This window comes from Achromobacter deleyi (assembly GCF_016127315.1).
Taxonomy (GTDB): Bacteria; Pseudomonadota; Gammaproteobacteria; order Burkholderiales; family Burkholderiaceae_B; genus Achromobacter; species Achromobacter insuavis_A.
Map to the genome: position 1 here is coordinate 3,831,137 of NZ_CP065997.1, position 115,343 is coordinate 3,946,479.

Consider the following 115,343-nt stretch of genomic DNA (forward strand, 5'->3'; position numbering starts at 1 on the left):
TTGACGATCAACTGCGCGTGCGGAATGCCGAGCGCGTCGAGCGCGACGTTGTAGGTGCCCTGGGTCGGCTCGGTCAGGCCCGGGGCGTTGTACGGCACCAGGCAGACCACGATGAAGATCGAGCCCACGTAGAACAGGCAGATGCGCCACACCACCGAGCGCGTGGTCTTGATGATCTCGCGGCCCGGGTCGGCCGATTCGGCGGCGGCGACGGTGACGATCTCGGCGCCGATGAAGGCGAACATCACGCCCAGCAGCGCCACCACCACGGACTTGGGACCGTTGGGCATGAAGCCCTGGCTGGTCAGGTGGCTCCAGCCGTTGGCCTCGCCCCACGGCCACACGTGCGCCAGCGCCAGGCTGCCCATGACCAGGAACAGCACGATGGCCACGACCTTGATGAGCGCGAACCAGAATTCGAATTCGCCGTAGTTGCGCACGTTGAGGAAGTTGACGATCAGCAGCGACACCGTCACCAGCAGCGCGTAGCCCCAGGCCGGCGCCATCGGGAACCAGCCGTGCAGGATCTGCCCGGCGACGTAGGCTTCCCAGCCCATCAGCAAGGCCCAGAAGTACCAGTAGAGCCAGCCGATGGTGAAGCCGGCCCAGCGCCCGATGGCGCGGTCGGCGTAGGTCGAGAATGAGCCGGTGTCCGGCTGCGCGACCGCCATTTCACCCAGCATGCGCATGGCCAGGATGACCAGGATGCCGCCGCCGACATAGGCCAGGATGACGGCCGGCCCGGCCAGGGCGATCTGCTTGCCGGAACCCACGAACAGCGCGGCGCCGATGACGCCGGCGATGGACATCATCGTGAGATGGCGGGACTTGAGGCCGCCCTTGAGTTCGGTATTGGGGGTGTTCTCCAACTTCTTCTCCTCTCCAGATGCGCGGGGGCCATGGCGTGTTCGCCATCGGAATGGAAAAGAGGCATGTCCCCTGCCGGTTTATCGCTTTTTGCTATTAAGCGTAGGAGCATACGCCCCATGCGAGCGGGGTTGGCGCGAGTGCCATGTCCTGTTGCAAGTGCCAGGTTTTGTTGCGCGTGGACGAGGGAATCAGACCGATGGAGGGACGCGCGATGCGGTGGGCACGCGATCGGCGCCCGTGTCCTGCATCAGGCACAACGCCACGGGCGTGTCGCGCAGCAGGTCCGCGATGTCCAGCGTCGCTGCCTGATACCGCCGGTCCGACACGATCTCGAGCAGGCCGCCTTCGATGCCGGATGGCAGGAGCACCCGGGTGTCCGCCCAATAGGCGCGGGCGGTCGCGGCATCGTCGCACGCATAGCCGGCGATGGCGGTGGCGCAATGGCGGGGCACGATGACCAGCAGCGCCTGGCGCGCATGGCGGCGCAGGAAGGCCAGCAGGTGCGGCGCCCGCGGGCCTCGTATCTCGACGGGGATCAGCGCGCCCTCGCGCAACAGCGCGGGATGGCGGGCGCGCAGCGCCAGCGTTCGCTGGATCAGGGCCTGCTTGATCGCCCCGCTGCGCCATGCGGCGGCGCGAGTGTCGATGGCGCCCTCGCTGGCCGTCTGCGCCAGCAAGGCCGCGCGCTCGCCATAGTCCACGGGCCGGCGGTTATCGGGATCGACCAGGCTGAAATCCCACAACTCGGCGCCCTGGTACAGGTCGGGCACGCCTGGCAGGGTGTTGCGCAGCAGTGTCTGGGCCAGGCTGTTGATCAATCCGGCGGGCGCGAGTTGCCAGGCGAAATCGCCGATTTCCCGCAACAGCCCGCGGCCATCGGGCGAGTCCACCAGATCGTCGAGCACATGGCGGGCCGCGCTTTCATAGGGCGCGTCGGGCGCGGTCCAGCGGGTGTGCAGCTTGGCTTCGCGCAGCGCCTTCTGCTGCCATTGCGCCACGCGTTCGATAAAGGCGGCGACGGCGCGGTCGTCCAGCGCCGCGGGCGCCAGCGCCAGCGGCCACGCGCCGACCAGCGTCTGCAGCAACAGGTAGCGGTCGGCGCGCGAGGGCATGTCGTCGTGGCCGGCGAGGCGGTCAATCCAGCCGCGCGCGCGGGCAATCCACTCCAGCGGGATTTCGGTCAGCGCGGCCAGGCGGGCGCGGCTGTCTTCGCCGCGCTTGTGGTCGTGCGTGGCCGTGGCCAGCAAGGCGTCCGGATGGCTGCGCGCGCGCGCGCCGCAAGCATCCAGGAAGGCCGGCGCTTCCAGGGAGAAGACGGCGGGGGATGAGCCGACCTCGTTGCGCGACAGCAGGGGACCATAGCGATAGAACAGCGTGTCTTCCAGGGCCTTGGCGGCCAGCGGCGGGGTCAGCTGCTGGAAATGGCGCAGCGCCCGCGAGCGCGCGCTGCGTAGCGCGTTGGCGGTGATGTCCTCTTGCGGCTCGCCGGCAGAACCGTCCAGCCACCGATCCAGCAGGTCGAGCAACCGGCCATCGGGACTGTCGGGCGGCGCGGGCAGACAGGCGCGCGCGCCGGCCAGCGCGGTCTGCCAATGCTGCCGATCGATCGCGCCGCGACCGCCATCCTCGGCATAGCTGCGGTAGGCGGGAAACGCCGCCAGCAATGCGCTCAGCACGCGGTCGATGGCGGGGGCGGTCCAGTCGCGGGTGCGCAGGTCCAGCCGCGCGATCCGGGTAAGCGCGCGCACCAGCACCAGCCGCTCCGCGGCGAAATGCCGCGCCAGCATCAACTGGCGTGCCTGCAGCAATTGGGCCGCTGGCGGCCGGCGATCGTCGGCGAGGGTCTGCCAGAAGGCTTCCAGCGGCGCGCGCGCGGCGGGCGCGTGCAGCAGCGCGCCCACCTGGTCCATGAAGTCATAGCCGGTGGTGCCTTCCGCCGGCCAGCGCGGATCGAGGGGCTCGCCCGGGGCCAGTATCTTCTCCACGATCAGGTAGGGCGAGGCCGCCAGCCCGGCCTGCGCCCGCGTGGACGCGGCCTCGGCCAGGGCGGCGCGCAACCGCCGCAGGTACGCGCCCGGCATGGCCAGGCCGTCGATATGGTCGATGCGCAGGCCGTCCAGCAGGCCCTCGCCGAACAGGCGCAAGGGCAGGGCATGCACGGCGTCGAACACGACGTCGTCCTCGACCCGCACGCCGACCAGTTCGGTGATCTCGAAGAAGCGGCGCCAGTTGATCTGGTCGGGCGCGGTGCGCCACCAGGCCAGGCGGTAATGTTGGCGCTCCAGCAACTGGTGCAGCCGGCGCCGGCCTTGCGGCGTAGCGGGCGCGTGGGCCTCGCAGGTCCTGGCCGGGTGCTGTTCGGGTTGCGGCGCCTGCTCCAGGGGGTAGTGCTGGCCGCCGACGGCGATGGCGTAGCCGTGGCCGGGGGTGTAGGCCAGCGTGATGGCGCCGTTTTCCAGGCAGATGCCGTAGGGCTCCGGCAGCACCGGCAGCAGGACCTTGCCGCGCAGCGCGGGGTCGGGGGCGCGCCAGTCGATGTCGAAGCAGCGCGAGTGCGGACTGCGTTCGCCATGGCGCAGCACATCGGACCACCAGGCGTTGGCGACGTCGGCGGCCATGTGGTTGGGCACGATGTCGGCGATCAACCCCAGGCCGTTCGCGCGGGCGGCGGCCGCCAGGCGCCGCAGCGCCGCTTCGCCGCCCAGCTCGACATTGACTTGGCCGTGGTCGATCACGTCGTAGCCATGGGTGGAGCCGGCGCGCGCCTGGGTGATGGGCGACAGGTACAGGTGGCTGATGCCGAGGGCGGCAAAGTAGGGCAGTTGCGCGCGGGCGTCATCCAGCGTGAAGCCCGCGTGCAACTGCAGCCGCACGGTGGCGCGCGGGCGGTTGTCGGAGGCCGGCTGGCGCGGGTCGGCGGCGCTCATGGCTTGCGTCCTCGCAAGGATTGCAGCGGCGCCAGGCGTTCGCGCACCGCCGGGTCCGCCAGGCAGTCCGCCGCCAGGGGCAGGCGCTGGCGCCAGTTGGGATGGCGGCTGTCCGCGCCCGGCAGGTTGGGCTGGTCCACCGCGCCGATGGCGTCTTCCAGCGGCACCAGCGCCAGCGGGCAGGGCGTGGCGGCGACGAACGCCAGCAGCGAGGCGCAGGGCGCCTGCGCCGGGGCGGGCGCGTCGGGCAACTGCGCATGGCCGCGCACGGCCTGCCACAGGCGCTCGCGGTCGGCATCGCGTTGCGCGCGCAGGTCGGCTTCGCTTTCGTCGGCGCCGAGCAGGCCCAGGCCGGCGCGCCAATCGAGGTCGCGGCCACGCCACCAGCCGGCGAGCGTGGGCAGGTCATGGGTGGTCGTCATGGCGGCGGCGAGGGGCGGCCAGGCATCGGGCGCGAGGAAAGTGGCCGCGGCGCCCGGGCCGGACGGTTCGCGCATGAACCACAGCACATCCATGCCCAGCAGTCCGTGATCGCCCAACGCCTCGTCAAAGCCTTCGGGCACGGTGCCCAGGTTCTCGCCGATCACCAGCGCCTGGTGGCGCCAGGCCTCCAGCGCCGTCAGCCGCAGCAGCGTGCGCAGCGGATAGCGCAGGTAGGCGCCCTCGCCGGCGGCGGCGCCCGCGGGAATCAGCCACAGCCGCGCCATGCCCAGGATATGGTCGATGCGCAGCCCGCCAGCCTGCGCCAGGCCGGCGCGCAGCAAGGCGATGAAGGCGGCATAGCCGGATTGGCGCAGCGCTTGCGGCGACAGCGCGGTCAGGCCCCAGGCCTGGCCTTGCGGGTTGTGGATGTCGGGCGGCGCGCCCACGCCGGCTTGGCGCACCAGGTCGGCCTGATGGCTCCAGGCATGACTGCCGGCGGGGCTGGCGCCGATCGCCAGGTCGGCGATCAGGCCCACGCGCATGCCCGCGCCCCTGGCCGCCTGCTGTGCCTGCGACAGGCTGACGGCGGCCAGCCATTGGGCGAAGATATGGAAGTCCAGTTCGGCGTCCTGCGCCTTTGCGAATGCGCGCGCCTCGGCGAAGCGCGGGTTGCGCAGTCCAGCGGGCCACGCGCTCCAGGCGCGGGGCGCGCCGGGCATGCGGCCCTGGTGTTCGTGCAGCGCCTCGAACAGCGCGTGGTCGTGCAAGGATTGCCCGCCGGCCGCGCGAAACGCCTGCAAGGCGTGGCGTTGCTCCGGCGTCGCCAGCCGTTCGAAGTCCTGGTGCAGTTCGCGCAGCAGCCGCTGGCGCGCGCGCGCGGCCTGCGGCCAGTCGATCAGGTCCTGGCTGTCCAGTGCCTGCAGCGCCTGTTGCGCCAGCGGCCCCATGCGCGCCAGCGCGGTGCGCACCGGCATGTCGCCCAGCACGGCGGCGGGATCGGCGTACAGCGTGTTCAGGAACAGCCGGCTGGAGGGCGAGTAGGGGCTGTATTGTTCCGGATCCGCGGCGAACATCGCGTGGACCGGACTGATCGCCAGCGCGTCGGCGCCCGCGGCGCCGGCGCTCACGGCGAGCTCGCGCAGCGCGCCAAAATCGCCATAGCCGTGGGTCGCATGGACTGGATCTTCTGCGCTGCGCCGCAGGCTGTAGACCTGCGCCGCCAGGCCCCAGGCGCGCGGCCGGGGCTGCCCCAGCAGCTGGGACGGCGTCGGCGCGCTGGCGGGCGCCACCGCCAGGAGCGCGGCGCCGATGCGCGTGGTCAAGGTGTAGTAGCCGGGAACCGGCGGGACGGCGACTTCCGGCATGCCGGCGGCATCCGTGGCGGTTTCCCCGGCCAGGGGCCGGGCATGCGCGGCGCTGATCTCATAGGGGCCGGCGCAGGCTGGCGGCATCTTCAACCTGCCGCCCGCGATGCCGACCAGCATGGCCGGCAGCCGCGCCTCGCCACGCGCGCCGTCCAGCCGCTGCTGGCTGTCGCGGATGTCGGCGTCGCTGTCGGCGGGCAGGTCCATGGCGCGCAGCAGGGCGCGCAAGGTCTCGGGCGCGACGACGCGGGCCTGCTGGCGGGCATCGGTCCAGTGCTCGGCCAGCCCGGCGGCCTTGGCCAACGCGGACAGCGCGGCGGTCATGGGGTGTTCTCCAGCAGGTAGACCGCGCTGTTGCCGCACACGCTGCCCGTGCGCAGCGCGTCGAAGGCGCCCGGCAGGGATTCGAACAGCAGATCGCAGGCCGTGGCGGCCGGCGACAGGTCGGGCGGCAGAGACTCGCGCGCGTCGCCCAGGTTGACGTAGAGCGAGAGCACGGCGCCGTCGCCCAGCCGCCAGCGGGCCAGCACGGTGGCGGCGCCCAGGGCCAGCGCGCCCAGGCTCGCCGTGCCGCGCAGGCGCGGCGCGATCAGTTGCCGGCGCAGGTGCAGCAGGGCCTGGTAGTAGGTGCGCCAGGCCCGGGCATCGTCGCTGTCTTCGGCGGTCCAGGGCTGGCTGCGGGTGTAGGTGTCGAGGGCGCCGGGGTCGGGCGCCGCGGCCGGGTCGTTGTCGTCGAATCCGTCGAAGGACGAGAACTCGCGCCGCCGGCCTTCGCGCACCGCCCGCGCCAGCGCGGGATCGGCATGGCTGGTGAAATAGAGGAAAGGCGCGGTGCTGCCGCATTCCTCGCCCATGAACAGCAGGGGAATCTGCGGCGCCAGCAGCTGCAGGGCGACCGCCGCGCGCAGGCGGTCCGCCGACGGCACCAAGGTGGTCAGGCGTTCGCCCCGGGCGCGGTTGCCGGTCTGGTCATGGTTCTGCAGGGACAGCACGAAGGCGGTCGGCGGCAAGTGGGCGCACGGCTCGCCGCGCGGCCGGCCGTCGCGGTAGGCGGAGGGCTGGCCCTGATATAGCCAACCCTGTTCCAGGCATTGCGCCAGCGCCTGCGCCGGATACCGGGTGTAGTCGGCGTAGTAGCCCTGGGCTTCGCCGGTCAAGAGGTGGTGCAGCACGTGGTGCGCGTCGTCGTTCCATTGCGCGTCATAGCCGGCGCCCAGCAGCGAAGCACGGTTGTCGTCGTTCTCCACCACCAGGTGCACGTGGCGTTCGGGCAGCTGGCCGCGCACGTGGCGCGCCAGTTCCTCCAGCCATTCGTGGCCGACGATGGCGTGCACCGCGTCCAGCCGCAGGCCGTCGAAACGGTATTCGCCAAGCCAATGCAGCGCGCTTTCCTCGAAGTAGCGGCGCACGGCGGGCTGGCGCAGGTCGATGGCCGCGCCCCACGGCGTGCGCACGTCGTCGCGGAAGAACGACGCGGCGTATCGCGGCAGGAAGTTGCCGTCGGGGCCGAAGTGGTTGTAGACCACGTCCAGCATCACGCCCATGCCCAGGCCATGGGCGGCGTCGACCAGCGCTTTCAGTTCCGCGGGCGTGCCATAGGCCGTGTCGGGCGCGTACGGCAGCACGCCGTCATACCCCCAGTTGCGCGGCCCCGGAAAGTCGGCCAGCGGCATCAGTTCCAGCAGGGTGACGCCCAGGTCGGCCAGGGCCGGCAAGCGCTGGCGCAGGCCCGCGTAGCCGCCCGCCAGGCCGACGTGGACTTCGTACAGCACGCTTTCCTCCCAGGGCCGTCCGCGCCAGCCGGGATGCCGCCATGGGTAGGTGTCGGGGCCGGTGACCAGGCTGGCTTCATGGACGTCGCCCGCCTGCTGGCGCGAGGCGGGGTCGGGGACCAGGAGCGCATCGCCGACGCGATAGCGGTAGCGCGTGCCCGCGCCGCAAGCCACGTCCACTTGCGCGTATCCCTGCGCGTCGGGATGCAGCGCGATCGGATCGCGTCCTTCGATCAGCAACGCCAGGCCGGGCGGCGCGGACGGGGCCCACAGGCGAAAGCGGGTGCGGCCGTCGGGCAGCGGCAGGGCGCCGAAGGAAAAGGGTTCGGGCCATGCCGTCATGGGGCCTGCTCCGGGATGTGGGCGGCGGCCAGCAACACCAGGCTCTGGGCCTGGACCGTGACCTCGCTCTCGTTGAGGGGGGCGGCCGCGGTCGGCGCGGAGGAATCCAGTTCGCGGATCCAGGCCTGCGTGGGCGGCGGCAGCGTGAAACTGACCGGTTCCGGGCCCGGATTGAGCAGCATCAGGGTGATGTCGGCGCTGCCGTCGTCGCGCAACGCGGCGCGGCGCAGGGCCAGGGCCTTGGCGGCGCCGTCTTCCCAGGAGGCCGGCTCGATCGTTTGGCCATCGGGGTTGAACCAGGCGATGGCGGCCACGCCCGGGCAGATCTCTTGGGCCGCATCGCCATAACGCGCGGCCCGCAGGGAGGGATGGCCGCGCCGCAAGGCCAGCGCGCGCGCCACCGTCTGGCTCAGCGCACGGCCTTCGTCGCCCTGGGCCTGGGTCCAGTCCAGCCACGACAGCGGATTGTCCTGGCAATAGGCATTGTTGTTGCCGTCCTGGCTATTGCCGAATTCGTCGCCGGCCAGCAGCATGGGCGTGCCATCGGACAGGCACAGCGTAGCCAGCAGCGCCCGCTGCACGCGGCCGCGCCGTTCCAGCACCGCCTCGTCTTCGCTGGGGCCTTCCTCGCCCCAGTTGCTGCTGTAGTTCTCGGAATGGCCGTCCTCGCCGTTTTCGCCGTTGGCCTCGTTGTGGCGGCCGTCGTAGCTGACCACGTCGCGCACGGTGAAGCCGTCGTGCGAGGCGACGAAATTGACGCTGGCCCAGGGGCGGCGGTGACGGCGGTCGAAGACGTCGCGCGAGCCAGTCAGCCGCGCCGCCATGTCGCCGCGCTGGCCCTCGTCGCCGCGCCAGTAGCGCCGCACGGTGTCGCGGTAGCGGTCGTTCCATTCGGCGAAGCCGGGCGGATGGTTGCCGAGCTGGTAGCCATCGGGGCCGATGTCCCAGGGTTCGGAAATGAGCTTGACGCCCGCCAGCTCCGGGTCCTGCAGCAGCGCGTCGAAGAACCCCGACCCCGGATCGAAGCCGGTGCCTTCCCGGCCCAGCGTGACGCCCAGGTCGAAGCGGAAGCCGTCCACGCCATATGACCGGACCCAGTAGCGCAGGGAATCGGCCACCATCTGCAGCACCCGGGGATGGGACAGGTTGACGGTATTGCCGCAGCCGGTGTCGTTGATGTAGTGGCGCTCTTCGCCCGGCACCAGGCGGTAGTAGCTGGCGTTGTCCAGTCCGCGCCAGGACAGCGTCGGCCCCAGTTCGTTGCCTTCGCAGGTGTGGTTGTAGACCACGTCCAGGATGACTTCCAGCCCGGCCGCGTGCAGCCGGCGGATGGCCTGGCGCAGGTCGTTGGGGCCCTGTTGCAGGTACGACGGCTCGGGCGCGAAGAACGACAGCGTGTTGTAGCCCCAGTAGTTGCGCAGCCCGCGCTCGAGCAGGAAGCGGTCCTGCAGGAAGGCATGCACCGGCAGCAGCTCGACCGCGGTGACGCCCAGGCGTTGCAGGTGTTCGATGAAGCGCGGGTCGGCCAGCGCCGCGCTGGTGCCGCGCAGCGGCTGGCGCAGGTCTTCGCGCAGCATGGAGGCGCCGCGCAGGTGCACCTCGTAGATGACGCTGTCGGTCCAGGCGGTGCGCGGCGGCTTGCTGTTGCCCCAGTTGAACGGCAGGTCCTCCACCACCACCGCCTTGGGCATGGCGGGGGCGCTGTCGCGCCGGTCCATCGCCAGGTCGGCGCGGGCATGGTTCAGGCGGTAGCCGAACAGCGCGTCGCTCCAGTTGACCGGGCCGCTGAGCTGGCGTGCGTAGGGATCCAGCAGCAGCTTGTGCGGATTGAAGCGGTGGCCATTGCGCGGATCGTACGGACCATGGGCGCGCAGGCCGTAAAGCAGGCCGGGCCGGGCATCGGGCAGGTAGCCGTGCCAGATCTCGTCAGTGCATTCCGGCAGGTCGAAGCGGCGCAGTTCCTTGCGGCCGCGGGCGTCGAACAGGCAGACCTCGACGCGCGTGGCGTTGGCCGAGAACACGGCGAAGTTCACGCCCAGGCCGTCGCTGGTCGCGCCCAGCGGATAGGGGCTGCCAGCGGTTATGCGGGTCAACAGGGAGGGATCCATGGTCATTCGCCTTCGTGCCTGAAGTAAAGGGTGGACAGGGGCGGGAGGGCCAGCGCCAGCGACTGGGCATGGCCATGCGCGGGCATCGGCTGGGTGCGCGCCCGCCCCAGGTTGCCGCCGCCGGCGCCGCCGTAGGCGCCGGCATCGGTATTCAGGACCTCTGCCCAATGGCCGGCCAGGGGGACGCCGACGTGGTAGCCGGTGCGCGCCACCGGGGTGAAGTTGCTGATCGCCAGCAGTTGCGCCGTGCCATCGCTGCGCAGGAAAGCGACCACGCTGTTGTCGGCGTCATCCAGCACCACCCAGGCGAACCCGGCCGGGTCGGCATCGCGCGCATGCAGCGCGGGCTCGGTCCGGTACAGCCGGTTCAGGTCGCCGACCAGGCGCTGCACGCCCTTGCGCGGCGGGTCGTCCAGCAGGTTCCAGTCGATCGGGATATCGTGATTCCATTCGGCGGCCTGGGCGATCTCGCCGCCCATGAACAGCAGTTTCTTGCCGGGATGGGCCCACATGTAGCCGAGGTAGGTGCGCAGATTGGCCAGGCGTGCGGCCGCGTCGCCGGGCATCTTGTTCAGCAGCGAGCCTTTGCCATGCACCACTTCGTCGTGCGACAGCGGCAGGACGTAGCGTTCGGCATAGGCGTAGACCATGCTGAAGGTCAGTTCGCCGTGGTGGTACTTGCGATGCACCGGGTCTTCGCGCAGGTAGCGCAAGGTGTCGTGCATCCACCCCATGTTCCACTTGTAGTGAAAGCCCAGGCCGCCGTCCGCCACCGCGGCGGTCACGCCGGGCCAGGCGGTCGATTCCTCGGCGATCATGATCGCGTCGGGGGCCTCGTCGCGCACCGCCTGGTTCAGCGCGCGCAGGAAATCGACGGCTTCCAGGTTCTCGCGGCCGCCGTGGCGGTTGGGGATCCATTCGCCGGGTTGGCGGCTGTAGTCGCGGTACAGCATCGACGCTACCGCGTCCACGCGCAGGCCGTCGACGTGGAAGCGTTGCAGCCAGTGCAGGGCGCTGGCGATCATGAACCCGCGCACTTCGTTGCGCCCCAGGTTGTAGACCAGGGTGTGCCAGTCGGGGTGATAGCCTTCGCGCGGATCGTCGTATTCGTACAGCGCCGTGCCGTCGAAACGCGCCAGGCCGTGCGCGTCGTCGGGAAAGTGCGCCGGCACCCAGTCCAGGATCACGCCGATGCCGGCGGCATGGCAGCGGTCGACGAAATGCGCGAACGCCGCCGGCGGCCCGAAGCGTGCGCTGGGTGCGAACAGGCCCAGCGGCTGGTAGCCCCACGAGCCGCCGAACGGATGTTCCATGATGGGCATCAGTTCAACGTGCGAAAACCCCATCGACGCGGCATAGGCCGGCAGCTTGTCGGCCAATTGCCGCCAGGGGCAGGCGCCCGTGTCGTCCGTGGCCAGCCAGGAGCCCGCGTGGACCTCGTAGATCGCGATGGGCGCGTCCGGTTCGTGGCGCGCCCGGCGGGTCCGCATCCAGTCGCCGTCGGTCCAGGGATAGGGGGCGCCGTCATCCACGACCGAAGCGGTGGCGGGCGGCAGTTCGGCGCGGCGGGCGTGCGGGTCGGCCTTGAAGCGGATGGCGCCGGTCGCGTCGGTGACCGCGAACTTGTAGGCGGCGCCCGGTTCGACGTCGGGCACGAACAGTTCCCAGACGCCCGCCTCGTGGCGCAGCCGCATCCCATGGCGGCGCGGGTCCCAGCCGTTGAAGTCGCCGACCACCGCCACCCGGCGCGCGTTCGGCGCCCAGACCGCGCAGCGCAACCCTGCGATGCCTGCGACCGTGGCGGGCCGCGCCCCCAGCCATTCGAGGGAAGCGCGCCAGCCGCCGGCCGCGAGTTCCCGCAAGGCGTCGGCGGGCAGCAGGGGGCCGAAGGCATACGGGTCATGCGTGCGCTGCAGCGCGCCAGGCCACTCGATGTCCAGCCGATACGAGCCGGGCTCGCCGGCGCGGCCGGGGCCGGCGGCGCCGCTGAACAGGCCATCGCCGTCATCGTGCAGCGGGTGGCGCGCTTCCTGTGGCCCAACCACGCTGACCGATCTCGCGCCGGGCGCAAGCACCCGCACCGTGCCGTCATGCGGGCCGAGGACGGCAAATGGGTCGCCATGCTGGCCGCTGACCAGCGCGGCGCGTTGCGCGGGGTCGAGCGCGGGCGGCGTGGCGCTGGCGGCGGCCGGCGGCGAGGAGGCGTTCGCGCGGCCGGGGGCGTCGTGGGGGGATGCGGGGCGGCGGCTCATGGCGTCGGGTCCTCGGCGTCGAGGGCCGCGTTCCGCAGCAGCGTGTGCGCCAGGCCGCTCAGGGCGCACAGCGGGATGGACAGCCAGTCGGGTCGATGGCCGGCCTCGTAGCCGATTTCGTAGGCGGCCTTTTCCAATTGCGCCAGTTGCAGCAGGGTGCGCCAGCGGGGCGCGGCCGCCGCGGCGGTCTCTTCATAGCCCTGCAGGAAGGCTTCCGCCGCGCGGGCGCGAAAGCGCGCCAACAGCGCATCGCGCAACTGCGATGGCGAGTTCGTCGCAACGGGCGACTCCACCGGCGAGGCGTTGGCGTCGGCCGGCGCGCCGCCCAGCGGGTCCTGGCGCGCCACGGCGGCCGCGGCGTAGTCGAACGAACGCAGCATGCCCGCCACGTCCTTGGCGGGCGAGGCCAGTTGCCGGCGCACCGCGAGCGGGTGGTCGGGTTCGCCCTCGAAGTCGATCAGGTAGGCGTCGGTCTGCGCCACCAGGACCTGGCCCAGGTGCAGGTCGCCATGCACCCGGATCAGCGGGCTGCCGGTGAGCGCCTGGGCCATGCGTTCGACTTGCGCCGCCAGGCGCTCGTGATGCTCGAACAGCCACTGGGCGCAGGCGCGCGATGGCGCTTCCAGCGAGTCGAGACGGGCGTGCAGCGCTTCGCTGGCGCGCGCGAGCTGCGCGATGACGCGGGCGGCGAAGGCGTCGGCCTCTTCCTGCGATGCCTGCGCCGGCGCGAAGGCCGGATCGTCGGTCGGCTGCGAAAGGACCTGGTGCAACTGCGCCACGCGCCGGCCGATGGTGGCGGCCAGGGTGGCATAGCCCTCCAGGCTGGCCTCGAATTGTTCCGGGCTGTCGCCGCCGAGCAGCGCCGTGGCCAGGGCGCGCTTGAGAAAGTCCAGGGTCCAGCTCCACGCATCGCCCTCATTGGCGATGAATGCGTACAGCACGGCCAGCGTGCAGGGCGTGCCTTCGCTGTCGGTGCGCCGCACCTCACCCAGCAGCGCGGGAATATTGGCGTAACCCGCGCGCGTCAGGTGACGCGTCATTTCCACTTCGGCCGACAGCCCGGGCTGCGCGTTGCGCAGCAGCTTGAGGATGGCCCGGCCGGCGATCACCACCGAGCTGTTGGACTGCTCGCCGCTGATCCACTGCAAGGCCGGCTCTGCGCCCAGGTCGAGCGCGGCCAGGCCCGGCTCGGCATGGCCGCGGATCACGCCGGGCCGCTCGCCCGCCTTGCCGCCCTGGCTGCCATCCCATTCGCGGCCGGTGCGCAAGGCGTCGACCACGCCCAGCACGAAGCCGGGCTGCAGGAAGGCGTCGGCCAGGATGCCGACCTCGGGCCCGCGCCGCACCCGGGCGATCGGGTACTGCACCGGCGCGGCCTCGTCCCACACCAGCGCGAACGGCACCTGCACCCGCTGCCCGTCTTCGGCATCGGCGGGCTCGGCCTCGGCCCAGTAATACTCCGCGCCATCGGCGCCGAAGGGCGTGGCGTAGGCCAGGCGCGCACGGGCCGGCGGCGTGGCGCCGGGAAACCAGCGCTGGCGCGCCAGGTATTCGGGCAGCACCTCGGTCTCCAGCGCGGCGCGCGAGGCGTCCGTCAGGACGGCGTTGGCATGGCCGCGCAAGACCAGCGTGACCAGTTCCGGCATGCGCTCGGGCAGGCTGGCGTGCCAGCCGGGCGGGGCGGCTTCGGCGCTCAGGTCCATCCAGTAGAAGCCGTAGGGCGGCAGTGTCAGCAGGTAGGGCAGTTCGCCGATCGCCGGAAACGGCGTGCCGCCCAGCATTTCGACCGGCACGCGGCCATTGAAGGCCTGCAGCGGCAGTTCGACCGGCTGGGCGGCGTTGGACAGGTTGGCCACGCACAGGATGGTGGTGTCGCGCCATTGCCGCAGGTAGGCCAGGATCTTGCGGTTGCCGGCCTGGATGAAGCGCAGCGTGCCGCGGCCGAAGGCATGGGTCTGGCGGCGCTGCGCCAGCATGCGGCGGGTCCAGTTCAGCAATGAATGCGGGTCGCGCTGCTGGGCCTCGACATTGACGGCCTCGTAGCCATACAGCGGCCCCATCAGCACGGGCAGCGGCAGCCGTTCGGGATCGGCGCGCGAGAAGCCGCCGTTGCGGTCGGGCGACCACTGCATCGGCGTGCGCACGCCGTCGCGGTCGCCCAGGTGCACGTTGTCGCCCATGCCCAGTTCGTCGCCGTAGTACAGCACCGGCGTGCCCGGCATCGACAGCAGCAGGCTGTTCATCAGCTCGACCCGGCGCCGGTCGCGTTCCAGCAGCGGCGCCAGGCGGCGGCGGATGCCCAGGTTGATGCGCGCGCGCGGGTCGGCGGCGTAGACGCTCCACAGGTAGTCGCGTTCGCGGCTGGTGACCATCTCCAGCGTCAGTTCGTCGTGGTTGCGCAGGAAGATGGCCCACTGGCAGGTGGCGGGGATGTCCGGGGTCTGGCGGATGATGTCGGTGATGGGAAAGCGGTCTTCCTGCGCGATCGCCATGTACATGCGCGGCATCAGCGGGAAGTGGAACGACATGTGGCATTCGTCGCCATCGCCGAAGTACTCCTGCGCGTCCTCGGGCCACTGGTTGGCCTCGGCCAGCAGCAGGCGTCCGGGATACTCGGCGTCGATGACGGCGCGGATGCGCTTGAGCACCTGGTGGGTCTCGGGCAGGTTCTCGTTGTTGGTGCCTTCGCGCTCGACCAGGTAGGGCACGGCGTCCAGCCGCAGGCCGTCCACGCCCATGTCGAGCCAGTGCCGCATCACCGCCAGCACTTCCTTGAGCACTTGCGGGTTGTCGTAGTTCAGGTCGGGCTGGTGCGAGTAGAAGCGGTGCCAGAAGTAGGCATTGGCGACCGGGTCCCAGGTCCAGTTCGATTTTTCGGTGTCGCAGAAGATGACGCGGGTGCCGGCATAGGCCTTGTCGTTGTCCGACCAGACGTAGAAGTTGCGCGCGGCCGAGCCGGGCCGCGAGGTGCGGGCGCGCTGGAACCACGGGTGCTGGTCGGAGGTATGGTTGACCACCAGCTCGGTGATGACGCGCAGGCCGCGCGCATGGGCGGCGCGGATCAGCCTGCGCACGTCGGCCACGGTGCCGTAGTCGGGATGCACGCCGCGGTAGTCGGCGATGTCGTAGCCGTCGTCGCGGCGCGGCGAGGGATAGAACGGCAGCAGCCAGATCGTGTCCACCCCCAGGTTGGCGATGTAGTCCAGCTTGGAGATCAGCCCCGGCAGGTCGCCGACGCCGTCGTCGTTGGAGTCGAAGAACGACTTCACGTGCAATTGGTAGACGACGGCGTCCTTGTACCAGAGGCCGTCGTCCTGGGGCGGGGTATCACTGTTCATGGTGGCAGGCTCCCTGGCGGCGTCAACCATGACGCGACAGCCGCCAGATGCGGTAGGGTTGATCGGGGGACAGCGCCACCTCGCGGGCGCCGCCTTGCCAGGATTCGCGCTGGCCGCCCAGCAGGTCTTCGGCCACCAGTTCGGCCGACCACGGCGGGCGGAACAGCGCGTAGGGCGGCTCGACGCGGGCGGTCTGGGGGTGGAAAGGGTCCAGGCTGATGGCCGCCAGGATCACGTTGCCCTGGCCGGGCGTGGTCTTGGCGAAGGCGATGACGCGGTCGTTGCCGCTGGCGGCCAGCGTCAGGCCGCGGTGGCTTTGCAAGGCGGGATTGGCGCGGCGCAACTGGTTCAGGCGCGCGATCTCGGCGCGGATGTTGCCGGGCTGGCGCCAGTCGCGCTGGCGCAGCTCGTACTTTTCGGAATCCAGGTATTCCTCCTTGCCCGGCACCGGCGCGGCCTCGCACAGCTCGAAGCCGCTGTAGACGCCCCACAAGCCCGACCCCAGCGCGGCCAGCGCCGCGCGGATGAGAAAGCCGGGGCGTCCGGAGGTCTGCAGGAACACCGGGTTGATGTCGGGCGTGTTGACGAAAAAATGCGGCCGGAAGAAATCCGCCGCCGGCGGCTGCGAGAGTTCCCGCAGGTAGTCCTCCAGCTCGGCCTTGTCGTTGCGCCAGGTGAAGTAGGTGTATGACTGCGTGAAACCCACTTTCGCCAGCCGGTACATCATCTTTGGACGGGTGAAGGCCTCGGACAGGAACAGCACGTCGGGATGGCGCGCATGGACCTCGGCGATCAGCCACTGCCAGAACGGCAGCGGCTTGGTATGGGGATTGTCGACGCGGAAGGTGCGCACGCCCTGTTCCGCCCAGAACAGCACGATATCGCGCAGCGCGCGCCACAGGCCGAGCTTGCGGGCGCGCTTGGGGGCGGGGCCGTAGAACGCCACGTTGACGATGTCCTGGTACTTCTTCGGCGGGTTCTCGGCGTAGCGCAGCGACCCGTCGGGCCGCCACGAGAACCAGTCCGGGTGCCGCGCCAGCCACGGATGGTCGGGCGAGCACTGGATGGCGAAGTCCAGGGCCATCTCCAGGCCATGGCCGCGCGCGGCGCGGACCAGCCGCAGAAAGTCCTCCAGCGTGCCCAGGCGCGGTTCGATGGCGTCATGGCCGCCAGCCGCCGACCCGATCGCATACGGGCTGCCGACGTCATCCGGCGCGGCCCGCAGGCTGTTGTTGCGACCCTTGCGGTTGGCCTGGCCGATGGGGTGGATCGGCGGCAGGTAGAGCACGTCGAAGCCCATTTCGCGGATGTCGGGCAGGCGCTGGATCACATCGTCGAAGGTGCCATGGCGGCCGGGCTCGGCGGCCTGCGAGCGGGGAAACAGCTCGTACCAGGCGGCGTGGACCGCGCGCGCCCGGTCGACCCAGACGGGGCAGGGCGCGGACAGCGATTCGAATGGCCGGCTGTCCAGGCTGCGCATGGCCTGCGCCAGCGCCGGGCTGAGCAGCATCTCGATCTGGTCGGCCTCGGGCTCTTCGCCTTCGCGCCGGGCGCCGCAGATCTTGAGGGCGCGCTTGACCAGTCCGGCGCCGGGACCGGATGCGCCGCCCAGGCTGGCGCGCTGGTCGGCCTCGCGCAGCCATTGCAGGCCTTCCTCGCGCTCGAGCCGCAGGCTGGCGCCGGCCTCGTGCTTGATTTCGAACTCGTGCTGGAACGTCGCCCAGACGTCATGCCAGGCGATGACCTGGAAGGTATGCGGGCCGATCCGACTCGGGCGGAAGGCGGCGCGCCAGCGATCGTTGCCGCTGGGCTCCAGCGGCACGCTGCGCCAGCCGGCTTCGTCGTCGGCGCGCCAGCGCAGTTCGGCGGCCAGTCTGTCATGGCCGTCCATGAAAATGTCGGCCTCGACCTCTACCTGCTCGTGGACGCCGCATTTGACCGCAAAGGCCCCGCCGTCGACCGCGGGAGTGACCCGCTCGATCGCCACGCGGGCCTGGCCGCCTTCGCCGCGCGCGGCGAAGGCCGTGCGCGGCGCGGCGCGCACCGGCGACGCGGCGGAGAGGAGATAGCGGGCGCAGCCGGCCGGCGCCAGGATGTCGTCGGGGGGCGTCTGGTCCTGCGGCGAGAGGTCGCCTGGCGGTAGCAGGCCCGCCGCCAGGTCCCGGTCCAGGCGCGCGGTGGCCTTGTCGTCGGGGTTGAGCGCCAGCAGCACCGCGCCGTCGGCGGCCGCGTCGCGCGCCAGCAGCGTGGCGCCGCCGTCGCGGCCCACCACGAGCCGAGGCGGGCCGGCCGTCGGCGTCTCCTGGAGCCAGGCGTTGATGTCGGCGGCGCCGCCGATGTCGTCGGCGAGCCAGCCGCGGCCGCTTAGCGCCGCGCTCCAGGCGCGCCGCGGGTCCGCGCCGGTCCGATGGGGCGCGGCCGGGTCCGCGCGGGGGCCGTCCAGCGCGCAGGTGGGCGCGATCACCGGCGCGATCGATTGCAGCCGGTCCCATTCCTCGGCCAGCCATGGCGTCCGGTAATCCCACCAGGGCAGCGAGGAAAACACGCCGTCGAAGGCCGCGTCGCGCAAGCCCGCCAGCATGGCGGGAGCCAGGCCCGGCGTCCAGGCCAGGCATTGCAGTTCGCGATTGGCCTCGCGCGATGGCGCGAACAGCGCGCGCCAGGCGTCCGGCCCGAGGACGGGCGGCACGTGCACCACATAGCCGCCCACGCCGCTGCGCGTCCAGCGCCGCAGCCGCGCGGCCCAGGCGGCGATGAAGCCGGCCGGCGGGCCTTCGCGCAATTGCCGGACGCCCCGTTCGCTGGCGGGCAGCCGCGGGTCGCGCGCGGGATCATCGACGGGATCGCGGTACCAGGCGTCGGGGGCCGTGTCGTCGTGGGCATCGCGGGCCACGCGTTGCAGTTCCAGGCGCAACAGCAGCGTCATGCCGTGTCCGGCGACGCTGCGGGCGTCGCGCGCCAGCCGGGCATGCAGCGCTTCGGTGCCGCCGTCGGCGGTCGCGGCCTGGTCGGCATCGCGCGGCGCCAGCGTCAGCGCGCCGGCGGGACACAGCCAGGGAACGGGCACCAGCACGGCGTTGAAGCCCGCGCGGCGCGCGCTCGCCAGCAATGACTCGCGGGTGCCGTCGCCTGTTGCCGGCAAGCCGGCCCGCGCGTAGTAGATGCGGGGCAGGCTGGCGTTGGCCGGAGGCGCGTGCGGCGTGGCCATGGCGGCTCCCTACAGCGGCATGGGGGCCGCGAACGATGCGGCCTGGCGCGCGCGCCGCGGGGGCGCCGCGGCGCCGGCCGTGGCCGCTTGCGGGGCCGCGCTGGCCGTGGCCTGCGGGTGGCCGCTGAGTGAATCGAACAGCGCCAGGTATTGGGCCATTGCCGGCCGCCAGCTGAAGTCCGCGGTCATGGCGTTGCGCTGCATGGCGCGCCATACGGTCGCGTGGCCGCGCAACCGCACGGCGCGGGCGATGGCCGCGGTCATCTCGGCGGGCGCGCTGCCGTCGAACAACACGCCGGTGGCGCGGGTCATGGCGGTCAGGGGTTGTTGCGGACCCGGATCCGCGATCGTATCGGCCATGCCGCCGACGCGCGAGCCGATCGGCAACGTGCCATAGCGCATGGCATAGAGCGGCGTCAGGCCGAACGGCTCGAAACGGCTGCCATGCAGCAGCACGTCGCCGCCCGCGTGCAGGCGGTGGGCGCCGGCCTCGTCATAGCCGATACGCACGGCGCAGCGCCGCGGATAGCGCTGGCCCAGGTCGCGCAGCGCGCCTTCCAGGTGCCGTTCGCCCTGGCCCAGCACCGCCACCTGCAACTGCGGATGCGCGTCCAGCGCCTGCGGCAGCGACTGCGCGGCCACGTCGGCCATTTTCTGGCCGGTGAGCCGGCTGCACATGATCAGCAGCACTGCCTCGGGATCCTCCCGCAGACCGTATTCGTGCTGCGCGGCGGCCTTGCACAGCCGCTTGTTGGCCAGGTCGGCCGGGCCGTAGCGCAACGGTCCCAGGTGCGGATCGCGCGTCGGATTCCACAATTGAGTGTCGATGCCGTTGGGAATGGCCAGCAGATCAGTCACGCGCTCGCGCAGGACGCCGTCGAGTCCGCAGCCGAACTCCGGGGTCAGGATTTCACGGGCGTAGCGCTGGCTGACGGTGGTGATGCGGTCGGCATAGCGGATTCCGGCCTTCATGAAATTCAACTGGCCCCAGGCCTGTGCGCCATCCTCGCCGCAGAAGGGGGCGGCAATGCCGAGCGCGGGCGCATCCTCGATCGGCGCCTGGCCCTGGAAGGCGAGGTTGTGGATGGTCAGCACACTCTTGACGTCTTCCACCCGCGCGGCCCGCAGCAGCAGGGGGATCAGGGCGGCATGCCAGTCGTGGGCGTGCACCAAGTCGGGGCGCGTCAGCCCGGGCAGCCCCTGGGCGATGCGCACCGCCGCGTGCGACAGGGCCGCGTAGCGCAGGGCATTGTCGCCGTAGGGTTGGCCGCTGTCGTCGAGGTAGAGGCCACCGCGGTCATAGAGCGCGTCGTTCTCCAGCAGCAGGAACGACAGCCCCGACTGGGGACATTCCCCGGCCAGCAACTGGGCGTCGCCGCCCGGCAGGCCGGCCAGCCGGGCCACCGGCCGCAGCGTCCGCAGCCGGTGCGCGACGCCGCGATAGGCCGGCAGCAGCAGCGTCGGCCGGGTCTGCGCCTGGGCCAGCGCGCGGGCCATGCCGGTGATGGCGTCGCCCAGGCCCCCGGTCTTTGCCAGGGGGAATGCTTCTGCCGCCACGATGAGGATACTTGTTGTCACCATGCTCGCTCCGGAGTCGGCGGACGGTCCCGGGAACCGGGGCCCTATCCGCAAGACTTACCGCTACGCAAGCGGCATGCCCGGCGGCGCCACGGAGGAGGGCCGCGAAAGGCGGCCGTGCGCGCGTCGTTGTTGCCGCCTGTTTGTAATCATGGGCCGGGCTGCCGGTTGGTATCCGGCAGCCGCTGGCGCCCGCGCCAGCCAAGGCGCGCCTCGACCGCGGCGAACGCCAGCAACGCCAGGCACAGCGGCGCCAGCGCATACAGCGCGCGGTAGCTCAGCGCCGCGCCTAGCACTTCCGCCGCCGGCAGGCGTGATGACAGCGCCGCCACGAAGATCGCCTCGGTGGTGCCGAGCCCGCCGGGCACGCGGGTGACCACCGCCGCGAAGCTGGTGCACAGCAGAATCCCCAGCACCACGGGATAGCTGACCTTGGCCTGCAGCAGCAGGTACATGATGGCGCCCATCAGCAGCCACGACAGCGCCGCCGTCACGCTTTGCAGGACCGCCATGCGCCCGCCGGGCAGGCTCACCCGCTGGCCCATCCAGACCGCCGTCCGGCGCCTGGCGCGGGCGCAGATCCAGACATACAGGGCGGCCGCCGCCAGCAGCCCCAGGCCCAGCAGGCGCAGCATGCCGCCGCCGATCTCCCAGCCGGCCGGCACCACGATCGCGCCGCTGGCGAACACCACGCCCGCCACCCAGCCATATCCGATCCAGTTGGACACCGCCGAAAACACCGCCACGCGGGTAGCGGTAGCCTTGCGGCAACCCAGCCGGGCATACAGGCGCAGCCGCGCGCCCAGGCCGCCCAGCAGCACGCCCAGGTTCAGGTTCAACGCATAGCTCAGCATGGCCACGCCCAGCACCTTGGGCCAGGGCAGGGTGTGGCCGGTATAGCGCCGGCCCAGCAAGTCCAGGGCGGCATACGCCAAGTAGGCGGGTGGCACCAGGACCGCCGCCAGCAGCAGCGTCTGGCGGGGGATGCGGCGCACGGCCTGCCACACGCCGGGCCAGTCGACCGAGCTGCCGAAGTAGACAAGCAGGCCGACCGCCAGCGTCAGCACGGCCCAGGGCAGGATCCGCTTGATGCGCGGCCAGCGGTGGCGGGCCACGCGCGCCAGGTGCGAGCGGTACAGGCTCATGGCGCCTCGCTCTCGTGCTGGCCGTTGCCGTCCACGGTATGCAGGCGCGGCTTGTGCGCGGGCAGCGCGCCGGCCCAGGCCGGAAAGCGGCGCAGGAAGTGAAACACCACCACGCCGACCCACAGCCGGCGCAGGCGTCGCCGCGAACCCGGCCGCATGCGCACGGGCGCACAGTCGTGCGCGATGAGGCGTTCCAGGCTGGCGCGCAGGGCGGCGTTCAGGGCGCTGTCGCGCGCCACCACGTTGGCTTCCAGGTTCAGCGCCAGGCTGAGCGGATCCAGGTTGCTGGAACCCACGGTGGACCAGTCGTCGTCGACGCAGGCGACCTTGGCGTGCAGCGGGCGCCGGCGGTATTCGAAGATCTCGACGCCGGCATCGATCAGGTAGTCATAGAGCATGCTGGCGGCCAGTTGCGCCACCAGCATGTCGGGCTCGCCTTGTAGCAGCAGCCGCACGCGCACGCCGCGGCGGGCGGCGTTGGCCAGGTCGCGCAGCAGGCGGTAGCCGGGAAAGAAGTAGGCGTTGGCGATCAGCACGTCGTGGCGCGCGGCGCGCAGGCCGGCACGGTAATAGCGTTCGATGTCGGTGGCGTGGCCGTGGTTGTCGCGCACCACCAGGCGGCCGCCGCCATCGCCCGCCGGCATCGCTTCCAGGCGCGCGGCCCGGCGCCGCCGTGGCGGGCGCGCGCCGAGGGCGGCGCGCGCGTGGTCCGCGATATCGGCGGCCAGGGGGCCGTCGACCCGCACCGCATAGTCCTGCTTGGCTTCGGGGCCGTAGTCCGGCAGGTGATCGGCCGAGAAGTTCATGCCGCCCACGAAGGCGCAGGCGCCGTCCACCGCCACGACCTTGCGATGCATGCGGCGGAACAGATTGGTGCGCACCCCCAGCAGCCGCGGACGCGGATCGAACAGGTGCACGCGCACGCCGGCGTCGGTCAGCGGCGCCAGGAATTCCTCGGACAGCAGGTCCGAGCCGTAGCCGTCCGCCAGCAGGTCGACGCTGACGCCGCGGCGCGCGGCGGCGACCAGGGTCTGCCGCAGGTCGCGGCCGACCTTGTCGTCGAACAGGATGAAGGTCTCGATCAGGACCTCGTGGACGGCGGCGTCCACGGCGGCGCGCACGGCGGGAAAATAAGCCTCGCCATTCTCCAGCAGCGTGTAGCGGTTGCCGCTGCGCCAACCGTCCGGGGGCAGCGTCATAGCGCCACTTCCGCGGCGATCGGCACATGGTCGGACAGGCCCGCCCAGACCCGCGAGGCCAGCGGCACGGGCCGCCAGTCGCGCACATTGCGCACGTAGATGCGATCGAGCCGCAGCACCGGCCAGCGCGCCGGAAAGGTGCGGGCGGGCCGGCCCAGCCGCGATGTGAAGACTTCCCGCACCTGGCAGTCGCGCAGCAGGCCGTCGGCCTCCTGCCGCCAGTCGTTGAAATCGCCGGCGATGAGCAGCGGCGCGCCGGCCGGCACGTCGCGCGCCACCAGGCGGCACAGGCTGGCGATCTGCCTGGCGCGATGGCGGGCGCGCAATCCCAGGTGGACGCAGATCGCGTGGACGGCGCCGGCGGTTCCCGGCAACGCGAGCACGCAATGCAGCAGTCCGCGGCTTTCGTGCCCGCCGACGCTGACGTCGTGGTTCTCGAAGCGCGTGATCGGGTAGCGCGACAGCACGGCGTTGCCGTGATGGCCCGCCGGGTAGACGGCATTGCGGCCATAGGCGAAATCGCGCCACAGCGTATCGGCCAGGAACTCGTATTGCGACGCCGCCGGCCAGCGGGGCGCGGCCCGCGCAGCCATGGCCTGGTGTTCGCCCACCACTTCCTGCAGGAACACCAGGTCCGGGGCGGCCATGCGCAGGGCGTCGCGCAGCTCGTGCAGCATGAAGCGGCGGTTGAAACTGGTGTAGCCCTTGTGGATGTTGACGGTCAGGACCGTCAGGGGGGCGAGGGGCTCGGCGGGCAAGGGGCTCTCCGGGTAGCGGGAATCTTTGCCCGCCAGCAAGTCCCGTGCCCGGCGCGCCTCGTTCTACAAGCCCAGGCCCAGCAGCATCAGGAAGGCGCCGAACAGCACGAAATGCGTCATGCCCTCGATCGCGTTGGTCTGGCCGTCGTTCAGATTGATCGCGGCCACCAGCAGCGTCACCAGCATCATCAGGGTCTGCAGCGGCGTCATGGCGATGTCGAAGCGCTGGCCCGAGACCAGCGCCAACGCTTCCATGGCGGGCACCGTCAGAATGACGGTCGAGAGCGACGCGCCCAGGGCGATATTGACCACCGATTGCATGCGGTTGGCCAGCGCTGCGCGCAGGGCGGTCAGCATTTCCGGGGCGGCCGAGATGGTGGCCACGATCAGCGCCACCAGGCCCGCGGGCACCTCGATCCCGGCCAGGCTGCGATTCAACGAATGCGACATCAGTTCGGCCAGCGCGCCCACCGCGACGATGCCGGCCGCCATGACGAGGATCGACTGGCGCCGGCTCGGGTAGCCGGAGGCCGGCGACGGTTGGCGGGTCTTCTTGTCCGGGTAGCTGTAGCTGAAGAAATAGCTGTGCGGGCCCGTCTGCATGCGCAGGAAGACGCCGTACAGCAGCAGCATCGCCACGATGGTGAAGCCGCTGTAGGCGCGCCAGCGCTCCTGGGGAACGAACTCGGGGATGATCATCGACACCGTCACGGCGGTCAGGATCATGACACTGTAGGTGCGCGCGGAATCATCGTTGTAGGCCTGCTCGCCGTGCTTGAAGCCGCCGATCAGGGCGGCCACGCCGAGGATGCCGTTGATGTCCAGCATGACCGCCGAGTAGATGCTGTCGCGCACCAGGGTGGGCGAGCCCGCCTTGGACGAGACGATGGCCAGCACGATCACTTCCACCAGCACGGCGGACAGCGTCAGGATCATGCTGCCGTAGGGATCGCCCAGCTTGCGCGCGATGCGTTCGGCGTGGCGCGCCACGCTCAGCGACGCGGCCAGGATGGCCACCACCAGCAGCGCCGTCTCGATCAGGCCGGCGGTCCGTCCGTAGTCGGCCAGGCGGGCGTCGGCCGCGTACCCCGCCATCGCGAGGGCGCAGGCCAGCAGCAGGTACTTCTCGGACTGCAGAATGGATTTCATCGGGATTCGGCGGACCGCAACAGTGCGAGGCTAGCACTGTTGCGGCCCGGGCGGGAGGAGGGACAGGCACGAGGCTTGCTGAAAGGCAGGCCCCGCCGCACCGGATGGAACCCCATGACAAGCAACCGCGTACCACGGCGAAAGCCGTCGTCGAAACGAACGTCTCCCGCGCGGGGGGACGGCCATGGCAATGCGGTATCGCGTTTCTTCGATCATTTTGCGGCGCACGTCACGAAATGGGCGGGTTCGCCCGTGGCATTCGGGGCGGCGCTGATCGCGGTGGTGGCTTGGGGGCTGTCCGGTCCGGCGTTCGGCTATTCCGAAACCTGGCAACTGGTGATCAACACCGGCACCACGATCATCACCTTCCTGATGGTGTTCGTCATCCAGCAGAGTCAGAACAAGGATAGCGAGGCCGTGCACCTGAAGCTGGACGAACTGCTGATCGCGCTGCGCGGCGCCGACGAAAGACTGGTCGATGCCGAACGCCTCGATGAAGACAAATTATTGGCGCTGGCCGCGGCCTGTACCGCGCGCGCCCGAACCCAGCGGCGCCAGCGCGCCCGCAGCCGGAGGCGGCCATGACCGACATCCTGCCCACCGTCCGCAAAGGGCAATACGCCGGCCAGCTGGACCGCGACACGTTCCGCGCGCGATTCATGGGCCGTTTCCGCGACCCCGCCTTCCGGGCCGAAGACGCGGCCCTGGCCCGGCTCGAGGCGATCGCCTGGGACGCCTATGCGGCCGGACGCAAGGCGCCCGAGACGGTAAAGGCAGGTCCCGACTACGCCGACCCCGATTACGACCTGTCGGTCGAATGGAAGGACACGCGCGACCGCCTGGCGCGCGCCGCCGGTGCGCAGCAGGACCCGCAGGCCCCGTCGCGCGTGCTGGTGATCGTTGGCGCGGCGCGCAATGACGGCACCTGTCCGGGCGAGGTTTCCAAGAGCTGGCGGCTGGCGTTGCTGGCGCAGGAAGAACTGCGGGCTGCCGGCATCCACGGCGACTTGCTCGATCTCAGCCGGCTGACGTCGGAATACGAATACCGCATCCATCCCTGCAAGGGCTGCGTCTCGACCGCGATGCCGTTGTGCCATTGGCCGTGCAGCTGCTATCCCAACCACGCGCTCGGCCAGGCCAACGATGCCATGGCGGGCATCTATGAACAGTGGGTGGCGGCCCACGGCGTGATCCTGGTGGCGCCGACCTACTGGTACCAATCGCCCAGCCCGTTGAAGCTGATGATCGACCGGCTGGTGTGCGCGGACGGCGGCAATCCCGACCCCACCTCGACCGGCGGCAAGGATCCGTTCAAGGCCAAGCAGCTGGAACTGGCCGGCTGGCCCTATCCCAAGCATCTGGCCGGCCGCGCCTATGGCCTGGTGGTGCATGGCGACGTGGCCGGCATCGAGAGCCAGCGGCGCGCGCTGGCGGACTGGCTGGACTGGATGGGGCTGGTCGACGCCGGCGCGTCCGCCCGGCTGGAGCGCTATATCGGCTACTACCGGCCCTACGCCACCAGCCACGAGGAACTGGACGCCGATGCGGCCGTGCGGCAGGAGGTGCGCAACGTGGCGCGGGCGCTGGTCAATTTCCTGCCGCGCCTGCGCCGAGGCGAGCTCGCCGGGCTGCAGGACGGGATCCGCGACCCCCGGCCGAAATGAGCGTAAGGCGCGATGCGCGACGGGGACGGGTGAGCCGTACGCATGCGGCTGCTCGCGGCGGACGCGGCACGGCGGTTGCTGGAGACAGCGGACGGCCACCTCCGTGGCCCGCCTGCCACCGTGCAGGGAACCCATCGGAATCACTCAGGAGTCAGCCATGACACAAAAGACTTTGCAGGACCTGTTCATCCATGAACTGTCGGACATCTACAGCGCCGAGAAGCAATTGACGCGGGCCCTGCCCAAAATGGCGCGCGCGGCCAGCGAGGCCAAGCTCGCCGAAGCCTTCACCTCGCACCTGGAGGAAACCCGGGGCCAGGTCGAGCGCATCGACAAGATCGTCGAGGCCACGGGCCTGCGGCTCAAGCGCATCAAGTGCGCGGCCATGGAAGGCCTGGTGGAAGAGGGCCGCGACGTCATCGAGGACGTCGAGAAAGGCCCGGTGCTGGATGCCGCCCTGATCGCGGCGGCGCAGAAGGTCGAGCATTACGAGATCGCCAGCTACGGCACCCTGTGCACTTTTGCCAAGCAGTTGGGGCAGAACGACGCGCTGGCGCTGCTCAAGGAAACGCTGGCCGAGGAGAAGGCCGCCGATGAAAAGCTGAACATGCTGGCGCTGGAACAGACCAACGCCAAGGCGGCGCGCGCCGGCAAGGCCGCGTGATCCGGCAAGACGATCAGGGAGACCGCCATGGGCAACACCACGACCCAGCCAGACGCCCCGGAACCCGGCCGCAAGCCGCCGGCCCGGCCCGATACATCGCCCGCCGAGTCGCCCGACCCGCCGCCGCGAGACGACGAGGCGGACCGGCGCGGCCGTTGGCCGCCCGACAGCCTGCCCAACCCGATGCCCGGCGTCGACCCGCAGCAGACGCCGGGCATCGACCGGCTCGGCGATGCCGGCCTGCAACAGCAAGTATGGGTGCGCAGTGGACGCGCGCTCTAGGAACCCCTCATGAACATGTACGCCCCTACGACAGCCGTATCCTCCCGCCCCGCGCGCCGTGCGCGGCAACCGGCGCTGCCGTCCGGGCGCGCGCCCGCGCGTCAGGCGCTTGCGCGCATTCCGCTGAATGGGTTTTCTCATGCCCTGCCTGCGCCGCTGGCCGCGAGCCTGGCGCGGCGCCTGGCCACGGCCTCGCGCCAGCAATGGGTGCAACGCCTGTGGGCCGGCGACGCTTCTCTGTGGACCGGCCATGACGAAGGTCGGTGGCTCGGTTGGTTGCGTCCGGGCGCCGCGCCGGGAGACCCGGGCCGCCTGGCGGCCACCTGCCGTCGCCTGTGCGTGGCGGGGTTCACCGACGCGGTGATGCTCGGCATGGGGGGCGCGACGTTGGGCGCCGAGGCGCTGGCGCAGATCCTGGGCGTGGCGGGCGGCGGGCTGCGCCTGCACATTCTCGATTCCACCGACGTGGCGCAGATCCTGGCGTTGCAGGGCCGGCTCGACCTGGACCGCACGCTGTTCGTGGTCGCCAGCAAATCGGGCAACACGCTGGAATCCGGCATGTTGGCCGCGTACTTCGAGCAATGCCTGGCCCGGCGACTGGGGCGCCAGGAGGCCGCGCACCGCTTTGTCGCCATCACCGACCCCGGCACGCCGCTGCATGCGCGCGCGCGGGCGGCCAGCTATGCCGCCATTTTCACCGGCGATCCCGCGGTGGGCGGACGCTACTCGGTGCTGTCGCCGTTTGGCCTGGTGGCCGCGGCGCTGCTGGGCCACGACCCGGCCAGCGTGCTGCGCGCCGCCGAACCCATGCGGCGCGCCTGCTCGACGCATGGGTTCGGCGGCGCGCGCAACCCTGGCCTGCTGTTGGGGGCGCTGCTGGGCGAGGCGGCGTTGGCCGGGTACGACAAGGTCACGCTGCTGGCCGACCCGGGCCTGGAAACGCTGGCCGGGTGGCTGGAACAGCTGTTGGCGGAATCCACCGGCAAGGCCGGCAAGGGGCTGGTGCCGGTGGCGCATGAGCCGCTGGCCGCGCCCGGCGACTATGGCCGTGACCGCCTGTTCGTGCACCTGTCGAACGGGCCGGGCGCCGATGCCGGCCTTAAGGTGCTGGCGCGTGAACTGGCCGCGGCGGGCCATCCGCTGTTGACGTGCCAGCTGGGGACGGGCCTGTCGGTGGCGCAGGAATGCTTCCGATGGCAGATCGCCACCGCGGTCGCGGCCGCCGTGCTCGGCGTCAACCCGTTCGACCAGCCCGACGTCGAGGCCAGCAAGGCGCGCACGCGCCGCCTCGCGGCGGCCCCTGATGCGGACGCCCGCGGCGGCGCCTGCGCGCTGCTGCGGGTGGACGGGCCGCTGGCCTTTCACGGCGCCGCATCGCCAGCCGCCTCGGGCGCGGCATTGCTGGCCTCGTTCGCGGCGCGGCGGACCGCCGACGGCTACGTGGCGCTGCTGGCGTACCTGCCGCGCGACGCCGCGTGCGAACAATGGCTGGCGGCGGCGCGCGCCGGCGTGCGTGCCGCCACCGGCGCGGCCACGCTGGGGGGATTCGGCCCGCGCTACCTGCATTCCAGCGGCCAACTGCACAAGGGCGGCCCGGCCGGCGGGGTGTTCCTGTTCGTCACCGCGGATGCGCCGCGGACGCTGGAGGCGCCGGGCCATGGCGCGAGCTTCGGCGCCACGCAGACCGCGCAGGCGCTGGGCGACATGCAGGAATTGACGGCGCGCGGCCGTCCCTGCCTGCGGGTCCATATCCGCGGCGATCTCGCCACCGGCCTGGCGCGCCTGGATGCGCTGCTGCGCCAGGCCTTGGGCGCGGGGGCCGGCGCCCGTTGCACGCAACGCCCGATACCCGTGGCCATTTCCGGCCCGGGCCTGTTCACCGGAGACATGCCATGAAGATTTCCAGACTCATCGTCACCACGATCACCGTCAACGCCTTGGCCTTGGCCTCGGCGGGCGCCTGGGCCCAGTCCCATTTGCCGCAACCTCCCACGACGACGCCCGGCAGCACCGCGCCGACGCCCAAGCCCATGCCCAAGGCGCAGCCAGGGCAGGGAAAGGCGCAGCCACAGCCGAAGGCGCAGCCCGGGCAGGGCGGCTCACGCGCCGTGCCCAAGTCGCAGCCGCCGCAAGGCGAGCCGCGCCCCGCCAAGGATGACCGTCCGGCCCGGCGCCTGGATGGCGAGGGCGGCACCGATAGCCGCGGTCCGGCGCGTGGCCAGGGCGGCACCGGCTCGACCGGTCAGGGCGGCATGCCGGGTTCCGGCGCCTCCGCCGGTTCCGGCGGCACCACCGAGACGCGCTGAAGCAGGACCCGACGGCGGCGCGGGATCACGCCGCCGCTTCCTCCTCGCGGGCCGCGCGCCGCGCCAGGTGCAGGATGCTTTCGGGCAGCGCCAGGGCGATGCCGGCGGCCTGCAGGTCGCGCATCACGCCCAGGTAGATCGCCTGCTGCAGGTCCATGTAGCGGTTGTAGTCGGCGCTCATGACGTAATACACCGCCTCGAATTCCAGCGCGCTTTCGCCCAGCCGCGCCAGGTGGGCGCGGTCGAAACGGGTGTCCGGCTGCTGCTCGATCTGCGCGCGGATCAGGGCGGGGATGGCGGCGACCTGTTCGACCGGCGTACGGTAGGTCACCCGGATCGAGAACACGATGCGCCGTTGCTGCATGCGTTTGTAGTTCTGGATCGTCTGCTTGAGCAGTTCCGTGTTCGAGCAGACGATCTGTTCGCCGCCCAGGCTGCGGATGCGGGTGGTCTTGAGGCCGACGTGTTCGATGCTGCCCGCCACCGCGCCGAAGACGATGAAGTCGCCGGCCTCGAACGGCTTGTCCAGGCCGATGGAGATCGATGCGAACAGGTCGCTCAGGATGGTCTGCACCGCCAGGGCCACCGCCACGCCGCCGATGCCCAGGCTGGCGACCAGCGCGGTGATGTTGACCCCCACGTTGTCCAGCATCGCCAACAGCACGATCACCCATACCAGCGCCCGCAGCAGGAAGGAGAGCAGGGTGGCGGTAATCGAGCCGGCGCGCCCGCGCGCGGCGACCGCATGGGTCAGGCCGACTTCGATGCCGCGATCCAGCCACAGCGCCAGTTGCAGCGCGATCAGCACGAACCACAGGTGGCCGGGCCCGGTCCGGCCGGGCAGCGGCGCACCCACCAGGTCGGCCGCCAGCAGCAACGACGCCAACGCCAGCACCACCCAGCTGGTGCGCAACAACACGCGTGACGCGGCGCCGGCGGCGCCCCGGCCTGTCGGCTGCGCCAGGCGGTCGAGCCGCGAGCGGGCCAGCCGCAGGGCCAGCATCAGCAGGAAACACACGGCGGCGCCCACCGCCAGCGCCGCCAGCCACAGGGCAACGGGATGGCCGGCAAGCGCGGCCGGGTCGGAAAACCAGCGGGTAAGCATGTCGTCTCCGGAGGCGGAAAATGCCGTCGCGCAGCAACCGCCATGCCGACGGGGCACCCGAGGGGGGCGTTCTTCGAAATGCGGGCGATCCGATCAGCGAGGCGCGCTCCAGACCGATGCCTGCCGGTATTGTTCGGCCCGCGCCAGCGTACGGTAGAAGTCGGCGCCGGCGCGGATCAGCGCCTCCATCTCGCGCGGCGTGAGCTTGTCCTCCAGCGCGGCCAGGCATCCCGCATAATCGGAAAGCACCTCGGGCCAATCGCTGAGTGGCCGGTCGCAAGCGGAGGTGGCCAGCATGCGCGCCAACAGCTCATCGCGGTCCATACGCTAGCCACGGATCCACGGGGCCGTCGCGCTCATTGTTTCTCGGTCGCTTGCTTCAGGGTCTTGGCCATCTGCAGATGCTGCTGCAAGGTCGGCAGCGTCTGGATGGCGAACTGCTTCACATCCGGATCCTTGACCTCGTTGGAAGCCTTCTCGAACAGTTTGACCGCATCCTCGTGCGCGTCCACGCCGATTTCATCGGCATAGGCCTTGTCGAAGCCTTCGTCGCGCAGGCCCAGCGCCTTCAGCCGGGCCTTCTGCACCAGGGACGGCTCGGTGGGCACCTCATAGCCCTTGCCCTTGGCCAGGGCCGCCAGTTGCTGCCCGGCCTTGCCGTGGTCGTCGATCATTTTCTGCGCGAACGTCTTCACATCGGGGCTGTGGCCTTTTTCCAGCGCCATCTTGCTGCCCTCGACTTCCAGGTGGCCGGCCTGGGCCGCGCTTTCCAGGAAATCGCGGTCGCCGCTGTCCAGCTTGGCGGTCGCCGGCGCGGCGGGCGCGGCTTGCGCCATGCTGGCCTGTGGACCGCCCAGCGCGAAAAGCAGCATGGAAAGGGTGGTGAGATGGCGGATGGTCATGGCGTACTCCCGGTGGGGTTGGCGTGCGCGGCGCATCGGATATGGCCGCGCAGTCATCCAGCAATCCATGTTCCCGGCCCGCAGGGTTCATGCCGTGCGCGGCCGGCCCAGGGGTACTGAAAGATCGGTACTTTTTACCGAATCCGGCCCACTGTCGCTGCCGCGCGAGGACGATGGCAGGTCGCTGGGCGAATCCGAGGAATCGCTGGGGCCGGCGGGGGGCGAGGTGACGGGGCCGTCATCCGGACGCGGATCGTCGGCGGTCGAATCCGCCGGTTCGATGTCTTCGTCGGGGACTTGGTCATTGCCTTTCTTCCCAGCATCATCGGGGGCGGCCGGTTGTGGCGGGCGGTTAGCGGGTGTCGAGGGCGTGGACGGGCGGGACATGGCGGCTCCTGAGGCGAGGCGGGGATGATCTCGCCTCGCCAGCAAGCGCCGCTCCCGGGACGCGCCGCAAACCGCTGGCCGGTCGCCGCGCTAGAAGCGCGGATGCTTGCCGAATGGCACTTCGGCGTCGCTCGGCGGGTCGAAGGTGGCGGTGTCGCCGTTCAGGTCGGCGACGTGGATCTGCGCCAGGCGGGTCGCGGCTTCAATGGCCGTCTGGGCGGACGAGAAGTGTTCGTCGATGGCGATCCGTTCCCCCGGCGCGTCGGCGCTCGCGCCCGGCGCGATCAGCGTGTAGCCGATGCGCCAGACGTCATTTTCCTGTTGCGGGTGTTCGATCTGGAAGTCCCATTTCGCTTGTTCCATGATGGCTCCTGGATGGGCGTTGAGTCCGAGGCGCGGCGGGGGCGCCGCGCCTCGGGGGGGCGGGCGATCAGCGCGTCAGTCCGGACAAGGGGATGTCGAAATCGAACGGCAGCCGTTCCGTCTTGCCGGGAACCAGGGCGTCGAGTCGCGCGATCCTGCCTTGAAAATAATACGCCACCTGCGCGCCGCCGTCGGCCCCGGTCAGGCCGATGCGGCCGACTTCGCGCAGCGTGCCGCCGCTGGCGTCCGTGGCGTTCAGGACAAGACCCTGGCCCGCCTCGGGCAGGCGCGCGGGGTCGAGCAGCACCAGGTTGTCGTTGACCGCGGCGCCCGGCGGGAGTGCGTCCAGCGGCAGCGGCTTGCGCTCGATCGTGGCCATGTTCAGCACCGACAGCCGGCCTTTCGCGCGCACGGGCGCCACCGGAAAACGACTCGGGTCGAGGGCAAAGCCGTCCTGCACGCGTTCATAGGCCTCGCCTTCGCGCACGTCGATCGGCCGGCCGCGGGCGTCCAGGAAGGTGATGGTGGCGGCGTCCGCCAGGCCGAAGCGCGTGGCGTTGGAGATGAAGCGGTCACTCAGCACGTCGGGATAGCCGAAGCGGATAACCGGCTTGTCTTCGCGCCGCACCAGGGCGACCGACACGCTGGCGGCCACGGCCCGCGGCTCGATGTCGGGCCGCAGCCTGGGCGTGTCGTGGTCGTAGACCGAGCCGGCCAGCGTGAGCGGCGTCAGGCCGACGCCTTCCAGGGTCTGTCCGAGCGGCAGCACCGAGGCCGACAGGCGCCGCGTCAGCGTGGGGCCGCCGGGCACCAGCAGCGTGACGCGCACGCTGGCGACCTTGCCCTTGAAGCCGAAGCGGGCCACCAGCTGGCCGTTGGCGTCCTTGAAGCCGGCCTTGGCCAGCAGGGTGGCGGTGTCGGGCACGGTGAGCTGGCCCGCGGCCGCCTGCGCGCTCAACTGGTCGAACTGGCTCAGCCCGCGCGCGAGCTGGTCGCGCGTGTCCCACAGGCGCAGGTGGTTCAAGAGCACCTGGCCGGCGGCATCGCGCGCCTCGATGATGACGGCGTCGCTACTGAAGCCGCGCGGCGCGCCGCCGCCGCTCTGGGTGACGCCGACCGTCACGCTGTGATCGTCCATCGCCTGCAGCGTGAAGGCGTAGTCGCCCAGCCGGCGCGGCTTGCCCAGCGCGGCGAGGGTGAAGTCGGCGTGCGGGGTGGACTTGGGCAGCGCGATGCTCAACTCGCCGTCGAGCGATTCCGGCAGGCCATGCTGGCCGTCGGGTTGCGAGATCGTCAGCAGCTGCCCCTGCTTCTGCACCGAGATGGCGACGCCGGCGCCGGCGGGCTGGGCGGTTGGTACCACGCCGCCGTCCAGGAAGCGGATCGCCGACCAGCGCAAGGTGTGCGGGTAGGGCAGCGCGAACGGCGCCTCCACGCCGATGTCGCCGCGCGCGTTCAATACGCCGATCACGCCCGCGGCGTAGACGTCGGCCAGCTGGTCGGCGTCGGCGTAGTCGCCGATGACCGCCAGGCGCGAGGTGGCGCGCACCGTCTGCGCCGGAGGTTCGCGCAGCATGTCTTCGCTGCGGCGCTGCTGGTGCAGGATGAACAGCATCTCGCTCAGCGCCCGGCGGGTGGGGGCGTCGGCGACTGCGGCGATACGGGCCATGCGCGCGTCGTCGACGACGACGGGGGCGGCGGGCGTGCCGTGGGCGGCAGGGGCCAGGCACAGGCTTGCTCCAAGGCAGAAGCCGGCCACGATGGCGGACAGGCGCGTGGCGCTCATGGGCGGGGCGTCTCCCGGGTCAGCCGGTGCCACCACCAGTCGTCGAGCTCGGGACGCGATTCGAAGAACGGCCGCCAGTCCTCGACGCTCGCTGCCGGGTCACAGGGCGCGGCGCGCAGATAGGGGCGGTGGCGGTCGGTGGCGCAGGGGCCGTTGCCGCGCAGGCGCAGCGGCGGATCGCCGGGGCCGTGCACCGTGAACGTGGCCGCGTCGGCGCCGTCGATGATCTTCTTCTCGTCCAGGTACCAGACGTTGGTGTCGTCGGTGGCGTAGTCGTGGCCCAGTTCGCGGAAGGTCGCGGGGCGGGCGCCTTTGAGGCGGGCGCCGTAGAAATAGACGGATTCGCGGTCGCGCGCGAGGATGCTGCCGTCGCGCCGGAAGTCGCAGGAATGGTCGCGGTAGTTGAGGCTGACCTGCGGCACGATCTCGAAGGCCGCGGGGCTTTTCGTGCGGATCGTCTTGCCGGTGATGTAGTAGGCCCGTTCGCGGTCGCGCGCATAGCGCAGGTTGAGCGCCTCGAAGGTGGCGATATCGGCGCCCTCGACCTCGTACCAATACGTCTTGCGTTGCGCGCCGTATTCGCCCTCGCCGTAGACGCGATGCCGGTCGTGCAGCCAGCGGCCGCCGAAGGCCTTGAAGCTGCCGGCATCGACATCCAGCAGGTTGCCCTGCTTGTCCGCCAGCGGCTCGCCATTGAAATAGACATGCGCGCCGTCGTGGGTATAGCAACACAGCGTGGCCTCGGGATGCGCGGCGACGCAGGTCAGTGGCCAGCCGCAGTCGGCGAAAGGCCCGATGTGGGGCTTGCGCCGCACGGCTTCGCGTATGTGCCAGGTGGTGCGCAGGTCGGGGGGCGCGCCGTCGGGCGCCGCGCCGTCGGGCGCCGCGCCGTCGGGCAGGCGCCAGCGGGGCGGCAGCACCAGACGGCAGATGGCGGCGTCGTCCAGCCCGTCGAAATAGGCGCGCCGGGCGCGGTCATCGTAGGAATACGGAAACCATCGGTAGGCTTCGCGCAGGGGCGCCCACTCTGGTTCGGTCAGGCCGATGCGCGGCAGCACTTCCCGGAGGGTGCGGCCGGTGGCCAGGAACAGGTTGGCGGCCTCGAAGGTGTCGTAGGGGATGACCGGTACCGACCGGGTGCCTGTCTGGTAGTCGGATCGTTCAGCCAACGGTCAAGCTCCTGAGGGGAACGGCATCGAGACCGCCGCGGCCAGGAGGTCCGGCGCGGCGCGGGGGGCGCGAGCGGCAGTCAGGATAGCAAAGGACGGGCGAGGCTTCGCATCACGATTTACAACAAATGTTTCGATATGGATCGAATGGTGCACCACGTTCCGGCGTGCGTTATCGTGGGCGGCGCGTCCCGGCGGAGCCGCGCTGGCGTCGCAGGATTGGGCAGGAATCTCGGCGGATTGCACTACCGGCGCCGGAAGCGATTCCGGAGAATGTCCCTTTTTGGACAAGCACCAGGGAGTCTTCCATGCTTGTGAAAGCCTATGGCGCCTACGCCGCCGACAAACCGCTCGAATCGCTCGAGATCACTCGCCGCGCCACCGGCGCCCATGACGTCCAGATCGACATCGCCTACTGTGGCATCTGCCACTCCGACCTGCACCAGGTGCGGGCCGAATGGGAAGGCACCCAGTATCCCTGTGTGCCGGGCCACGAGATCGTCGGGCGGGTGGCCGCCGTCGGCGCGCACGTCCAGGGCTTCAAGCCGGGCGACCTGGTCGGCGTGGGCTGCATCGTCGACAGCTGCAAGCACTGCGCCGAGTGCGCGGACGGCTTCGAGAACTACTGCGATGGCATGGTCGGCACCTACAACGCGCCGACCGCGGACGAGCCGGGCTGGACGCTGGGCGGCTACACCCAGAAGATTGTGGTGCACGAGCGTTACGTGCTGCGCGTCAGCCATCCCGCCGAGCAGCTGGCCGCGGTGGCGCCGCTGCTGTGCGCCGGCATCACCACCTATTCGCCGCTGCGCCACTGGAACGCCGGGCCGGGCAAGAAGGTGGGCGTGGTGGGCATCGGCGGGCTCGGCCACATGGGCATCAAGCTGGCGCATGCGATGGGCGCGCACGTGGTGGCCTTCACCACCTCGGAGTCCAAGCGCGCGGCGGCGCGCGAGCTGGGCGCCGACGACGTGGTGGTGTCGCGCAATCCGGACGAGATGGCCGCGCACCTGCAGAGCTTCGACTTCATTCTCGACACCGTGGCGGCGCCGCATGACCTGGACGCCTTCCTGGTGCTGCTCAAGCGCGATGGCGCCATGACCCTGGTGGGCGCGCCGGCCACGCCGCATCCCTCGCCGAACGTGTTCAACTTCATCATGAAGCGCCGCTCGCTGGCCGGGTCGATGATCGGCGGCATCCCCGAGACGCAGGAGATGCTGGACTTCTGCGCACAGCACGGCATCGTCGCCGACATCGAGATGGTGCGCGCCGACGGGATCAACGCCGCCTACGAGCGCATGCTCAAGGGCGACGTCAAGTATCGCTTCGTGATCGACAACGCCACGCTGGCGGACTGATGCGGATACCGGCGCCGGGCAGGAGGATGACGACATGATCCACGGACGTTGCCGGGCATGGCTGCAATGGCTGGCCGGCACGGTCGCCGTCATCGGGCTGTCCGGCGCCGCGCAGGCGGCGCCCGGCGACAACCGCGACCTGATGGAAGCGATCGCGCGCGAGATCGTCGCGTGCGGCGAACTCGACGGCATCGCGTGGCAGGAGGTCTCGGCGGTGTTCGCCGTGGACGAGGACGGCGACGTCAACCAGAGCTACGGCTATGCCTATGCCGCCGACGGCACGCCGCACGCGGTCGCCTTTCTCTACGACCCGGTCGAACAGGCGGTCAGGCGCTACCGCGAATGGCTGCGCCCGCGGCACGACAAGGGCTTCATCAAGATGCTGTTCCAGTTCAACCGGGTCACGCGCAAGGTCAACGCCGAATTCGAGTACGACGACGCGGCGCGCTGGCAGGTGACGCCGGCGAACGTCGATCGCGTAACGGCGGCGTTGCGGCCGAAGCTGGGCGACTGATCGCTTCAGGCCCGCCCGGCGCCAAGCACCAGGTCATCGAACAGCGTCGTCCCGCCCATCTGGCCGCCCTTGAGCATCAGTTCAAGTCCATCGGTCAGCGGATCGTCGCTGCGCGCGATGCTGACGGTGACGCCGGGCGCGAGCGTGCAGTGAAATCCCAGGCCCCATAGCCCCAGCGCCAACGCGGCGTGGCTGGACGTGTCGCCGCCGGCGATGCCCAGGCGCGTGAGCCGGCGGCCGGCGGCCGCGCTGGCGCGCACGATGCCGGCCGCCAGCTGGCCGGTGGCGCGGGCGGTGGCGGCAGTGCGGTCCGGCGACAGGGCCTGGTCGGGCGCATCGGTATGCAGCAGCACATTGCGTCCCTGGGCCAGCGCGCCGGCCGCCTCCTCGATGCGCGCCCCGGCATAGGCCGGGTCGTCCAGCAGGCGTTCAACCTGCAGGGGCTGCCGCGCATAGCGCTGGCAGGCGGCGATCTGACGGGCCGTGACCGGCGACAGGCTGCCGGCCACCACCAGCACCGGCCCTTCGGCGGGCGCCAGCGTGGGCGGGGCGGACGCGGGGGCGAGCCCGGCGGCGCGCGTCAGCGCCTGCTGCACGCTACTGGGACCCACCGCCAGCAGCGGCAGCGCCGCGGCCGCGCGCCACAGCAGCCGGCCGATCAGCGGCAGTTGTTCGTCGTCCACCAGGTCCAGCAGCAGCGGGCCGTCGACCGTGTTCACGATGTCGTCGATCCAGCCGTCGGCCGCGCGCAGGTCGGCGGGGCCGCGCAGCGGCGGGTAGGCGGTGTGGGGCAGGGACTCGATGCCGTCCAGCCCTTGCAGCGCCAGATGGCGGCGCAGGTCGGCCTCGTGCATGGGCGTGACGGGGTGCGCGCGCATCACCGGGTGCCGGTCGATGCGGTGCGCCTCGGGGTCGGCGCCGGCGCGCGCGAACAGGTTGGCGAAGCTGCAGTAGCGCCCGATGCCGGGCTGGCCGCCGACGATGGGCACGAGCGGATTGAGCATGTGGCGCCGCAGCTCGGCCACGGCCGCGCCGATGCTGCCCACGTGCGGGGCGCTGTCGAAGGTGGAGCAGCACTTGTAGTGCAGGATGCGCGTGCCGGTGGCGGCCAGGAAGCGGCCGGCGGCGCGCAGCTCGGCCGTCATCTCATCGGGCGCCATGCCGCGCGCCGCGCCGGCGATGCCCAGGGCGTCCAGCGGACCGGCGCGTTCGAGCTGCCGCGGCGTCGGCACGCCCAGGAACAGCAGGCTGCGCCAGCCGGCCAGCGCCACGTGCGCCAGCGTGTCGGTGGCGCCGGTGAAGTCGTCGCCGTACCAAGTGACGCGCGGCGCGGCGGCGCGGGCGGAGCCGTCCGTCATGCGCGCGACCCGAAATGTTCCAGCGCGCGCCGCAGCTCGGGCGCCTCGGCGGCGAAGGCGGCCAGGTCCTGGCCGGCGCGCACCGCCTGCCAGGCCTGGCGGATGCTCTGCACGCCGGCCGCCGGGCCGTCCGGATGCGCCAGGATGCCGCCGCCGGACATGAACAACAGGTCGTCGGTGCGCACCGCGGCCCAGGTGGCGGGCACCGTGCCGGCCCACTGGCCGGACGAGAACGCCGGCATCACCGCGTCGTCGATGCCCGGCGTGAGCGAGGCCAGGCAGTCGCGCGCGCTCTCGACCACTTCCGCGTCCGGCTGCGAGAATTTGCCCTGCAGGCCATGCACGTGCATGTGGTCGACGCCGGCCAGGCGCCACAGCGTCTGGTAGGCCTGGAAGCCGATGCCCAGCAAGGGGTGGCGCGACAGCGCGCCGTAGCCGTTGCGATGGCCGTGCAGCGCCAGCGGCGTGTGGCGCCGCAGGGTCTGGATGGCGGAATAGCCGCACCAGTTCAGGCTGGCCATCACGCAACTGCCTTGCTCGCGCTCGATCAGGTCGGCGTGGCGCCGCATGGCGTCGGTTTCGTCGGTGATGTTGAAGGCCACCATCACCTGGCGGCCGGTGCGCTCGCGGTGCGCCCGCACCACCGCCATCACGGCGGCCACGCGCTGCGCCAGCGGCGCATGGGCGGGGTTGGCGCAGACTTCATCGTCCTTGATGAAATCCACGCCCGCCGCGCACAGCCGCGCCACCAGGTGGGCGGTCTGCTCGGGCGACAGCCCGACGTTGGGCTTGATGATGGTGCCCACCAGCGCGCCATGGGCCACGCCGGTCAGCGCGCGCGTGCCGGCCACGCCGACGCGCGGCATGTCGAACTGGGCGCGGTAGTCGGACGGCAGTTCCAGTTGTTCCAGCCGCAGGCCGGTCACTTCGCCCAGGTCGTACAGGTTGCCGCCGACCGTGGCGGCCAGGGTCGGCAGGTTGGGGCCGATGTTGGCGACGGGAAAGGCGATGCGCACGCGGGCGCGGCGCAGCACGGTGGGCATGCCGCCCGGCTGGCGCGCGAGCCAGGCGTTGGGCAGGCTGGCGTGGCCGGTGGCGTCGAGTTCCCGCACCGATTCGACCTGGGCGCGGGCGCGCGCCCGCAGCTCGTCGGTCTCGCCCTCGACGCGGGTGAAGGTGCCGCAGGACTGCTCGCCCGCCATCACCTCGGCGACGCGCGCGGGGTCCAGCGGGGTTTCGATCAGGTAGGTGGCGCGGATGACTTGGGTGTTCATGGGTACGGCCGGGTCCGTAGGGGGTCTCAAAGCTGCTTCAGGTCGGGGAAGGGGCGGACCGGATCGCGGCCGTCCCAGTCGCGCGCGCTGTCGCGGATCAGGTCGAACAGGCGGCCCTTGGGACCGGCCACCTCGGACAGCTCGATGACGGTGCCCGGGTGGTACTCGGTGTCGAAGTAGATGAAGCGGCCTTTCTCGCCGACCTCGCCCTGCATCTTCGGCACGAAGCCCTGCGTCAGCAGGCGCGCCAGGTCGGCGTCGTAGTCCTGGGTCCAGTACGCCACGTGCTGCAGCCCGGTGCGGCCGGCCTGCAGGAAGTCGCGGTACATCGACGGCACGTCGTTGCGGGTCTGGATCAGCTCGACCTGCACGAAGCCCGAATTGGCCAGCGCCACCGAGTTGTGCGGCTCGTAGGGCGCGCCGTCGTAGCGGTAGTTCACGATCGGCACCTTGGGGTTGTAGAACCAGGGGCCCACGCCCAGGGTGCGGCTCCAGTAGTCCATGGCGGCCTCGATGTCGGGCACCACATAACCGAGTTGGCGGATTTCGCCCAGGAAACGACTCATGATGGATTCTTGTGTAGGAAGTGGCGGGAGTGCGCGGCCCGGGGCGGGCCGCGCGGCGTTCATGACGCGGATTTGAGAAAGCCGATCGATATCCAGGGGAAGGCGGCGACGATGACCAGCCCGACCAGCAGCGCGGCGATGTAGCCCCAGATCGGGCGGATGCCCTCGTCGGGATCGACCCGGCTGATGGCGCAGGCGCCGTAGTAGCCGACGCCGAACGGCGGCGCGAACAGGCCGATGCCCATGGCGAAGATCACCACCATGGCGTAATGCACCTCGTGCACGCCGGCCTGCGCCGCCACCGGGAACAGCAGCGGCCCGAACAGCACGATGGCGGGAATCCCTTCCAGCACGCTGCCCAGGATGATGAAGGCCACGATCGACACGGCCAGGAAGCCGTAACTGCCGCCCGGCATGCCGGCCATCAGCCGCGCCAGGTCGCCGGAGAAGCCCGATTGCGTCAGGGCCCAGGCCATGGCGGTGGCGCAGCCGACGATCAGCATGATGGCGCCGGACAGCGAGGCGGTCTCGATCAGCATGGGCTTGAGCCGCGCCAGGTCGAAGCGCCGGTAGACCAGCGCGCCCACCACCGCCGAGTAGACGATGCCGATGGTCGAGACCTCGGTGGCGGTGGCCACGCCCTCGACCACCGCGGCGCGGATCACGAAGGGCAGCGCCACGGCCGGCAGGGCGATGACGAAGAAGCGGCCGATCTCGCGCGGGGCGAAGCGCTGCGCCAGGCTCAGGTCTTCCTTGCGGTAGCGCCACCACACCACCGAGCACAGCGCCAGCCCCAGCACCACGGCTGGCAGCAGGCCGCCGGTGAAGAGCGCGGCGATGGACACGCCGGTGACCGAGCCGATGGTGATCAGCACGATCGACGGCGGAATGGTCTCGGTCTGCGCGCCGGTGGCCGACAGCAGCGCGACCAGGTCGCCGGGCTTGGCGCCGCGCTTGCGCATTTCCGGAAACAGCACCGGCGCGATCGCCGCCATGTCGGCGATCTTCGAGCCGGAGATGCCCGACACCAGGTACATCGCCCCGATCAGCACGTACGACAGGCCGCCGCGCACGTGGCCCAGCAGGCTGGCCAGGAACTGGATCATGGCGCGCGCCATGCCGGTCATCTCGATCAGCGAGCCCAGGAAGATGAACAGCGGCACCGCCAGCAGCATCAGGTGCGACATGCCCTCGTCCAGGCGGCCCACCATCACCAGCATCGGCGTGTTGGTGGTCAGCGCCAGGTACGAGAACGTCGCCAGCGCGAACGAGAATGCGATCGGCACGCCCGCGAACACGGTGGCCGCGACGACGCCCACGAAGAAGATCACCAGGTTGAGCTTGCCCAGCCCCGTGAACAGCGGCTGCGCCAGCCAGAACGCCGCGACGATCGCCGCCGCGCCGGCCAGCGCCAGCAGCAGGTGCGGCACGGTCCGGGTGCGCAGCAGCCGCAGCAGCGCCACCACCGCCATCAGGCCCATGCCCACCGGAATGGCGGCGGCGCGCCAGGCGTTGCTCAGCTCCAGCGCGGGCGTGATGATGAAGTGTTCCTCGTGCGCATACTCGATGGCGGGCGCCAGGATCAGGACCAGGAAGGCGAGCGAGGCGGCCAGCGCGCCGGCTTCCAGCTGCGCGCGGCGCGCCGGGCTAATGTGGTTGACCAGCGCCGTCATGCGCATGTGCTCGCCGCGGCGCAGCGCCACCACGGCGCCCAGCATCGACAGCCACAGGAACAGGATCGACGCCAGTTCATCCGACCACACCAGCGGGCTGTGGAACACGTAGCGCGCCACCACGCCGGCGAACAGCACCAGGATCTCGACCAGCACGATGGCGGCGGCCGCCAGCTCGACCAGGCCGCCCAGCGCCGCGTCCAGCGCATCGCCCGCGCGCCGCAGCGGATGGGCCGGCAGCGCGGGCGCGGCGGCGTGGGAAGAAGAGAGCGAGGACATGGGCGCGGCCTCAGGCGAGCTTGCCGACGGCCTGCTCCAGCAGGCCCCAGGCTTCCTGGCCGAAGCGCTGCTGCCATTCGCCGTAGAAACCGGCCTTGCGCAGCTGGTCGCGGAAGCTGTCGGCGGCGGGCTGGTTGAACGTCAGGCCCTTGCCTTCCAGGTCGGCCTGCACCGAGGCGTTGAGCTTCTTGATGTCCTCGCGCTGCGCCAGGCCGGCCTCGTTGATGCCGCGCGCCACCACCGTCTTCAGGTCCTGCGGCAGGCCTTCCCACATGCGGCCATTGGCGATGAACCAGTAGCCGTCCCAGATGTGGTTGGTCAGCGAGCAGTACTTCTGCACCTCGTACAGCTTGGCCACCTGGATGATGGGCAGCGGGTTCTCCTGCGCGTCCACCACCTTGGTCTGCAGCGAGGAATAGACCTCGCTGAATTGCAGGCTGGCCGGCGCCGCGCCCAGGCCCTTGAACATCGAGATGGGCAGCGGGCTGACCGGCACGCGGATCTTCAGGCCGTCCATGTCGGCGGCGCGGGTGACCGGCGCCTTGCTGCTGGTGGTCTGGCGAAAGCCGTTGTCCCACATCTTCTCGAAGGCGTAGAGGCGGCGCTGCGCGATGGCGGCGCGCACGTGGGCGCCGAGCGCGCCGTCCATGGCGCCCCAGACCTGGCCGTAGTCCTTGAAGGCGAAGCCGACGGCGTTGATGGCGGCCACCGGCACCAGCGTGGCGATCACCAGCGCCGACGGCGTGAAGAAGTCGATGCCCCCCGAGCGCACCTGGGCCAGCATGTCGGTGTCGCCGCCGAGCTGGTTGTTGGGGAAGATCTTGATGTCGACGCGGCCGTTGCTTTCCTTGAGGATGCGGTCGGCGGCTTCCTGGGCGCGGATGTTCAGCGGGTGCGAGACGGGCAGGTTGTTGCCGTACTTCAGCGAATAGTCGGCGGCCCGGGCGATCAACGGGAAACCGCCGCCCAGGGCGGCCGCGGCGGGAAGGGCGCACAGGCGGCGCAAGGCACTGCGGCGGGTGAGCAGCTTCATGGTTGTCTCCAGAATCTTGGTTATGATGTTTTTTGAGGTGCCGCAGAAGTCCATCGCGCTGAGGCATGACGGACAATAGTGAACCGGCGCCTGCATCGTCAAACCCGAACAATGATGGTTTTTGATGTGAATAAGCCCATTCGCGAACGCAAGCTGGCGACCCTGGCCGAGGTCGCGGCGCTGGCCGGCGTGTCCACCGCCACGGCCGACCGCGTGCTGAACCGGCGCCCCGGCGTGCGCAACAGCACCGCGCAACGCGTGCTCAAGGCCGCGGCCGAACTCGACTACCTGCCCGAGGCCGACCTGTACGCCGCCATGGCGCCCGAGCCCATGCGGCTGGTGATCCTGCTGCCGCGCGGCAGCAACCGCTTCCTGCGCATGCTGGGCGACAGCGTGAGCTACGCGCACGAGCATTTCGCGCCGCTCAACGCGCGCTGCCAGGTCGACTATGTCGAGAGCTTCAACCCCGAGGCCCTGGCGCAGGCGCTGCTGCATCACGGCCGGCGCGCCGACGGCATCGCCTTCATGGCGCTGGAGCATCCGGTGGTGCGCGAGGCCGTCAACGCGCTGGCGCAGCGCGGCGTGCCGACGGTGACGCTGATCTCCGACCTGGCCAACAGCGCGCGCGTGGCCTACGTGGGCCTGGACAACCGCGCCGCCGGCCGCACCGCCGGCTACCTGATCGCGCGCTTCATCGGTCCGCGCGCCGCGCACGTGGCGCTGATCGCCGGTTCGCGCCACTACCGCGCCCATGAGGAACGCGAGGGCGGCTTCCTGCAGCTGTACGCCGAGCAGTTCCAGGCCATGCAGGTGGTGGACCTGCGCGAAGGCTACGACGACGCGCAGCGCAACTACGAGCAGACGCGCCAGCTGCTGGAGCAATACCCGCAGCTGGCCGGCATCTACAACATCGGCGGCGCCTCCGACGGTGTGGCGCGGGCGCTGAAGGAAGCCGGCCTGCAGCACCGCGTGGTGTTCATCGGCCACGGCCTGACGCCGGACACGCGCGCGCTGCTGATCGACGGCACCATGGACGCCGTCATCACGCAAAGCCCGGTCGAGGCGCTGATGAGCTGCGTGCGCATTTTCTGCAACGTGCGCGACAAGCGCAGCCCCATGAGCGGGGTGGAGATGAACCGCAGCCAGGTGATCCTGCGCGAGAACCTGCCGTGACGGGCAGGGCCGGCGCCGTCGGCGGCGCGCGGCCGGCGCGGATCACGCGTCGCCGGCAGCGGGCCGCGCGGGGGACGGCGCCCCCGGCAGATCAATGCCCGAGATCGCTTGCCGGTAGCGCCGCTGCTGCGGCCCGAAAGCCAGCGACCGGACCGGCGCGAACCGCATCAAGCGCAGCGCGAGCCGCTGGGCCCAGGCCCCGCGCGGCGAGGTCGGCAGCAGCGAGCGGAAGTCTTCGGCCAGCTGTTGGTTGCGCAGGACAAAGCCATGCATGCGCGCATGGCAGGCGCGAAACGCTTCGGGGGCGTCGGCCCGGCCCAGTTCCTGGGCCAGGATGCGGGCGCCGACAAGCGCGAGGCTGACGCCTTGCCCCGACGCCGGTGACGCGCAGTAGGCGGCATCGCCGATCAACCCGACGCGGCCATGGGCCCATTGCGGCATCACCACCTGGCTGATCGAATCGAAGTAGAAATCCGGCGCCTCGTCCATCCGCGCCAGCAGCTCGGGGATGCGCCAGCGCTGCGCGGCGCCCAGGTCCGTCAGCATCACCTGGCGCAACAGCCGCCGCTGCGCGCCAGTATCGTCATGGCGAACGTCCAGGCCCGACGCGCGGAACAGGAACAGCGCTTTGGCGTCGCCGCTGCGGTCGGCGCTGTAGACGTTGACAAGGCGATGCGGCGCGAGATAGGCGACCTCTTCGTGTTCGAGGCCCAGCTCGTTCGGCACGCTGCCGATCGCGACATACATGCCCAGGTGCCGCAGGAATGCCTTTTCCGCGCCGAACACCAGCGCCCGCAGGCCCGAATGCAGGCCGTCGGCGCCGATCACCGCGTCGAACCGGCGCCGCGTCCCGCCGTGGAAGCGGACGTCGACTTCACGGCCGACCTGGTCGATGGCCGCCACGGAGTCCGAGAACATGTAGCGCACGCGGTCGCGCGTGGCCTCGTACAGGATCCGCGCCAGGTCGCCGCGCATCAGTTCGATGTCTCCCGGCTCGCGCATGCCGAAGGTGTCGGCGTCCAGGCTCGCCAGTGGCCGGCCGGCCGCGTCGACGAAGGTCGCGCGGCGCATGCCCACGTGCTGGCCGTGGGCGGCGTCGTAGAGGCCCATGCCGCGCAGCACGTCGCAGGCGGGGCCGCGCACGTCGATCTTGTAGCCGCCGGTGCGGATGGCTGGCGCGCGTTCGACCACGGTCACGTCGTGGCCATCCCGCGCCAGCCAGTAGGCCAGGGCGGGGCCGGCGATGCTGGCGCCTTGGATGAGAAGGGTGTGGGGCATGGCTTGGGTCCGTCGATGGCAGGCAGCTTGCCACTGTACGGAGCGGGCGCGTTGTCCACATTGGGCAAAAATGACAAACTATTCGCAAAATCAGACAACCTGCACCCCATTTGCCGCCATGCCGATCCTGGACAGCTTTCGCGCCAGCGACTTCATCGAGCCCGACGCGATCGCGCGTCCGGTCGTCGCCTATGGCGTGCGCTTCGATTCCAAGGGCAGCGAGCTGGCCCCGCACCAGCACCGCAAGGCGCAGATCATGCTGGCGTCGCGCGGCGTGCTGGCCTGCGAGGCGGAAGGCGGCGTCTGGATCGTGCCGCCGGGCAGCGCGCTGTGGGTGCCGGGCGGCGTGCCCCACCGGGTCAGCGCGGCCGGCTCGGTCGAGGGCTACAGCGTATTCATCGAGGCGCAGGCGTGCGCCGCGCTGCCCGCGGCCTGTTGCATGATGTCGGTGTCGCCGCTCCTGCGCGAACTGATCGTGCGCTGCGCCAGCTACCCCGCGGTGGCGCCCGAGGGCGGCATCGAAGCGCACGTGGCGACGCTGTTGCTGCTGGAGGCCGCCGCTTCGGCCACCGAGCGTTTCTTCCTGCCGATGCCGCGCGATCCGCGCCTGCGCCGCATCTTCGACGCCCTGGCGGCCGCGCCGGCCAATCCCGGCACGCTGGAAGACTGGGCCGGACGCAGCGCGGTCAGCGGCCGCACGCTGTCCCGGCTGGTGCGGGCCGAGACCGGCATGAGCTTCGGCCGCTGGCGCCAGCGGATCCAGGTCGCGTTGTCGATCCTGCGCCTGGCGCAGGGCGCCACCGTGCAGGCCGTCGCCCTGGAACTGGGCTATGAAAGCGCGGGCAGCTTCGTGACGATGTTCAGGAAGGTCATCGGCACCTCGCCGGCGCGCTTCATGGCCGAGCGTCTGGCGCGCGACGCGCGTGGCGATACGGGGCTGGCGAGCGGCTGACGACTTTGCCGCAGGCCCGGCGCAGGGTCGGTTGCCCAGGCGCGGGGCGACGCGCGCATTCGACGGCGGTTGCTTCTTGTGAGGCCTGTTGCCCTTTGCCATGGCGCATCCGGTTGACGGCCATTGCGCGATTGGTCAACACTGCCCTGGCTTCGTCGTGGCCAGGCCCCGGCGCGCCGAAGACCCGATCGCCCGCTTCCTCATGAGGGTCATCCGCCATGCATGCACACCCGATCCGTCACGCCGTCGCCGCGGCCTTGCTGCTGCTGGCCATGCAGGCGCAGGCCCAGGAGGGGCTGCCCGCGCCCGTCAACGGCATCACCTTCGAGGAATGGGCCGCGGGCAATGCCCGCCTGGCCAACAACCAGCCCCTGGACGGCGTGCTGAAGATACTGAAGGTGGACGAAGGCCAGTGGAAACAGGCCGACGCCGCCTTCATCGAGGAACTGAAGCGGCGCGATCCCGGCTCGCCCACGTTCATGCGCTACGGGCCTGAGCCTGCCTGGGGGACTTGCAGCCCCCTGCGCCAGGTATGACGCTTGCTGGTGTTGTACGGATCGAGCCATCGCCGGCCTATGCCGATGGAGTCGATGCGTACAAGGAGATATCCATGCCAGGCAAGAAATCCAGCAGGGTCGGCAAGCACGGCGCCGTCGATACCGCTTTCAACAACACGGACAGCGGCCCCGCCGAGCCGCCCGGCAAAGGCGCCGTGCCCGCCGCGATGCAGCGGGCCGCCGCGGTGGCGGCGACCGTGCAGGCGCTGCCGCATCACCCCGACAAAGAGAAGGAATACGGCGAGGCGGGCGCGCGCTGTCCCTATCGAGGCGTGTCCGTCGCGACCGATGGCGCGGCGGCGGGCAGCTCATTGTCCGAACGCCAGTACACCGACAAGACGGGAGAGCCCCCCGCGGCTGGCGTCAACGCCGTCGATGGGCGGCTCGCGCGCGTTCGCGCGGACGCCCAGGGGCAGGCGCTGACCACGAATCAGGGCGTGGCCGTGAGCGACAACCAGCATTCGCTGAAAGCGGGCCTGCGGGGCCCCGCGCTGCTCAAGGACTTCATCCTGCGCGAAAAAATTACCCACTTCGATCACGAACGCATTCCGGAACGCATCGTGCATGCGCGGGGATCCGCCGCGCATGGCTACTTTGAATGCTACGAGCCGCTGGCCGACCTGACGCGGGCGTCTCTGTTCGCGAAGAAAGGCAAACGCACGCCGGTGTTCGTGCGCTTCTCGACCGTGGCCGGCGAGCGTGGGTCGAAGGATACGGCGCGCGATGTGCGCGGATTCGCGGTCAAGTTCTATACCGACGAAGGCAATTGGGATCTGGTGGGCAACAACATGCCCATTTTCTTCATCCAGGACGCCATGAAGTTCCCGGACCTGGTGCACGCCGTCAAGCCCGAGCCGCATCACGGCATGCCGCAGGCGGCATCGGCGCACGATACCTTCTGGGATTTCGTGTCGTTGATGCCGGAGTCGACCCATATGCTGATGTGGCTGATGTCGGACCGGGCGATTCCGCGCAGCTATCGCATGATGCAGGGCTTTGGCGTGCATACGTTCCGGTTCGTCAACGAACAGGGCGAGTCGCAACTGGTGAAGTTCCATTGGAATCCGGTGGCGGGCACGCATTCGCAAGTCTGGGACGAAGCCGTGAAGGTGTCCGGGGCCGACCCCGATTTCCACCGGCGCGACCTGTGGGAGGCGATCGACGCCGGCCATGGCCCGGCGTGGGAGTTGGGCGTGCAGGTCTTCACCGAGGAAGACGCGGAGCGCTTCAGCTTCGACGTGCTGGACGCCACCAAGATCGTGCCGGAGGAACTGGTGCCGGTGCGCCCCATCGGCCGCATGGTGCTGGACCGCAATCCGGACAATTTCTTTGCCGAGACCGAACAGGTGGCGTTCTGCGCGGCGCATGTGGTGCCGGGCATCGATTTCACCAATGATCCGTTGCTGGCCGGGCGCATCCATTCCTACGTGGATACGCAGATCTCGCGGCTGGGCGGTCCCAATTTCCACGAGATCCCGATCAATGCGCCGCTGGCGCCGGTGCACAACAACCAGCGCGACGGCATGCACCGCCAGGCGGTGCACCGTGGACGCGTCGCCTACGAACCCAATTCGCTGGGGGGCGGCTGTCCGTTCCAGGCGGGCATGGAGGGCTTCGTGTCCTTTCCGAAACCGGTGGCGGGCGATGAGCTGCGCGGCCATCCCGAGCGGTTCGCCGAGCACTACAACCAGGCCACGCTGTTCTACGACAGCCAGGCGGATTGGGAACGGCGCCATCTGGCGGATGCGTTCGCGTTCGAATTGAGCAAGGTCACGGTCGCCGCCATCCGCCAACGCATGGTTGCGTCGCTGCGCAACGTGTCGGACGACCTGGCGCGGACCGTGGCCGACAAGCTCGGCATGGCGTTGCCCGATCCCATGCCGCGGGCCTTGCGCGACGTGCCGCCCGCCGAGGTGACGCAATCCCCCTCCCTGTCGCTGGCGGCGCGTCCGGGCGAGGTGGGTGTGACAACGCGCAAGGTCGCCATCCTGGTCGCGGAAGGCGTGGACGGCGCCGCCGTGTCGGCGGTGGCGCAGGCCCTGATGAAGGCTGGCGTGGTGGTGCGGCTGGTGGGGCAGCGCATCGGCGCGGTGGCCACGGCCGACGGCGCCACGCTGGACGCCGATGCCTCACTGGACAACCAGCCCTCCGTGCTGTTCGATGGCGCCGTGGTGCCGGCCGGCGCCGCCGCGCTCGAACGCTGGCGCCAGGATGGACGGGCCCTGGAATTCCTGCGCGACGGCTATCGCCATGGCAAGACGCTGCTGGCGCTGGCGGAGGGCAGCGGTTTACTGGAGGCCGCGGGCATCGACCCGGCATCGCCGGACGCCGGCCTGGTGGTGGGCGATGCGCCCGCGTCGGCCACGAAGGCATTCATCGAGTCCCTGGCGCGGCACCGGCATCCGGAGCGCGAGACCTGTCCTCCGCGCGTATGACCGGGGCGGTCGGAGGCGGGTCCGCTCCGGCCGCCGTGCGTAGCGCCGTGGCAAAGCCGCCTTCCACGCGCGAGTAGGGGCGGGCGCTGGTCGTGACGCGAGGCAGGGCGCTCCAGGCGACGGAGCAGCCCGCCTGCACCATCCGGTCCACCAGGCTCTGGTCCTCGCTGCAGGCCAGGGCCGCGAAACCGCCGGTGCGGCGGTAGGCCTGGGCGGCGATGCCGAGGTTCGCGCCATGCACGTGGCGGTGGCCGTCGTGGTCCTGGTAATGGGCCGCAAAGTGGCTTTGGGCGGCATGGGCGCGAATCCCGTGCGCGGCCCAGCCCGAGACGCCCACCGTGCCGCAAACCACTTCCGCACCCAGGGACAACTGGTCCACCAGCCAGCGCGGCGACACCACGGTATCGGCATCGGTGTGCGACAGCCAGCGCGCGCCGGCGTCCAGCAGCAGCTGGGAGCCGGCCGCGCGCGCGGCGCCGACATTGCGCGCATGAATGGCGAGGCAGTGCACCGGCCAGGCGGCGGCGAGCCTGGCGGTGGCGTCACGGCAGTGGTCCAGCACCACCACGATCCGCACCGGCTCGGCCAGCAGCAGGGGATGGCGCGCTGCCCGGGTGACCGCGCGCAGGCACGCCGCGATATGGCGCTCTTCGTCATGGGCGGGGATGCAGATGCCGATCATTGGTCCTCTTGCCCGGTGGCGAAGTCCATGGCCCAGGCATCGAGCCTGAAGGCCGATTCGGTATGGCTGAACAGCGGCGTGGCGCCAGACAGCGCGCCCAGGCGGTCATGCAGCGCGTCCGTCGGTTGCCGCCTGTCGTCGAAGTGGCCGCGCCGGTGGCAGGCGATGAGTTCCGCGCCGGGCCGCAGGCTGGCGCGGGTCTGCGCCAGGAAGCGCGCCAGCGCGTCATCGTCCAGGTAATAGCCCATTTCCGAGATCACCATCAGGTCGAAGCCGCCGGGCGGGACCACGGGCCACGCATCGGGCAGGTGCAGGGCCATCGCCTCCACGCCTTGGGCATGATTCGCCAGCATGTGCTCGCGGCAGCGGTGGATGGCGGTGGCGGCCACGTCGACGGCGGTGACCCGCCGGCAGCGTCCGGCCAGCGCCAGCGTCATGTCGCCGCTGCCGCAGCCCACCTCCAGCGCGTGGCCATAGCGGGCGCGTCCCAGGCTGGCCAGCAGCAGGGCGCGCTTGCGGCGCTCGTACCAGGCGCCGCGCACGTTCCAGGGATCGTCGAACGAACGGTACAGCGCTTCGAAATGCCGGGCTAGAGCGTCCACGTCGATTCCCCCGCCGCCGCGACCATCTCGCCGTGCGCGGCCTGGTCGCGTTCGGCATGGCTCTGGCGGATGTAGAGCGGCAGATCGGCCATGACCTGCGCCAGCGCCGGGTCCTTGCACAGCGGGCCGGCGCCCAGCGCGCGGGCGGCGCGGGTCATGATGTCCTCGGCCGCCGCCTCGACCGCGAGCCGGGCGCGGGCCGTTGCCACCGCACAGCCGTCATGGGGATCGGCATCGATCGCCGCGGCGGCCGAGCGCAGGGCCCAGCGCGCCTGGCAAAGCGCCACATCCGCCGCGCCGAGATGGGCGAGCAGGAAGGGATCGGCGCGGCCCGTGGACGCGCTGGCGCGCAGCCGCTGGAAAACGCGGGCCAGGCCGCCGTACCAGCAGGCCGCGACGCCCGCGCCGCCGTGCAGGAATCCGGGGCGGTCGACGTACGCGCCCGGCGCGCCGAGCGGTGTGCCCCGCACCTGATGGAATGACACATCGACCGTCGCGCTATCGCGCATGCCGGGGGCGAGCCAGGTGTCGGGCAGGATCGTCACCCCCGGTTGCGCCAAGGCGACCGCCGCCAGGCCGGGCGCGCCTGTCGGCGTCCATCCGCTGACCACGGCGTGGCTCGCGCCGGCGGCGCCGGAGCACCAGGTCTTGATGCCCTCGAGCAGGACCTGGCCGTTGGCCGCGGGGGCCATGACCAGCCGCTGGCGCGCGGACTCCGCGCACCATACGCCCCAGATGCTTGCCGGCGGCGGGGGCGTGGGCGCCGCAAGCTCCGCCAGGATCGCCAGCGCGTCGGTGTGCCCCTCGAAGCGCTTGGCCAGCGGCAGATCGACGGCGGCCACGGCCGCAAGCGCCTGCCAACGCGTCAGTGTCTCGCCGCCGCCCGGCAAGGGCAGGCGGTCACAGCCAGCCTGCACCAGTGCGCGCAGGATCGCCTCGGATCCGAGCGTGGCATCGGCTTCGGCCAGCACGGCGCGCAGACGATCGAGGCGGAACGAGGGCGAGCGAGCAATCGGGGGCATGGGACGGTTCGCGAGGAGGGGGAGTGCCCGCTCAGCAAATGGCATGCCCGGGGCCTCGTCCCGCGTCCCCGCGCTGACGTCGGCGGCCGGTCAGGCAGGCGCGGGCCGTGGGAACCCGTATCGGTCCCCCTTCGGATCGACGGCCAGGGCGATCACGACCCCGTTTCGGCGCGGTGGCACACCGCTTCGATGTTGTAGCCGTCGGGGGCGTCCACGCCAAACCCCATGCCGGTGGCCAGCGTCTTGCGCGGCACCTGGCCCATGGCCGCGAGCGCGCGCGGGTAGAAGGCGCGGCTGTGTTCGAAGTCGCTCACGTGAATTTCGACATGATCCAGCATGCTGCTTTCTCCGATGAGGCGGCCGCCAGGGCCGGGCCCACCAGCATAGACCGGACAAGCGGCGTGGCGCGGGTGATCGTGCTGTACGAGAGCCCTTCGGTGCCTGAGGCCGCCTCCAGCTACTTGGTCTGCGTGTAGGCACCACGAATGTGGCCGGGCAGGGTGGAACGTGACCTCCTCGGCCTGGCTTTGCGATCGTTCGACCGGGTGCTATCCGATCTGCTTTTTGGAGCAGGTCTTCAGGGCCAGCGGAGTCAGGCGGATTTCCGTGGCATTGCCGGCAAACCATTGTTGCAGAATGCTGTTTGGAATCCGCTGACCCTTTACGTCGTATATCTGGAATTCACGGCCGGGGGCCATCATGGCCACCATCTTCATCGTGGTGACCTTACGTGGGCCTTCTTCGAAACCGTCGGCGCGCGAGCCGTTGGCCTGATAGACGCCATACCCGAAGGTGCAGGCCGGGGGTTGGGCGGCGGATGCCGATGGTCCACGTTTGGCGTCGGCGACGGCATCCTTGAATCCCTGCATTTCAATTTTCGAAGGGTCATGCGAGTTGCCGACACAGTACGAGACCGTCGAGTTGCCGGAGGGATCGCTTTCCAACGACTCCTTGCCACACTTGTATGCCTCCTTGTATTCGCGTGTATTTTTGAAGTTCGCGGGCTGGGCGGCGGCAGGGCCGCTTATCGCGAGCAGCGCGGCCGAGGCCAGGGCCACTGCGAATCCATGCACATTGATATTCAGGCTGCCTTGCATTGGGTCTCTCCTCTTTGATCTATGGGATATCGGCGATATTGGTTTACCGGGCCACGGACAGAATCCGCTGTATCGCCTCGAAAAGCGCTTCAGTTCCCTTGTTGCTCTGCGTGAGGACAAAACCCACGTCCTTGTTCGGAGATGACCGCTTTATGGTTATTTTCTTGTTCAAGAGGCCGCCGATGCTCGCCCCTTTTATCTCGGTCCACGGCAGGTCATGGGCTTCGCCAAACGACAGATTGATATGAATGCCGCGGTGGGACAGCGCGGCGCCTGTATCGCCGCTTCCAAACACCGTTTCGTCGAAATAGAACAGGACCTCGTCGCTGCTCAGGGGGTAGCGGTACTTGTCTATGAATTTGGCGATTTTCTTGGATGGAATTTCCGGCGCGACATAGAACTTCTTGTCGGGATCGGTGCTGAACCCCTCGATCACGTTGTCCCATTCAGAGGCGCCAGTTCCGTCGGTGGCAGGACGCAAAACCGATGCACCAGCGGGCGTCGTTGCGGCCGGTGCCTGGCGAATAGCCAGATCGCCGGTTGACGTGGTGACCGCGCCGGAAGCGGGGCTGGCGGTGTCCTGCAGGCGAGCGGGGAGGGAAGTCGCGGTGTCGCTTTTGCCTGCCGGAGAGTGTGTGCGGGTTACTGGCGCGTGTGGCGTCCGGAATTCGCTGAACGAGATCTCTTTTGGCAGGCCAAAAAAAGCAATCCGATCCGCAAATTTTTCTTCCGAATCAACCGCACCGCAGGTGCACTCGTTGCGCAGGGCCTGTTGCTTTCGACCTTTCAAGTCGATAAGGGAAAACGAATCGCAGATCTGCTGCATCGTTCCTTCGGCATCTCCGAATTTCTGCAGCCATACTTCGTAGGTGCGGGGATTGTAGGGATAGAACTCTATCGCCTTTACCAGAGCAAGCCTGAGTTCGTTTTCACCCAGGCCAATTCTCTCGATGTTGGCAATCATCTTTTCCGACTTTTCTCTTTTTTCCCGGTTTTCGAAGACTTGGATGCGCTCTTGTCCGGATTGCGCGGCCAGTTCGATCTCGATCAAGTGCAAATTGACAGCGAGTTCAAAGAACAGATTGACGATGCCGCGGCGGTAGCCGCGGGATTGGACATAATTCCGCCTGAATTCGGCAAACTCCCCTTGTTGCAGGGCGTCAGCCGCAGCATTGAAGGCACCATGAAGCAGGCCCGAGCCCATATTCAGCAAGCCAGCCTTGGCTGCGCCACTGATCGCACCGGTCAAGCCAAATCCGCCGCCATTCCAACGCGATCGACCGTCTTTCCTGGCCTCACGATATTGTCTGTCATCTTCGACAGCTGAACGTCTTTCCAGGTACTCCTTGAAGAGCGTTTCACAACACTCCTCCAGCCAGGCTGAGGATTCGATGAGATGCTCGAACACATCGTCTGTGGAATATTCAAAGATTGCATATTCGGTTCCGAGCCGACGCACACACACGTCCAGAGCGGGAGACAGCCTCTCATATAGAACATCGAGGAGATTCTCGACAAGGCCGTCGATATCACTGAAATCGGCGAAATCCCGCGCCACCCTCGCCGAAACATCTTCCGCTTCCTTCATGTACACGGATCTGACGCGCGAGTAAGTCACGAAGGCTTGGTTGTTCTGGAAGTCTGGATATGCCGGTTGGGTGATTGGATTCTGCATTTTTGTCATCGTTTCACTGAAAGTTTGAATGGCCCGCGCTACAGGATATGTCTCGAGGTCGCTTGGATAGTCATGAAAACCGACAAGCATTTGAGATGCTTAACGGCTGGTAATCCGAGGACTTTATGCTTTCTCTCCAGACTTACTCTTCATTAATCAGGTCTCTGGTATTCAAAGAATCGCGTGACCGTGTCCGTTTACCGAGCCGTGCTCGATGAATGGATTCCTGTTTGTGTATCCGCGGGCAGGCGTCAAATCGGCAGATTCCGACTTCCATGCATCAGGGATTCCCCCAATCACAAATCCCTTGCGGAAAATCAATGCTCTATAGGACACTTTGTGTCATAGCCGCAATCAAGCGGCGGACACAAGGGGAATCCCATGAAGCGCATCATCTTGGCCGCCGCGCTGGCGCTGGCCGCAAGCGGCGGCGCGCAGGCCGCGTTTCCGGATCATCCGATCCGGCTGGTGGTGCCGTTCGGCGCCGGCGGCATCACCGATATCGTGGCGCGCCAGGTCGGCAAGGGCATGGGCGATGCGCTTGGGCAGAGCGTGGTGGTGGAGAACCGGCCCGGCGCCGGCGGGGTGATCGCGGCCCAGGTGGCGGCGACGGCGCCGGCCGACGGGTATACGATTTTCATGGGCACGGTGGGCACGCAGGTGGTGAACCCGCTGATCTACGCCAAGCTCAGCTATGACCCCGACAAGTTCGCGCCGGTCGGGCTGGTGTCCGGCTCGCCCTATCTGCTGGCGGTGCGCGGCGACCTGCCGGCGGCGAATTTCGCGGACTTCGTGGCCTACGCCAAGGCGCATCCGGCCAAGCTGAATTTCGGTTCGGCCGGCACGGCCAGCTCGCCGCACCTGGGGCTGGAGCTGCTGAAGCTGACGGCGGGGGTCGACATCGTGCACGTGCCGTTCAAGAGCGGCAGCGAGGCGGTCAATGCGGCCATCGGCGGGCAGGTGGACGTGGTGATGGACGCCAGTCCGGTGATCATGCCGCACGTGGCGTCGGGCAAGCTGCGCGCGCTGGCGGTGGCGGCCGACCAGCGGCTGCCGTCGGCGCCGCAGGTGCCGGCCGCGGGCGAGGCCGGCGACGCGGGGCTGCAGATCAGTTCCTGGAATGCGTTCTTCGCGCCGGCCGGCACGCCGCCGGCGGTGCTGGAAAAACTCAACGCGGCGCTGCGCCAGACGCTGGCCTCGCCGGAGTTGAAGACGCGGCTGGCGGCGCAGGGCACGCAGCTCTACACCGGCGCGCCGGACGAATACCAGCGCTTCATCGCGGCCGAGAAGAAGAAGTGGGCCGAGATCGTCAAGCGCGCCGACATCAGGATGGATTGACCATGACGACACATCCCCTGGCGGGACAGCCGCTGGAACTGGCCGATACGCTGCGGTCGGGCAATGCCTGGAAGATCCGGCTGGCCTGCGGCTACATGGGGCTGGCGCTCGCGCGCCGCACCTTCGACATCGTGCAGGGCGACCTCGAGACCGAGGCCTTCGGCCACATCAATCCGTGGCGCCAGGTGCCGGCGCTGCGCACGCCGGAAGGCGTGTGGCTGGCGGAGTCGCAGGCGATCCTGTGGTATCTGGGGCGGGGCACGCCCTGGCTGCCGGATGGGCGGCTGGCGCAGGCGCAGGTGGCCAGCTGGCTGAGTTTCGAGCAGACCCAGCACATGCATGCCTTCGCGCAGCCGCGGCTGCTGATCCATCTGCGCGGCACGGCGCGGGTGGATGACCCGGCGATGGTCGAGTGGCGCCGCGCCGGCATGCGCGCGGCGGCATGGATGGAGGCGCATCTGGCGGGGCGCGATTTCCTGGTGGGCGAGGAGCCGACCATCGCCGACATCGCGCTCTATCCCTACACCAGCATGGCGGATCAGGGCGGCTACGACCTGTCCGCCTTGCCCCACATCAACGCCTGGCTGGCGCGCATGCGCGCCCTGCCGGGCTTTACGCCGTTGTTGGAAACGGCATAGCGAGGAGTCAAAGATGGCCGATACGATGCACTTGGGAAAGGATGAACTGATCGCGCGGGCCAAGGCCGAGATGCAGCGCCAGTTCGACACGCCCGACTGGACGCTGCGCGAGCGCCTGGCGCTGACCTGCCGCATCCTGTTCGACGGCGGGCACGACTCGGGCCTGGCGGGCCAGATCACGGCGCGCGCGCCGGAGCCCGACCGCTACTTCACGCAGCGGCTGGGCCTGGGCTTTGACGAGATCACGGCCGGCAATCTGTTGCTGGTGGACGAGGACCTGCGGGTGCAGGAGGGCGGCGGCATGCCCAACCCGGCCAACCGCTTCCACTCGTGGATCTACCGGGCGCGGCCGGACGTCAACTGCATCATCCACACGCACCCGCTGCATGCGGCGTCGCTGTCGATGCTGGAGGTGCCGCTGGAGGTCTCGCACATGGACAACTGTCCGCTGTACGGCGACGTGGCGTTCCTGAAGGACTGGCCCGGCGTGCCGGTGGGCAACGAGGAAGGCGAGATCATCTCGGCGGCGCTGGGCGACAAGCGCGCCATCCTGCTGTCGCACCACGGCATGCTGGTGGCCGCGGGCACGGTGGAAGAGGCCTGCGTGCTGGCGCTGCAGTTCGAGCGCGCCGCGCGCATGCAGCTGCTGGCGATGGCGGCCGGCAAGATCCAGCCGATTCCGCCGGCGCTGGGGCATGAGGCGCACGACTGGATCCTGACGCCCAAGCGTTCGCAGGTGGGCTTTTCGTATTACGCGCGGCGGGCGTTGCGCCAGCATCCGGACGTGCTGGCGTAAGGGCGTCGCGGCGCCGCAAGGCGCCTGCGCTCGGGGGTGAGCCGCGCGCGCCGGCATGCCGGCGCGGGCGCGGCAACGGGCATGGCGGGCAGGCCGGCTCGACGGCGGGGCGGGTTTCGGGCATGCTTACCGGTCGTTACCGCGACTTTTCCCGCCCATGATCGACCTGCCTCACCGCCTGCGCGCGCTGCGCCGCCAGCAATCCCTGTCCCTGGAACAGCTGGGCGAGCGCACGGGCCTGACCAAAAGCTACCTCTCCAAACTGGAGCGGGGCTTGAGCGAGCCTTCGATATCGACCGTGCTGCGGCTGGCCGAGGCCTATGGCGTGGGCGTGTCGCAACTGGTGGGCGGCGACGGCGCGGCGCAGGATGAAGTCGTCAGCCTGGTGCGGGTGGCCGATCGCGAGGTGTTGCAGCGTCGCGGGCTGGGCAACGAATACCACTATGAATCGCTGGCGGGGCGCCGCAAGGTCAAGGCGATGGAGCCCTTCATCGTGCACCCGCCGCGTGAATTTCCCGACGCCGCCGCGGTCTTTCCGCATCCGGGCGAGGAATTCCTGCTGGTGCTCAAGGGCGCCATCGAGGTCCAGGTCGGCGAACGCGAGTTCCGCCTGGACGCCGGCGATTCCCTCTATTTCGATTCCGAACTGCCGCATCGCATGCGCACGGTCAGCCGCGGCGCGGCCGAGGTGCTGGTGGTGGCGGCGCATTGATTCCAAGGAAAGCGCAGTGAAGCACGATCAATCGCGGCTGGTCCGCATCGATGCAGGTCCGATGAAGAACCCGGTGCCGGGCAAGCCCAAGCGTCCCCTGTCGGGCGACGCGGCGTTCCGCACCGTGACCGCCTTCGAAGGCAATGGCGGCCGCGCCGAGGCTGGCGTATGGGAAAGCACCGCCGGCAGTTTCCAGTCCAACACCACCGGCTACATCGAGTTCGGCTACATCGTCGAAGGCGCGGCGCGCCTGGTCGATCCCGACGGCACGGTGCACCCGCTGACCGTGGGCGAGGCCTTCGTGATGCCGGAGGGCTATACCGGCCGCTGGGAAGTGGACCAGTTCGTCAAGAAGATCTACTTCATCAGCCGCACCGCCTGAGACCCGCTCGACGATTGCCCGCCGCGGCCCGCGCAGGGCCGGGCGGGCGCTTGTGACGGCGCGCGCCCGTTACGGCGCCGGCCGCTGCGGGTAGGCCGAGTTGCCGAAGGTGTTGCCCATGCGGTTGCCGATGGTGGCGGGCGTGGGCAGGCCCATCTGGTTGGGCGGCCGCTGCGTGATGGCTTCCGAGCCGAGCGTGGGCGGCGGCTTGGGCGCGGCGTCGGGCGCCATTTTCTGGTTCAGGCAGTCATACGACAGGGCGCGGTAGCCGTTGACTTCAGTGTCGATGCAGGCGCCGCCAGGCGCGGGCTTGGCCGCCGGCGGGGCGGCCTGCGGGACCCGCGTGGCCGTTGCCTGGGCGCCCGCCGTCAGGGGCGTTGCCGCCAGCGCCGCCAGCAACAGCAGGCAGGCGCGGCGCGAAGAGGGGCTGTATGTGCGCATGCGGGCTCCTTTGAAAAGGCCCGGCGGCCCGGGGCCGCCATGATGTCATTAGTATAGGGACGGATGGCGCCGCGCAGGTGACGATTGCGTGGCGGCTCGCCGCGGCGCGGATGTGGCGTGTCACGATTGCGTCATTCGCGCGTCCTAGCATGGCGCCTTTCCTTCAAGGCGGGTGCGCGGGCACCCGCGACAACGGCCATGCCTGGCATTTTTCCTCCATGTTGGCGTCGATGACCTTCGCCTGTCCGTCGGGCAGGGGCTGGATGCGGCACGCCTGCCTGGCGTTGGGGTTGTGGGCGTTGGCCGGCGCGAGCCGCGCCGAGGCCCCGCCGCGCGAGATGGCGTTCGCCATTGCCGCGCAGCCGCTGGATCAGGCGTTGGCGCAATACAGCCTGGACAGCGGCCTGACGGTGCTGGTCGACAGCGCCCTGACCGCCGGACGCCACGCGCCCGCGGTGGTCGGCACCTACACCCCCGGAGATGCCTTGCGCAAGCTGTTGGCGGGGTCGCCATTGGCGATCCGCTATGCCAGCGCGCACTCGTTCACGCTGGTGGCGGCGCCGCGCGAGACGGCGGCCGCGCGCGCGGCCAGCGCGGCGCGGCTGCGCGACACGCCGTACGCGGCGGCGCTGCAAGGCGCGCTCAAGCGGGCGCTGTGCAAGGGGCAGGGCGCCGAGCCGGGCCGCTATCGCGCGCTGGTCAAGCTGTGGTTCGACAAGGCCTGGCGCGTCGACCGGGTGGATTGGGTATCCGATACCGGATCGGCCCCGCTGAATCGGCGGCTGGAGGCCGCGTTGCGCGGCGTGACGGCCGGACCGCTGCCGGGCGGCATGCCGCAGCCGGTGACGATATTGCTACAGGCGAGCGATGCGGATGACTGCGCCGCGCTGCGAGGGGGGAGCCATGCGGGATGACAAGCCGGCGGGTTCCCTGCGCGCGCTGTTCCTGGAGCGCTACAACGATTTTCGCAGCCAGCTCAAGCGTCGCCTGGGGTCGGACGACCTGGCGCACGATGCCATGCAGGAAGCCTTCCTGAAGGTGAACGACATGCCCTCGAGCTCGTCGATCCAGCAGCCGGCGGCCTACCTGTTCCGGGTGGCGGTGAACATCGCCGAAGACCAGCGCCGCCGCGATTCGCGCCTGTTGACGGGGGTGGAGATCATTGAACTGGTCGGCGCGACGGACGAGACCGAGGATCCCGCGCGCATCGCGCAGGGCCGCAGCCAGATCGAGGCGTTCCGCCGCGCCCTGCGCCAGTTGCCGGAGCGCACCCAGCAGATGCTGCTGGCCGCCCGGGTGCACGACGTGCCGCATGCCGAGATCGCCCGGCGCTACGGCGTGTCCGAGCGCATCGTATCCAAAGAGCTCAAGCGCGCGTTGGCCCACTGCGGCAAGGCGCTGCAAGCGCAGGAGGGACCCGCGCCGGACGCGGGCGAGGAAGACGAATCATGGCGCTGATGATGCTGCCGGGAAGGCGCAAGGGCGGACGGGCGTCGCACGATCGCGATGCGCGCCATTGGTTGCTGACGCTGACCTCGGGCGCCGCCACCGAGGCGGATGCGGAGGCGTTCCGCGCCTGGCTGCGGGCGGACCCGGGGCACGAGGCCGCCTTTGCCGAACAGAAGCGGCTGTGGCAGGCGCTGGGGCCGGCGGTGCGCGAAGAAGCGGCGGCCCGGGCCACGACGCGGCGCCCGTCGCTGTCGGGCCGGCGCGCGTTCCTGGGCGGCGCGGTGGCGGCGTCGGCGGCCTATCTGGCGTGGCGGCCGCCGTTGGGGCTGTGGCCCGGACTGGACGAGCTGGGCGCCGATTACCGCACGGCGACCGGCGAGCAGCGCCGGGTGGCGCTGGGCGATGCGCTGGAACTGGAACTGAACACGCAGACGCGCATCAATGTGCGGTCGGCGGCCGGGGCCCGGGAAGGCGCGGTGATCGAGCTGGCCGCGGGCGAGGCCGAGGTCCGCGTCGGCCGGCTGGCCGATGCGAATGCCGCCATGCCGGCGCCGGTGGCGCAGGTGGTGGCGGGGGCCGGGCGCGTCTCGGCGCGCGAGGCGCTGTTCAACCTGCGCTATCTGGGCGGCGAGGCCAGCCTGTGTTGCCTGGCCGGCAGCGTACGACTGGCGCACGCGCAGGGCACCTACGAGGTCGCCGCGGGCCAGGAATTGCGCTACGACGACCGCCGGGTGATGCCGCCGGCGAAGGTGAACACCGAAGCCGTAACCGCCTGGCGGCGCGGCTGGCTGGTGTTCGACCGGGTGCCGCTGGCGGACGTCGTGGACGAGTTGAACCGCTACCGGCGCGGCCGGCTCGTGCTGCTGAACGCGCAGCTCGGCCAGCGCCGGGTGCAGGCGCGCTTCGCGCTGGCGCAGGTGGCGGACGCCGAGCAGCTGATCCGCGACGCCTATGGCGCCGAGGTGACGCGGCTGCCGGGCGGCGTGGTGCTGCTGTCCTGAGCCGGCAGGCGCCGCGGCCCGGCGTGGTTCATGAATTATTTATGACAGGGTTCTGGTCGGCATTTTTCCATCCGTCTGTCTTGTTCTAGGTGGCGAACACCGCGATTGGAATAAGGAAAGACGATCATGCAGGCACGGTTGGCGCAACGCGGCGGTAAGGCATTCATGGCGCACAAGATGGGGCGCCGCCGTCCAGACTGGCGCCCGACGCCGCTGCGCCAGGCGCTGGCGGTACTGCTGATCGCCGGCGGCTGGAGCGGCGCGGCGCAGGCCCAGGCGCGGGCCTTCAGCCCCGGCTGGTTCGCCGACAAGAACGCGGTGCAGTCCACCGCGCAACGCACCGGCCGCATGCCGGATGGTTCGCTGGCCGGCATCGGCAACAGCGCCCGCCAGCAGGCGCAATCGCGCCAGCAGTTGCAACGCTCGCTGGACAACCTGAACCGCACCGCGGCGGCGGTGGCCGCGCAGCAGGCGGCGCAGGCGGCGGCCCGCGCGGCCGCGGCCGCCAACGGCACGGACGTGCCGGATGGCCTGGCGCAGGGCGGCCTGTGGATCGCCGAGGGCGCGCTGGCCAAGTGGGACGGCGCCAAGAAGCCGACCACCGGCACCGAGGGCGGACGCCAGCTGGTGACCATCGAGCAGACGCAGTCGCGCGCCATCCTGAATTGGGACACGTTCAACATCGGCCGCAACACCACGCTGCAATTCAAGCAGGGGGCGGAAGACGCGGTGCTGAACCGGGTGGTCGGCGCGGCCGCCCGGCCCAGCCAGATCCAGGGCGCGATCAAGGCCGACGGCACGGTGCTGGTGGTGAACCAGAACGGGGTGATCTTCAGCGGCACCAGCCAGGTCAACGCCCGCAACCTGGTGGTCGCGGCCGCCACCATCACGGATGCGCAGTTCCGCGACAAGGGCCTGTATGCCGACAACGGCGCCCAGCCGACGTTCCAGGGCGCCCTGGGCCGCGTCGAGGTGCAGGCCGGCGCGCGCATTGCGACCGCCGCGTCCACCACCTCGACCTCGGGCGGCGGCTACGTGCTGCTGCTGGGCAAGGAAACGACCAACGCGGGCGCCATCGACACGCCGGGCGGGCAGACGCTGCTGGCGGCGGGCGACAGTTTCGTCATCAAGCGCGGCCAGGGCACGGCGGGCAATCTGCTGTCGACCACCAAGGGCAACGAAGTCACGCCGGCGGGCGTGCCCGGGCGGGTCGAGAACAGCGGCCTGATCCAGGCCGCCATGGGCGACGTGACCTTGACGGGGGGCGACGTGACGCAGCGCGGGGTGCTGCTGTCGAGCACCTCGGTGGACACGCGCGGCACCCTGCATCTGACCGCGACCGGCACGGACGGCAGGATCACCCTGGCCGAAGGCGGCGTCGCCGCGATCCTGCTGGACCACAGCGGCGCCCTGGCGCTGGACAGCCAGCGCGACGGCCTGCGCGCGCCCGTGACGACGCCGTCCACGTCGGCGTGGCTGCCGGCGGGCGCCGACCGGCGCGAGCTGTCGCGGGTGGAGATCAGCAGCAGCGGCACGGTGGATTTCGCGGCGGGCTCCATCACGCTGGCCACCGGCGGCCAGATCGCCGTGCACGCGGCGCGGCGCAGCCTGCTGCGCGACGGCGCCGTCCTGGACGTGGCGGGCGCGGTGGGCGTGCCGGTCGCCATGGAAAACAACAATCTCAAGATCAACGTACAGGGCAACGAGCAGCGCGACGCGCCGGTCAACCGCGACAGCGGCAAGCTCAACAGCAACGACCTGTGGGTGGATATTCGCGACCTGGTGCTGGTGCCGGCGGGCACCAACGGCTACGCCACCGACCGCTGGTACACGGCTGGCGGGCTGCTGGAGGTCAGCGGCTATCTGGGCACGCAGGGGCATGCCGTCAACGAATGGATGGCGCAGGGCGGCAATGTCGAATTCACCGGCGGCGACGTGGTGACGCGCGCCGGCTCGCAGATCAACCTGTCCGGCGGCACGCTCGACGTGCAGGACGGCATGATCCGCCAGAGCTGGCTGCGGGGCGTGGACGGCAAGCTGTACGAGGCCTCGCGCGCGCCGGGCGACCTGGCCTACACCGGGCTGTACCAGGGCTACGAGGCGCGCAGCGAGCGCTGGGGCCAGACGCGCCGATTCTACAACCCGCTGATCGCGCCGCTGGAACGCTTCGAGACCGGTTATACCGTGGGCCGCGATGCGGGCCGCCTGCTGATCGGCACCCGCTCGGCCGTGCTGGAAGGAGAGCTGATCGGTGCCACCTTCCAGGGGGATCGCCAGAACGCCGCGCCGCAGGCCGGCCTGGACGGCTATCAGCAGTCGCAGCGCGCCGTGGCGCGTGGCGCGCAACTGGTGGTCGGCACCTACTCGCCGTACTACAACAAGACCTCCGGCGCGCTGCAGTACGCCCTGGGCCGCAGCGAGGATAGGGTGCGGCAGGTGGTGTTGTCGGACCGCGTGGCGGCCATTGCCGCCGGCCTGGAGCTGGGCGACGCGCTGCCGGCCGATCGGGCCGGCGCGTTGCTGCTGGATACCACCCGACTGAACGGCTTCGGGCTGGGCGCGGTGCGCATCGCCGCCCAGGACATCGCCGCGCAGTCCGATCTGACGGTGGCGCCGGGCGGCGAGATCACGCTGTTCGCGAACCGCGTGTCGGTGGATGGCACGTTGAGCGCGAGCAGCGGCAGCATCCGCCTGGGCAACGTGCTCAATCAGGTGACCTCGTCGGGCATGCTCGACACCTCCATCGGCGCCACGGCGTCCGACCGGCTGACGCTGGGCGCGCGCGGGCGGCTCGATACGTCGGGCCTGTGGAGCAACCTGGCGCTGGCGCCGGGCCTGACCGGCGCCATGCCCTACCTGAACGGCGGCAGCGTGTCGCTGCGCGGCAGCGGCGACATGCTGCTGGAGAGCGGCAGCGTGATCGACGTCGGTTCGGGCGCGGCGTTGCGCGCCAAGGGCAAGCTGACCGGCGGCAAGGGCGGCAACGTCACGATCGAAGCCGTGGCGAGCGGCACGACCGCGGGGCGCCTGGACCTGGGCGCCGAGTTGCGCGGCTATGGCGTGGACGGCGGCGGCACCCTGGCGGTGACGGCGGGCAAGATCGTGCTGGGCGCGGAACCGGCCGATGCCGGCGCCGACGCGCTGGCGCTGGCGGCGCCGTTCTTCCAGCGCGGCTTCGCGCGCTACGAGATCATCGGCAGCCGCGGCCTGACCGTCGCCGATGGCGCCCGCATCGAGGTGTCGATGCCGGTCTACCGGCCGGTACCGGAGGCGGGCGGGGCGCCGACCGGCGCCGAGGCCGCCACGGTGTTGCAAGCCTGGCTGCCGCCCGTCTATCTGCATGACGCGGTGGCGGGGACGGCGACGCGGCGGCGCGGCGCCAGCCTGTCGCTGCAGAGCGGGCGCACCATTGCCCCGACAGGCTCGGACACCGATACGACGCTGATGATTGGGCAGGGCGCACAGGTGACCGTGGACCCGGGCCAGACCATCAAGCTGCGCGGCGCCGGCCAGATCACGGTGCTGGGCGGGTTGACGGCCGCGGGCGGCAAGATCGATATCCGGCAATTGCGCCTGGGCGACATCGACGTGGCCGAGTCGGTCGAGACCGCCGACGGCCAGCTGCACAACCGTTCGATCTGGATCGGCGAGCGGGCGGTGCTGGACGTGGCCGGCCGGGCGCAATCCGGCGTCGACGCGCAGGGCCGCCGCTATGGCGTGGCGGACGCGGGCGGCGTGATCGTGATCGGCGGCGAAATCGACCACGCGCGCGCCACCGCGACCTCGTCGGACGCCTACGTGATCGTGCGACCGGGCGCGGTGCTGGACGCCTCGGGCGCCGGCGTGGACGTGGACATCAACGGGGTCGGCCCGCTGCGCCTGGAGCGCGACGGCGGCCGCATTTCGCTCAGTTCGTATAACGGCCTGCACCTGGACGGCAGCTTCATCGCGCGCGCCGGCGGCGCCAGCGCCACGGGCGGCACGCTCGACATCGCGCTGGAAACACCGCTTTACCGCACCTGGGGCGAAAGCGTTGCTGGCATGCCGGTGCAGGTGCCGCGCGAGCTGGTGCTGGCGCCGGGGGCGGGCGGCCTGCTCGATGCCGCCCTGGCGCCGGGCGCGGCGGCCGATGCCCTGCGTTATGGGCAGGCGAGGCTGGACGTCGCGCGCCTGACGGCCGCGGGCGGCTTCGACCATCTGGGGCTGCTGTCCAACGGTTTGATGTCGTTCGACGGCGCGGTCGACCTGGCCGTGGCGGGCAGCATGCGGCTGTATGCCGGCGCCTATTCGCTGGCGCCGGACGCCGATGCGCGGACCCGGGTCAACCTGGCGGCGTCCTATGTACGGCTGTCGGGCCCGGGCACGTACTTCGCCACCAATGGCGTGCTGCGGCCGCGGGTGCTGTTCGGCGATGCGCCCGGTGTGGGGGCGGGGGCGTTCACGGTGCGCGCCGGCAATCTGCTGGAGGTGGGCAACAGCCTGTCGTTCGGCACCCAGGGCAGCATCAACCGCAGCGTGGGCGGCCTGTTGACCGTGGCGCGCAGCGGCTTCGACCGGGTGGCGCTGAACAGCGGCGGCGACCTGCGCTTCCTGCGGCACAACGACGACCAGCCGCGCACGCGCCTGTGGACCCGGGGCGACCTCGACCTGGCCGCCACGCAGCTGTATCCGGTCACGGGGGCCGATGTCGAGCTGCTGGCCGGCTACACCCGCAATCCGCAGTCCGGCGTCAACGTGTTCGATCCGACCCGCACGCTGCGGGTGGGCCGCACGGGCGATGCCATCGCCGCGCTGCCGGCCGTGCCGTATTCGGCCTTCGGCACCTTGCGCCTGGCCGCGGCCAACGTGGAGCAGGGCGGCGTGCTGCGCGCGCCGCTGGGCGCGATCGTGCTGGGCGACCTGAGCTCGACGGTCGGCACGCGGCGCCTGACCCTGCTGCCCGGCAGTGTCACGTCCGTCAGCGGCGCCGGCCTGTGGATGCCCTATGGCGGCACCACCGATGGCGTGTCGTACAAGTTCCTGGGCGCCGAGGTCGCCTTGGTGGGCGCCGGCGGCGCGGTGGGCCAGGGACAGGGCGCCTCGCTGCGCACCGGCATCACGCTGGGGTTCCGCGACGTGGATGCGCTGCCGGGGTCCTTGCTGGATCTGTCGGGCGGCGGCGAACTGACCGGCGCGGGGTTTGTGTCCGGCCGTGGCGGTTCGACCGACGCGCGCTACTTCCCGCTGGTCCGCAACGACCCCAAGGGCGGCTTCACGCTGCCGGGGCTGGCCACCAATCCGGTGTATGCCATCGTGCCCGGCGTGCAGCCGGGCTACGCGCCGGTGGGCGGCGAGGCCGGCGCGTCGACGCCGGGCGTGGGGCGGCAGATCACGCTGGGCGACGGCGTCCCCGGCCTGCCGGCTGGCACCTATACCTTGATGCCCTCCACCTACGCCTTGCTGCCCGGCGCCTTCCGGGTCGAGATCAACGGCCTGGCGGCGGCCGGCGCGGCCATCGCGCCGCTGCAGATGCGCAACCTGTCGTGGGCCGCCAGCGGCCTGCTGTCCACCGCTGGCACCGGCGCGGCGGACCGCCTGGCGAGCCAGGCGATCCTGACGCCGGCGAACGTGCTGCGCACCTATTCGCAGTACAACGAAATGAGCTACGCCAGCTTCGTGCGCGCCGATGCGGCGACGCGCGGGGTGCCGCGCGCCATGCTGCCGGCCGACGCGCGCACCTTGCGTCTGGCGATCCATGCCGGTTCGCAGGACGGGCAGGCATTGCGTTTCGAGGGGCTGGCCGACTTCAAGGCGGCGTCGGGAGGCTTCGGCGGCGCCGCGGCGCTCAGCGGCGGCAGCTCCGCGATCGAAATCCTGGCGGCGGGCCAGACGCCCACCGCGGGCTTTGACGGCGCGTCGGTGCATGCCGATGCGTTGGCCGCGCTGGGCGCCAGCCGCCTGGTGATCGGCGCGCTGCCGGTGGTGCTGTACGGGCAGGGCGGGCGCTTCTACACCTTCCAGGGCGGCGCCAACGAAGTGGTGATGCGTTCCGGCGCCCAGTTGGCGGCGCCGGAAGTGCTGATCTCGTCACGGGTGATCGATATCGAGGCGGGCGCGGGCATTTCCACGCTCGGGCGCGGCGCGCCGTCGGTGGATTCGACCGCCGGCTATGCCTTCCAGCCCGGCAGCGCCGGCTTGCTGGCGCTGTCCAATGGCCGCCTGGACGTGCTGGCGCCCGACAGCACGGTCACGGGCGCGATCCGTATCGGCACCTGCGCGGCCGGCGCCTGCGAGGCGGTGACGCGGCTGTACGCCGAGGGCACCATCGCCGTCGCCACCAATGGCGTGTTCGAGCTGGGCGAACAGGCGCGCTACGGCACCCGCAACCTGGCGCTGGCCGTTGGCACGGTCAACGTCGGCACGACCGAGGCGCTGCAGCAGGCCGCCGCGCGCGGCGTGCTGCCCAGCGGCCTGACGCTGAACCAGGCCATCCTGGCGCGCCTGTTGCGCGGCGATACCAGCGCTGGGGCCCCGGCGCTCGAGGTGCTGACGCTGACGGCGCGCGATGCCGTGAATTTCTACGGCACCGTGGCGCTGGATACGCGCGACCCGGCCACCGGCAAGTACAGCATGGCGACGCTGGCGCTGGGCACGCCGGCCCTCTATGGCTATGGCGAGGCCGGCGACGTGGCGTCGATCTACGCCCGCAACCTGGTCTGGAATGGCGCGGTGCAAGCGCCCGGCGCGGTCGCGGCGGGCGGGGCCGGCACCGGCAAGGGCGCGCTGCGGATCGAGGCCGAGCGCATCGAGTTCGGCTACGGCCAGGGCACGCAACCGAATGGCCTGGACGACAACGCCAGGCTGGCGCTGGGCTTTGCCGGCGTCACGCTGAACGCCAGCGACCGCATCACCGCGAACCATCGCGGCAGCCTGGCGGTGTACCAGTCGCAGGGCGCCTACACCAGCGGCAGCGGCTACGCCTACAGCGGCGGCAATCTCACGCTCAACACGCCCCTGCTGACCGGCGCGGCGGGTTCCGTCAACCGCATCACGGCGGGCGGCGACGTGCGTTTGCTGGCGGCGCCTGCCGCGGGGGCGCCCGCGGCGCAGGACACGGTGCAGGTGCTGGGCGCGGAACTGAGCCTGGCCGGCGCCAATGTCCGGGTCGATGGCGTGATCGCGCTGCCCAGCGGCAAGCTGACGCTGCAGGGCCGCGACAGCGTGCTGCTGGCGGATGGCTCGAAGCTCGACCTGGCCGGCCGCGCCATCGCGTTCAATGACGTGTTGCGCTACAGCTGGGGCGGCGACCTGATCCTGGAAAGCAGCCAGGGCGGCGTCCGCCAGGAGGCCGGGTCGCTGATCGACCTGTCGGCGCGCGACAACGACGCGGGCAGCCTGCGCGCGGTGGCGCTGGCCGCGGCCGATGGCCAGGTGGCCTTGCTGGGCCGCATCCTGGGCGCCAGTTCGGGCCGTTACGACGCGGGCGGCACCGAGGTGCCGTATCGGGCGGGCAGTGTCGAGATCCGCGCGCAGCGGCTTGGCGCGCCTGGCAACCTGAACGCCGACTTCGAGGCCCTGAACCGCCGCCTGAACGAGGGCGGCGTGACGGGCGCGCGCAGCTTCCAGGTCAAGCAGGGCAGCCTGACGGTGGGCGACGCGCTGCGGGCCAACGATATCAACCTGTCGATCGACGGCGGCAGCCTGACCGTGGTCGGCCGCGTCGATGCCAGCGGCGAGCGGGTCGGGCGCATCCGGCTGGCGGCGCGCGACGGCCTGACGCTGGCGTCAGGCGCGGTGCTGGACGCGCACGGCACGGTCTTGCGGGTGGACAGCTACGGCAAGATCATCGACGCGCCCAACCGCGCGGTGGTCGAGTTGAGCTCGGGCCAGGGCGTGCTGACGCTGGCGGGCGGCGCCCGTATCGACCTGCGCCACGGCACCGCGGCTTCCGCTGGCGCCGGCGCCGGGCAGCACGACGGCGTGGCGCGCGGCACGCTGGACCTGATGGCGCCACGCATCGACGCCGCCGGCAATGCCGGGCTCAACGGCGCCGGGGCGCCGGGCTCGGCCGCGACCTATGGCGACATCGCCATCGACGCGCGCGGACCGCTCACGATCGACGGCGCCAAGGCCATCAACCTGACCGCCATGCAGCGCTATGACGACGCCCGCCCCGGCGATCCGGCCGATCGCGCTGGCGGCCGCGACTATCAGATCATCGACCAGGCCTATCTGGACGCCAAGCACGCCGACAGCCGGGAATTCATCCGCCTGGCCTTGCTCAACGGCAATCTGCTCGGCGGCAAGCTCGCTGGCCTGAACAACGCGACCTACCGCGACGTGTTCCATCTGCGTCCCGGGGTGGAAATCGTCAGCCGCACCGCCGACGGCGACCTGGTGGTGCAGGGCGACCTGGACCTGTCGCGCTATCGCTACGCCAGCCTGAACCCGCGCTCGCCGGTGACCTCGGCCTACGGCTCGGGCGAGGCGGGCGCGCTGATCCTGCGGGCCAAGGGCAACCTGGATGTCTATGGCAGCATCAACGACGGCTTCGAGCCGCCGCCGGCATCGCCGGACGATGAGAGCGGCTGGGTCCTGACCCCCGGCGCGCAGCCCTTCGGCGGCGACGTGGTGCTGCCGCGCGGCGGGGTGCAACTGGCCGACGGCACCGAGTTTCCGGGCGGCAAGACCTTGAACTACCCCTTGCCGCTGCAGGCCACCACGCTGGCGGCCGGCACCCGCCTGCCCGTGGAAGCGGTGCTGGACCAGCCGCTGTCGCTGGCCGCCGGCACGGTGCTGTCGGGCGACGTGCGTGACGCCGGCGGGCAGTTGCTGTACGCCGCGGGCACGGTCCTGGAGCACGCGCTCGACCTGCCGGCGCAGACCCGCCTGGGCGCCGGCACCTTGCTGACCCGCGGCACGGCCCTGAAGGCATTCACCTGGCCGGCCAACGTGGCCCTGCCCAATCGGTACACCACCCAGGCCTACGAGCCCAACGTGTTGCTGATGGCGGGCACCATCACGCTGCGGCAGGGGGCGTTGATTCCCTCGCAGACCAAGCTGGTGTTCCCGGAGGGCACGGATTACGTGGAGCTGCGGCCGGGCACCGCGGCGGACCAGCGGCGCAACTGGGCGCTGGCCAGGATGCTGCCCGCCGGCAGCCAGTCGTGGTCGGTGCAGCTGACGGCGGGCGCGGACCTGGACGCGGCCGACCGCCGCCAGGTGCTGCCCGGGCCGGGCGCGGGCAAGCTGACGCTGGCCGACACGCACTACAACGCCACCCTGATGAAGGGGGCCGGCCTGGTGTGGGGGCCGGACGGCGAGGCGTCCGGCTTCGAGCCCGGCAAGCCGGTGCCGGAGGACATGCTGTGGCTGTGCGACGTGGTGGAAGGCCTGTGCCTGCCGCCGCCGCGCTGGGTCTGGGCCAAGGACAACTGGTGGGGCCAGCCCGAAGGTTCGCCGGTGGCCGACGCGGACCTGGGGGTCTGCGAGGGGTTTCCGGACCAGTGCGTCGAGAACAAGCAGACCACCACCGTCGCCTCGCACACGCAGAACTTCAGCGTGCTGCGCACCGGCACCGGCGACCTGGACCTGACGGCCGGCGGCGACATCAACCTGATGTCGGCCTATGGCGTCTATACGGCGGGCACGCAATCGGCCAACGTGGCGGCGGCCTACCAGTTGCCGCGCGGCCGCTACGGCAGCACGGTGCTGGGCGATGCCTATGCCAGCAATTACGAGGCCTTCGTCACCGCCGGCACGGGCTATCAGGCCTGGTACCCCGAGGCGGGCGGCAACTTCAGCCTGTACGCCGGCGGCGCGCTGCGCGGCGACGTCTGGGGCAAGACCGTGGCCGGCAACTATGACGGACGCGTGGTCGATCCCAGCGTCGGCATCGGCAACTGGCTGTGGCGCCAGGGCACCGGCAGCGCCAATGGCGGCGATACGCCCACGGCATGGTGGATCAACTTCGGCAGCTATGCGCCGGCGCGGCCCGAGTTCAAGGATTCGACGCCCGTGCTGGTGGGCTTCACCGGCTTCGGGGCGCTGGGCGGCGGCAACGTCAGCGTGCGCACGGACGGCGATGCCGGCAATATCGAGTCGCGCGGGTCGCTTAGCTATCCGCGCGGCCAGGGGCTGGTCCTTGCCGTGGGCGGCACCGGCCGCGTCGCGGCCGATGGCAGCGTGGTGCTGACGGGCGGTGGCGATATCGACGTGCGCATCGGCGGCGCCCTCAATCCGACGCAGAGCGGGCGTGGACGGGTGTCGTCCACCGGCGGGGCGACGCCGTACTACGGCGATCCCGCGATCGACCTGCAGGGCGCCCTGATCAACCTGCGCGGCAACGTCAGGCTGGCGGGCGGCGCGATCGGCGGCCTGGACCTGCAATATGGCAACAGCGCCGCGCAGCAGGATGCCAGGGACACCCGCGGCTACGATCCCTACACGGCCACCCTGGCCAGCGCCACGGGCGGCCTGGCGCTGATTCCCGGCGACGCGGTGATCCGCCTGGATACGCGCGGCGACCTGGTCGTCGGCGGGGCCAGCGATCCGGGCCGCGTGGCCGTGCCGAACAGCACGCCGTTCCGGCTGCTCGACGGCACGCAGGTGACGGGGGGCGGCATCAGCTGGTTCTCGCTGTGGACCGACAACACCGCGATCACCCTGTCGAGCGCGGGCGGCAACCTGACGCCCAGCCGGCAGACGTCGCACAGCGCCAAGGGCATGGCGTTGCAGACCGGGCTCAATACCTCGGCGTCGGACGCGCGTTATCTCTACCCGTCCATCCTGCGCGTGACGGCCTACGACGGCAGCATCTATGCGGGGGTGTCGGCGGGCTATCTGAACACGGAAGACACTGGCCTGCCGTATTCGTTGACGTTGGCGCCAGGCGCGCGCGGACAGCTGGAATTGCTGGCGGGCGACTCGATCTACGCGGGCGGCTACGCCATCAACCGCTCGGGCGCCGATCCCGCCGGCGAGGCCAGTGTCCGCACGCCCGCCTTTGCCGGCTATGCCTCGCAGGCCAGCCAGGCGACCATCCTGAGCAACCGGGCCGCGGACGGCGGCCTGCTGGAGCGCAATCTGCATTTCCCGCTGTTCTATTTCGGCACGCCGACGGCAAGCGCGGCCGGCTCGGGCGCGGTGACCCGGCTGTACGCCCGCGATGGCGACATCGTCGGGTTGCGCAGCGGTGAAACCTTGACCGTGCTCAAGGGCAACACCCAGGGCCAGGCCTGGTTCGAGGCGGCGGGGCCGGTCTGGATGATGGCCGGGCGCGACATCGTGGCGTCGGGCACCGGGCCGGGCGTGCAGCTCGACGTGCCGTCGAGCAACGGCTACAACCTGGTCGGCGGCGGGGGCGCATCGGTGGGGTCGAGCGGCAACCTGTTCCTGCACCGCGATGCGCGCGATGTCTCGCGGGTGTCGGCCGGCCGCGACATTCTCTACAGCTCGTTCCAGGTGGCCGGTCCCGGCGCGCTCGAAGTGTCGGCGGGCCGCCACGTGCTGATGGCCGACCGGGCCTCGATCACCAGCCTGGGTGCGGTGATGCCGGGCGACCGTCGCCCTGGCGCGTCGATCGCCGTGCTGGCGGGCGTCGGCGCGGCCGGGCCGGACTACGCCGGCTTCCTGGCGCGTTACCTCGACCCGCAGGCGGCGGACCCTGGCCGGCCCTTGACGGACCAGGGCCTGGCCTTCAAGACCTACCAGGCCGAACTGCTGCTGTGGCTGACCCAGCACTATGATTTCGCCGGTGGCGCCGAGGACGCGCGCGCCTATTTCAACGCGCTGCCCGCAGAACAGCGCAGCCTGTTCGCGCGCCAGGTCTATTTCGCCGAGTTGCGCGCCGGCGGCCGGGAATACAACGACAAGTCCAGTCCGCGCCACGGCAGCTATCTGCGGGGCCGCCAGGCCATCGCCGCGCTGTTCCCCGACACCGCGCCGGGGGCCTACCAGGGCGATATCACGCTGTATGGCGCCGCGGGTATCCGCAGCAGCTTCGGTGGCGACATCCAGTTGCTGACGCCGGGCGGGCAGCAGGTGTTCGGCCTGGAGGGGGCCGCGCCGCCCGCCAGCGCCGGCATCATCACCCAGGGCGAGGGCAGCATTCAGCTCTACGCGCTGGGCAGCATCCTGCTGGGGCAGAGCCGGGTCATGACCACCTTCGGCGGCGGCATCACCGCCTGGTCGGCGCAAGGCGATATCAACGCCGGCCGCGGCGCCAAGACGACCGTGCTGTACGCGCCGCCCAAGCGCGTCTACGACACGGTCGGCAATGTGACGCTGTCGCCCAATGCGCCCGGCACCGGCGCGGGCATCGCGACGCTGGCGCCGCTGCCGGAGGTAGCGGCGGGCGACGTGGACCTGTATGCGCCGCTGGGCACCATCGACGCGGGCGAAGCCGGCATCCGGGTGTCGGGCAACGTCAACATCGCGGCCCTGCAGGTGGTGAATGCCGCCAACATCCAGGCCCAGGGCGAGAGCAAGGGCGTGCCGGTGACGGCCTCGGTCAACACGGGGGCGATGTCGTCGGCCAGCGCCGCGGCGGCCTCGGCGGTGGGGGCGGCGCAGGAGTCGGCGCAGCGCGCCCAGAGCCAGGCGCGGCAGAACCAGCCGTCGGTGATCAGCGTGCAGATCCTGGGGTATGGCGAGGAACCGGTGGCCGGCGCCAGCATGGCGCCGCCGCCGGGGCCGACCGCGGCCGCGAACCGCTATGACGCGGCCAGCGCCGTGCAGGTGCTGGGAGCCGGCGCGCTGGACGACAGCGAGATGCGGCAACTCAGCCCGCAGGAGCGAGGCAGGCTGGCGATGTGAGCCACGCCGGGGGGCGTGACGCGCCCGTGACGATCGCCGGCGAGCGGGCCGGCAACTGTCACGAGCGCGTCACCCGACCGTCATATCCGCTCGCTACCATGCCGCTTCCGCCCTGCGTCCGGCCACCGCCGGCGCGCAGTCGTCCTCTTAGAGACATCGGGGTGTTATGACAGTCACGCAGGCGCCTGGGGCCGCTTGGGCGTTCGCCTGCTGGTTCGCGTTCGGCCTGTCGGTGCTGCCGCCGGCCGCGCTGGCCCAGCCGCGGGCGGCGGACACGGCGTTGATCCCCTTCGACATCGCCGCGCAGCCGCTGGATGCGGCCCTGGCCGCGTACACCCAGGCCACGGGCATGGCGGTGCTGGTGACCAGCCGCCTGACGGCCGGCCGCCAGGGCAGCGCGGTGCGCGGCCGGCTGGCGCCGCGCGAGGCGCTGCGCCTGTTGCTGGCGGGCACCGGCCTGCAGGCCCGCTACAGCAGCGCGTCGGCGTTCACGCTGGTGGAAGCGGCCGCGAGCGCGCCCGCGCCGCGCGCGGCGGCCACGGCGCCGTCGGCGGCGGCGGTGACGCGCTATGCCGGCGTATTGCAGAACACCGTGACGCGCGCGCTGTGCCAATGGACCGGCGCGCAGTTCGGCCGCTACCGCGCTTCGCTGCAGCTGTGGATCGGCCGCAACGGCGTGGTGCGCCAGGCGCGGGTGCTGTCGGGCACCGGCGACGCGCGCCGCGACGAGGCGCTGGCCGGGGTGCTGTCCGGGCTCATCATGGATGTGCCGCCGCCGGCCGACCTGCCGCAGCCGGTGACCATCGTGCTGGCGCCGCGGCCCGACCCGCGCGCCGATTGCCGCCTGGCCGGCGCCGCGAGCTGAGCCGCATGTCCATGACCGGCGACGCCCTGCGCAACCTGTTCCTGTCCAAGTACCAGGAATTCCGCAAGCGCCTGCGCATCCGGCTGGGGTCGGAAGACCTGGCCAACGACGCCATGCAGGAAGCCTGGCTGCGGGTCGACAGCCTGGCCGAGACCGCGCCGGTGGAGTATCCGGCCGCCTATCTCTTCAAGATCGCCTCGAACATCGCCGAGGACCAGCGGCGCGCCAATGCCCGCCTCCTGTCGATGGCCGATATCGAGGAGCTGTACGACATGGCCGACGAGGCCGCCGGCCCGGCCCAGGTGGCCGAGGGCCGCGAGCAGCTGGAGGCGCTGGAGGCGGCGCTGGCCGAACTGCCGCGGCGGCGCCAGGCGATCGTGATCGCGGCGCGGGTCGACGAGGTGCCGCACCGCGAGATCGCCGAGCGTTTCGGCATTTCGGTGCGGACCGTGGAAAAGGAATTGCGCGCGGGGCTGGAGCACTGTTGCGAGAAATTGGAAAAAAAGTATGTCCAGCGCTACGGTCCCCAGGCCCGGGAAACGTCTTAGCATCATGACGACCCTTTTCAGACGCTCCCGCCCCGGCGGCGACCCCGCTGCCGCGCTCAAGCGCGAGGCCCAGGCGTGGGTCGTGCGGCTGGCCTCGGGCCAGGCCAGCGTGGCCGATGGCGAGGCTTTTCGCCGCTGGTGCGGGCAGAGCGCCGAGCACGCCCGCGTCTTCAAGGAAACGCGCGGCGCCTGGCAGCAGCTGGCGCCGGCGGCGCGCCAGGCGCAGGCCGCGCAGGCGCGCCGCGCCCGCGTCACGCGGCCGGCGCGGCGCGCGTTCCTGGGCGGCGCGGTGGCGGCCTGCGGCGCGTGGCTGGCGTTCAAGCCGCCGCTGGGCCTGTGGCCGGCGGTGGATGAACTGACCGCCGACGTCCGCAGCGGCACGGGCGAGCAGCGCCGCGTGGCGCTGGCGGGCGACGCCAGCGTGCAGCTGAACACCCAGACCCGCATCAACCTGTCGCGCAGCGGCCAGGCGCAGCAGATCGACCTGCTGGCCGGCGAGGTCGAGCTGCTGACGGCCGGCCAGCCGGTCAGCCTGACGGCGGGCGCGGGCCGTGTCAGCGCCACGTCGGGGTGCGTCAACGTGCGCTACACCGATGGCCAGGTGCGCGTGACCTGCCTGGAAGGCAGCGCCCGCGTCACCTTGCGCCAGGAGTCGGTGGAATTGACCGCGGCGCAGCAGGTGGTGCTGGGCGCCGGCGGCGCCAGCGGGCCGCGGCGGGTGGACCCCGACCAGGTCACGGCCTGGCGCCGCGGCGTGCTGGAATTCAACAACGTGCCGCTGGCGCAGGTGGTCGACGAGATCAACCGCTATCGCCCCGGCCGCATCGTGCTGGTGAGCGACCGGCTGGCGGGCAGCCTGGTGCAGGCGCGCTTTTCGCTGGACCAGCTGGCCGATGCCGCGCTATTGATCCGCGATGCCTACGGCGCCCAGGTCACGTCGCTGCCCGGCGGCATCGTGTTGCTGACCTGAACGCCGCCACGCGCGGCGCGGATCGTCCAAAACGTGAAATATGAATTTTTTGTGAAAAGGCGCAGTCGATGACGCTTGAAGCGGTCTAGGCACCCATGCGCAGAACTGCCCGGTCCGCGTCGCCGTTTTTTCCCGGCGTACCGGTCCTGGCGCTGCAGATGCCAGATCCGATTCCACGAAGGAAAAGCCGTCATGCCCAGCCGTAATCACGCCCTCGTTTCCCGCAGTCCCCAGCGGCGTTCGCGCCGTCCCGCCTGGCGCCTGGCGCCGCTGACCCAGGCGTTGGCGGTGTTGCTGGTGGCGGGCGGCTGGAGCGGCGCGGCGCAGGCCCAGGCGCGGGCCTTCAGCCCCGGCTGGTTCGCCGACAAGAACGCGGTGCAGTCCACCGCGCAACGCACCGGTCGCATGCCGGATGGCTCGCTGGCCGGCATCGGCAACACGGCCCGCCAGCAGGCGCAGTCGCGCCAGCAACTGCAGCGCTCGCTGGACAACCTGAACCGCACCGCGGCGGCGGTGGCCGCGCAGCAAGCGGCGCAGGCGGCGGCCCGCGCGGCCGCGGCGGCCAACGGGGGCGGCGTGCCGGACGGCCTGGCGCCCGGCGGCCTGTGGATCGCCGAGGGCGCGCAGGCCAAGTGGGACGGCGCGAACAAACCCACCGCTGGCACCGAAGGCGGGCGCCAGCTGGTGACCATCGAGCAGACGCAGTCGCGCGCCATCCTGAACTGGGACACGTTCAACATCGGCCGCAATACCACGCTGCAGTTCAAGCAGGGCGCGGACGACGCGGTGCTGAACCGGGTGGTGGGCGCGTCGGCCAAACCCAGTCAGATCCAGGGCGCGATCAAGGCCGACGGCACGGTGCTGGTGGTGAACCAGAACGGCGTGATCTTCAGCGGCACCAGCCAGGTCAACGCGCGCAACCTGGTGGTCGCGGCCGCCACCATGAGCGACGCGCAGTTCCGCGAGCGCGGCATCTACGCCAACGCCGACGGCACCATCGCCACCTTCCAGGACGCGCTCGGCAAAATCGAGGTGCAGCCCGGCGCGCGCCTGGCCACCGCCACGCCCGGCAGCGCCACGCGCGGCGGCGGCTACGTGCTGCTGGCCGGCAAGGAAGTGCTCAACGCCGGCGAGATCAGCACGCCGCAGGGCCAGGCGCTGCTGGCCGCGGGCGACAGTTTCATCATCCGCCGTGGCCAGGGTTCGGACAGCAATGTCGCGTCCACCACCCGCGGCAACGAGGTGCAGGCGGCCGGCGACGGCCTGGCGCGCAACACCGGCCTGATCCAGGCGCCGCAAGGCGATATCACCCTGGCCGCGCGGCGCGTGGAGCAGGCCGGCGTGCTGGTCTCGACCACGTCGGTGGATGCGCGCGGCACCATCCACCTGGACGCGCGCGGCACGGGCGCGGCCGTGACGCTGGCGGAAAGCGCGGTCAGCGCCATCCTGGTGGACGCCAGCCTGACCACCGCGCTGGACGGCCAGCGCGGCAGCTTGCTGCAACCCGTCGTGGGCGGCAATACCGCCCTGGTGTTGGGCGACGAATTCCGCCGCGACCTGTCGCTGCTGCGCATCAGCAGCCAGGGCACCGTGGATTTCCAGGGCGGCTCGCTGTCGCTGGCCACCGGCGGCCAGGTGGCGGTGAAGGCCGACGGCCGCGCGCTGGTGCGCGACGGCGCGCGCATCGACGTGGGCGGCGCGGTCGGCGTGATCGTGTCGATGGAGTCCAACAACCTCAAGATCAACCTGCAGGGCAACGAGCAGCGCGATGCGCCGGTCAACCGCGACAGCAAGCTGCTGAACAACAGCGAGGTGTGGCTCGACCGGCGCGACCTGGTGCGCCTGGCGGCGGGCAGCGGCGGCAACGACGCCGACCGCTGGTACACCGCCGGCGGCCTGCTGGAAGTGGGCGGTTACCTGGGCACGCTGGGCGTGCCGGTGAGCCATTGGCTGGCGCAGGGCGGCGTGGTGCGCTTCGATGGCGCCGAGGTAGTGACGCAGGCCGGCTCGGCCATCAACCTGTCGGGCGGCACGCTCGACGTGCAGAGCGGCGAGATCCGCCAGAGCTGGCTGCGCGGCGAGGACGGCCGCCTGTACCTGGCCGACCGCGCGCCGGGCGACCTGCTCTACAGCGGCCTGTACCGGGGCTACGAGGCGGTGTCGCGGCGCTGGGGCGAGAACGCCACGCGGCGCTTCTACAACCCGTTGATCGCGCCGCCGACTCGCTACGAATCGGGCTATACCGTGGGTCGCGACGCCGGCACGCTGGTGATATCGACCCGCAACGCGGTGCTGGACGGCGACCTGATCAGCGACACCTACCAGGGCGACCGCCAGACGCGCGCGCCGGTGGCCGGCCAGGACGGCTACAGCCAGTCGCACCGCAACGCGGCGCGCGCGGCGCAGTTCGTGGTGGGCAGCTACAAGCCGTACTACGACACCGCCGGCAATTTCCTGCGCTACCAGCTGGGCGCCACCGGCACGGCCGCCGAGGTGGCGGTGGGCAAGGGCCTGGGGCAGCGTTCCGCGGGCCTGGATCTGACCGACGCGCTGCCCGCCGACCTGCGCGGCAAGCTGACCCTGGATGCCGATCGCCTGAACGGCTTCGGCCTGGGCGCGATCCGCCTGGCCGCCGGCCGCGGCATCAGCGTGGACGCCACCTTGCGCAGCGCCGATGGCGGCGAGATCACGCTGTATGCGCCCACCATCGACATCAACGCCGATCTGGTCAGCCGTGGCGGCCTGATCCAGGCGGGCAATACGCTGCGCCAGCCGAGCGAAACCGGCCGCCTCGAAGAGGTCACGTTGCCGCCGGCCAATGGCGCCAAGGCCGCGCTGCGCGTGGCGGGCGGTGTCGTGCTCGATACGCGCGGCCTGTGGAGCAATCTGAAGCAGGATCCGGCCGCGCAGCGCGGCCTGGCGGTCATCGATGGCGGCCGCGTGTCGCTGCGCGGCACCGGCGACGTGACGCTGGCGGCGGGCAGCCTGATCGATGTGTCGTCGGGCGCGGCGCTGCTGACCAGCGGCGCGGTGCAGGGCGGGCGCGGCGGCAGCGTGACGCTGGAGGCCAATGCGGTCAGCACGCAGCCCGAGTCGGGCGGCAAGGTGTCGCTGGCCGGCGTGGTGCGCGGCTATGGCGTCAATGGCGGCGGCGCCCTGAGCATCGCCAGCGGCGGCAGCCTGGTCCTGGGCGGTCCGGCCGATGGCCTGCCGGTCAATGTCGTGCGGCTGGATCCGTCCTTGTTCCAGGCCGGCTTCGCCAGCTATGACATCAACGGCCATGGCGGCCTGCGGGTCGCCGAGGGCGTGAATCTCGACGTTGCCATGCCGGTATGGCGCATGCGGCGTGAAACCGGCGCGCTGCCGCTGACGGGCGCCGATCCGGCCGAGGCCCTGCTGCTGTGGACGCCGCCGCTGTACGCGGAAGATCCCAAGCGCGGCAAGCTGACCCAGCGCGGCGGCGCCAGCCTGGCCCTGCGCTCGGACCGCGCGACCGTCGGCGGCGTGCTCGAGATCGGCGAAGGCGGGCGGGTCACGGTGGACCCGGGCCAGTCGATTCGCCTTGTCGGCGGCGACCAGATCACCGTGCTGGGGCGCCTGGTGGCGCCAGGCGGCCTGATCTCGATCCTGGATACGCGGGTGGATTCGCAGCAGAACTACACCCCCAAGGCCAACGGCCGTTCGGTGTGGATCGGCGAGCGCGCGGTGCTGGACGTGGCCGGCGACAGCCACGTCGCGCTGGCCACCGACGGCCGCCGCTACGGCGTGGCGCGCGCCGGCGGCAATATCGAGATCGGCGGCATGCTGGACTGGGAGGTCGACGCCTACGCCCCGCGCCGTCCGATGGACCGGCACCTGATCCTGCGTCCCGGCTCGCTGCTGGACGCATCCGGGGCGCAGGCGCTGGTGGACCTGCCCGGGCGCGGCGCCACGCTGCTGGCCTACAACGGCGGCAGCATCGTGCTGGCGTCGGCCAACAGCCTGTACCTGGACGGCGACCTGCGCGCCACGGCGGGCGGAGCGGGCGCGGTGGGTGGCACCCTGGGCGTGGCGCTGTCGCCCGCCTTCTATCTGAGAAACCTGGCCGAGGCCGAGGTGCTGACGCCGCGCGTCCTGACCTTGTCGCAGCAGCGGGGCGCTTCGCTGCTGCCCGCCGGCCTGCGTCCGGGCGAAGTCGGCGGCAACCTGCGCTATGGCGTCGGCGGCCTGGGCGTGGACCAGGTCCAGGCCGGCGGCTTCGGTAACCTGGCGCTGTTCGCGTCGATGCGGGTCGAGAACAGCCTGACGCTCGCCATGCCGCAGAGCCTGCGCCTGTCGGGCCCGCTGATGCTGGGCCAGAACGCGCCCGCGGGCAGCCTGGTGCAGCTGTCGGCCCCGTACATGTTCGTGAATCACGCGGCCTATGCGCCGCCGCTGGGATCCGACAGCGTGGTGCAAGTCGGCGTGGTGATGCCGGAGTGGCTCAAGCGCGGGCATCGCCTGGTGCTGGACGCCGGCATGATGGATCTGCGCGGCATGCGCGACTTGCTCAGCTTCGATGATGTCCAGGTCAACCTGACCGGCGACCTGCGCCTGACAGGCGTGTCCATGGGCCAGGACTTCAATGGCAATACGCTGCTGGCCGCGCCCAACCGCCTGACCATCACCGCGGCCCAGATCTACCCCACCACCCGCGGCGGCGGCGGGATTGCCGCGGGCGAATACTACGGGCAGGGCGGCGGCGGCGCGGTGAAGAATCCGGATGCGGTGCTGACGATCCGGCGCGCCACGGAGGGCATGCCCGACATGCCGTATTCCGCCTTCGGCGCGGTGACCTTGTCGGGGCCCAATATCATCCAGGGCGGGGTGGTGCGCGCGCCGCTCGGCTCGATTCTGTTCATGGGGCCCGAAGGCGCGCCGTCCAGCGTGCGCTTCCTGGCCGGCAGCGTGACGTCGATCAGCGGCCAGGGGGTGGTAATGCCGTATGGCGGCACCACCGACGGCATCAAGTACCTGTACGGCGGGCAGGAGATCCGGACCAGCGGCGTGGGCGGCAATGACACGAACGGCGCGCCATCCCGCATGATCCAGATCAACATGAAATCCGTCGTGGCCGAGGCCGGCTCGCTGCTGGACCTGTCCGGCGGCGGCGAACTGACCGGCGCCGCGTTCGTGCGCGGACGTGGCGGCTCGGTGGACGTGCTCAAGTACGCCATGGCGGACGCCAATCCCGGCTTCGGTTTCAGCAAGTCCGGCAATGCCGTCTATGCCATCGTGCCCGGCTTCGGCGGCGACTATGCGCCGGCCACGAAAGACGCCGCCATGCCTGCGTACGGCCAGCGCGTCACCATCGGCGCCGGCGTGCCGGGGTTGCCGCCCGGCACTTACACGCTGTTGCCCGCCAATTTCGCCATGCTGCCGGGCGCGTTCCGCGTCGAGGCCTTTGCTCCGGGCGTGTTCGACGCCGCGCAGGCCGCGCCGACCCGCGGCGGCTCCTGGGTGACCACGGGCCGGATGACGGCGCCGGGCGTCAACCCGGGCGCGGTGCTCGCCAGTCAGCTGCTGGTGACGCCGGGCGACGTGGTACGGCGCCATGCGCAATACAACGAGACCTCGTACAACGCTTTCCTGGTGGCGAACGCGGCGCGCACCGGCACGCCGTTGCCGATGCTGCCGGCCGACGCGGGCATGCTGCGCCTGAAGCTGACGCCGGGCGCGGGCCGCGAAGGCACGCCGGCCCTGTCGTTCGGCGGCGTGGCGCGCTTCTCCGCGGCGCCGGGCAGCACCGGCGCGGGCGGCACCCTGGCCGTGGACGTGCGCGGTGGCGGCCTGGAAATCCTGGGTCCGGGGCAGGCGCCGGCCCTGGCGGGCCCTGGCGTGGCCGTCTCCGCGGACGCGCTCAATGCCTTGCGTCCGGCCCGCATGGTGCTGGGGGGCGTGATAGGCGCCTCCACCCAGGCCGATTCGCTCGGCGCGATCAGCCTGGCCGGCGACGCCCAGCGCGTGCTGGTGCGCGGCGGCGCCAGCCTGTACGCGCCGGAGATCGCGCTGTTCTCGCCCCACAACGGCAATATCACCATCGAGCAGGGGGCCGTCCTGTCCACCGTCGGGCTGGGGCCGGCGCCGCAGGACGCGCGTGGCGGCTACTACTATTCGGTCCAGTCCAACGGCGCGTTGGTCCTGTCCAATGGACTGGTCAACCTGCGACCGCCGACGCAAGACGGCCGCGTGGCCATCGACATCGGCGCCTGCGCGAGCGTCTGCTCGGGAACCACGCGCCTGGTGTCGGAAGGCACCCTGGGCGCGGCCACCAACGGCGCCTTCACCTTGCGCGACAACGTCGAGTACGGCACGCGCAACCTGATGCTGAGCGTGTCCGGCCTGAACCTGGGCTCGCCGCAGGCGCTGGCCCAGGCCGCAGCAGAAGGACAATTGCCGCCCGGACTGGCGCTGGACCAGGATGCCCTGGCGCGGCTGCTGCGAGGCAATACGGCGCTGGGCGCGCCCGCGCTGGAAAGCCTGATCCTCAATGCCGCCGAATCCATCAACGTGTATGGCGCGGTGACGCTGGACACCCGCGCCGCGGCCGGTCCCTCGGCGTTGCGGCGCCTGGTGCTGGGCGCGCCGGCCGTGTATGGCTATGGCGCGGCGGGCGACACGGCGCGCATCAGTGCGTCGGAATTCGTCTGGGCCGGCTCGGTCAGGGCCACGACGGCCGGCAACGTGCCGTTGGGCTACGACCAGCCCGCGGCGCCGGGCGGCGCGGTGCTGGATCGCCTGGGCGACGGCAGCCTGACCATCGCGGCCGATGTCATCCGCTTCGACTACTCGCCCTACACGGTGCCGGCCTCGCTGGTGCCGGCCAACCGGCTGGCGCTGGGCTTTGCCGCGGTCAACCTGGAGGCCGCCCAGATGATCACGGGCGTGTCGACCGGCAGCCTGCACGTCTATCACAAGCAGAACGGCTATGTGGCGCAAGAAGGCTGGCGCTACCAGGGCGGCGATCTGACGCTGCGCACGCCGCTATTGACCGGCGAGGCGGGCGCGACGCTGGCGTTGCGCGCCGGCGGCGCGCTGGCGCTGACGGGCACCGGCGCCGTGGCGCCCGCCCGCGACGTGCTGGGCGCCACGCTCGATCTGAAGGCGCAGCGCGTCACGCTGGATTCGACCGTGGCGCTGCCGTCGGGCAAGCTGACCGTCAAGGCCGATGGCGACATCACCTTGGGCGCCGGGGCGCGCATCGACCTGGCGGGACGCGCCTTCACGGCGTTTGATGCCACCCGCTACAGCTGGGGCGGCGACCTTGAACTCAATAGCGTGACGGGCAATATCACGCAGGCGGCCGGGTCGGTCATCGACCTGTCGGCGCGCAACCAGCGCGGCGGCCGCATGCAGGCCGTGGCGCTGGGCGCGGCCGGCGGCCACGTGGCGCTGGACGGCGTCATTCTGGGCGGGGCCAGCGGCGAGCACGACGCCGGCGGCACGCGCGTGCCCTATGACGGCGCCGAGATCACCCTGCGCGCGCAGACGCTGGCGGATTTCGCCGGCCTGAATCAACGGCTGAACCAGGGCGGCGTCACCGGCGCCCGCCGCTTCCAGCTCAAGCAGGGCGACCTGGTGGTGGGCGACGAGTTGCGGGCGCGCGTGGTCGAGATCAGCGTCGATGGCGGCAGCCTCACCATCAATGGCCGCATCGACGCCAGCGGCCGCCAGGTCGGCAGCATCCGCCTGGCGGCGCGTGACGACCTGCGCATCAACGGCCTGCTGGACACGCATGGCGCACGCCTGCGCCTGGACAGCTATGGCAAGGTGATCGACGCCGCCAACCGCGCCATCATCGAACTGACCTCGCGCGACGGTACGCTGGCGCTGGACGCTGGCGCGCGCTTCGACCTGCGCGCCGGCACCGACGACCCCAGTCGCCTGGGCGGCCGCCAGCTCGGCACGCTCGACCTGAACGCCCGCCGCCTGGGCGGCGGCGGCGAGCGCGGCGCCATTGCCGGCTCCGGCGACGGCGCCAATGACGTGGCCATCCGCATCACGGGCACGCCGCAGATCCTGGGCGCCAAGACCGTCGCCGTGAACGCCTTCCGCCGCTACGACGACGCGCCGCTGGCGCCCAAGCCAGACGTCAGCGGCAAGACGCCGCAGCTGATCACGCAGGCCTACCTGGACGGCATCGACGGCGAGAGCGTGGCCTACATCAACGCCGCGCTCGGCAATGGCGCGCTGACCGCCCGCCTGGCGGCCCTGGGCCCGTACCACCTGCGCCCCGGCGTCGAGATCGTCAGCGCCACGCCCGATGGCAACCTGACGGTGTCGGGCGACATCGACTTGTCGAACTACCGCTATGGCCCCAATGCCAACCGCACGGTGGCCGCGCTGCGCGGCTACGGCGAGCCCGGCAAGCTGGTGCTGCGCGCCGGCGGCGACCTGGCCATCCACGGCAGCATCAACGACGGCTTCGCACCGCCGCCCGAGACGATCGACGACAGCGGCTGGAAGCTGGTCGAAGGGCGTTTCCTGGGCAATGGCCAGACGCCGTTCGGCGAGGATCTGGTGGTGCCCATCGATGGCGTTCAGCTGGAAGCGGGCACGGTGTTCCCGGCCGGCCGGGCGCTCAATTACGACCTGCCGGCGCAGGCCGCCACGCTGCCGGCCGGCACCGTGCTGCCGATGGCGGCGACGCTGAACGGCCCGCTGGCGCTGCCCGCCGGCCTGGTGCTGACCGGCGACCTGACGCTGGCCGACGGCCGCGTGCTGCGCGCCGGCTCGGTGCTGCAGGAGGCGCTGACGCTGGGCGCGGGCGCCCGCCTGGGCGTGGGCTTCACGCTGCGCAACGAGGCGGCGCTGCAGGCCTTCACCTGGCCCAAGGGCGTGGCGCTGCCGGCGGCGCTCAAGGCCAGCGCGCGCCTGGAGCTGGCGCGCGGTTCTTTGATCCCGTCGCAGACTTTCATCGAACTGCCGGGCCATCAACCCATCAACCTGCGTCCCGTCGGCCCGGATGGCCGGCAGGGCCGCAACTGGGCCCTGGCGCCGATGCTGGGCGAAGGCGCCAGCGCCTGGAGCCTGATGGCGGTGGCGGGCGCCGACCTGACGGCGGCCGACATGGCGGCGCGCCGGCCGGACGGGCAGGGCGACATCATCCTGGCCGACACGCACTATGGCCGGCTGGGCTATGGCAACAAGACCACCACCAACGTATTCATCGGCGAGCGGGTGCTGACGCAGCTCGCCATCGACGAGTTGGAATTGGATCAGTCCCTGCTGGGAACCTCGCCAAAGGCCATTGCCGAAAGCTTCTTCATGACGGAGGACGACTTCTGCAACGGCACGGGCTATTGCGAGGCGGGCAAGCGCAAGCTGACGGCGGCGGGTTCGCTCTACTGGTTCGGCGACGAGTCGGGCAAGGGGCGCTACGTGACGGAGCTGGAGGCCGAGTGGGGCGTTTCGGAGGAGGAATTCTGCGGGGCGGCCAGCTATTGTGAAGGCGGCGGCCGCACCGAGACCACCGTCACGCGCGACTACCGCTACGCCGACCGCACGCCGCTGTTCAGCGTGCTGCGCACCGGCACGGGCGATATGTCGCTGCTGGCCGGGCGCGACGTCGGCATGGCGTCGGTGTACGGCGTGTACACGGCCGGCGCGCCGTCGTCGCTGGGGGCGGCGCTGGACGCGCGCTTCAACCTGCCACGCGGCACCACCGTCGATGACGCCGTGCTGGGCACCATCCAGTACGACGGCAAGTACGACGCGGCGCTGGCCGCCTACCGCGCCTGGTACCCGGACCAGGGCGGCAACCTGACCGTGGCGGCCGGCCGCGACATCTATGGCGACGCATGGAGCAAGAATTCCATGAACGCCCAGCCCTACGGCAGCCAGGACGCCGAATTCTCCAAGTACCCCAGCGCCGCGCTCAGCAACTGGCTGTGGCGCCAGGGCAGCGTGGGCATGCCGGGCGTGACGGACATCGCGTCGAGCTGGTGGATCAACTTCGGCGCGTACGCCAACAATTCGGCCTCCAACAGCGAGCAGCCCCGGGTGGTGGGTTTCACCGGCTTCGGCACCCTGGGCGGCGGCAATCTCAGCATCAGCGCCGGACGCGATGCGGGCGTGCGCGATGCGCGCGGCGACGCGCTGCTCAACAACAATCTGGCATCCGGCCGTTCGCAGGCCCTGGTGGCGGTGGTGGCCGGCACCGGCCGGGTGGTCGGCGGCGACCTGGTGTTGACGGGCGGCGGCGACATGGATCTGCGCATCGGTGGCGCCTACAACCCCAATCTGCGCGCGATGCAGCAGACCGACGGCAGCGCGGGCACGGGCACCGGCTATGCCGGCAACTTCGAGGATGTCGATCTGAACGGGCTGCTGGTCAATCTGCGCGGGCAACTGGCGTTGACGGCGGGCCGCGTCGGCGGCATCTCGCTGTTCTATGGCGACGGCGCGCAGCTGCGTGCGCCCGATATGTCCGCGGTGGGCGGCGGCAAGCCCATGGGCGGGCCGCGCCTGTTGCTGGGCGATGCGGTGGCCTCGCTGGATACGCGCGGCGACCTGGTGCTGGCCGACGCGCCGGATCCCGGCCGTGTGTTCCAGATCAATACCAGCCCCTACGTCCAGGGCAGCCTGTCCAAGGGCGGCGGCGCCGAAAGCTGGTTCACGTTGTGGACGCCGGCCACGGCCATCGACCTGTTCTCGGCGGGCGGCAACCTGACGCCGCTGACCGCCAACAATACCTTCAAGCCGGGCACGGACCTGCTGACCGATGACACGACCCGATTGGGCGCGCAGCGGCAGATGAGCTACCTCTACCCGTCCAGGCTTGGCGTGACGGCGGCCGGCGGCAATATCATCCTGGCCGCCACCACGCGCGAGGCGGAAGGCGTCAATCACGTGCTGTTGCTGGCGCCGTCGTCCAGCGGTGAATTGTCGATGCTGGCCGGCGGCTCGATCTTCGCCGCGGGCGCGCATGCGGTGTCGATGTCGGGGGCGGACACGCCGCTGCCGACGCCGTGGCGTCCCGGCTTCATGGCCGTCAATGCGGGCGAGACCAACGACCAGACCATCTTCAATATCTCGGTCGAGGGCAACAAGGTCTGGCCGAACTCGCCCAAGCCGCTTTTCACGTTCGGTCCCGATACACCATTGGATGCGTCGCCGCGCGAAGGCGGAACGGGAGTGGCGCGTTTCCATGCCGTGAATGGCGATATCGTCGGCCTGCGCGCCGGCGCCGAGACGCGGATCGCGACAACGGTCCTGCAGGGCCGGTCCAGAACCGTGCTGACCTGGTACGAGGCCGCATTGCCGGTTTCGGTGCGGGCGGGGCGCGACATCCTGGGGATGAGCGCGCTGGGCCTGCACAGCAACGCCAACGACCTGTCGCAGGTGATGGCCGGGCGCGACATCGTGCAGGCCGATCTGAAGGTGGCCGGCCCCGGCACGCTGCTGGTGCAGGCGGGCCGCAACATTCGCCAGGACGACGTGGCCAGCATCGTCAGCGTCGGCGCCATCGTGCGCGGCGACGCGCGCCCCGGCGCCAGCGTTGCCGTGCTGGCGGGCGTCGGACCGCAGGGGCCGGACTACGCCGGCCTGCTGGCGCGCTACCTGGACCCGGCGCGGGCGCTGGCCGCCGGCCAGACGCTGGGCGCCAATCCGGACGGCGTGGTGCAATCCTACGCCGGCGAGCTGTCGCTGGCCGGCTGGCTGCGGCAGGTGTATGGCTACCAGGGCGACGAGTCCGGCGCGCCGGCCGAACTGGCGCAGCGCCAGGCGCAGCTGGATGCCGAGGTGGCGGCCGATCCGTCGCGCAAGCGCCGCGACCTGATGCAGGACTATCGCCAGGAAAGCGAGCTGCACCTGGTCAACTGGCTGCGCGCGCATCATGGCTACGACGGCGGCGAGGACGGCGCGCGCGCCGCGCTGGATGCCCTGGCGTCCGAACAGCAGGGCATCTATGCGCGCCAGCTGTACTTCGCCGAACTGCGCAAGAGCGGCCGCGAGTACAACGACCAGGACGGCCCGCGCAGCGGCAGCTACCTGCGCGGCCGCCGCGCCATCGCGGCGCTGTTCCCGCAGACCGACGCCGAGGGCGCGCAGCGCCTGTACCAGGGCGACTTCACCATGTATGGCGGCGCCGGCCTGCGCACGCAATTCGGCGGCGACATCCAGCTGCTGACGCCGGGCGGACAGCAGGTGCTGGGCATCGAGGGCGCGGCGCCGCCGGCGACGGCGGGCGTGGTGACGCAGGGGCAGGGCGACATCCAGCTGTACGCGCTGGGCAGCGTGCTGCTGGGCCAGAGCCGCATCATGACCACCTTCGGCGGCCACATCCAGGCGTGGTCGGCCGAGGGCGACATCAACGCCGGCCGCGGCGCCAAGACCACGGTGATCTACACGCCGCCCAAGCGCGTCTACGACGCCCTGGGCAACGTCACCCTGGCGCCGACGGCGCCGTCCACCGGCGCCGGCATCGCCACGCTGGCGCCGATCGCCGAAGTGCCGGCCGGCGACGTCGACCTGATCGCGCCGCTGGGCACCATCGACGCGGGCGAGGCCGGCATCCGCGTGTCGGGCAACGTCAACGTGGCGGCGCTGCACGTGGTCAACGCGGCCAACATCCAGGTGCAGGGCGACAGCAAGGGCATCCCGGTGACGGCAGTGGTCAACACCGGCGCGCTGTCCTCGGCCAGCGCGGCGTCCTCGGCCGCGTCCGGCGCGGCCGAGGACTCGGTGCAGCGCGCCCGCCAGCAGTCGCGGCAGAACCAGCCGTCGGTCATCAACGTGCAGATCCTGGGCTATGGCGAGGAGCCGCTGGCCGGCGCGGGCGCGACGCCGCAGCCGCGCGCGGCCACGCCGTCCTACCGTCCCGACGGCGTGGTGCAGGTGCAGGGCGCGGACAGCGGCGGCTGACGCCACGGGGTTGCAACCGGTCGGCAAAAAGCCGGCCGGTTGTCATGCCGCCGTCATCAAGACGACGTGCGAAAAACGCATCAGGGCCCGGCGAAAACCGGGCCCTGATTCTTTCTTGCGCACCTTTTCCCCGGGCCCGCGCTGTTTCATGAAATTTTTCTTACAACGCGCAGTCCGCGCCCTCCGGGAACGTCTAGTAAGAAGCAGAAGCTGTAGACGCGGGTATGCGGGCAGAAAGCCGTAACAGGATTGTCGCAAGCGCGCTGCACGGTAGCGGCCGGTGCCAGACCGGCTATCACACAAGGAACTGAGTGCATCGCTATGCATGATTTCGAGAGCAAGGGCGGCGCGCTGCGCGCCATGATGCGCAGCGCGCCGGGAGCGGTGGTGCTGGCGTTGGCCGCGAACGTGGCCTGGGCGCAACCGGCGCCGGCCGCGCAGGAGGCGCGTCGCGTCAACATCAACGAATACATCGTGCGCGGCAACACCGTGCTGGATGCGCGCGACATCGAGAAGGCCGTCTATCCCTACCTGGGACCAGACCGCACGCTGGCCGACATCGAGTCGGCGCGCGAGGCCTTGCAGACGGTCTACCAGGAGCGCGGCTACCAGTCCGTGTACGTCGACCTGCCCGAGCAGCAGGTGGCCGACGGCATCGTGTTCCTGCAGGTCGCCGAAACCAAGGTCGGCCGCGTGCGCGTGGTGGGCGCCAAGCACTATTCGCCGCTGACCATCCGCGACGAAGTGCCGGCGCTGCAGGAAGGCGAGGTGCCCAACTTCAACCAGGCGCAGGCCGAGCTGACCAACCTGAACAAGGGCGCCAGCCGCCAGGTGGTGCCGCTGGTCAAGGAAGGCCGCATCCCGGGCACCATGGACGTCGACCTCAAGGTCGAGGACAAGAACCCCTGGCACGCCAGCCTGGGCCTGAACAACGACTACAGCGCCGACACCACGCGCCTGCGCAGCACGGCGTCGCTGGGCTATGACAACCTGTGGCAGCTGGGCCATTCGGTCAGCCTGACGTTCTTCACCGCGCCGCAGGAAACCGACAACGCCAAGGTCTGGTCCGGCTCGTACTCGATGCCGCTGGGCAAGCAATGGAGCCTGCAGTTCACCGGCTACAAGAGCGACAGCAACGTCGCCACCATCGGCGGCACCAACGTGCTGGGCAAAGGTCACTCGTTCGGCATGAGCGCCATCTACACCATGGCGCCGCAGGGCGACTGGTACAACTCGCTGTCGGTCGGCCTGGACTACAAGAAGTTCGACGAGACCACGCGCTTTGGCGGCAACGAAGACCTGATCCCGCTCAAGTACGTGCCGTTCACGTTCTCGTACAACGGCTACCGCTATTCCGAGGCCTCGCAGAGCAGCGTCGGCCTGTCGATCGTCGGCGCCAGCCGCTCGTTCTTCGGCCTGGGCAGCGACTGGAAGGAATTCGACGACAAGCGCTACCGCGCCAGCCCCAGCTTCGCATTGCTGCGCGGTGACGGCACCCATACGCAGAACCTGTTCGGCGACTGGCAGCTGGGCCTGCGCGGCGGCTTCCAGCTGTCCTCGGGCGCGCTGGTCTCGAACGAGCAATTCTCCGCCGGCGGCAGCACCAGCGTGCGCGGCTACCTGGCCGCCGAGCGCACCGGCGACGACGGCTTCCTCGGCTCGGTCGAGTGGCGCACGCCGTCGCTGGCGCGCTGGCTTGGCAGCAATGTCAACGAATGGCGCTTCTATGCCTTCGCCGACGCCGCCACGCTGCGCCTGCGCGACCCGCTGCCCGAGCAGGATTCCAGCTATTCGCTGGCCAGCGTCGGCCTGGGCACGCGCCTGCAGGTGCTGGACTGGCTGTCCGGCTCGCTGGACTGGGGCTATCCGCTCAAGGACGGCCCCAACACCAAGAAACACGATCCCCGATTGAACTTCAGCGTCCGCGCCAGCTTCTGAGCGCGCGCGAAACCGTATTTACCCCGGAGTCCTGACCATGCAACGCTTATTGATGCTCCTACTGACCGTGCTGGCCGGCATACTGCCGTCCGCCGCCAACGCCTGGTGGCAACCTGACTGGCAGTACCGCAAGCAGATCACCGTCGACAGCACGCCGCAAGGCTCGCCCCTGGGCGGCGCCGCCGGCCGCACGCCGCTGCTGGTGCGCCTGCATACCGGCAACTTCACCTTCGATGGCATCAACGAGAAGGGCGCCGACATCCGCTTCGTGGCCGGCGACGACCAGACCGTGCTGAACCACCAGCTGGAAGCCTTCGATCCGCTGCTGGGCATGGCGCTGATCTGGGTCGACCTGCCGGAACTGGCCGACGGCCAGCGCCAGGACATCTGGATGTACTACGGCAACCAGAAGGCCCCGGCGTCCGCCAACGGCCAGCTGACGTTCGACCCCAACTACACGCTGGTCTACCACTTCGACGGCGCCGCTGGCGCGCCGCCGCGTGACACCACCGGCAACAGCAACAACGCGCAGACGCCCATGGCCGCCGCGGTCGACGGGGTGATCGGCCGCGCCGCGCAATTCGCCGGCGGCGCGCCGCTGATGCTGCCCGCCAGCCCCTCGCTGGCCGTGCCCGCCGCGGGCGCTTTCACCTTCAGCGCCTGGGTGCGCGCCGACCATCCGGCCGGCGAACAACTGGTGTATGCCCGCCGCGACGCCGGCAACGCGCTGCTGATCGGGATCAACCAGGGCGTGCCCTTCGTCGAAGTGAACGGCCAGCGCAGCCAGCCCGGCCAGTCGCTCACGCCCGCCGCCTGGCAGCACCTGGCCGTGACGGCCGACGGCAGCCGCGTCACGCTGTACGTGAACGGCCGCGCCACCTCGTCGCTGGCCGCCAGCCTGCCGCCGCTGAACACGCCCGCCGCCCTGGGCGGTGACGTGCCGGCTCCGGCCGTGGCCGCCGCGCCCGCCGCGCCCGCCGCCGCCAATGGCGAAGCCGCCGCGCCGGCCGAAGCGGCCGCCGCCCCGGCGCCGCACGTGTACGCGCCGTTCGTCGGCGCCATCGACGAAGTGCGCCTGTCGCGCATCGCCCGTCCCGCCGCGCTGATCCTGGCCGACGCGATCTCGCAGGGCGCCGAATCGCGCCTGGTGGCCTACGGCGCCGACGAGGAACAGTCGGGCTTCGGCTTCGGCGGCCTGGGCTTCCTGCTCAAGGCGGTGCCGATCGACGCCTGGGTCATCATCGCCATCCTGGTGCTGATGATGGTGCAGTCGTGGATCATCATGATCCGGAAGAGCCGCAACGTGGCCCGCGTGGCCCGCGCCAACGAGGTCTTCCGCGAGTCCTTCGCCAAGGTCGGCCAGCGCCTGGAACTGCTGGCCGACGACAAGGCCCTGGCCACCCGCCTGGAGCACGCCTCGCTGTGGCGCCTGTACCGCGTGGCCATCAACGAAATCCGCACCCGCCGCGAGCAGGGCGCCGACACCAGCTCGATCTCGGCCGCCACCATCGAGGCCATCCGCGCGTCGCTGGACGCCGTGCGCACCAAGGAAAACCAGGTGCTGGGCGCCAAGCTCGGCGTGCTGTCCAACGCCATCGCCGGCGGTCCGTACATCGGCCTGCTGGGCACGGTGCTGGGCATCATGGTGGTGTTCCTGGGCACCGCCATGGCCGGTGACGTGAACATCAACGCCATCGCCCCGGGCATGGCCGCCGCGCTGCTGGCCACCGCCATGGGCCTGTTCGTCGCCATCCCGGCGCTGTTTGGCTACAACCGCCTGGTCTCGCGCAACAAGGAAGTCAGCGCCGACATGCGCGTGTTCGTCGACGAATTCGTGACGCGCCTGGCCGAAGTCCATGGCGAAAGCCAGGCCCAGGAAGCCGCCCACCACAGCGCCGCCCGCGCGCCCGCCGCCAGCCGCCCGGCCGTGCGCGACGCGCAGCCGGCCGCCGCCGAAGCATAAGGAGAGGATTGCCATGGCTTCCGTATCCGCTTCCCAGGACGATGACGACGACGCGCCCGTGGACGGTATCAACATCACGCCGCTGGTCGACGTGCTGATGGTCGTGCTGGTCATGTTCATCCTGACCGCCACGGCGCAGATCGCCGGCATCAAGGTCAACCTGCCCAAGGCCAGTTCGTCCATCGCCCTGTCGCAGCCCAAGACCAAGGCCATTTCCGTCAACGACGCCGGCCAGGTGTTCCTGGACGCCTACCCGGTGACCCTGCCCGAGCTGGAAGACCGGCTGCGCACGGAGAAGGCACTGAATCCCGACTTTCCGGTGATCGTGCGCGGCGACTCCGCCGTGCAGTACCAGAAGGTGGTGGAAGTGCTGGATCTGCTGCGCCGGCTGGAACTGGCCCAGGTCGGGCTGGTCACCGGCAAGCCGAAATAGGGGCCGAGGCGACTGTCATGCCGCACCACGCATCCGATTCCCCGCGCAGCCCCCATCCCGCGCGCCGCTGGCTCAAGCTGGCGGCGGTGGCGGTGGTGTTGATCGCGGCCGCCTACGCGCTCTGGCGCTGGGCCAACGACATGGCCGGGGTGCGCCGCGACGCGCCCAAGGTCACCGCGATCATCCCGCTGCCGCCGCCTCCGCCGCCGCCGCCCGAGCCGGAAAAGCCGCCGGAACCCGAGCAGCCCAAGGAAGAGCCGGTGGCCACGCCCGAACCCGAGCCGCAGCCCACGCCCGAACCGCCCAAGCCGCAGGACGAGGCGCCGCCGCGTCCGTCCGACGACCTGGCCAACCCGATGCAGATCGACGGCGATGCCCAGGCGGGCAGCGACGCCTTCAACATCGGCGCCGGCCAGGGCAAGGGCATGGCCGGCGGCGGCGGTGGCCGCGCCGGCAACGCCACCTACAGCCAGTACCTCGCCTACGCGCTGCAGAAGATCCTGCGCGAAGACGAGCGCACGCGCAATCTGACCTTCCGCCTGCAAGCCAACATCTGGCTCACGGCCAGCGGCCAGATCACGCGTGTCGAGCTGACCCGTTCCAGCGGCGATGCCGACGTCGACGCCCGCGTGGTGGCGGCGTTGCGCGCGGTGCCGGGCCTGGATGAACGTCCGCCGGCCTCGGCCAGCATGCCGATCCGGGCATCGCTGACCGGCCGCCGCCCCTCCTGAAGTGCTGAATTGAACCGATCCTGGAGTGCCAAGAGAATGAAGTTCCAATTGAACCGGTTGGCGGCATCGCTGGCCCTGGCCGCGGCGGGCGCCGCCGCGCTGCCCGGCGCCGCCGCCGCCGCGCCCGCCCCGTCCGAGAACGCCACCATCAACCTGATCCGCCTGCTGGTGCAGCAGGGCGTGCTCAAGGCGGACCAGGCCGAAGCCCTGGTGGCCCAGGCCGAAGCCGAGGCCAAGGCCGCCCGCGCCGCGCCGCAGGACCGCGGCGGCGCCGTGGCTCAGGCCGGCGACGTGCGCGTGCCCTACATCCCGCAGACCGTGCGCGACCAGATCCGCGACGAGGTCAAGGCGGAAGTGATGGTGCAGGCCAAGGAAGAAAACTGGGCCCAGCCGAACACCTTCCCCGACTGGGTGTCGCGCATCACCATCGACGGCGATGTGCGCGTGCGCGACGAATCGCGCCTGTACTCGGGCAGCAACAGCAATGAAATCGTCGATTTCGCCAAGCTCAATTCGAAGGGTCCGTACGACCTGAACCGCAACACCAACAACAACTACCCGCCGATGCTGAACACGCGGGAGGATCGCCGCAACCAGCTGCGCATCCGCGCCCGCCTGGGCGTGCGCGCCGAGATCTCGGAATCCTGGTCGGCCGGCATCCGCCTGGCCACCGGCAGCGACGACAGTCCGGTCTCGACCACCCAGACCCTGGGCGGCGGCATGGGCAAGAAGGACATCTGGCTGGACCAGGCCTACCTGACCTACCGTCCCGCCAAGTGGGCCACGGTCACCGGCGGCCGCATTGCCAATCCGTTCGAGTCCACCGACATGCTGTTCTCGAACGACCTGAACTTCGACGGCATCGCCGCGATCTTCAAGCAACCGCTGGAAGGCCGCGACGTGACGCTGTTCGGCACCCTGGGCGCGTTCTCGACCGAGTACGGCTCGAACGGCTGGAACTCCTCGTCGTTCTCGGAAGGCAAGAGCGAGGACAAGTGGCTGCTTGCCGCGCAGGCCGGCGCCGACTGGAAGATCGACAACCGCAACAGCGTGCGCGGCGCGCTGGCCTACTACCACTTCGACAACATCGCCGGCAGGCGCTCCAGCGCCTGCTCGCCGTGGGCCGGCCAGGAAAACTGCGACACCGACTGGTCGCGTCCGGCCTTCATGCAGAAGGGCAACACGCTGTTCCTGCTGCGCAACATCACCTCCAACCCGCTCGACCCGGCCAACACGCCGCAGCCGCAGTACGTCGGCCTGGCGTCCAAGTTCGACCTGCTGGACCTGAACCTGCGCTGGGACACGCGCGTGTTCGACGGCCTGGGCCTGCGCCTGAACGCCAACTACATCCGCAACCTGGCCTACAGCAAGGGCAAGATGTGGAAGCGTTCGGAAGGCAACATCGTCAACAACTTCGGCGACAACGGCGAAGTCGAGAGCGGCCCCAACGCCTGGATGCTGCAGGCCACGCTGGGTCGGTCGTACGACCTGAAGGAGAAGGGCGACTGGCTGGCCTTCGTCGGCTACAAGTACATCCAGCCGGACGCGCTGCCCGACGCCTTCAACGATTCGTCGTTCCACCAGGGCGGCACCAATGCCCGCGGCTACTACATCGGCGGCGGCTATGCCTTCGACAAGAACGTGTACGGCGTCCTGCGCTGGATGAGCACGCGCGAGATCTACGGCGCGCCGCTGTCTATCGACACGATGCAGTTCGAGATCAACGCCAGGTTCTGAGGCCATGGACATGCATACCTTATGGGATGAATTGCGCCAGCCTCAGGCGCTGGGGCGCGGCCGGCGGCTGGCCGCCGCCGCGGCCCTGTGCGCCGCGGGCCTGAGCGTGGTGGTGCCGGCGCACGCCGAGAGCATGGAAGAGCGGCTGCGCGCCCAGTTGCGCAGCACCACCCAGCAACTGCAGCAGCTGCAGAGCGAGCAGGCCCAGGTCAACGCCGCCAAGGCCGCGGCCGAGGCCCAGCGCGACGCGGCCCAGAAAGAGCTGGAGGCGCTGCGCGGCCAATTGGCCAAGGCCACTGGCCAGGCCGAGAAGCTGGCCGAGCAGCAGGGCGCCGTCATGGAAAGCGCGCAGGCCCAGGTGGCCGCCAGCCACGCCCAGCTGGGCAAGTTCAAGGGCGCCTACGACGAGCTGCTGACGCTGTCGCGCGCCAAGGAAGCGGAACGCCAGACCCTGGCGCGCTCCCTGGCGCAGCGCGAGTCGGAGGCCAAGGCCTGCGTCGCCAAGAACCGCGAGATGTACGAGGCCGGCAAGGAGATCCTGAACGCCTACGAACGCATCAGCACCGGCGGCATCCTGGCCATGAAGCAGCCGTTCGCCGGCAGCGCGCGGGTCAAGTTCGAGGAGCAGGCGCAGGCGTACGGCGACAAGCTGTACGACGCGCAGGTCGGCGCCGCCGCGCCCGCCGCGGCGCCGGCCCAACCCTGATATTGCAAGACCTGTCTTATTTTTTTCATCTAGGAAACCTGTAATGACCGACTCCAGCCTGATTCTCGACGTCAACGCCGAACGCCTGCAGGACCTGCTGCAATCCGCCGGCTACCGCGTCACCGTGTCCGAGCAGAACGGCATGGTGCAGCTGCTGAGCGCCAGCCAGGGCGTGGGCTTCGCCGCCCGCATGGGCAACCCCGCCGCCGAGCCCGGCCGCTACCTGGACTACACGCTGAGCTGCGCGCTGCGCGTGCAAGGCGAACTGCCGGCCGGCCTGGCCGACCGCTGGAACGTGGAAAAGCGCTTCGCCCGCCTGACGGTGCAGGGCGTGTTCCTGGTGCTGGAACTGGACGTGATCCTGGCCGGCGGCGTGTCCGAGAACTACCTGCGCGCCACCGCGGAGCTGTGGGACCGCCTGCTGCAGGAATTCCTGCTGTTCCTGCGCGCCAACGCGACGGCCGAGGCCGGCGCTGAAGACGCCGCCGCCTCGGAACCGCAGGAAGAAGCCGCCGCCGAGGCGGCGAACTGATCCATCCGCCAGGCACGGGGCCTGGCGTTCGGGACGGCGACGTCCCCAACCCGGCCGCCGTTCCTGGCGAATGGCGCATTCAAGCAAGCGAGGTTTCGACCATGAAGATTCTTTCCAACCCCCCCGCCCGGTTGCGGCTGACGGCGGCGGTGCTGCTGATCGCGGTGCTGGCCGGCGCCGTGGCGCTGATGCGCGGCAATCCGGCCCAGAGCAGCGAGTCGGCGCCCGCGCCGGCCAAGGCCGCGGCCGCGCCCGCCAAGGCCGGCACCCCGGCCGCGCAAGCCGCGCCGGCCACGCCGCCCGACGCCAAGGGTCCCGCCGTGGCCACCCTGGGCGCGGTGCAGGTGGACCGCGACGAACTGGTGCGCCAGATCCAGGCGCTGCCGCCCGAGGCCCGCGCCCAGCTCAAGGGCGACCGCGCCGCGCTCGACCAGTGGCTGCGCAGCCGCCTGGCCGAAAAGGCGCTGGTCGAGCAGGCCCGCGCGCAGGGCTGGCAGGACCGCCCCGAGCTCAAGCGCGCCTTCCAGGCCGCGCAGGAGCGCATCGTGCTGCAGACCTATCTGGATTCGGTCAGCCGCGCGCCCGACGACTATCCGGGCGAAGCCGATCTGCAGGCCGCGTACGAGCGCGCCAAGCCGCAGCTGGCGCAGCCGGCGATGTACCGCGTCAGCCAGATATTCCTGCCGGCCGCGATGGGCGACAACGAGGCCGTGGCGGCCGCGCGCAAGCAGGCGCAGGACCTGGTCAAGCGCGCCCAGGCGCCCAAGGCCGACTTCGCCGCGCTGGCCAAGAGCTATTCGCAGGACGCCACCACCCGCGCCCAGGGCGGCGATATCGGCTACGTGCCGCTGTCGCAGCTGACGCCGGAAATGCGTCCGGTGATCGAGCCGCTCAAGGCGGGCGAGGTGGCGGCGCCGGTGCAGTCGGCGGCCGGCTTCCACATTCTCAAGCTGGTGGATCTGCGCGCGGCCAGCGTCGCGCCGTACGAGCAGGTGAAGGACGCGTTGCGCGGCGCGCTGCGCACCCAACGCCAGGAATTGGCGGCGCGGGCATATCTGGAGGGGTTGCTGAATGCAGGAACCGTCAGCATTGATGGTGCGGCCCTCAATGCCGCCTTCGACCAAACCGCGGCTGCCGCAACGGGCCAGCCGGCCCTCGCCGCCCGCGCCGCGCCCTGAGGAGACTGGCGTCGCCGCGGCGCTGGAGGCGCGGCTGAGCCAGGCCCTGGGCCAGGCCGGGCCGCCCGCCAGCCTGCAGTGCGCGGCGGCCTTGCTGCAGGCCTTGCGCGCCACCTTCGCCGGCGACCTGCTGCACTGGCTGGCGCTGGTGCCGCAGGGGGAGCCGGGCAGGCCGCGCGACCCCAACCGCGACCACAGCCTGGACCTGGCCGACCTGCGCGTGCTGTACCGGGCGCTGCGGGTGGCGTGGCTGGCCGAGCTGGTGTTCGGCGGCGCCGACGGCGCGCGCCGCTGGCTCTGCGGCCCCAAGCGCCGGCTGCACGGCCGGGTGCCGCTGCTGTTGTGCCAGCACGGGCGCTACGCCGTCTTGATCGAGCAGTGGTTGATCAACATCGACGAAGGAAACGGCCCATGACCGCGCTCTGGCGCTTGAGCAACAGCCAGGACCTGATGCCGCGCGCCCGCCCGGCGGGCCGCTGGCATGCCGCCGGCGCGGCGGTGGTGGTGCTGGACGCGACCCCTGCCGCCGCGGTGTTCGCGCGCCTGGCGCAGGCCGAGGTGGCGCATCCGCGCGCCTTGCCGCGCAACTACTTCCTGCTGGAAGTGGTGGTGCCGGCGACGGCCGTGGCCGAACCGCGGCCGCCGGCCGGCTGGCAGACCGACCTGCAGGCCTCGCGCGCCTTCGGCAACGCCTGGCTGGCGCGCGGCGACGCGCTGCTGCTGAAAGTGCCGTCGGCGGCCGGCGGCCACCAGTACCTGCTGAACGCCGACCATCCGCAGCTGGCGCAATGCCAGATCGTGTCGTCGCTGGCGTACCCGTTCGCGCCGTACCTGGCCGGCATCGACGACGCGGTGCTGGACGGCGCCGGCTGGCTGGCGTCGGCGCGCGATTGAGGCGAGGGCGGGGCGGGCCGGCCGTGCGCGCCAACGGCGCGGCTGGCCGGGGTAGGCATAGAATAGGGCGCAACCGCCGGCCCCCATGACGCCGGCCATCCGTTCCGTTTCGTCCCAGGAGCCCACCGTATGACCGCCATTCCCGCTGCCCCGACGCCCGGCGCAGCGCTGCCCGCCGTGACCGCGCGGGTGGACATCGTCTCGATCCAGTCCCAGGTCGTCTATGGCTGCGTCGGCAACAACGCCGCCATGCCGATCTTCCGCCAGGCGGGCCTGCGCGCCATCGCGCTGCCCACCGTCATCCTGAGCAATACGCCGCACTATCCGACGCTGCATGGCGGCGCGGTGCCGCTGGACTGGTTCGAGGGCCTGTTGCAGGGGCTGGACGAGCGCGGCGTGACGCAGGTGGCGCGGGCGGTGGTCTGCGGCTACCTGGGCCAGCCCGGGCAGGCGGACCTGCTGGCGCAATGGCTGCCCGCGCTGCGCGCGGCGCGGCCGGACCTGCGGGTGCACATCGACCCGGTCATGGGCGACCGCAACGACGGCCTGTACGTGGATGCCGGCCTGGTGGCGCAGTACCGCCGCAAGCTGGTGCCGCACGCCCATGGCATGACGCCCAACCATTTCGAGCTGGAGCAGATGGTGGGCCGGTCGCTGGCCTCGATCGACGAGGTCGCGGCGGCCGCGCGCGAACTGATCGCCGAAGGCCCCGAGTGGATCGTGGTCACCAGCGCCGCGCCGCTGGCGGCCGCGCCCGGCACCCTGCAGCTGGCGGTGGTGACGCGCGACGCCTGCGAGGTGCTGAGCCATCCCGAGATCGCCATCCCGCCGTCGGTGCATGGCACCGGCGACGTGTTCATGGCCGCCATCACGGCCCGGTTGCTGGCCGGCGACGCGCTGGTCGAGGCGGCGCGGGCGGCCGCGGCGGCGGTCACCGGCGCCCTGGCCCGCACCCGTGAACTGGGCTGGGAAGAGCTGGCGGTGGACGGTTGACCCCGCCAGGCGGCATCAATACGTCTTGTACGGCAGGAACTTGCCGCTCATCACGATCTGCACCCGGTCGCCCTTGGGGTCGGCCTCGCGCGCCAGGTCCATCCTGAAGTCGATGGCGCTCATGATGCCGTCGCCGAACTCCTCGTTGATGAGCGCCTTGAAGGTGGTGCCGTAGACGTTGATCAGCTCATAGAAGCGGTAGATCAGCGGATCGGTGGGCACGCTGGTGGGCAGCGAGCCCTTGTAGGGCACCACCTGCAGCTGCACCACCGCGTCGGCGGGCAGGTCCAGCACGCGCGCGGCGGCCAGGGCCTGTTCCTCGGTCAGGGTCATCTGGCCCAGCAGGGCGGCGGTGGTCCACTCCTTGCTCTGGCCGACGGCCTCGGCGATGGCGGCCCAGGACAGTTTCTTTTCCAGGCGGCGGGTAACGATCAGTTCGGTGACTTCGGCGCGGGACATCATGGGGGTTCACTCCTTGTGGGAAGCCTTGTCGACCAGGAAGTCGACGAGATGGTTGCGGATTTCGTAATAGCGCGGCTCGTGGTGCAGGCTGGCGCGGGTCCGGCCGCGCGGCAGGTCCACGTCGACGGACTCGGCGATGCGGGCGTGGGGGCCCGCGCTCATGAGCAGGATGCGGTTCGACAGCAGGATGGCCTCGTCCACGTCGTGCGTGATCATGAAGACGGTCTGGCGCGTTTCCTGCACGATGGCGCGCAGTTCGTCCTGGATGGTGCCGCGCGTCAGCGCGTCGAGCGCGCCGAAGGGCTCGTCCAGCAGCAGCATGCGCGGCTGGATGGCGAAGGCCCGGGCGATGCCCACGCGCTGCTTCATGCCGCCCGACAGCTCGCAGGGCTTCTTGTCGGCGGCGCGCGCCAGGCCGACCATGTCCAGGTAGCGCAGGCTGTGCTCGCGCACCTGGCCGCGGGAATACTGTGGCCAGCGCGAACGCACGCCGAACTCGACGTTCTGCAACGCGCTCAGCCAGGGCAGCAGGGCGTGCGCCTGGAACACCACGCCGCGCGCCAGCGACGGGCCGGCGATCTCGCGGCCGTCCATGATGACGACGCCTGCGCTGGCCTCGTCGATGCCGGCCAGGATGTTCAGGATGGTGGTCTTGCCGCAGCCCGAGTGGCCGATGACGCAGACGAACTGGCCCTGCCCGATGTCGAAGTCGATGTTCTCGAACACCGGCGCGGCCGGCTGGCCGTTGCGGCCGGGGTAGCGCTTGGCCAGCGCCTGCACTTGCAGAAAGGGTTGGCTCATGGCGTTCACTCCCGGTAGCTGACCAGGCGCGCGGCGCGCGCCAGCAGGGTGTCCAGCAGCATGCCGATCAGCCCGATGAACAGGATGGCGCAGATGATGTTGGCGATGGACAGGTTGTTCCATTCGTTCCACACGAAGTAGCCGATGCCGGTGCCGCCGATCAGCATTTCGGCCGCCACGATCACCAGCCAGGCGATGCCGACCGAGATGCGCATGCCGGTCATGATGGTGGGCGCGGCCGCCGGCAGGATGACCTGCAGGGCGGTGCGTAGCCGCGGCACTTCCAGCGTGCGCGCCACGTTCAGCCAGTCCTGCCGCACGTTGCCCACGCCGAAAGCCGTGTTCACCAGCATCGGCCAGAGCGAGCAGATGAAGATCACGAAGATGGCGGAGGTATCGGCGTCCTTGATGGTGTAGAGCGCCAGCGGCATCCAGGCCAGCGGCGAGATCGGCTTGAGCACCTGGATGAACGGGTCGAAGGCGCGGTAGACGGTCCTGGACATGCCGATCAGGAATCCCAGCGGGATCGCCACCAGCGCCGCCAGCAGGAAGCCGGTCAGCACCCGCGCCACCGAATACGCCAGCTGCACGCCGATGCCCTTGTCGTTCGGGCCGCGGTCATAGAACGGATCGCGCAGGTGCTGCCAGAGCCGGGCGCCGACCTCGGCCGGGCCGGGGAAGGGCGTCTGCGAGCCGCTGGCGGCGGCGTTGCCGACCAGCGCCGCATAGGCAGGATCGACCGTCGCCGCGCCGGCGGCGGGGCGGGTGGCGACATGCCACAGCAGCAGGAACAGCAGAAACAGGATGACGGACAGGAAGGTCGCCCGCCAGGGTCGCTCGGCCTGCATCAGGTCCTCCGGATCTTGAAGCCGGCCAGGTAGGCCTCGGGTTCGGCGGGATCGAAAGGCTTGCCCATGATGCTGAAGGTCTTGGCGGCCTCGGCGGGCGGGGTCAGGCCGGCCTCGCGCATCAGGCGCACCGCGTCGGTGGCCAGGAAGACCTCGCTGGCGACCTTCTGGTAGTCCACGTCGCCCTTGACCTGGCCCCAGCGCTTCATCTGCGTCAGGATCCACACCGCGAACGAGCCCCAGGGCATCGGATCGAAGTCGATGCGGTCCGGATCGGTCAGCACCTTGCCCAGGCCGTCGGCGTAGGTGCCGGTCAGCACCTGCTCGACCACGGTGACCGGCTGGTTCAGATAGTTGGGCGCGGCGATGGCGGTGGCGATCTCCTTGCGATGGGCGGGGTTGCGGGCGTAGGCGGTGGCCTCGATGATGGCCTTGAGCAGCGCCTGGTAGGTGTTGGGCTGAGTGGTCACGAACTCGCGGCTGGCGGAGAACGCGCAGCACGGATGGCCGTCCCAGATCGCCTTGGACAGGGTATGGATGAAGCCCACGCCGTCGTACACCGCGCGCTGGTTGACCGGGTCCGGCGCCAGGAAGCCGTCGATATTGTCCGCGCGCAGGTTGGCCACCATTTCCGGCGGCGGCACGGCGCGGATCTGCACGTCGGTATCCGGATCCAGGCCATGTTCGGCCAGGTAATAGCGCAACAGGTAGTTGTGCATGGAGTAGTCGAATGGCACGGCGAACTTGAAGCCCTTCCAGTCCTTTGGATCGCGCCGGTCCTTGTGCTTCATCGACAGGGTGATGGCCTGGCCGTTGATGTTCTCCACCGCCGGCATGGTCCACGGCACCGCGCGGCTGGCGCCCACGCCCAGCGTGATGGCCAGCGGCATCGGCGACAGCATGTGGGCGGCGTCGTATTCGCCGGACATGGCCTTGTCGCGGATCAGCGCCCAGCCGGCGGTCTTGACCACTTCCACGTCCAGCCCCTGCTTGCCGTAGAACCCCATGGGGTGCGCCATGATGATGGGCGTGGCGCAGGTGATGGGAATGAAGCCGACCTTCAGCTTGCGCTTCTCCAGCGGGCCGCCTGATTGGGCGAAGGCCTCCTTGGCGGCGGCCAGCGGGAACAGGGCCGAGACCGCGGCCAGCGCGGTGCTGCCGCCCACCGCGCGCAGGAAGCGGCGGCGCAGCGCGTCCTGCGGGAACAAGGCGCGCATGACGGCGCCCTCCACGGCGCGGTCGAGCGCGCCGTCCGCCGCCGCGTGCTCGGCGCGCGCGTGTTCGGCCTGGGATGCATGGCGGCCGCAGGCGCAGGCCAGGCGGCTGCCGGGATCGAACGGATTGCTGAACAGGGACATGGAGGCCTCCAGGGTTCGGAATGCCTTCATCTTGGCGCTTGCCGCCGCCGGCCGGTATCGCCGGTTCGACGATATCCGTGTAGGGGTCGCACTACATGGTGCGTGGCGGCGCCGGGCCGGTGCGCGTCCCGCTCAGCGCGCACCCAGCTGGTGCGCGCGGGCGTATTCCACCAGCTCGACCAGCGTGCGCACGGCCAGCTTTTCGAAGATGCGGGCGCGGTACGTGGAAATGGTGTTCACCGACAGCGCCAGCTGTTCGCCGATGGCCGACACCGATTTGCCGGCCACCAGCAGCTGCAGCACCTGGAATTCGCGGTTGGACAGCAGCTCGTGCGGCGGCCGCGTGCTGTCCTGGCGCACGGTGTGCGCCAGCAGCTCGGCCACGGCCGGCGTGACGTACATCCGGCCAGCGGCCGCATTGACCAGTGCCGCCAGCAGTTCGTCCGGGTCGCAGCCCTTGTTCAGGTAGGCATGGGCGCCGGCGCGCAACGCCCGCACCGCGAACTGGGATTCCGGATAGACCGACAGCATCACCACGCCCAGCGCGGGATGGTCGGCGCGCACCGTCTTGAGTACGTCCAGGCCGTCGCGTTCGCCCAGCGCCACGTCCAGCACCATGGCGTCGTAGCGTTCCTGGCGCAGCGCGCGCAGGGCGGCGGGGGCGTCGGCGGCCTCGCCCACCAGGCCGACGCGCGGGTCTTCCTGCAGGATGCGGGCCAGGCCGCGGCGGATGATCAGGTGGTCGTCGACGATCAGCAGGTTCAGGGGCATGGCGCCGTTTCCTCAGGCCGTTTGCGGGGTCAGGCGCAGGCGGGCGCGCATGCCGGCGCCGGGGGCGCTGTCCAATTCCAGGTCGCCGCCGATGGCCCGGGCGCGCTCGCGCATGCCCAGGATGCCGAAGGTCTGCCGCGTTTCGGGCAACTGCATGCCCACGCCGTCGTCCTCCACCGCCAGCAGCAGGCCGTGTTCGCCCCAGACCGCGCTGACGCTGACGCTGCGCGCCCGCGCGTGGCGCTGCACGTTGGTCAGCAGTTCCTGCACGATGCGGTAGACGGCGATCTCGGCAGCGGGCGCCAGGCGGCGGCATTCCGTGTCGGGCGGGCACAGATAGCGGCATTGCAGTCCGCTGCGCGCCTGCAGGTCCTGCAGCAGGGTTTCCAGCGCCGCCCACAGCCCCAGGTGGTCCAGCACCACCGGCCGCAGGTCGTTGAGGATGCGGCGGGTGGCGTCCATGGCCGTCTGCGTCACCTCCAGCATGCGGTCCAGGTGGGCCTGCAGGGGCGGTTCGGCCGCCAGTTGTCGGCGCAGCCAGTTCAGGTCCAATTGCAGCGCGGTGAACGAGGCGCCCAGGTCGTCGTGGATGTTGCGGGCGATGTGGGCGCGCTCTTGCTCGCGCAGCGTGCTCAGGTGCGAGGCCAGCCGCCGCAGCGATTCATGGGCGGCGCTCAGTTCGGCCGTGCGCGCCTGCACCCGCGCTTCCAGTTCGGTCCGAGTACCCTGCAATTCGCGCTCGATGCGCTTGCGCGCGGTAATGTCCGAAAACGTCACGACCGCGCCCACCACCTCCTGGTCGTTGCGGATCGGATACGAGGCGTACTGGGCGTCGAAGCAGGAGCCGTCGCGCCGCCACAGCACCTCGTCGTCGACCCGTTCGCCGCGGCCGTCGCGAAAGGCCTTGAAGATGCGGCAGTCATGCACCGGCAACAGGCTGCGGTCGGCGTGCGAATGGTGGATCAGGTAGTGCATGTTGCGGCCCACCACCTCGTCCGGGGTGTAGCCCAGCATTGCCGCGCCGGCGCCGTTGATGAAGATGCAGCGGCCCCGCAGGTCGATGCCGTAGATGCCTTCGCCGGCCGATTCCAGCAGCATTTCCAGCTGGCGGCGCCAGGCCGCGTGGTGCGACAGGTGTTTCAGATCCGCGAACATAGCCGTTTGACGGGCCTGTCCGGCCCGTTTCCCCTGTTTCGGGCGATGTTCACCCTGTTTTTCTGTCCGGGCAGTGTACGGCAGGCGGGCCCGTTTCAACGCATTTATCAAACACACCGTTCCGCCAGGCCGAACAAGCGGGGTCCGGCGGGCGGGTAAAATCCAGGGTTGTCCACCACGCTGGGAGCAAGAGTGCAGCCGGTCATATCAGTTCAGGGCCTATCCAAGCGATACGCCTCGGGATTCCAGGCGCTGAAAAGCGTCGACCTGGAAATCCAACGCGGCGAGATCTTCGCCTTGCTCGGCCCCAACGGGGCCGGCAAGACCACGCTCATCAGCATCATCTGTGGCATCGTCAACCCGACCGAAGGCCGGGTGCTGGCCGACGGCCACGACATCCTCACCGATTTCCGCGCCGCGCGCACCGCCATCGGCCTGGTGCCGCAGGAAATCTCCACCGACGCCTTCGAAAGCGTGTGGAACACGGTGACCTTCAGCCGCGGCCTGTTCGGCAAGCCGGCCAACCCCGAATACATCGAGAAGGTGCTGCGCGACCTGTCGCTGTGGGACAAGAAGGACAGCCGCATCATGGCCCTGTCCGGCGGCATGAAGCGGCGCGTGATGATCGCCAAGGCGCTGTCGCACGAACCCAAGATCCTGTTCCTGGACGAACCCACCGCCGGCGTCGACGTCGAGCTGCGGCGCGGCATGTGGGAGATGGTGCGGCGCCTGCGCGAGAACGGCGTCACCATCATCCTCACCACCCACTACATCGAGGAAGCCCAGGAAATGGCCGACCGCGTCGGCGTGATCCGCAAGGGCGAGATCATCCTGGTCGAGGAAAAGGACGCGCTCATGGCCAAGCTGGGCAAGCGTCGCCTGACGCTGACGCTGAAGGCGGCGCTGCCGGGCATCCCGACCGCGCTGGAACCGTTCCACCTGGCACTGTCGGCCGACGGCCGCCAGCTGGTCTACACCTACGACAACCAGGGCGGCGGCGAGATCTCCGGCCTGCTGCGCCGCCTGACCGAACTGGACATCGAATTCACCGACCTCAATTCCTCGGAAAGCTCGCTCGAGGAAATCTTCGTCAGCCTGGTGCACGGACAATCATGAATTTCTACGCAATCCGCGCCATCTACCGCTTCGAAATGGCCCGCGCCTGGCGCACGCTGATGCAGAGCGTGCTGTCGCCGGTGATTTCCACCTCGCTGTACTTCGTGGTGTTCGGTTCGGCCATCGGTTCGCACATGGTGCAGATCGACGGCGTCAGCTACGGCGCCTTCATCGTGCCGGGCCTGATCATGCTGTCGCTCCTGACCCAGAGCGTGGCCAACGCCTCGTTCGGCATCTACATGCCGCGCTTCTCGGGCACCATCTACGAGATCCACTCGGCGCCCATTTCGTACCTGGAGATCGTCGCCGGCTACGTCGGGGCGGCGGCCAGCAAGTCGATCATCCTGGGGCTGATCATGCTGGCCACGGCGCGCCTGTTCGTGCCGTTCGAGATCGCGCATCCGTTCGCGATGCTGGGCTTCCTGCTGCTCACGGCCGTCACCTTCAGCCTGTTCGGCTTCATCATCGGCGTCTGGGCCGACGGCTTCGAGAAGCTGCAGATCATCCCGCTGATGATCATCACGCCGCTGACCTTCCTGGGCGGCACCTTCTACTCCATCAAGATGCTGCCGCCGTTCTGGCAGGCCGTGACGCTGTTCAATCCGGTGGTGTACCTGGTCAGCGGCTTTCGCTGGGCGTTCTATGGCGTGGCCGACGTCAACGTCGGCATCAGCGCCGCCATGACGCTGGTGTTCCTGGCGGTCTGCCTGGTGGTGGTGCGCTGGATCTTCAAGACCGGCTATCGCCTGAAGACCTGAGCCGTGCCTTGGCGCGGCCGCCCGCCAGGGCGGCCCGCGTCCGGCCGGCGCATCGCGCCGGCGCGTATTTGACGGCGTGTCTTCGATTACGCCGCCGCCAGAGGCGCCTGGCGCGCCAGCCCGCCATGGGCGTCCAGCAGGCGCTCGCGCCAGCCGGCCACGGGATCGTCGGCCGCCAGCAGTTCCAGCGCGCTGGTGCAGCGCGCCCACATGAAGAAACCGAACACCGCGTAATCCGCGTAGGCCGGCTGCTGGCCGGCCAGGTATGGCTGCCGCGCCAGCATCTGGCGCAGCGGCAGCAGCGAGGCGCGCAGGGCCGCCAACTGTTCCTCCTGCACGGCGGGCAGGTCTTCGAGCGGGCCGAAGCGCTTTTCGCGGGTGTGGCGGAAGTAGTCCTTGTCCTTGGCGTCGATCAGCGCGTGGATTTCCGGCAGCAGCAGGCGCGCCAGCGTCGGCACCAGCGTGGTGTCGGCCCAGCTGTTGGCGAACAGGCTCAGCGCGCGGCCGGTGTCGCCGCCGAACAGGGACGGGCGTTCGGGGAAAGTGTCTTCCAGATAGCAGGCGATCTGCCAGGAGTCGCTGATCACGTGGTCGCCGTGCACCAGCACCGGCACCAGCTTCTGGCCCGAGAATTCGATCGCTTCCTTGTCGGTGAAGCGCCACGGCACGGTGTTGGCGGACAGCCCCTTGTGGGCCAGCGCCATGTGCGTTTTCCAGCAATGGGGGCTGAAGCGCAGCGTCGGGTCGGCGCCGGCCAGGTCGTACAGGGTGAGATCGGGGGTCAAGATGCCGCGCTCCTTGGAAGTATCCCGGACAGGTTCGACTAGGATACCGCCAAGGCGCGGCGAAGCGGGAAAAAGGGGCGGGCCTACTGTACGGTCGCGCCGGCCTTGCCCATCTTCATCAGGCGCTCCTTGAGCTGCGGGTTCTGCTGCACGGCGTGGCCGATGCCATTGAACTCCTCGACGGACAGACCGTCGGCCTGCACCAGCTTGACCATCTTGGCGTCGGCTTCCTGGATCACTTTCTGCTTGGCGTCATCGGTCTTGGCGGCGTCGACCTTGGGACGGTATTCGTCCACCACGCCCGATACCTTCTGCGAAGCCGACGCGAAGCGCTGCAGTTGCTGGTCGGTCGGTTGCACCGCCGCCGGCGCCATGGGCGTCTGGCTGGCCGGCGGGGCGTTCTGCGCCAGGGCGGGGGCACCGGACAGCGCGGCCGTCAACATGATGGCCGACAGGATTGCGGTTTTGGAATGCGGCATGAAACCTCCTTGTTCCGGATGAGAGTCCGACCATGATGGCAAGGCATGCCGGGAGGCTTCAAGTTTCGCAATGTGTTTTCCTGTGTCGGCGGGCCACGGACCGACCCGCCGCGCACAGGAGAGCGGCGCCCGGAGGCGCCGCGGAAACGTTTACGCGCAATTCTGTGACGTCTTTAAACGGGGGCGTGACCCTTTTTAGACGAGTTCGAGCGCGATCGCGGTGGCTTCGCCGCCGCCGATGCACAGCGTGGCGACGCCGCGCTTGCCCTGGGTGGCCTTGAGGGCGCCCAGCAGCGACACCATGATGCGCGCGCCCGATGCGCCGATGGGGTGGCCGACCGCGCAGGCGCCGCCATGGATGTTGACCTTGTCGCGCGGGATGCCGTGTTCCTTCATGGCGGCCATGGTGACCGCGGCAAAGGCCTCGTTGATCTCGAACAGGTCGACGTCGGCGGTCTTCCAGCCGACCTTGTCGTAGAGCTTCTTGATCGCGCCCACGGGCGCGGTGGTGAACCATTCGGGTTCCTGCGCGAAGCTGGCGTGGCCGACGATGCGCGCGATCGGCTTGCAGCCGAGCTTGCTGGCCGTCGATTCGCGCATCAGGACCAGCGCGGCGGCGCCGTCGGCATTGCCCGACGAGGAGGCGGCCGTGATGGTGCCATTGGCGGCGAAGGCCGGCTTGAGCGTGGGGATCTTGTCGACGTTGAGCTTCTGCGGGCGCTCGTCCTGCTCGATCACCGTGTCGCCCTTCTTGGACTTGATGGTGACGGGCACGGTTTCCCATTTGAGCACGCCGTCGCGGGCGGCCTGCTGCGCGCGCGAGACGGATTCCACGGCGAAGGTGTCCTGCTCTTCGCGGGTGAAGCCGTACTTGGCGGCGCAGTCCTCGCCGAACGTGCCCATGGCGCGGCCCACCTGGTAGGCGTCTTCCAGGCCATCGAGCATCATGTGGTCGTACATCGTCGCGTGGCCCGCGCGATAGCCGCCGCGCGCCTTGGTCAGCAGGTAGGGGGCGTTGGTCATGGATTCCATGCCGCCGGCCACCACCACGCCATAGGTGTCGGCGATGATGCCGTCATGCGCCAGCATCGCGGCCTGCATGCCCGAGCCGCAGACCTTGGACACCGTGATGGCGCCCACCGACGACGGAATGCCCGCCTTGATCGAGGCCTGCCGCGCCGGCGCCTGGCCCTGGCCGGCCTGCAGCACGTTGCCCATCAGCACCGCGTCGACCTGCGCGGGCTTGAGTCCGGCGCGTTCGAGCGCGGCGCCAATGGCGATGGCGCCCAGCTCGTTGGCCGACAGCGTTGAGAATTCGCCCTGGAAGGCGGCCAGCGGGGTGCGCACGGCACTCACGATAACGATGGGATCAGACATGTGAACGCTCCTTGAAGACAGGGAAAAACCGTCAGGGGAAGATGCTTCAATGACCAATTTCCAAGGCAGTATAGACGTGGCCTTGTGCGCTGCGATAGCCGCATTGGAAGAGGTGACCCGGCCCGAATTCCGCGGTGGCCGCGCGCAGCAGGCGCAGTTCCAGGCGTTGCGCCGCCGGATCGATACGAGTGATGGTGACGTCGGGAAAATCGAACGCCACGCGCGTGAGCGGCTGCATGCATTTGTAGAACGCTTCCTTGGCCGAGAACAGCAGCGTGGCGAACTCGGCGCGCGTCAGCGCGCCCGCGTCGAAGTGGCGTTCCTCCGGCCGCATGCAGATCGATTCGATGGCCTCGACCGCGGAGGCATCGGCAATCGCCTCGATGTCGATGCCGATCGCGCGCACGTCACGCCGGCGCGCCACCGCCACGCCCACCAGCCGCCGGCTGTGGCTGATTGATCCGACAAAGCCGTCGGGCCAGATGGGTGAGCGGTCTTCGGCCACGCCGACCTGCGTGACGGGCGCGTCCAGCGAGGCCAGCAACTGCGCCGCCAGCCGCCGGCCCGCCTGGAATTCGGCCTGCCGGCGCTGGCCTGGCGGCAGGCCGCCGGGCGCGGTGGCGCCGGGGGTGATCCATGCCAGCCGCTGCGCCAGGCGGGCGCTTAAAGGGAGCGCGGGCAGCGGCTCGATCCGGCCGTCGGTCATGGCCGGCCGCCGCGGAGGCGAGGGGCGAAAAAGGATGTCGCGAGCAGGTGCATGAAAGAAATGAAACGCCGTTGGAACGCACCGTGAAACGGCCGGGAAAACCCGCTTGAAACCGCTGGAAAAAGCCCATTCCAGGTGCCGAAAGCTTCTTATACACTGGCGCCTCGAAGCCCGCACGGACAAGATGCGGGCCGCCACAAAAGCGCGGCGGATTCCGTTGCGCAACGGCAAAACCGGCACGCTATCCGGGGAGACAATATGAGTGACTTTCACCTGACATTGCTCGCCTTCAAGGAATCTCCCGCGCCGCAAGTGATCTGCAGCGCGCGCAAGATCTCGGAATGCAATCACTCCTTCGCGAATCTGTTCGGCTACACGCGCAGGGAACTGGTGGGCAAATCGATTCTGCAGCTTTATCCCTCGCTGTCCGATTTTCACCAGATCGGCCAACGCTGCCTCAAGCACCTGGAAAGCAATTGCTACTACGAAGACGAGCGCTTCATGCAGCATCGCAGCCGCGAGGTGTTCTGGGCGCGGGCGCGCGGCATCACCATGACCCCGGAGGACCCCTTTGACCTGATGGTCTGGAGTTTCGAGCGCATCGCAGAAAACTGCCTGCGCACGGCCAACCTGACGCGGCGCGAGCGGGAAATATCCGCTTACGTCGCCAACGGCCTGAGCTGTAAGGAGATCGCCATGCGGCTGGATATCTCCTACCGCACGGTGGAGGTGCATCGCGCCCGCATCATGCGCAAGCTGGACGCGAAGAACACCGCCGAACTGGTATCCAAGATCATCCTGGTCGACAACATGGCGTGACCGGCGCCGCGCGTTCCGCTTCATTTTCCGAGCATCATCTCTGGCAGGATGGTGACGATGACCGGGAAGAAGAACAGGATCAGCGTGGTGACCACCTCCATGATGACGAACCACCAGGCGCCGTGGAAGATCCGCGTCAACGGCGTCTGGCGGTCTATGCCCGCGATGACGAACACATTCAGCCCGACCGGTGGCGTGATCAGGCCGATCTCGCACATCTTCACGGCCAGGATGCCGAACCAGATCGGGTCGAAGCCCAGCGACACCACCGTCGGGAACATGATCGGCAGTGTGATGACCAGCATCGAGAAGGCGTCCAGGAACATGCCCAGGGGGAAGTAGGCCAGCAGCATCAGCCCCACCACCAGCAGCGGCGGGATGTCCGAGGACACGATGACCTCGGCGATCTGCTGCGGAATCTGCACCAGGCTCAGGAACAGGCTGAAGATGCCCGCGCCCAGCATGGTGAACAGGATCATCACGGTGGTGGTGATCGCGTTGCGCAGGCTTTCGACCAGCTTGCTTCGCAGCTCGCCGCGCGCCTGCCGGGCGCACAGCAGCATGATGAACGCGGCGAACGCGCCGACCGCGGCGGCCTCGGTCGCCGTGACGAAACCCAGGTAGATGCCGCCCAGCACGATCACGAACAGCACCAGCACCTGCCAGCCATTGCGGATCGACCGGACGCGTTCGCCCCAGGGGCTCTTGGGCAGCACCGTCGCGGCCATCTGCGGCGACGCGCTGATGACGCGGATGCCCAGGATGAACACCAGCGTCGACAGCAGGCCCGGCAGCACCCCGGCCACCAGCATCTTGCCGGCCGAGACTTCGGTCAGGGCCGCATAGAAGATCAGCAGCACGCTGGGCGGGATCAGCACGCCCAGCACGCCGCCGGCCGCCACCGCGCCGGCCGACAGGCGCGGGTCGTAGCCGGCGCGCTTCATCTCGGGAATGGCCACCGCGCCCACCGTCGCCGCGGTGGCCACGCTGGAGCCGGAGGTGGCGGCGAAGCCGGCGCAGGTCAGCACGCTGGCGATGGCCAGCCCGCCCGGCATGTGGCCGACCCATTTGCGCGCCACGTCGAACAGCTTGCGTCCCACCCCGGCGTGGTGGGCGAAGGCGCCCATCAGGATGAACAGCGGAATGACGGTCAGCAGGTAGGAGGCCGACTGCGCGTAGGAATACGATTTGAGCCGGTTCAGCACGAAGGCGCTGTCCTCGACCAGGATCAGGCCGGTGATGCCCGCCAGCGCCAGCGCGGCGAACACCGGCGCGCCCAGCAGCAGGAACACGAAGATCAGGCCGGTGGCGACCAGCGTTATGGTGACGTCGTCCATGGAGAAGTTTCCCGCGGGAGTTATCAGTGCGAGGCCAGCGCCGGCGTGGCGCGGGCGACGGGTTCGGCGCGGCACAGGCTGCAGCCGGCCTGCGCCAGCATCTGCAGCGCGCCGAACCACAGGCCGATGGCCACGATGGCCTTGGTCCACCAGATCGGCACTTCGGCGTAGCCCCAGCGGAATTCGCGGATCTCGATCGACTCCAGCGCTTCGCTGGTGGCAGGATAGGCCAGCGTGGCCAGCACCAGGGCGGCGGCGAGCCAGGCCAGCGCATCCATCCATTGCGCCACGCGCGGCGGCACCTTCTTGTGCAGCAGCGTGACGCGGATGTGGGCGTCGTCCATCTGGGTCCAGCCCAGGCCGAGGAACACGATCACCACCAGGCTCAGTTCGGACATCTCGAACACGCCCGGGATGGAGTGGCCGTAGATGGCGCGCACGACGGCGTCCAGCGTGATGCCGAACATCAGGAACAGCAGGAACAGGGTGGCGATGGCGCCGAACAGGTTGGAGAGGGCGCGCAACACCGCGCCCAGGCGGGAGGAATAGTCCATGGATGCTCTGCCGGTGGGCGGCCCGGCGCGTTGGCCGGGCCGCGGGGAAGGAAACGGCCGTCAGGCCTCGGCGGCCAGTTCGTCGAAGCGCTTGAGGCTGCCTTGCCTGTCGTACTTGGCGATGGCGTTGTTCACCAGGGTCTGCATCGCCAGGCCGTCCAGGCCGGCGGGCTTGGCCACCCGGTCGACCCAGCCGTCGGTCTGGGCCGGCTGCACCAGCGCCCGCGCCTGGTCCTTCTCGGCCTGCGGCAGGGACGAGAATTTCGTGCCCTCGGCCTTGGCGGTCTTGACGTACTGGCGCGCCGCGGCCTCGTAGATGCGGGCATATTCGCCGCCATAGATCTCGCCGACGATCTGGTCGCTGACCTGCTTGACCGGGTCGGGGAAGTTGTTCCACACGCGGGCGTTGATGATGGTCGCGGCCGGGCCGTGCGGGCCGTCGCCGATGTCGGTGAAGTACGGCGCGATCTCGTGCAGCTTGTAGGCCACCGCGGTGATGAAGTCGAAACCGTAGACCCCGTCGAGCACGCCGCGTTCCAGCGCGGTGTAGACCTCGGGCGCGGCCATCGGCACGGCGGTGCCGCCCAGGCGTTCGATGACCTCGTTGGCGGCGCCGTAGCCGCGGATGCGCTTGCCGCGGATGTCCGCGATCGAGTTGATCGGCTGGCGCGTCACCAGCGGCGCGTAGTACCAGTTGGTCCAGTACAGCACCTTGCTGTTGTAGCGGCGTTCCCATTCATCGCGCAGGGGCTGGTATTCGGCGTAGACGTCGCGGCACAACCATTGCAGCGCGTCCGAGCGGTGCATGCGGTAGTACCAGTCCAGCCCGCGCGTGACCGGCAGCTGCGACTGGTAATAGCCCGGCGAGATCAATGACATTTCCGAGGTGCCGTCACGCACGGCCGACAGGTGCTCGCCCACCTTGTTCAAGGACTGCGCCCAGTAGCGGCGCACCTTGACCGCGCCGTTGGTGCGGGTTTCGAGCTGCTTCAGGTACCACTCGTCCAGCCGCGACGGGCCCGAGGTCTCGCTGATGTAGCTGTCGAACTTGAGGGTGACCGGGCGGGCGGCGGCGGCCGCGCGGCCGGTCCAGATGGCCGGGGCCGAGGCGCCCGCCAGCAGGCTGGCCGCCTTGATGAAATCGCGTCTTCTCATGCTCTCCTCCTTGGGGGATTCCGGCTTCTGGTGCGCCGGTTGATCGGCCGGGCCTGGCGGCGGCCCTAGCCAGTGGGTTCGGCGCCGCGCAGCGCGTCGCGCAATGCCGTCTTGAGAATCTTGCCGTAGCTGTTCTTGGGCAGTTCCTCGTGGAATACGTAGCGCTTGGGCTTCTTGAACGAGGCGATCTCGCCGCGGCACCAGGCGTCCAGTTCCTCGGGCGCCAGCGTCGCGCCGGGCCGCGACACCACGAATGCCACCACTTCCTCGCCCCATTGCGCGCTGGGGGCGCCGACCACCGCCACCTCGCGCACGCCGGGGTGCCGGGCCAGCGTTTCCTCGACCTCG

85 protein-coding genes (2 of these 85 running past the window's edge) are annotated in these 115,343 nt (G+C 70.4%); 39 read left to right on the top strand and 46 right to left on the bottom strand.

The window, feature by feature from the left end; translation table 11 throughout:
- From I6I07_RS17540 to I6I07_RS17600, 13 genes are all read right to left on the bottom strand, one after another.
- Positions 1-869 carry the 5' portion of an amino acid permease gene (locus tag I6I07_RS17540; RefSeq protein WP_198483043.1) on the bottom strand. Its footprint begins 544 nt before the window's first position, so 869 of the gene's 1,413 nt are visible here — the first part of the coding sequence; its start codon is at positions 867-869; the stop codon falls past the left edge of the window.
- Positions 870-1,058: 189 nt separating this feature from the next.
- Complete coding sequence (treY, locus tag I6I07_RS17545) at positions 1,059-3,797, bottom strand: malto-oligosyltrehalose synthase (protein ID WP_198483044.1); 2,739 nt, start codon at positions 3,795-3,797, stop codon at positions 1,059-1,061.
- The gene (malQ, locus tag I6I07_RS17550) at positions 3,794-5,908 is read right to left on the bottom strand and encodes a 4-alpha-glucanotransferase (RefSeq protein ID WP_198483045.1); all 2,115 of its coding nucleotides are present in this window, start codon (positions 5,906-5,908) and stop codon (positions 3,794-3,796) included. Before malQ ends, treY begins: the two co-directional genes overlap by 4 nt.
- Complete coding sequence (gene treZ, locus I6I07_RS17555) at positions 5,905-7,698, bottom strand: malto-oligosyltrehalose trehalohydrolase (protein ID WP_198483046.1); 1,794 nt, start codon at positions 7,696-7,698, stop codon at positions 5,905-5,907. The genes malQ and treZ overlap by 4 nt, the downstream gene beginning before the upstream one ends.
- Entirely contained in the window at positions 7,695-9,806 is a 2,112-nt protein-coding gene (gene glgX / locus I6I07_RS17560; RefSeq protein ID WP_198483047.1) for a glycogen debranching protein GlgX, read from the bottom strand. The genes treZ and glgX overlap by 4 nt, the downstream gene beginning before the upstream one ends.
- 2 nt (positions 9,807-9,808) lie before the next feature.
- Positions 9,809-12,058 carry a 1,4-alpha-glucan branching protein GlgB gene (gene glgB / locus I6I07_RS17565; RefSeq protein ID WP_232625627.1) on the bottom strand — a complete coding sequence of 750 codons (2,250 nt, stop codon included), beginning with the start codon at positions 12,056-12,058 and terminating at the stop codon, positions 9,809-9,811.
- Complete coding sequence (gene treS, locus I6I07_RS17570; protein WP_198483048.1) at positions 12,055-15,396, bottom strand: maltose alpha-D-glucosyltransferase; 3,342 nt, start codon at positions 15,394-15,396, stop codon at positions 12,055-12,057. Before treS ends, glgB begins: the two co-directional genes overlap by 4 nt.
- A 22-nt stretch (positions 15,397-15,418) precedes the next feature.
- Positions 15,419-18,604 (bottom strand): alpha-1,4-glucan--maltose-1-phosphate maltosyltransferase, encoded by a 3,186-nt coding sequence (locus tag I6I07_RS17575; protein WP_232625628.1) that lies wholly within the window; start codon positions 18,602-18,604, stop codon positions 15,419-15,421.
- A gap of 9 nt (positions 18,605-18,613) precedes the next feature.
- A complete protein-coding gene (gene glgA, locus I6I07_RS17580) occupies positions 18,614-20,185 on the bottom strand; it encodes a glycogen synthase GlgA (protein ID WP_198483049.1) in 1,572 nt (523 codons plus the stop codon).
- 146 nt (positions 20,186-20,331) lie between these two features.
- Positions 20,332-21,327, bottom strand: coding sequence for a lysylphosphatidylglycerol synthase domain-containing protein (locus I6I07_RS17585; RefSeq protein WP_198483050.1), 996 nt, complete (start codon positions 21,325-21,327; stop codon positions 20,332-20,334).
- Complete coding sequence (gene clsB, locus I6I07_RS17590; protein ID WP_198483051.1) at positions 21,324-22,526, bottom strand: cardiolipin synthase ClsB; 1,203 nt, start codon at positions 22,524-22,526, stop codon at positions 21,324-21,326. Before clsB ends, I6I07_RS17585 begins: the two co-directional genes overlap by 4 nt.
- On the bottom strand, positions 22,523-23,284 hold the full coding sequence (locus I6I07_RS17595; RefSeq protein WP_198483052.1) for an endonuclease/exonuclease/phosphatase family protein: 762 nt from the start codon (positions 23,282-23,284) through the stop codon (positions 22,523-22,525). The genes clsB and I6I07_RS17595 overlap by 4 nt, the downstream gene beginning before the upstream one ends.
- A gap of 63 nt (positions 23,285-23,347) precedes the next feature.
- Positions 23,348-24,433, bottom strand: a complete 1,086-nt coding sequence (locus I6I07_RS17600) for a calcium:proton antiporter (protein ID WP_198483053.1) — start codon at positions 24,431-24,433, stop codon at positions 23,348-23,350.
- Between the two features lie 114 nt (positions 24,434-24,547).
- Here I6I07_RS17600 and I6I07_RS17605 point away from each other — a divergent pair, with 114 nt between their 5' ends.
- The 6 genes from I6I07_RS17605 to I6I07_RS17630 all read left to right on the top strand — a co-directional run bounded on the left by I6I07_RS17605 (position 24,548) and on the right by I6I07_RS17630 (position 29,349).
- The gene (locus I6I07_RS17605) at positions 24,548-25,018 is read left to right on the top strand and encodes a low affinity iron permease family protein (protein WP_104021755.1); all 471 of its coding nucleotides are present in this window, start codon (positions 24,548-24,550) and stop codon (positions 25,016-25,018) included.
- On the top strand, positions 25,015-26,097 hold the full coding sequence (locus I6I07_RS17610) for a flavodoxin family protein (RefSeq protein ID WP_198483054.1): 1,083 nt from the start codon (positions 25,015-25,017) through the stop codon (positions 26,095-26,097). The genes I6I07_RS17605 and I6I07_RS17610 overlap by 4 nt, the downstream gene beginning before the upstream one ends.
- Positions 26,098-26,254: 157 nt before the next feature.
- Entirely contained in the window at positions 26,255-26,761 is a 507-nt protein-coding gene (locus I6I07_RS17615; protein ID WP_035359166.1) for a ferritin-like domain-containing protein, read from the top strand.
- Between the two features lie 27 nt (positions 26,762-26,788).
- Positions 26,789-27,043, top strand: a complete 255-nt coding sequence (locus I6I07_RS17620; protein WP_198483055.1) for a hypothetical protein — start codon at positions 26,789-26,791, stop codon at positions 27,041-27,043.
- Positions 27,044-27,052: 9 nt separating this feature from the next.
- Positions 27,053-28,939 carry a hypothetical protein gene (locus I6I07_RS17625; RefSeq protein WP_198483056.1) on the top strand — a complete coding sequence of 629 codons (1,887 nt, stop codon included), beginning with the start codon at positions 27,053-27,055 and terminating at the stop codon, positions 28,937-28,939.
- Entirely contained in the window at positions 28,936-29,349 is a 414-nt protein-coding gene (locus I6I07_RS17630; RefSeq protein ID WP_198483057.1) for a hypothetical protein, read from the top strand. The genes I6I07_RS17625 and I6I07_RS17630 overlap by 4 nt, the downstream gene beginning before the upstream one ends.
- A 25-nt stretch (positions 29,350-29,374) precedes the next feature.
- Here I6I07_RS17630 and I6I07_RS17635 read toward each other — a convergent pair whose 3' ends face one another.
- The 6 genes from I6I07_RS17635 to I6I07_RS17660 form a co-directional block, all read right to left on the bottom strand.
- Positions 29,375-30,454, bottom strand: coding sequence for a mechanosensitive ion channel family protein (locus tag I6I07_RS17635; protein ID WP_198483058.1), 1,080 nt, complete (start codon positions 30,452-30,454; stop codon positions 29,375-29,377).
- A gap of 93 nt (positions 30,455-30,547) precedes the next feature.
- Positions 30,548-30,778: a DNA-3-methyladenine glycosylase gene (locus I6I07_RS17640; RefSeq protein ID WP_198483059.1), complete on the bottom strand. Its 231-nt coding sequence runs from the start codon at positions 30,776-30,778 to the stop codon at positions 30,548-30,550.
- 32 nt (positions 30,779-30,810) lie between these two features.
- The gene (locus I6I07_RS17645) at positions 30,811-31,356 is read right to left on the bottom strand and encodes a DUF4142 domain-containing protein (protein ID WP_198483060.1); all 546 of its coding nucleotides are present in this window, start codon (positions 31,354-31,356) and stop codon (positions 30,811-30,813) included.
- 477 nt (positions 31,357-31,833) lie between these two features.
- Positions 31,834-32,106, bottom strand: coding sequence for a hypothetical protein (locus I6I07_RS17650; protein ID WP_006390142.1), 273 nt, complete (start codon positions 32,104-32,106; stop codon positions 31,834-31,836).
- 67 nt (positions 32,107-32,173) lie between these two features.
- Positions 32,174-33,892, bottom strand: coding sequence for a hypothetical protein (locus I6I07_RS17655; protein WP_198483061.1), 1,719 nt, complete (start codon positions 33,890-33,892; stop codon positions 32,174-32,176).
- Entirely contained in the window at positions 33,889-35,061 is a 1,173-nt protein-coding gene (locus I6I07_RS17660; protein WP_198483062.1) for a DKNYY domain-containing protein, read from the bottom strand. The genes I6I07_RS17655 and I6I07_RS17660 overlap by 4 nt, the downstream gene beginning before the upstream one ends.
- A 308-nt stretch (positions 35,062-35,369) precedes the next feature.
- On the opposite strand from I6I07_RS17660, the gene I6I07_RS17665 reads away from it, so the two are divergent.
- Both I6I07_RS17665 and I6I07_RS17670 read left to right on the top strand, forming a co-directional pair.
- The gene (locus I6I07_RS17665; protein WP_198483063.1) at positions 35,370-36,419 is read left to right on the top strand and encodes an NAD(P)-dependent alcohol dehydrogenase; all 1,050 of its coding nucleotides are present in this window, start codon (positions 35,370-35,372) and stop codon (positions 36,417-36,419) included.
- Between the two features lie 34 nt (positions 36,420-36,453).
- Complete coding sequence (locus I6I07_RS17670; RefSeq protein WP_198483064.1) at positions 36,454-36,933, top strand: hypothetical protein; 480 nt, start codon at positions 36,454-36,456, stop codon at positions 36,931-36,933.
- A 5-nt stretch (positions 36,934-36,938) separates the two neighbouring features.
- Here I6I07_RS17670 and I6I07_RS17675 read toward each other — a convergent pair whose 3' ends face one another.
- The 5 genes from I6I07_RS17675 to I6I07_RS17695 are packed head-to-tail and all read right to left on the bottom strand — an operon-like array spanning position 36,939 to position 43,116.
- On the bottom strand, positions 36,939-38,291 hold the full coding sequence (locus I6I07_RS17675; RefSeq protein ID WP_198483065.1) for a four-carbon acid sugar kinase family protein: 1,353 nt from the start codon (positions 38,289-38,291) through the stop codon (positions 36,939-36,941).
- Positions 38,288-39,565, bottom strand: coding sequence for a ribulose-bisphosphate carboxylase large subunit family protein (locus I6I07_RS17680; protein WP_035359161.1), 1,278 nt, complete (start codon positions 39,563-39,565; stop codon positions 38,288-38,290). The genes I6I07_RS17675 and I6I07_RS17680 overlap by 4 nt, the downstream gene beginning before the upstream one ends.
- 26 nt (positions 39,566-39,591) lie before the next feature.
- Positions 39,592-40,131 carry a VOC family protein gene (locus tag I6I07_RS17685; RefSeq protein WP_198483066.1) on the bottom strand — a complete coding sequence of 180 codons (540 nt, stop codon included), beginning with the start codon at positions 40,129-40,131 and terminating at the stop codon, positions 39,592-39,594.
- 59 nt (positions 40,132-40,190) lie between these two features.
- Entirely contained in the window at positions 40,191-42,083 is a 1,893-nt protein-coding gene (locus I6I07_RS17690) for a TRAP transporter large permease subunit (RefSeq protein WP_198483067.1), read from the bottom strand.
- A 10-nt stretch (positions 42,084-42,093) separates the two neighbouring features.
- On the bottom strand, positions 42,094-43,116 hold the full coding sequence (locus tag I6I07_RS17695) for a TRAP transporter substrate-binding protein (RefSeq protein ID WP_198483068.1): 1,023 nt from the start codon (positions 43,114-43,116) through the stop codon (positions 42,094-42,096).
- A gap of 111 nt (positions 43,117-43,227) precedes the next feature.
- Here I6I07_RS17695 and I6I07_RS17700 point away from each other — a divergent pair, with 111 nt between their 5' ends.
- A complete protein-coding gene (locus I6I07_RS17700) occupies positions 43,228-44,289 on the top strand; it encodes a LacI family DNA-binding transcriptional regulator (protein WP_006390132.1) in 1,062 nt (353 codons plus the stop codon).
- 42 nt (positions 44,290-44,331) lie between these two features.
- On the opposite strand, the gene I6I07_RS17705 is transcribed toward I6I07_RS17700, so the two are convergent.
- Positions 44,332-45,567, bottom strand: coding sequence for an FAD-dependent monooxygenase (locus I6I07_RS17705; RefSeq protein ID WP_198483069.1), 1,236 nt, complete (start codon positions 45,565-45,567; stop codon positions 44,332-44,334).
- 118 nt (positions 45,568-45,685) lie between these two features.
- Between I6I07_RS17705 and I6I07_RS17710 the strand changes: the two genes are divergently transcribed.
- The 3 genes from I6I07_RS17710 to I6I07_RS17720 all read left to right on the top strand — a co-directional run bounded on the left by I6I07_RS17710 (position 45,686) and on the right by I6I07_RS17720 (position 49,511).
- Positions 45,686-46,519: an AraC family transcriptional regulator gene (locus I6I07_RS17710; protein WP_198483070.1), complete on the top strand. Its 834-nt coding sequence runs from the start codon at positions 45,686-45,688 to the stop codon at positions 46,517-46,519.
- A gap of 218 nt (positions 46,520-46,737) precedes the next feature.
- The gene (locus tag I6I07_RS17715) at positions 46,738-47,055 is read left to right on the top strand and encodes a hypothetical protein (protein WP_198483071.1); all 318 of its coding nucleotides are present in this window, start codon (positions 46,738-46,740) and stop codon (positions 47,053-47,055) included.
- Positions 47,056-47,129: 74 nt separating this feature from the next.
- Positions 47,130-49,511, top strand: a complete 2,382-nt coding sequence (locus I6I07_RS17720; protein ID WP_198483072.1) for a catalase — start codon at positions 47,130-47,132, stop codon at positions 49,509-49,511.
- Here I6I07_RS17720 and I6I07_RS17725 read toward each other — a convergent pair.
- The 6 genes from I6I07_RS17725 to I6I07_RS17750 all read right to left on the bottom strand — a co-directional run bounded on the left by I6I07_RS17725 (position 49,450) and on the right by I6I07_RS17750 (position 54,679).
- Positions 49,450-50,193 (bottom strand): glycosyltransferase, encoded by a 744-nt coding sequence (locus I6I07_RS17725; protein WP_198483073.1) that lies wholly within the window; start codon positions 50,191-50,193, stop codon positions 49,450-49,452. The two genes, I6I07_RS17720 and I6I07_RS17725, sit on opposite strands and share 62 nt — an antisense overlap.
- Entirely contained in the window at positions 50,190-50,795 is a 606-nt protein-coding gene (locus tag I6I07_RS17730) for a class I SAM-dependent methyltransferase (RefSeq protein WP_198483074.1), read from the bottom strand. The genes I6I07_RS17725 and I6I07_RS17730 overlap by 4 nt, the downstream gene beginning before the upstream one ends.
- On the bottom strand, positions 50,783-51,817 hold the full coding sequence (locus I6I07_RS17735) for an acyl-CoA dehydrogenase family protein (RefSeq protein WP_198483075.1): 1,035 nt from the start codon (positions 51,815-51,817) through the stop codon (positions 50,783-50,785). Before I6I07_RS17735 ends, I6I07_RS17730 begins: the two co-directional genes overlap by 13 nt.
- A 152-nt stretch (positions 51,818-51,969) precedes the next feature.
- Positions 51,970-52,155: a hypothetical protein gene (locus I6I07_RS17740; RefSeq protein ID WP_232625629.1), complete on the bottom strand. Its 186-nt coding sequence runs from the start codon at positions 52,153-52,155 to the stop codon at positions 51,970-51,972.
- Between the two features lie 210 nt (positions 52,156-52,365).
- The gene (locus I6I07_RS17745; protein ID WP_198483076.1) at positions 52,366-52,914 is read right to left on the bottom strand and encodes a hypothetical protein; all 549 of its coding nucleotides are present in this window, start codon (positions 52,912-52,914) and stop codon (positions 52,366-52,368) included.
- Positions 52,915-52,957: 43 nt separating this feature from the next.
- Positions 52,958-54,679, bottom strand: coding sequence for a hypothetical protein (locus tag I6I07_RS17750; RefSeq protein WP_198483077.1), 1,722 nt, complete (start codon positions 54,677-54,679; stop codon positions 52,958-52,960).
- 291 nt (positions 54,680-54,970) lie between these two features.
- On the opposite strand from I6I07_RS17750, the gene I6I07_RS17755 reads away from it, so the two are divergent.
- From I6I07_RS17755 to I6I07_RS17775, 5 genes are all read left to right on the top strand, one after another.
- Positions 54,971-55,927 carry a Bug family tripartite tricarboxylate transporter substrate binding protein gene (locus tag I6I07_RS17755; RefSeq protein WP_198483078.1) on the top strand — a complete coding sequence of 319 codons (957 nt, stop codon included), beginning with the start codon at positions 54,971-54,973 and terminating at the stop codon, positions 55,925-55,927.
- 2 nt (positions 55,928-55,929) lie between these two features.
- Complete coding sequence (locus tag I6I07_RS17760; RefSeq protein ID WP_198483079.1) at positions 55,930-56,565, top strand: glutathione S-transferase family protein; 636 nt, start codon at positions 55,930-55,932, stop codon at positions 56,563-56,565.
- Positions 56,566-56,578: 13 nt separating this feature from the next.
- On the top strand, positions 56,579-57,361 hold the full coding sequence (locus I6I07_RS17765; protein ID WP_061074011.1) for an aldolase: 783 nt from the start codon (positions 56,579-56,581) through the stop codon (positions 57,359-57,361).
- Between the two features lie 157 nt (positions 57,362-57,518).
- Entirely contained in the window at positions 57,519-58,073 is a 555-nt protein-coding gene (locus tag I6I07_RS17770; protein ID WP_006390110.1) for a helix-turn-helix domain-containing protein, read from the top strand.
- Positions 58,074-58,089: 16 nt separating this feature from the next.
- Positions 58,090-58,455 (top strand): cupin domain-containing protein, encoded by a 366-nt coding sequence (locus I6I07_RS17775; protein WP_006390109.1) that lies wholly within the window; start codon positions 58,090-58,092, stop codon positions 58,453-58,455.
- Between the two features lie 69 nt (positions 58,456-58,524).
- On the opposite strand, the gene I6I07_RS17780 is transcribed toward I6I07_RS17775, so the two are convergent.
- Positions 58,525-58,896 (bottom strand): hypothetical protein, encoded by a 372-nt coding sequence (locus I6I07_RS17780; RefSeq protein WP_198483080.1) that lies wholly within the window; start codon positions 58,894-58,896, stop codon positions 58,525-58,527.
- A 149-nt stretch (positions 58,897-59,045) separates the two neighbouring features.
- On the opposite strand from I6I07_RS17780, the gene I6I07_RS17785 reads away from it, so the two are divergent.
- The 19 genes from I6I07_RS17785 (at position 59,046) to pdxK (ending at position 100,514) form a co-directional block, all read left to right on the top strand.
- Positions 59,046-59,810 (top strand): STN domain-containing protein, encoded by a 765-nt coding sequence (locus I6I07_RS17785; protein ID WP_198483081.1) that lies wholly within the window; start codon positions 59,046-59,048, stop codon positions 59,808-59,810.
- The gene (locus I6I07_RS17790; protein WP_198483082.1) at positions 59,800-60,354 is read left to right on the top strand and encodes an RNA polymerase sigma factor; all 555 of its coding nucleotides are present in this window, start codon (positions 59,800-59,802) and stop codon (positions 60,352-60,354) included. Before I6I07_RS17785 ends, I6I07_RS17790 begins: the two co-directional genes overlap by 11 nt.
- Positions 60,345-61,346, top strand: a complete 1,002-nt coding sequence (locus tag I6I07_RS17795; RefSeq protein WP_232625630.1) for a FecR family protein — start codon at positions 60,345-60,347, stop codon at positions 61,344-61,346. The genes I6I07_RS17790 and I6I07_RS17795 overlap by 10 nt, the downstream gene beginning before the upstream one ends.
- Positions 61,347-61,472: 126 nt before the next feature.
- The gene (locus I6I07_RS17800) at positions 61,473-74,141 is read left to right on the top strand and encodes a filamentous haemagglutinin family protein (protein WP_198483083.1); all 12,669 of its coding nucleotides are present in this window, start codon (positions 61,473-61,475) and stop codon (positions 74,139-74,141) included.
- Between the two features lie 166 nt (positions 74,142-74,307).
- Positions 74,308-75,006, top strand: coding sequence for an STN domain-containing protein (locus I6I07_RS17805; RefSeq protein WP_198483084.1), 699 nt, complete (start codon positions 74,308-74,310; stop codon positions 75,004-75,006).
- A 5-nt stretch (positions 75,007-75,011) separates the two neighbouring features.
- A complete protein-coding gene (locus tag I6I07_RS17810) occupies positions 75,012-75,554 on the top strand; it encodes an RNA polymerase sigma factor (RefSeq protein WP_198483085.1) in 543 nt (180 codons plus the stop codon).
- Positions 75,555-75,558: 4 nt separating this feature from the next.
- Positions 75,559-76,524: a FecR family protein gene (locus I6I07_RS17815; RefSeq protein ID WP_198483086.1), complete on the top strand. Its 966-nt coding sequence runs from the start codon at positions 75,559-75,561 to the stop codon at positions 76,522-76,524.
- Positions 76,525-76,716: 192 nt separating this feature from the next.
- Complete coding sequence (locus tag I6I07_RS17820) at positions 76,717-89,409, top strand: filamentous haemagglutinin family protein (protein ID WP_198483087.1); 12,693 nt, start codon at positions 76,717-76,719, stop codon at positions 89,407-89,409.
- A 321-nt stretch (positions 89,410-89,730) separates the two neighbouring features.
- Complete coding sequence (locus I6I07_RS17825; protein ID WP_198483088.1) at positions 89,731-91,347, top strand: ShlB/FhaC/HecB family hemolysin secretion/activation protein; 1,617 nt, start codon at positions 89,731-89,733, stop codon at positions 91,345-91,347.
- Between the two features lie 37 nt (positions 91,348-91,384).
- Entirely contained in the window at positions 91,385-93,310 is a 1,926-nt protein-coding gene (locus I6I07_RS17830; protein ID WP_198483089.1) for a DUF2341 domain-containing protein, read from the top strand.
- A gap of 13 nt (positions 93,311-93,323) precedes the next feature.
- Positions 93,324-93,743 (top strand): ExbD/TolR family protein, encoded by a 420-nt coding sequence (locus tag I6I07_RS17835; RefSeq protein WP_054431806.1) that lies wholly within the window; start codon positions 93,324-93,326, stop codon positions 93,741-93,743.
- 17 nt (positions 93,744-93,760) lie between these two features.
- The gene (locus tag I6I07_RS17840; RefSeq protein ID WP_198483090.1) at positions 93,761-94,474 is read left to right on the top strand and encodes a TonB C-terminal domain-containing protein; all 714 of its coding nucleotides are present in this window, start codon (positions 93,761-93,763) and stop codon (positions 94,472-94,474) included.
- A 36-nt stretch (positions 94,475-94,510) separates the two neighbouring features.
- Positions 94,511-96,211 (top strand): putative porin, encoded by a 1,701-nt coding sequence (locus I6I07_RS17845; protein WP_198483091.1) that lies wholly within the window; start codon positions 94,511-94,513, stop codon positions 96,209-96,211.
- A gap of 10 nt (positions 96,212-96,221) precedes the next feature.
- Entirely contained in the window at positions 96,222-96,917 is a 696-nt protein-coding gene (locus tag I6I07_RS17850) for a DNA repair protein (RefSeq protein WP_232625631.1), read from the top strand.
- Positions 96,918-96,960: 43 nt separating this feature from the next.
- Entirely contained in the window at positions 96,961-97,449 is a 489-nt protein-coding gene (locus tag I6I07_RS17855; protein ID WP_198483093.1) for a YbjN domain-containing protein, read from the top strand.
- Positions 97,450-97,550: 101 nt separating this feature from the next.
- Positions 97,551-98,627: a peptidylprolyl isomerase gene (locus I6I07_RS17860; RefSeq protein WP_198483094.1), complete on the top strand. Its 1,077-nt coding sequence runs from the start codon at positions 97,551-97,553 to the stop codon at positions 98,625-98,627.
- Complete coding sequence (locus I6I07_RS17865; protein ID WP_198483095.1) at positions 98,557-99,042, top strand: MbcA/ParS/Xre antitoxin family protein; 486 nt, start codon at positions 98,557-98,559, stop codon at positions 99,040-99,042. Before I6I07_RS17860 ends, I6I07_RS17865 begins: the two co-directional genes overlap by 71 nt.
- The gene (locus I6I07_RS17870) at positions 99,039-99,521 is read left to right on the top strand and encodes an RES family NAD+ phosphorylase (RefSeq protein ID WP_198483096.1); all 483 of its coding nucleotides are present in this window, start codon (positions 99,039-99,041) and stop codon (positions 99,519-99,521) included. The genes I6I07_RS17865 and I6I07_RS17870 overlap by 4 nt, the downstream gene beginning before the upstream one ends.
- A gap of 129 nt (positions 99,522-99,650) precedes the next feature.
- Positions 99,651-100,514: a pyridoxine/pyridoxal/pyridoxamine kinase gene (gene pdxK / locus I6I07_RS17875; RefSeq protein ID WP_198483097.1), complete on the top strand. Its 864-nt coding sequence runs from the start codon at positions 99,651-99,653 to the stop codon at positions 100,512-100,514.
- A 15-nt stretch (positions 100,515-100,529) separates the two neighbouring features.
- On the opposite strand, the gene cynS is transcribed toward pdxK, so the two are convergent.
- The 6 genes from cynS to I6I07_RS17905 all read right to left on the bottom strand — a co-directional run bounded on the left by cynS (position 100,530) and on the right by I6I07_RS17905 (position 105,909).
- Positions 100,530-100,973, bottom strand: a complete 444-nt coding sequence (gene cynS, locus I6I07_RS17880; protein WP_198487578.1) for a cyanase — start codon at positions 100,971-100,973, stop codon at positions 100,530-100,532.
- 9 nt (positions 100,974-100,982) lie between these two features.
- Positions 100,983-101,777 carry an ABC transporter ATP-binding protein gene (locus I6I07_RS17885; protein ID WP_198483098.1) on the bottom strand — a complete coding sequence of 265 codons (795 nt, stop codon included), beginning with the start codon at positions 101,775-101,777 and terminating at the stop codon, positions 100,983-100,985.
- A 5-nt stretch (positions 101,778-101,782) separates the two neighbouring features.
- Complete coding sequence (gene ntrB, locus I6I07_RS17890; RefSeq protein ID WP_198483099.1) at positions 101,783-102,625, bottom strand: nitrate ABC transporter permease; 843 nt, start codon at positions 102,623-102,625, stop codon at positions 101,783-101,785.
- Positions 102,625-103,983 carry a CmpA/NrtA family ABC transporter substrate-binding protein gene (locus I6I07_RS17895; RefSeq protein ID WP_198483100.1) on the bottom strand — a complete coding sequence of 453 codons (1,359 nt, stop codon included), beginning with the start codon at positions 103,981-103,983 and terminating at the stop codon, positions 102,625-102,627. The genes ntrB and I6I07_RS17895 overlap by 1 nt, the downstream gene beginning before the upstream one ends.
- Before the next feature lie 132 nt (positions 103,984-104,115).
- Positions 104,116-104,754, bottom strand: coding sequence for a response regulator transcription factor (locus I6I07_RS17900; RefSeq protein ID WP_198483101.1), 639 nt, complete (start codon positions 104,752-104,754; stop codon positions 104,116-104,118).
- A gap of 12 nt (positions 104,755-104,766) precedes the next feature.
- The gene (locus tag I6I07_RS17905; protein WP_198483102.1) at positions 104,767-105,909 is read right to left on the bottom strand and encodes a PAS domain-containing sensor histidine kinase; all 1,143 of its coding nucleotides are present in this window, start codon (positions 105,907-105,909) and stop codon (positions 104,767-104,769) included.
- Between the two features lie 192 nt (positions 105,910-106,101).
- On the opposite strand from I6I07_RS17905, the gene I6I07_RS17910 reads away from it, so the two are divergent.
- Complete coding sequence (locus I6I07_RS17910) at positions 106,102-107,025, top strand: ABC transporter ATP-binding protein (RefSeq protein WP_198483103.1); 924 nt, start codon at positions 106,102-106,104, stop codon at positions 107,023-107,025.
- Positions 107,022-107,783, top strand: coding sequence for an ABC transporter permease (locus I6I07_RS17915; RefSeq protein ID WP_198483104.1), 762 nt, complete (start codon positions 107,022-107,024; stop codon positions 107,781-107,783). The genes I6I07_RS17910 and I6I07_RS17915 overlap by 4 nt, the downstream gene beginning before the upstream one ends.
- A gap of 86 nt (positions 107,784-107,869) precedes the next feature.
- Here I6I07_RS17915 and I6I07_RS17920 read toward each other — a convergent pair whose 3' ends face one another.
- The 4 genes from I6I07_RS17920 to I6I07_RS17935 form a co-directional block, all read right to left on the bottom strand.
- Entirely contained in the window at positions 107,870-108,568 is a 699-nt protein-coding gene (locus tag I6I07_RS17920) for a glutathione S-transferase family protein (protein ID WP_198483105.1), read from the bottom strand.
- Positions 108,569-108,651: 83 nt separating this feature from the next.
- Positions 108,652-109,047, bottom strand: coding sequence for a DUF4168 domain-containing protein (locus I6I07_RS17925; protein ID WP_198483106.1), 396 nt, complete (start codon positions 109,045-109,047; stop codon positions 108,652-108,654).
- Between the two features lie 195 nt (positions 109,048-109,242).
- Positions 109,243-110,424 (bottom strand): acetyl-CoA C-acyltransferase, encoded by a 1,182-nt coding sequence (locus tag I6I07_RS17930; protein ID WP_198483107.1) that lies wholly within the window; start codon positions 110,422-110,424, stop codon positions 109,243-109,245.
- A gap of 46 nt (positions 110,425-110,470) precedes the next feature.
- Entirely contained in the window at positions 110,471-111,403 is a 933-nt protein-coding gene (locus tag I6I07_RS17935) for a 4'-phosphopantetheinyl transferase family protein (RefSeq protein WP_198483108.1), read from the bottom strand.
- Here I6I07_RS17935 and I6I07_RS17940 point away from each other — a divergent pair.
- Positions 111,389-111,949, top strand: coding sequence for a LuxR family transcriptional regulator (locus I6I07_RS17940; protein WP_198483109.1), 561 nt, complete (start codon positions 111,389-111,391; stop codon positions 111,947-111,949). The genes I6I07_RS17935 and I6I07_RS17940 overlap by 15 nt on opposite strands.
- A 20-nt stretch (positions 111,950-111,969) precedes the next feature.
- On the opposite strand, the gene I6I07_RS17945 is transcribed toward I6I07_RS17940, so the two are convergent.
- The 4 genes from I6I07_RS17945 to I6I07_RS17960 form a co-directional block, all read right to left on the bottom strand.
- Positions 111,970-113,286, bottom strand: a complete 1,317-nt coding sequence (locus I6I07_RS17945; RefSeq protein WP_198483110.1) for a TRAP transporter large permease — start codon at positions 113,284-113,286, stop codon at positions 111,970-111,972.
- A 23-nt stretch (positions 113,287-113,309) separates the two neighbouring features.
- Complete coding sequence (locus I6I07_RS17950; RefSeq protein WP_198483111.1) at positions 113,310-113,840, bottom strand: TRAP transporter small permease subunit; 531 nt, start codon at positions 113,838-113,840, stop codon at positions 113,310-113,312.
- A gap of 60 nt (positions 113,841-113,900) precedes the next feature.
- Positions 113,901-114,995: a TRAP transporter substrate-binding protein DctP gene (dctP, locus tag I6I07_RS17955; protein WP_198483112.1), complete on the bottom strand. Its 1,095-nt coding sequence runs from the start codon at positions 114,993-114,995 to the stop codon at positions 113,901-113,903.
- A gap of 65 nt (positions 114,996-115,060) precedes the next feature.
- Positions 115,061-115,343: the 3' end of a class I adenylate-forming enzyme family protein gene (locus tag I6I07_RS17960; RefSeq protein WP_420094590.1), read on the bottom strand. Its footprint extends 851 nt past the window's final position; 283 of the gene's 1,134 nt are visible here — the last part of the coding sequence; its start codon lies off the right edge, out of view; it ends in the stop codon at positions 115,061-115,063.

What these genes read in the sequence shown, in the direction of transcription:
- treY (WP_198483044.1), bottom strand. Translation starts at nt 3,797, where the DNA reads ATGAGCGCCGCCGACCCGCGCCAGCCGGCCTCCGACAACCGCCCGCGC.
- malQ (WP_198483045.1), bottom strand. Translation starts at nt 5,908, where the DNA reads ATGACCGCCGCGCTGTCCGCGTTGGCCAAGGCCGCCGGGCTGGCCGAG.
- treZ (WP_198483046.1), bottom strand. Translation starts at nt 7,698, where the DNA reads ATGACGGCATGGCCCGAACCCTTTTCCTTCGGCGCCCTGCCGCTGCCC.
- glgX (WP_198483047.1), bottom strand. Translation starts at nt 9,806, where the DNA reads ATGGATCCCTCCCTGTTGACCCGCATAACCGCTGGCAGCCCCTATCCG.
- glgB (WP_232625627.1), bottom strand. Translation starts at nt 12,058, where the DNA reads ATGAGCCGCCGCCCCGCATCCCCCCACGACGCCCCCGGCCGCGCGAAC.
- treS (WP_198483048.1), bottom strand. Translation starts at nt 15,396, where the DNA reads ATGAACAGTGATACCCCGCCCCAGGACGACGGCCTCTGGTACAAGGAC.
- I6I07_RS17575 (WP_232625628.1), bottom strand. Translation starts at nt 18,604, where the DNA reads ATGGCCACGCCGCACGCGCCTCCGGCCAACGCCAGCCTGCCCCGCATC.
- glgA (WP_198483049.1), bottom strand. Translation starts at nt 20,185, where the DNA reads ATGGTGACAACAAGTATCCTCATCGTGGCGGCAGAAGCATTCCCCCTG.
- I6I07_RS17585 (WP_198483050.1), bottom strand. Translation starts at nt 21,327, where the DNA reads ATGAGCCTGTACCGCTCGCACCTGGCGCGCGTGGCCCGCCACCGCTGG.
- clsB (WP_198483051.1), bottom strand. Translation starts at nt 22,526, where the DNA reads ATGACGCTGCCCCCGGACGGTTGGCGCAGCGGCAACCGCTACACGCTG.
- I6I07_RS17600 (WP_198483053.1), bottom strand. Translation starts at nt 24,433, where the DNA reads ATGAAATCCATTCTGCAGTCCGAGAAGTACCTGCTGCTGGCCTGCGCC.
- I6I07_RS17605 (WP_104021755.1), top strand. Translation starts at nt 24,548, where the DNA reads ATGACAAGCAACCGCGTACCACGGCGAAAGCCGTCGTCGAAACGAACG.
- I6I07_RS17610 (WP_198483054.1), top strand. Translation starts at nt 25,015, where the DNA reads ATGACCGACATCCTGCCCACCGTCCGCAAAGGGCAATACGCCGGCCAG.
- I6I07_RS17615 (WP_035359166.1), top strand. Translation starts at nt 26,255, where the DNA reads ATGACACAAAAGACTTTGCAGGACCTGTTCATCCATGAACTGTCGGAC.
- I6I07_RS17620 (WP_198483055.1), top strand. Translation starts at nt 26,789, where the DNA reads ATGGGCAACACCACGACCCAGCCAGACGCCCCGGAACCCGGCCGCAAG.
- I6I07_RS17625 (WP_198483056.1), top strand. Translation starts at nt 27,053, where the DNA reads ATGAACATGTACGCCCCTACGACAGCCGTATCCTCCCGCCCCGCGCGC.
- I6I07_RS17630 (WP_198483057.1), top strand. Translation starts at nt 28,936, where the DNA reads ATGAAGATTTCCAGACTCATCGTCACCACGATCACCGTCAACGCCTTG.
- I6I07_RS17635 (WP_198483058.1), bottom strand. Translation starts at nt 30,454, where the DNA reads ATGCTTACCCGCTGGTTTTCCGACCCGGCCGCGCTTGCCGGCCATCCC.
- I6I07_RS17640 (WP_198483059.1), bottom strand. Translation starts at nt 30,778, where the DNA reads ATGGACCGCGATGAGCTGTTGGCGCGCATGCTGGCCACCTCCGCTTGC.
- I6I07_RS17645 (WP_198483060.1), bottom strand. Translation starts at nt 31,356, where the DNA reads ATGACCATCCGCCATCTCACCACCCTTTCCATGCTGCTTTTCGCGCTG.
- I6I07_RS17650 (WP_006390142.1), bottom strand. Translation starts at nt 32,106, where the DNA reads ATGGAACAAGCGAAATGGGACTTCCAGATCGAACACCCGCAACAGGAA.
- I6I07_RS17655 (WP_198483061.1), bottom strand. Translation starts at nt 33,892, where the DNA reads ATGAGCGCCACGCGCCTGTCCGCCATCGTGGCCGGCTTCTGCCTTGGA.
- I6I07_RS17665 (WP_198483063.1), top strand. Translation starts at nt 35,370, where the DNA reads ATGCTTGTGAAAGCCTATGGCGCCTACGCCGCCGACAAACCGCTCGAA.
- I6I07_RS17670 (WP_198483064.1), top strand. Translation starts at nt 36,454, where the DNA reads ATGATCCACGGACGTTGCCGGGCATGGCTGCAATGGCTGGCCGGCACG.
- I6I07_RS17675 (WP_198483065.1), bottom strand. Translation starts at nt 38,291, where the DNA reads ATGACGGACGGCTCCGCCCGCGCCGCCGCGCCGCGCGTCACTTGGTAC.
- I6I07_RS17680 (WP_035359161.1), bottom strand. Translation starts at nt 39,565, where the DNA reads ATGAACACCCAAGTCATCCGCGCCACCTACCTGATCGAAACCCCGCTG.
- I6I07_RS17685 (WP_198483066.1), bottom strand. Translation starts at nt 40,131, where the DNA reads ATGAGTCGTTTCCTGGGCGAAATCCGCCAACTCGGTTATGTGGTGCCC.
- I6I07_RS17690 (WP_198483067.1), bottom strand. Translation starts at nt 42,083, where the DNA reads ATGTCCTCGCTCTCTTCTTCCCACGCCGCCGCGCCCGCGCTGCCGGCC.
- I6I07_RS17695 (WP_198483068.1), bottom strand. Translation starts at nt 43,116, where the DNA reads ATGAAGCTGCTCACCCGCCGCAGTGCCTTGCGCCGCCTGTGCGCCCTT.
- I6I07_RS17700 (WP_006390132.1), top strand. Translation starts at nt 43,228, where the DNA reads ATGATGGTTTTTGATGTGAATAAGCCCATTCGCGAACGCAAGCTGGCG.
- I6I07_RS17705 (WP_198483069.1), bottom strand. Translation starts at nt 45,567, where the DNA reads ATGCCCCACACCCTTCTCATCCAAGGCGCCAGCATCGCCGGCCCCGCC.
- I6I07_RS17710 (WP_198483070.1), top strand. Translation starts at nt 45,686, where the DNA reads ATGCCGATCCTGGACAGCTTTCGCGCCAGCGACTTCATCGAGCCCGAC.
- I6I07_RS17715 (WP_198483071.1), top strand. Translation starts at nt 46,738, where the DNA reads ATGCATGCACACCCGATCCGTCACGCCGTCGCCGCGGCCTTGCTGCTG.
- I6I07_RS17720 (WP_198483072.1), top strand. Translation starts at nt 47,130, where the DNA reads ATGCCAGGCAAGAAATCCAGCAGGGTCGGCAAGCACGGCGCCGTCGAT.
- I6I07_RS17725 (WP_198483073.1), bottom strand. Translation starts at nt 50,193, where the DNA reads ATGATCGGCATCTGCATCCCCGCCCATGACGAAGAGCGCCATATCGCG.
- I6I07_RS17735 (WP_198483075.1), bottom strand. Translation starts at nt 51,817, where the DNA reads ATGCCCCCGATTGCTCGCTCGCCCTCGTTCCGCCTCGATCGTCTGCGC.
- I6I07_RS17740 (WP_232625629.1), bottom strand. Translation starts at nt 52,155, where the DNA reads ATGCTGGATCATGTCGAAATTCACGTGAGCGACTTCGAACACAGCCGC.
- I6I07_RS17745 (WP_198483076.1), bottom strand. Translation starts at nt 52,914, where the DNA reads ATGCAAGGCAGCCTGAATATCAATGTGCATGGATTCGCAGTGGCCCTG.
- I6I07_RS17750 (WP_198483077.1), bottom strand. Translation starts at nt 54,679, where the DNA reads ATGCTTGTCGGTTTTCATGACTATCCAAGCGACCTCGAGACATATCCT.
- I6I07_RS17755 (WP_198483078.1), top strand. Translation starts at nt 54,971, where the DNA reads ATGAAGCGCATCATCTTGGCCGCCGCGCTGGCGCTGGCCGCAAGCGGC.
- I6I07_RS17760 (WP_198483079.1), top strand. Translation starts at nt 55,930, where the DNA reads ATGACGACACATCCCCTGGCGGGACAGCCGCTGGAACTGGCCGATACG.
- I6I07_RS17765 (WP_061074011.1), top strand. Translation starts at nt 56,579, where the DNA reads ATGGCCGATACGATGCACTTGGGAAAGGATGAACTGATCGCGCGGGCC.
- I6I07_RS17770 (WP_006390110.1), top strand. Translation starts at nt 57,519, where the DNA reads ATGATCGACCTGCCTCACCGCCTGCGCGCGCTGCGCCGCCAGCAATCC.
- I6I07_RS17780 (WP_198483080.1), bottom strand. Translation starts at nt 58,896, where the DNA reads ATGCGCACATACAGCCCCTCTTCGCGCCGCGCCTGCCTGCTGTTGCTG.
- I6I07_RS17785 (WP_198483081.1), top strand. Translation starts at nt 59,046, where the DNA reads ATGGCGCCTTTCCTTCAAGGCGGGTGCGCGGGCACCCGCGACAACGGC.
- I6I07_RS17790 (WP_198483082.1), top strand. Translation starts at nt 59,800, where the DNA reads ATGCGGGATGACAAGCCGGCGGGTTCCCTGCGCGCGCTGTTCCTGGAG.
- I6I07_RS17795 (WP_232625630.1), top strand. Translation starts at nt 60,345, where the DNA reads ATGGCGCTGATGATGCTGCCGGGAAGGCGCAAGGGCGGACGGGCGTCG.
- I6I07_RS17800 (WP_198483083.1), top strand. Translation starts at nt 61,473, where the DNA reads ATGCAGGCACGGTTGGCGCAACGCGGCGGTAAGGCATTCATGGCGCAC.
- I6I07_RS17805 (WP_198483084.1), top strand. Translation starts at nt 74,308, where the DNA reads ATGACAGTCACGCAGGCGCCTGGGGCCGCTTGGGCGTTCGCCTGCTGG.
- I6I07_RS17810 (WP_198483085.1), top strand. Translation starts at nt 75,012, where the DNA reads ATGTCCATGACCGGCGACGCCCTGCGCAACCTGTTCCTGTCCAAGTAC.
- I6I07_RS17815 (WP_198483086.1), top strand. Translation starts at nt 75,559, where the DNA reads ATGACGACCCTTTTCAGACGCTCCCGCCCCGGCGGCGACCCCGCTGCC.
- I6I07_RS17820 (WP_198483087.1), top strand. Translation starts at nt 76,717, where the DNA reads ATGCCCAGCCGTAATCACGCCCTCGTTTCCCGCAGTCCCCAGCGGCGT.
- I6I07_RS17825 (WP_198483088.1), top strand. Translation starts at nt 89,731, where the DNA reads ATGCATGATTTCGAGAGCAAGGGCGGCGCGCTGCGCGCCATGATGCGC.
- I6I07_RS17830 (WP_198483089.1), top strand. Translation starts at nt 91,385, where the DNA reads ATGCAACGCTTATTGATGCTCCTACTGACCGTGCTGGCCGGCATACTG.
- I6I07_RS17835 (WP_054431806.1), top strand. Translation starts at nt 93,324, where the DNA reads ATGGCTTCCGTATCCGCTTCCCAGGACGATGACGACGACGCGCCCGTG.
- I6I07_RS17840 (WP_198483090.1), top strand. Translation starts at nt 93,761, where the DNA reads ATGCCGCACCACGCATCCGATTCCCCGCGCAGCCCCCATCCCGCGCGC.
- I6I07_RS17845 (WP_198483091.1), top strand. Translation starts at nt 94,511, where the DNA reads ATGAAGTTCCAATTGAACCGGTTGGCGGCATCGCTGGCCCTGGCCGCG.
- I6I07_RS17850 (WP_232625631.1), top strand. Translation starts at nt 96,222, where the DNA reads ATGCATACCTTATGGGATGAATTGCGCCAGCCTCAGGCGCTGGGGCGC.
- I6I07_RS17855 (WP_198483093.1), top strand. Translation starts at nt 96,961, where the DNA reads ATGACCGACTCCAGCCTGATTCTCGACGTCAACGCCGAACGCCTGCAG.
- I6I07_RS17860 (WP_198483094.1), top strand. Translation starts at nt 97,551, where the DNA reads ATGAAGATTCTTTCCAACCCCCCCGCCCGGTTGCGGCTGACGGCGGCG.
- I6I07_RS17865 (WP_198483095.1), top strand. Translation starts at nt 98,557, where the DNA reads ATGCCGCCTTCGACCAAACCGCGGCTGCCGCAACGGGCCAGCCGGCCC.
- I6I07_RS17870 (WP_198483096.1), top strand. Translation starts at nt 99,039, where the DNA reads ATGACCGCGCTCTGGCGCTTGAGCAACAGCCAGGACCTGATGCCGCGC.
- pdxK (WP_198483097.1), top strand. Translation starts at nt 99,651, where the DNA reads ATGACCGCCATTCCCGCTGCCCCGACGCCCGGCGCAGCGCTGCCCGCC.
- cynS (WP_198487578.1), bottom strand. Translation starts at nt 100,973, where the DNA reads ATGTCCCGCGCCGAAGTCACCGAACTGATCGTTACCCGCCGCCTGGAA.
- I6I07_RS17885 (WP_198483098.1), bottom strand. Translation starts at nt 101,777, where the DNA reads ATGAGCCAACCCTTTCTGCAAGTGCAGGCGCTGGCCAAGCGCTACCCC.
- ntrB (WP_198483099.1), bottom strand. Translation starts at nt 102,625, where the DNA reads ATGCAGGCCGAGCGACCCTGGCGGGCGACCTTCCTGTCCGTCATCCTG.
- I6I07_RS17895 (WP_198483100.1), bottom strand. Translation starts at nt 103,983, where the DNA reads ATGTCCCTGTTCAGCAATCCGTTCGATCCCGGCAGCCGCCTGGCCTGC.
- I6I07_RS17900 (WP_198483101.1), bottom strand. Translation starts at nt 104,754, where the DNA reads ATGCCCCTGAACCTGCTGATCGTCGACGACCACCTGATCATCCGCCGC.
- I6I07_RS17905 (WP_198483102.1), bottom strand. Translation starts at nt 105,909, where the DNA reads ATGTTCGCGGATCTGAAACACCTGTCGCACCACGCGGCCTGGCGCCGC.
- I6I07_RS17915 (WP_198483104.1), top strand. Translation starts at nt 107,022, where the DNA reads ATGAATTTCTACGCAATCCGCGCCATCTACCGCTTCGAAATGGCCCGC.
- I6I07_RS17925 (WP_198483106.1), bottom strand. Translation starts at nt 109,047, where the DNA reads ATGCCGCATTCCAAAACCGCAATCCTGTCGGCCATCATGTTGACGGCC.
- I6I07_RS17930 (WP_198483107.1), bottom strand. Translation starts at nt 110,424, where the DNA reads ATGTCTGATCCCATCGTTATCGTGAGTGCCGTGCGCACCCCGCTGGCC.
- I6I07_RS17940 (WP_198483109.1), top strand. Translation starts at nt 111,389, where the DNA reads ATGAGTGACTTTCACCTGACATTGCTCGCCTTCAAGGAATCTCCCGCG.
- I6I07_RS17945 (WP_198483110.1), bottom strand. Translation starts at nt 113,286, where the DNA reads ATGGACGACGTCACCATAACGCTGGTCGCCACCGGCCTGATCTTCGTG.
- I6I07_RS17950 (WP_198483111.1), bottom strand. Translation starts at nt 113,840, where the DNA reads ATGGACTATTCCTCCCGCCTGGGCGCGGTGTTGCGCGCCCTCTCCAAC.
- dctP (WP_198483112.1), bottom strand. Translation starts at nt 114,995, where the DNA reads ATGAGAAGACGCGATTTCATCAAGGCGGCCAGCCTGCTGGCGGGCGCC.